This window comes from Streptomyces sp. NPDC044921 (assembly GCF_056432865.1).
The window spans coordinates 255,754-370,355 of record NZ_JBWKIF010000004.1 but is presented as its reverse complement, the minus strand read 5'-3'; the positions used below and the strand labels follow the sequence as shown (position 1 = coordinate 370,355).

At 73.7% G+C, this 114,602-nt stretch carries 98 protein-coding genes, 2 pseudogenes and 1 riboswitch; of the genes and pseudogenes, 53 read left to right on the top strand and 47 right to left on the bottom strand.

Annotation, left to right across the window (positions count from 1 at the left end):
* Window positions 1-258: 258 nt before the first annotated feature.
* Window positions 259-1,791 carry an MFS transporter gene (locus AC07DA_RS08870; protein WP_479126111.1) on the bottom strand — a complete coding sequence of 511 codons (1,533 nt, stop codon included), beginning with the start codon at window positions 1,789-1,791 and terminating at the stop codon, window positions 259-261.
* A 296-nt stretch (window positions 1,792-2,087) separates the two neighbouring features.
* Between AC07DA_RS08870 and AC07DA_RS08865 the strand changes: the two genes are divergently transcribed.
* Both AC07DA_RS08865 and pntB read left to right on the top strand, forming a co-directional pair.
* On the top strand, window positions 2,088-3,644 hold the full coding sequence (locus tag AC07DA_RS08865; RefSeq protein ID WP_479125918.1) for a Re/Si-specific NAD(P)(+) transhydrogenase subunit alpha: 1,557 nt from the start codon (window positions 2,088-2,090) through the stop codon (window positions 3,642-3,644).
* A gap of 6 nt (window positions 3,645-3,650) precedes the next feature.
* Window positions 3,651-5,084, top strand: coding sequence for a Re/Si-specific NAD(P)(+) transhydrogenase subunit beta (gene pntB / locus AC07DA_RS08860; protein WP_479125916.1), 1,434 nt, complete (start codon window positions 3,651-3,653; stop codon window positions 5,082-5,084).
* An 82-nt stretch (window positions 5,085-5,166) separates the two neighbouring features.
* Here the strand turns inward: pntB and argG are convergent, their stop codons facing one another.
* The 4 genes from argG to AC07DA_RS08840 all read right to left on the bottom strand — a co-directional run bounded on the left by argG (window position 5,167) and on the right by AC07DA_RS08840 (window position 11,678).
* Window positions 5,167-6,621, bottom strand: coding sequence for an argininosuccinate synthase (gene argG, locus AC07DA_RS08855; protein ID WP_479125914.1), 1,455 nt, complete (start codon window positions 6,619-6,621; stop codon window positions 5,167-5,169).
* A gap of 73 nt (window positions 6,622-6,694) precedes the next feature.
* Entirely contained in the window at window positions 6,695-7,687 is a 993-nt protein-coding gene (gene meaB, locus AC07DA_RS08850; RefSeq protein WP_479125913.1) for a methylmalonyl Co-A mutase-associated GTPase MeaB, read from the bottom strand.
* The gene (gene scpA, locus AC07DA_RS08845; protein ID WP_479125912.1) at window positions 7,684-9,870 is read right to left on the bottom strand and encodes a methylmalonyl-CoA mutase; all 2,187 of its coding nucleotides are present in this window, start codon (window positions 9,868-9,870) and stop codon (window positions 7,684-7,686) included. The genes meaB and scpA overlap by 4 nt, the downstream gene beginning before the upstream one ends.
* The gene (locus AC07DA_RS08840; protein ID WP_479125910.1) at window positions 9,867-11,678 is read right to left on the bottom strand and encodes a methylmalonyl-CoA mutase family protein; all 1,812 of its coding nucleotides are present in this window, start codon (window positions 11,676-11,678) and stop codon (window positions 9,867-9,869) included. Before AC07DA_RS08840 ends, scpA begins: the two co-directional genes overlap by 4 nt.
* 181 nt (window positions 11,679-11,859) lie before the next feature.
* On the opposite strand from AC07DA_RS08840, the pseudogene AC07DA_RS08835 reads away from it, so the two are divergent.
* A pseudogene (locus tag AC07DA_RS08835) lies at window positions 11,860-12,836 on the top strand (SDR family oxidoreductase).
* 74 nt (window positions 12,837-12,910) lie between these two features.
* Here the strand turns inward: AC07DA_RS08835 and AC07DA_RS08830 are convergent.
* Window positions 12,911-14,164, bottom strand: coding sequence for a cytochrome P450 (locus AC07DA_RS08830; protein WP_479125908.1), 1,254 nt, complete (start codon window positions 14,162-14,164; stop codon window positions 12,911-12,913).
* A gap of 132 nt (window positions 14,165-14,296) precedes the next feature.
* On the opposite strand from AC07DA_RS08830, the gene AC07DA_RS08825 reads away from it, so the two are divergent.
* The 6 genes from AC07DA_RS08825 (at window position 14,297) to AC07DA_RS08800 (ending at window position 18,592) form a co-directional block, all read left to right on the top strand.
* A complete protein-coding gene (locus AC07DA_RS08825) occupies window positions 14,297-14,752 on the top strand; it encodes a DUF4383 domain-containing protein (protein ID WP_479125906.1) in 456 nt (151 codons plus the stop codon).
* Between the two features lie 6 nt (window positions 14,753-14,758).
* Window positions 14,759-15,232 carry a hypothetical protein gene (locus AC07DA_RS08820; RefSeq protein WP_479125904.1) on the top strand — a complete coding sequence of 158 codons (474 nt, stop codon included), beginning with the start codon at window positions 14,759-14,761 and terminating at the stop codon, window positions 15,230-15,232.
* Complete coding sequence (locus tag AC07DA_RS08815) at window positions 15,229-16,404, top strand: zinc-dependent alcohol dehydrogenase (RefSeq protein WP_479125902.1); 1,176 nt, start codon at window positions 15,229-15,231, stop codon at window positions 16,402-16,404. The genes AC07DA_RS08820 and AC07DA_RS08815 overlap by 4 nt, the downstream gene beginning before the upstream one ends.
* A gap of 61 nt (window positions 16,405-16,465) precedes the next feature.
* Window positions 16,466-17,449, top strand: coding sequence for a Rieske (2Fe-2S) protein (locus tag AC07DA_RS08810; protein WP_479125900.1), 984 nt, complete (start codon window positions 16,466-16,468; stop codon window positions 17,447-17,449).
* Window positions 17,427-17,975, top strand: coding sequence for a DUF1360 domain-containing protein (locus tag AC07DA_RS08805; RefSeq protein ID WP_479125898.1), 549 nt, complete (start codon window positions 17,427-17,429; stop codon window positions 17,973-17,975). Before AC07DA_RS08810 ends, AC07DA_RS08805 begins: the two co-directional genes overlap by 23 nt.
* 83 nt (window positions 17,976-18,058) lie before the next feature.
* Entirely contained in the window at window positions 18,059-18,592 is a 534-nt protein-coding gene (locus tag AC07DA_RS08800; RefSeq protein ID WP_479125897.1) for a hypothetical protein, read from the top strand.
* A gap of 123 nt (window positions 18,593-18,715) precedes the next feature.
* Here the strand turns inward: AC07DA_RS08800 and AC07DA_RS08795 are convergent, their stop codons facing one another.
* Entirely contained in the window at window positions 18,716-19,390 is a 675-nt protein-coding gene (locus AC07DA_RS08795) for a hemerythrin domain-containing protein (protein WP_479125896.1), read from the bottom strand.
* Between the two features lie 257 nt (window positions 19,391-19,647).
* On the opposite strand from AC07DA_RS08795, the gene AC07DA_RS08790 reads away from it, so the two are divergent.
* Together AC07DA_RS08790 and AC07DA_RS08785 are read left to right on the top strand one after the other, a co-directional pair.
* Entirely contained in the window at window positions 19,648-20,847 is a 1,200-nt protein-coding gene (locus tag AC07DA_RS08790; RefSeq protein WP_479125894.1) for a hypothetical protein, read from the top strand.
* Window positions 20,848-20,858: 11 nt separating this feature from the next.
* Window positions 20,859-21,449 (top strand): hemerythrin domain-containing protein, encoded by a 591-nt coding sequence (locus AC07DA_RS08785; protein ID WP_479125892.1) that lies wholly within the window; start codon window positions 20,859-20,861, stop codon window positions 21,447-21,449.
* Between the two features lie 389 nt (window positions 21,450-21,838).
* Here AC07DA_RS08785 and AC07DA_RS08780 read toward each other — a convergent pair whose 3' ends face one another.
* Window positions 21,839-23,725 carry an ATP-dependent nuclease gene (locus AC07DA_RS08780; RefSeq protein WP_479125891.1) on the bottom strand — a complete coding sequence of 629 codons (1,887 nt, stop codon included), beginning with the start codon at window positions 23,723-23,725 and terminating at the stop codon, window positions 21,839-21,841.
* A 386-nt stretch (window positions 23,726-24,111) separates the two neighbouring features.
* Between AC07DA_RS08780 and AC07DA_RS08775 the strand changes: the two genes are divergently transcribed.
* The 3 genes from AC07DA_RS08775 to AC07DA_RS08765 all read left to right on the top strand — a co-directional run bounded on the left by AC07DA_RS08775 (window position 24,112) and on the right by AC07DA_RS08765 (window position 26,705).
* A complete protein-coding gene (locus AC07DA_RS08775) occupies window positions 24,112-24,327 on the top strand; it encodes a KTSC domain-containing protein (protein ID WP_479125890.1) in 216 nt (71 codons plus the stop codon).
* A 34-nt stretch (window positions 24,328-24,361) separates the two neighbouring features.
* The gene (locus tag AC07DA_RS08770; protein ID WP_479125888.1) at window positions 24,362-25,510 is read left to right on the top strand and encodes a hypothetical protein; all 1,149 of its coding nucleotides are present in this window, start codon (window positions 24,362-24,364) and stop codon (window positions 25,508-25,510) included.
* 79 nt (window positions 25,511-25,589) lie between these two features.
* Window positions 25,590-26,705: a winged helix DNA-binding domain-containing protein gene (locus AC07DA_RS08765; protein ID WP_479125887.1), complete on the top strand. Its 1,116-nt coding sequence runs from the start codon at window positions 25,590-25,592 to the stop codon at window positions 26,703-26,705.
* An 89-nt stretch (window positions 26,706-26,794) separates the two neighbouring features.
* Here the strand turns inward: AC07DA_RS08765 and AC07DA_RS08760 are convergent, their stop codons facing one another.
* From AC07DA_RS08760 to AC07DA_RS08745, 4 genes are all read right to left on the bottom strand, one after another.
* On the bottom strand, window positions 26,795-27,457 hold the full coding sequence (locus tag AC07DA_RS08760; protein ID WP_479125885.1) for a LysE family translocator: 663 nt from the start codon (window positions 27,455-27,457) through the stop codon (window positions 26,795-26,797).
* Window positions 27,458-27,620: 163 nt separating this feature from the next.
* A complete protein-coding gene (locus AC07DA_RS08755) occupies window positions 27,621-27,758 on the bottom strand; it encodes a hypothetical protein (RefSeq protein ID WP_479125883.1) in 138 nt (45 codons plus the stop codon).
* A gap of 204 nt (window positions 27,759-27,962) precedes the next feature.
* On the bottom strand, window positions 27,963-30,815 hold the full coding sequence (locus AC07DA_RS08750) for a helix-turn-helix transcriptional regulator (RefSeq protein WP_479125881.1): 2,853 nt from the start codon (window positions 30,813-30,815) through the stop codon (window positions 27,963-27,965).
* 204 nt (window positions 30,816-31,019) lie between these two features.
* Window positions 31,020-31,838, bottom strand: a complete 819-nt coding sequence (locus tag AC07DA_RS08745) for a helix-turn-helix transcriptional regulator (RefSeq protein WP_479125880.1) — start codon at window positions 31,836-31,838, stop codon at window positions 31,020-31,022.
* Between the two features lie 126 nt (window positions 31,839-31,964).
* Between AC07DA_RS08745 and AC07DA_RS08740 the strand changes: the two genes are divergently transcribed.
* The 7 genes from AC07DA_RS08740 to AC07DA_RS08710 all read left to right on the top strand — a co-directional run bounded on the left by AC07DA_RS08740 (window position 31,965) and on the right by AC07DA_RS08710 (window position 43,758).
* Window positions 31,965-33,644, top strand: a complete 1,680-nt coding sequence (locus AC07DA_RS08740) for an AMP-binding protein (protein ID WP_479125879.1) — start codon at window positions 31,965-31,967, stop codon at window positions 33,642-33,644.
* Window positions 33,641-35,224, top strand: coding sequence for an AMP-binding protein (locus AC07DA_RS08735; RefSeq protein ID WP_479125877.1), 1,584 nt, complete (start codon window positions 33,641-33,643; stop codon window positions 35,222-35,224). Before AC07DA_RS08740 ends, AC07DA_RS08735 begins: the two co-directional genes overlap by 4 nt.
* A gap of 67 nt (window positions 35,225-35,291) precedes the next feature.
* The gene (locus AC07DA_RS08730) at window positions 35,292-36,317 is read left to right on the top strand and encodes a LacI family DNA-binding transcriptional regulator (protein WP_479125876.1); all 1,026 of its coding nucleotides are present in this window, start codon (window positions 35,292-35,294) and stop codon (window positions 36,315-36,317) included.
* Window positions 36,318-36,584: 267 nt separating this feature from the next.
* Complete coding sequence (locus AC07DA_RS08725) at window positions 36,585-37,718, top strand: glycoside hydrolase family 12 protein (RefSeq protein WP_479125874.1); 1,134 nt, start codon at window positions 36,585-36,587, stop codon at window positions 37,716-37,718.
* A 357-nt stretch (window positions 37,719-38,075) separates the two neighbouring features.
* Window positions 38,076-40,316, top strand: coding sequence for a glycoside hydrolase family 3 N-terminal domain-containing protein (locus tag AC07DA_RS08720; protein ID WP_479125873.1), 2,241 nt, complete (start codon window positions 38,076-38,078; stop codon window positions 40,314-40,316).
* 82 nt (window positions 40,317-40,398) lie between these two features.
* Complete coding sequence (locus AC07DA_RS08715) at window positions 40,399-42,621, top strand: glycoside hydrolase family 6 protein (RefSeq protein ID WP_479125871.1); 2,223 nt, start codon at window positions 40,399-40,401, stop codon at window positions 42,619-42,621.
* Between the two features lie 54 nt (window positions 42,622-42,675).
* Window positions 42,676-43,758: a lytic polysaccharide monooxygenase gene (locus tag AC07DA_RS08710; protein ID WP_479125869.1), complete on the top strand. Its 1,083-nt coding sequence runs from the start codon at window positions 42,676-42,678 to the stop codon at window positions 43,756-43,758.
* A gap of 63 nt (window positions 43,759-43,821) precedes the next feature.
* Here the strand turns inward: AC07DA_RS08710 and AC07DA_RS08705 are convergent, their stop codons facing one another.
* Window positions 43,822-44,487, bottom strand: coding sequence for a hypothetical protein (locus AC07DA_RS08705; protein WP_479125867.1), 666 nt, complete (start codon window positions 44,485-44,487; stop codon window positions 43,822-43,824).
* A 183-nt stretch (window positions 44,488-44,670) separates the two neighbouring features.
* Between AC07DA_RS08705 and gcl the strand changes: the two genes are divergently transcribed.
* On the top strand, window positions 44,671-46,455 hold the full coding sequence (gene gcl / locus AC07DA_RS08700; RefSeq protein ID WP_479125865.1) for a glyoxylate carboligase: 1,785 nt from the start codon (window positions 44,671-44,673) through the stop codon (window positions 46,453-46,455).
* Window positions 46,456-46,500: 45 nt separating this feature from the next.
* Here gcl and AC07DA_RS08695 read toward each other — a convergent pair whose 3' ends face one another.
* From AC07DA_RS08695 to AC07DA_RS08680, 4 genes are all read right to left on the bottom strand, one after another.
* Window positions 46,501-46,845 carry a hypothetical protein gene (locus AC07DA_RS08695; RefSeq protein WP_479125863.1) on the bottom strand — a complete coding sequence of 115 codons (345 nt, stop codon included), beginning with the start codon at window positions 46,843-46,845 and terminating at the stop codon, window positions 46,501-46,503.
* Between the two features lie 618 nt (window positions 46,846-47,463).
* Window positions 47,464-48,921, bottom strand: a complete 1,458-nt coding sequence (locus AC07DA_RS08690) for a catalase (protein ID WP_479125862.1) — start codon at window positions 48,919-48,921, stop codon at window positions 47,464-47,466.
* A gap of 195 nt (window positions 48,922-49,116) precedes the next feature.
* The gene (locus AC07DA_RS08685) at window positions 49,117-50,010 is read right to left on the bottom strand and encodes a 2-hydroxy-3-oxopropionate reductase (protein WP_479125861.1); all 894 of its coding nucleotides are present in this window, start codon (window positions 50,008-50,010) and stop codon (window positions 49,117-49,119) included.
* 26 nt (window positions 50,011-50,036) lie between these two features.
* Window positions 50,037-50,858, bottom strand: coding sequence for a TIM barrel protein (locus AC07DA_RS08680; protein WP_479125859.1), 822 nt, complete (start codon window positions 50,856-50,858; stop codon window positions 50,037-50,039).
* Window positions 50,859-51,001: 143 nt separating this feature from the next.
* On the opposite strand from AC07DA_RS08680, the gene AC07DA_RS08675 reads away from it, so the two are divergent.
* From AC07DA_RS08675 to AC07DA_RS08645, 7 genes are all read left to right on the top strand, one after another.
* Window positions 51,002-51,253 (top strand): YkoF family thiamine-binding protein, encoded by a 252-nt coding sequence (locus tag AC07DA_RS08675; protein WP_479125857.1) that lies wholly within the window; start codon window positions 51,002-51,004, stop codon window positions 51,251-51,253.
* Window positions 51,250-51,618, top strand: coding sequence for a helix-turn-helix domain-containing protein (locus AC07DA_RS08670; RefSeq protein WP_479125855.1), 369 nt, complete (start codon window positions 51,250-51,252; stop codon window positions 51,616-51,618). Before AC07DA_RS08675 ends, AC07DA_RS08670 begins: the two co-directional genes overlap by 4 nt.
* Window positions 51,619-51,782: 164 nt before the next feature.
* On the top strand, window positions 51,783-52,292 hold the full coding sequence (gene uraD, locus AC07DA_RS08665; protein WP_479125854.1) for a 2-oxo-4-hydroxy-4-carboxy-5-ureidoimidazoline decarboxylase: 510 nt from the start codon (window positions 51,783-51,785) through the stop codon (window positions 52,290-52,292).
* A 7-nt stretch (window positions 52,293-52,299) separates the two neighbouring features.
* Window positions 52,300-52,704: a hydroxyisourate hydrolase gene (gene uraH / locus AC07DA_RS08660; RefSeq protein WP_479125852.1), complete on the top strand. Its 405-nt coding sequence runs from the start codon at window positions 52,300-52,302 to the stop codon at window positions 52,702-52,704.
* Between the two features lie 4 nt (window positions 52,705-52,708).
* A complete protein-coding gene (gene pucL, locus AC07DA_RS08655) occupies window positions 52,709-53,656 on the top strand; it encodes a factor-independent urate hydroxylase (RefSeq protein WP_479125850.1) in 948 nt (315 codons plus the stop codon).
* A gap of 109 nt (window positions 53,657-53,765) precedes the next feature.
* A complete protein-coding gene (locus AC07DA_RS08650) occupies window positions 53,766-55,145 on the top strand; it encodes an 8-oxoguanine deaminase (protein WP_479125848.1) in 1,380 nt (459 codons plus the stop codon).
* Between the two features lie 258 nt (window positions 55,146-55,403).
* Window positions 55,404-56,792, top strand: a complete 1,389-nt coding sequence (locus AC07DA_RS08645) for a nucleobase:cation symporter-2 family protein (protein ID WP_479125847.1) — start codon at window positions 55,404-55,406, stop codon at window positions 56,790-56,792.
* Window positions 56,793-56,876: 84 nt separating this feature from the next.
* Here the strand turns inward: AC07DA_RS08645 and AC07DA_RS08640 are convergent, their stop codons facing one another.
* Complete coding sequence (locus AC07DA_RS08640) at window positions 56,877-58,289, bottom strand: hypothetical protein (RefSeq protein WP_479125846.1); 1,413 nt, start codon at window positions 58,287-58,289, stop codon at window positions 56,877-56,879.
* Between the two features lie 204 nt (window positions 58,290-58,493).
* Here AC07DA_RS08640 and AC07DA_RS08635 point away from each other — a divergent pair, with 204 nt between their 5' ends.
* Window positions 58,494-61,568 carry an AfsR/SARP family transcriptional regulator gene (locus AC07DA_RS08635; RefSeq protein ID WP_479125845.1) on the top strand — a complete coding sequence of 1,025 codons (3,075 nt, stop codon included), beginning with the start codon at window positions 58,494-58,496 and terminating at the stop codon, window positions 61,566-61,568.
* A 120-nt stretch (window positions 61,569-61,688) separates the two neighbouring features.
* Here AC07DA_RS08635 and AC07DA_RS08630 read toward each other — a convergent pair whose 3' ends face one another.
* From AC07DA_RS08630 to AC07DA_RS08620, 3 genes are all read right to left on the bottom strand, one after another.
* On the bottom strand, window positions 61,689-63,296 hold the full coding sequence (locus AC07DA_RS08630) for a glycosyl hydrolase (RefSeq protein ID WP_479125843.1): 1,608 nt from the start codon (window positions 63,294-63,296) through the stop codon (window positions 61,689-61,691).
* Between the two features lie 30 nt (window positions 63,297-63,326).
* Window positions 63,327-64,622: a hypothetical protein gene (locus tag AC07DA_RS08625; protein ID WP_479125841.1), complete on the bottom strand. Its 1,296-nt coding sequence runs from the start codon at window positions 64,620-64,622 to the stop codon at window positions 63,327-63,329.
* An 88-nt stretch (window positions 64,623-64,710) separates the two neighbouring features.
* On the bottom strand, window positions 64,711-65,148 hold the full coding sequence (locus AC07DA_RS08620) for a DUF4913 domain-containing protein (RefSeq protein ID WP_479125839.1): 438 nt from the start codon (window positions 65,146-65,148) through the stop codon (window positions 64,711-64,713).
* Between the two features lie 168 nt (window positions 65,149-65,316).
* Between AC07DA_RS08620 and AC07DA_RS08615 the strand changes: the two genes are divergently transcribed.
* Window positions 65,317-66,168, top strand: coding sequence for a hypothetical protein (locus AC07DA_RS08615; RefSeq protein WP_479125838.1), 852 nt, complete (start codon window positions 65,317-65,319; stop codon window positions 66,166-66,168).
* A gap of 53 nt (window positions 66,169-66,221) precedes the next feature.
* On the opposite strand, the gene AC07DA_RS08610 is transcribed toward AC07DA_RS08615, so the two are convergent.
* A complete protein-coding gene (locus AC07DA_RS08610; protein ID WP_479125836.1) occupies window positions 66,222-66,833 on the bottom strand; it encodes a C40 family peptidase in 612 nt (203 codons plus the stop codon).
* An 8-nt stretch (window positions 66,834-66,841) separates the two neighbouring features.
* Window positions 66,842-67,024 (bottom strand): hypothetical protein, encoded by a 183-nt coding sequence (locus AC07DA_RS08605; protein ID WP_479125834.1) that lies wholly within the window; start codon window positions 67,022-67,024, stop codon window positions 66,842-66,844.
* A 137-nt stretch (window positions 67,025-67,161) separates the two neighbouring features.
* Between AC07DA_RS08605 and AC07DA_RS08600 the strand changes: the two genes are divergently transcribed.
* Together AC07DA_RS08600 and AC07DA_RS08595 are read left to right on the top strand one after the other, a co-directional pair.
* The gene (locus AC07DA_RS08600) at window positions 67,162-67,563 is read left to right on the top strand and encodes a hypothetical protein (RefSeq protein WP_479125833.1); all 402 of its coding nucleotides are present in this window, start codon (window positions 67,162-67,164) and stop codon (window positions 67,561-67,563) included.
* Window positions 67,560-68,855, top strand: a complete 1,296-nt coding sequence (locus AC07DA_RS08595; protein ID WP_479125832.1) for a DUF418 domain-containing protein — start codon at window positions 67,560-67,562, stop codon at window positions 68,853-68,855. Before AC07DA_RS08600 ends, AC07DA_RS08595 begins: the two co-directional genes overlap by 4 nt.
* Here the strand turns inward: AC07DA_RS08595 and AC07DA_RS08590 are convergent.
* The 8 genes from AC07DA_RS08590 to AC07DA_RS08555 all read right to left on the bottom strand — a co-directional run bounded on the left by AC07DA_RS08590 (window position 68,758) and on the right by AC07DA_RS08555 (window position 77,182).
* Window positions 68,758-70,575, bottom strand: a complete 1,818-nt coding sequence (locus tag AC07DA_RS08590; protein ID WP_479125830.1) for a type IV secretory system conjugative DNA transfer family protein — start codon at window positions 70,573-70,575, stop codon at window positions 68,758-68,760. The two genes, AC07DA_RS08595 and AC07DA_RS08590, sit on opposite strands and share 98 nt — an antisense overlap.
* Complete coding sequence (locus AC07DA_RS08585) at window positions 70,563-72,119, bottom strand: ATP/GTP-binding protein (RefSeq protein WP_479126109.1); 1,557 nt, start codon at window positions 72,117-72,119, stop codon at window positions 70,563-70,565. Before AC07DA_RS08585 ends, AC07DA_RS08590 begins: the two co-directional genes overlap by 13 nt.
* A 224-nt stretch (window positions 72,120-72,343) precedes the next feature.
* Window positions 72,344-73,837 (bottom strand): SCO6880 family protein, encoded by a 1,494-nt coding sequence (locus AC07DA_RS08580; protein ID WP_479125828.1) that lies wholly within the window; start codon window positions 73,835-73,837, stop codon window positions 72,344-72,346.
* Window positions 73,838-74,002: 165 nt separating this feature from the next.
* On the bottom strand, window positions 74,003-75,235 hold the full coding sequence (locus AC07DA_RS08575) for a hypothetical protein (protein ID WP_479125826.1): 1,233 nt from the start codon (window positions 75,233-75,235) through the stop codon (window positions 74,003-74,005).
* Between the two features lies 1 nt (window position 75,236).
* Window positions 75,237-76,049, bottom strand: coding sequence for a DUF8175 domain-containg protein (locus tag AC07DA_RS08570; protein ID WP_479125825.1), 813 nt, complete (start codon window positions 76,047-76,049; stop codon window positions 75,237-75,239).
* A gap of 21 nt (window positions 76,050-76,070) precedes the next feature.
* Window positions 76,071-76,355 (bottom strand): hypothetical protein, encoded by a 285-nt coding sequence (locus tag AC07DA_RS08565; RefSeq protein ID WP_479125823.1) that lies wholly within the window; start codon window positions 76,353-76,355, stop codon window positions 76,071-76,073.
* Between the two features lie 96 nt (window positions 76,356-76,451).
* Window positions 76,452-76,742, bottom strand: a complete 291-nt coding sequence (locus AC07DA_RS08560) for a hypothetical protein (protein WP_479125821.1) — start codon at window positions 76,740-76,742, stop codon at window positions 76,452-76,454.
* Complete coding sequence (locus AC07DA_RS08555; protein ID WP_479125819.1) at window positions 76,739-77,182, bottom strand: hypothetical protein; 444 nt, start codon at window positions 77,180-77,182, stop codon at window positions 76,739-76,741. The genes AC07DA_RS08560 and AC07DA_RS08555 overlap by 4 nt, the downstream gene beginning before the upstream one ends.
* A gap of 546 nt (window positions 77,183-77,728) precedes the next feature.
* On the opposite strand from AC07DA_RS08555, the gene AC07DA_RS08550 reads away from it, so the two are divergent.
* The 3 genes from AC07DA_RS08550 to AC07DA_RS08540 all read left to right on the top strand — a co-directional run bounded on the left by AC07DA_RS08550 (window position 77,729) and on the right by AC07DA_RS08540 (window position 80,520).
* Window positions 77,729-78,586, top strand: coding sequence for a lytic transglycosylase domain-containing protein (locus tag AC07DA_RS08550; protein WP_479125817.1), 858 nt, complete (start codon window positions 77,729-77,731; stop codon window positions 78,584-78,586).
* Between the two features lie 21 nt (window positions 78,587-78,607).
* Window positions 78,608-79,819, top strand: a complete 1,212-nt coding sequence (locus tag AC07DA_RS08545) for a hypothetical protein (RefSeq protein ID WP_479125815.1) — start codon at window positions 78,608-78,610, stop codon at window positions 79,817-79,819.
* Window positions 79,820-79,974: 155 nt separating this feature from the next.
* Complete coding sequence (locus AC07DA_RS08540; RefSeq protein ID WP_479125813.1) at window positions 79,975-80,520, top strand: sigma-70 family RNA polymerase sigma factor; 546 nt, start codon at window positions 79,975-79,977, stop codon at window positions 80,518-80,520.
* Window positions 80,521-80,595: 75 nt separating this feature from the next.
* Here the strand turns inward: AC07DA_RS08540 and AC07DA_RS08535 are convergent, their stop codons facing one another.
* From AC07DA_RS08535 to AC07DA_RS08525, 3 genes are all read right to left on the bottom strand, one after another.
* Window positions 80,596-81,021, bottom strand: coding sequence for an acyl-CoA thioesterase (locus AC07DA_RS08535; RefSeq protein ID WP_479125811.1), 426 nt, complete (start codon window positions 81,019-81,021; stop codon window positions 80,596-80,598).
* A 79-nt stretch (window positions 81,022-81,100) separates the two neighbouring features.
* Window positions 81,101-81,754 (bottom strand): hypothetical protein, encoded by a 654-nt coding sequence (locus AC07DA_RS08530; RefSeq protein ID WP_479125809.1) that lies wholly within the window; start codon window positions 81,752-81,754, stop codon window positions 81,101-81,103.
* A 75-nt stretch (window positions 81,755-81,829) separates the two neighbouring features.
* On the bottom strand, window positions 81,830-83,038 hold the full coding sequence (locus tag AC07DA_RS08525; protein ID WP_479125807.1) for a pyridoxal phosphate-dependent aminotransferase: 1,209 nt from the start codon (window positions 83,036-83,038) through the stop codon (window positions 81,830-81,832).
* A gap of 86 nt (window positions 83,039-83,124) precedes the next feature.
* Between AC07DA_RS08525 and AC07DA_RS08520 the strand changes: the two genes are divergently transcribed.
* On the top strand, window positions 83,125-83,751 hold the full coding sequence (locus tag AC07DA_RS08520) for a winged helix-turn-helix transcriptional regulator (RefSeq protein ID WP_479125805.1): 627 nt from the start codon (window positions 83,125-83,127) through the stop codon (window positions 83,749-83,751).
* 53 nt (window positions 83,752-83,804) lie between these two features.
* Here the strand turns inward: AC07DA_RS08520 and AC07DA_RS08515 are convergent, their stop codons facing one another.
* The 3 genes from AC07DA_RS08515 to AC07DA_RS08505 are packed head-to-tail and all read right to left on the bottom strand — an operon-like array spanning window position 83,805 to window position 87,396.
* Window positions 83,805-84,593 carry a hypothetical protein gene (locus AC07DA_RS08515; RefSeq protein ID WP_479125803.1) on the bottom strand — a complete coding sequence of 263 codons (789 nt, stop codon included), beginning with the start codon at window positions 84,591-84,593 and terminating at the stop codon, window positions 83,805-83,807.
* A complete protein-coding gene (locus tag AC07DA_RS08510; protein ID WP_479125801.1) occupies window positions 84,593-85,858 on the bottom strand; it encodes a VWA domain-containing protein in 1,266 nt (421 codons plus the stop codon). Before AC07DA_RS08510 ends, AC07DA_RS08515 begins: the two co-directional genes overlap by 1 nt.
* Before the next feature lie 44 nt (window positions 85,859-85,902).
* Window positions 85,903-87,396 (bottom strand): IucA/IucC family protein, encoded by a 1,494-nt coding sequence (locus tag AC07DA_RS08505; protein WP_479125799.1) that lies wholly within the window; start codon window positions 87,394-87,396, stop codon window positions 85,903-85,905.
* Between the two features lie 100 nt (window positions 87,397-87,496).
* Here AC07DA_RS08505 and AC07DA_RS08500 point away from each other — a divergent pair, with 100 nt between their 5' ends.
* Window positions 87,497-89,053 (top strand): IucA/IucC family protein, encoded by a 1,557-nt coding sequence (locus AC07DA_RS08500; RefSeq protein WP_479125797.1) that lies wholly within the window; start codon window positions 87,497-87,499, stop codon window positions 89,051-89,053.
* Window positions 89,054-89,081: 28 nt separating this feature from the next.
* Window positions 89,082-89,203: riboswitch (cobalamin riboswitch) on the top strand.
* A gap of 63 nt (window positions 89,204-89,266) precedes the next feature.
* Entirely contained in the window at window positions 89,267-89,665 is a 399-nt protein-coding gene (locus AC07DA_RS08495) for a (2Fe-2S) ferredoxin domain-containing protein (RefSeq protein ID WP_479125795.1), read from the top strand.
* Window positions 89,666-89,672: 7 nt separating this feature from the next.
* On the opposite strand, the gene AC07DA_RS08490 is transcribed toward AC07DA_RS08495, so the two are convergent.
* From AC07DA_RS08490 to AC07DA_RS08480, 3 genes are read right to left on the bottom strand one after another with little or no spacing between them, the layout of a single operon-like run.
* A complete protein-coding gene (locus AC07DA_RS08490; protein ID WP_479125794.1) occupies window positions 89,673-91,745 on the bottom strand; it encodes an iron ABC transporter permease in 2,073 nt (690 codons plus the stop codon).
* A gap of 8 nt (window positions 91,746-91,753) precedes the next feature.
* Window positions 91,754-92,734, bottom strand: a complete 981-nt coding sequence (locus tag AC07DA_RS08485; RefSeq protein WP_479125792.1) for an ABC transporter substrate-binding protein — start codon at window positions 92,732-92,734, stop codon at window positions 91,754-91,756.
* Window positions 92,731-93,600, bottom strand: a complete 870-nt coding sequence (locus tag AC07DA_RS08480; protein ID WP_479125790.1) for an ABC transporter ATP-binding protein — start codon at window positions 93,598-93,600, stop codon at window positions 92,731-92,733. Before AC07DA_RS08480 ends, AC07DA_RS08485 begins: the two co-directional genes overlap by 4 nt.
* 218 nt (window positions 93,601-93,818) lie before the next feature.
* Between AC07DA_RS08480 and AC07DA_RS08475 the strand changes: the two genes are divergently transcribed.
* Together AC07DA_RS08475 and AC07DA_RS08470 are read left to right on the top strand one after the other, a co-directional pair.
* Complete coding sequence (locus AC07DA_RS08475; protein WP_479125788.1) at window positions 93,819-94,733, top strand: HipA family kinase; 915 nt, start codon at window positions 93,819-93,821, stop codon at window positions 94,731-94,733.
* Window positions 94,730-94,999, top strand: a complete 270-nt coding sequence (locus AC07DA_RS08470; protein WP_479125786.1) for an Rdx family protein — start codon at window positions 94,730-94,732, stop codon at window positions 94,997-94,999. The genes AC07DA_RS08475 and AC07DA_RS08470 overlap by 4 nt, the downstream gene beginning before the upstream one ends.
* A 26-nt stretch (window positions 95,000-95,025) precedes the next feature.
* On the opposite strand, the gene aceB is transcribed toward AC07DA_RS08470, so the two are convergent.
* Entirely contained in the window at window positions 95,026-96,651 is a 1,626-nt protein-coding gene (gene aceB / locus AC07DA_RS08465; protein ID WP_479125784.1) for a malate synthase A, read from the bottom strand.
* A gap of 205 nt (window positions 96,652-96,856) precedes the next feature.
* On the bottom strand, window positions 96,857-97,468 hold the full coding sequence (locus AC07DA_RS08460) for a nucleotidyltransferase family protein (RefSeq protein WP_479125782.1): 612 nt from the start codon (window positions 97,466-97,468) through the stop codon (window positions 96,857-96,859).
* Window positions 97,469-97,699: 231 nt separating this feature from the next.
* Between AC07DA_RS08460 and AC07DA_RS08455 the strand changes: the two genes are divergently transcribed.
* Window positions 97,700-97,993, top strand: a complete 294-nt coding sequence (locus AC07DA_RS08455; protein WP_479126107.1) for a DUF5955 family protein — start codon at window positions 97,700-97,702, stop codon at window positions 97,991-97,993.
* A 16-nt stretch (window positions 97,994-98,009) separates the two neighbouring features.
* Here the strand turns inward: AC07DA_RS08455 and AC07DA_RS08450 are convergent, their stop codons facing one another.
* Both AC07DA_RS08450 and AC07DA_RS08445 read right to left on the bottom strand, forming a co-directional pair.
* A complete protein-coding gene (locus tag AC07DA_RS08450) occupies window positions 98,010-98,696 on the bottom strand; it encodes a DUF6304 family protein (RefSeq protein ID WP_479125780.1) in 687 nt (228 codons plus the stop codon).
* Window positions 98,693-99,490: an IclR family transcriptional regulator gene (locus AC07DA_RS08445; protein ID WP_479125778.1), complete on the bottom strand. Its 798-nt coding sequence runs from the start codon at window positions 99,488-99,490 to the stop codon at window positions 98,693-98,695. The genes AC07DA_RS08450 and AC07DA_RS08445 overlap by 4 nt, the downstream gene beginning before the upstream one ends.
* A gap of 260 nt (window positions 99,491-99,750) precedes the next feature.
* Between AC07DA_RS08445 and allB the strand changes: the two genes are divergently transcribed.
* Complete coding sequence (gene allB, locus AC07DA_RS08440) at window positions 99,751-101,091, top strand: allantoinase AllB (protein WP_479125776.1); 1,341 nt, start codon at window positions 99,751-99,753, stop codon at window positions 101,089-101,091.
* 37 nt (window positions 101,092-101,128) lie between these two features.
* A complete protein-coding gene (gene alc / locus AC07DA_RS08435) occupies window positions 101,129-102,244 on the top strand; it encodes an allantoicase (protein ID WP_479125774.1) in 1,116 nt (371 codons plus the stop codon).
* A gap of 288 nt (window positions 102,245-102,532) precedes the next feature.
* On the opposite strand, the gene AC07DA_RS08430 is transcribed toward alc, so the two are convergent.
* The gene (locus AC07DA_RS08430; protein ID WP_479125772.1) at window positions 102,533-103,276 is read right to left on the bottom strand and encodes an SDR family oxidoreductase; all 744 of its coding nucleotides are present in this window, start codon (window positions 103,274-103,276) and stop codon (window positions 102,533-102,535) included.
* Window positions 103,277-103,445: 169 nt separating this feature from the next.
* Between AC07DA_RS08430 and AC07DA_RS08425 the strand changes: the two genes are divergently transcribed.
* Both AC07DA_RS08425 and AC07DA_RS08420 read left to right on the top strand, forming a co-directional pair.
* On the top strand, window positions 103,446-104,093 hold the full coding sequence (locus AC07DA_RS08425) for a dihydrofolate reductase family protein (RefSeq protein ID WP_479125770.1): 648 nt from the start codon (window positions 103,446-103,448) through the stop codon (window positions 104,091-104,093).
* A 107-nt stretch (window positions 104,094-104,200) separates the two neighbouring features.
* Window positions 104,201-104,599: a ribonuclease domain-containing protein gene (locus tag AC07DA_RS08420; protein ID WP_479125768.1), complete on the top strand. Its 399-nt coding sequence runs from the start codon at window positions 104,201-104,203 to the stop codon at window positions 104,597-104,599.
* Between the two features lie 54 nt (window positions 104,600-104,653).
* On the opposite strand, the gene AC07DA_RS08415 is transcribed toward AC07DA_RS08420, so the two are convergent.
* Window positions 104,654-104,854: a hypothetical protein gene (locus AC07DA_RS08415; RefSeq protein WP_479125766.1), complete on the bottom strand. Its 201-nt coding sequence runs from the start codon at window positions 104,852-104,854 to the stop codon at window positions 104,654-104,656.
* A gap of 179 nt (window positions 104,855-105,033) precedes the next feature.
* Here AC07DA_RS08415 and AC07DA_RS08410 point away from each other — a divergent pair, with 179 nt between their 5' ends.
* Window positions 105,034-106,308, top strand: coding sequence for a sensor histidine kinase (locus AC07DA_RS08410; RefSeq protein ID WP_479125764.1), 1,275 nt, complete (start codon window positions 105,034-105,036; stop codon window positions 106,306-106,308).
* A gap of 298 nt (window positions 106,309-106,606) precedes the next feature.
* Window positions 106,607-107,290, top strand: coding sequence for a response regulator transcription factor (locus tag AC07DA_RS08405; RefSeq protein WP_479125762.1), 684 nt, complete (start codon window positions 106,607-106,609; stop codon window positions 107,288-107,290).
* 14 nt (window positions 107,291-107,304) lie between these two features.
* Here the strand turns inward: AC07DA_RS08405 and AC07DA_RS08400 are convergent, their stop codons facing one another.
* The gene (locus tag AC07DA_RS08400; protein ID WP_479125760.1) at window positions 107,305-108,327 is read right to left on the bottom strand and encodes a Gfo/Idh/MocA family protein; all 1,023 of its coding nucleotides are present in this window, start codon (window positions 108,325-108,327) and stop codon (window positions 107,305-107,307) included.
* Between the two features lie 128 nt (window positions 108,328-108,455).
* On the opposite strand from AC07DA_RS08400, the gene AC07DA_RS08395 reads away from it, so the two are divergent.
* From AC07DA_RS08395 to AC07DA_RS08375, 5 genes and pseudogenes are all read left to right on the top strand, one after another.
* The gene (locus AC07DA_RS08395) at window positions 108,456-109,193 is read left to right on the top strand and encodes a GntR family transcriptional regulator (protein WP_479126105.1); all 738 of its coding nucleotides are present in this window, start codon (window positions 108,456-108,458) and stop codon (window positions 109,191-109,193) included.
* 133 nt (window positions 109,194-109,326) lie between these two features.
* The gene (locus tag AC07DA_RS08390; protein WP_479125758.1) at window positions 109,327-110,475 is read left to right on the top strand and encodes an ROK family glucokinase; all 1,149 of its coding nucleotides are present in this window, start codon (window positions 109,327-109,329) and stop codon (window positions 110,473-110,475) included.
* Complete coding sequence (locus AC07DA_RS08385) at window positions 110,472-111,053, top strand: sugar kinase (RefSeq protein ID WP_479125757.1); 582 nt, start codon at window positions 110,472-110,474, stop codon at window positions 111,051-111,053. Before AC07DA_RS08390 ends, AC07DA_RS08385 begins: the two co-directional genes overlap by 4 nt.
* A gap of 85 nt (window positions 111,054-111,138) precedes the next feature.
* Window positions 111,139-114,021 (top strand): SNF2-related protein, encoded by a 2,883-nt coding sequence (locus AC07DA_RS08380; RefSeq protein ID WP_479125755.1) that lies wholly within the window; start codon window positions 111,139-111,141, stop codon window positions 114,019-114,021.
* Between the two features lie 40 nt (window positions 114,022-114,061).
* Window positions 114,062-114,602: pseudogene (locus AC07DA_RS08375) on the top strand (SWIM zinc finger family protein); the annotation flags it as partial.

Sequence of the window (114,602 nt, the reverse complement as noted above, 5' to 3'; positions counted from 1 at the left end):
TTCTGGTCGTCCGGGGCCTACGCCCCTGGTCGTTTGGTCTCCGCCCCTGGCCGTCCGGGCTTCGCCCCTGGCCGTGAGGCCTTCGCCCCTGGCCATCCGATCCCCGACCCTGGCGTCCGGGCTTCGCCGTTCGCTGGTCTGCCTCCAGGCCTCGCCGACCGGCTTTCGGTTTCGAGGAGCTCACGCCGGACGAGATACAGCGGCGCACCGACGCGATGTTCTCGTCCTGACGGGCGGGGACGGGGGCCGGCGGCGGTGTCAGCGGGCCCGCTCCGCCGGTTCTCCGGCCGCCGGCGGCGCGTCCGCCCGCACCTTGCCGCCCGGGTGGCGCAGGGCGCACAGGAAGGCGGCGCCCAGGGCGATGGCCATGCCGTAGAACACCCACTGGTTGGCCTCGGCGAAGTCCATGCGGATCGCGGACATCGCGTCCCGGGCCGCCTCGGCGGCGGGCCCGGTGCCGGCGGGTGGGCGGGCGTCGCCGTTGCCCGTGATCGACTCGGTGACGTCACGGGCCACGGCCCTCGCGTCCCCGGCCGGCATCCCCCGTGACTCCAGGGTGTCCTCGACCCTGCCGGTGGTGACGTGCGTCAGGACCGTGCCGTAGACGGCCAGACCCACGCTCGCCGCGTAGTTGCGCACGGTCTGGGTGATGCCGGTGACCTCCCCGTAGGAGGCGCCGATGGACCGGTTCACGGCGTCCGTGGAGGCCGGTGCCAGGACGAGGCCGATACCCGCCCCGGCCAGGGCCGCGTAGGGCCACTGGTCGTGCATCGACAGGTCGGTGAGCTTGCCCGCCCACAGCGCGAACCCCGCACAGCCCAGGGCCGTGCCCAGCTTCAGCGCCGGGCGCGCGCCCCGCTGGTCGAGGATCCGCCCGCCCCACTGCGAGGCGAGCGCGAAACCCACGAAGAAGTACAGCAGGAACAGGGCCGCCTGGTTCGGTGAGGCGCTCAGGGACACCTGGGCGTAGACCGAGGAGAAGAAGAACAGCGGGACGAAGGCGAGCATCGAGAAGAACAGCACCGCCGCGTCGACGGTGAACGCCCTGTCGCGGAAGACCCGCAGGTCGATCAGCGGGTGCCGGACCCGGTGCTCGAAGCGCGCGAAGACGCAGAGCACGGCGACGCCGCCCGCGAGGCAGAGCCAGGTCGCCCAGCTGTCCCACCCCCACGCCCAGGCCTGCTGGAAGCCCAGGACGCTCAGGCCCATGCCCGCCGCGACGAGGACGGCGCCGCGCACGTCGAGCGTCCCGGACCGCCGGTCGGGAACGTGCGCCAGGGCCGTGAGCACCAGCGCCACGATCGCGACGGGGACGTTGACCCAGAACACGGCCCGCCACGTCCAGCTCGTCAGCCAGCCGCCCAGCAGCGGGCCGATCGCGGTCAGCGCGCCGGTGACGCCGAAGAACAGGGCGAGGGCCCGGCCGCGCCGCTCGACCGGGAACACCGCCACCACCACGGCCAGCGCCGCGGGGAAGAGCAGGGCCGCTCCGAGCCCCTGGGTGGCCCGGAACACGATGAGCCAGGTCTGCGCCGCGTCGCCGTCGGGCACACAGCCGCACAGCACCGACGAGACGACGAAGACGAGCGTGCCCACGACGACGACCCGGCGCGGCCCGTACAGGTCCGCGAGGCGCCCGCCGAGCGCGAAGAAGGCCGCGAGGGCGAGCAGATAGGCGTTGACCACCCACTGCATGCCCGAGGAGGACAGGCCCAGCTCGCGGACGATGTCCGGAGCCGCGATCGACACGATGGTCTGGTCGATGAAGGTCATGGCGACCGCGAACATCATCGCCGCCAGCGCCACGGACCGGTGCGGTGCGGTACGGGAAGGGGACGCGGTCCCGCGCCCCGGGCGCGCAGTGCTCACAGCCCCAGTCTGCGCCCGCCCGTGCCGCGTCGCATCAGTGAACCCGCACGGCCCGGGCGTCACACCGATACCGCCGAACGCCTCCGCGGGCAACCCCCCGGCGGTGTGAGGACGGCCTCTCCGGCCGTGTGACCACGGCCCGCCACGGATGCCGCGTCGAAGGTGCAGGATGCGGGCACCAAGGAGGACAGACACACCAACGACGGGAGAGGCAGACGATGGCCCCAGCGGAACCAGAACCCCAGAGGATCGGCGTCCCGGCCGAATCCACTGCGGGCGAGACCAGGGTGGCGGCGACGCCCGCCACCGTGGGGAGACTTGTCGCGCTCGGGTACGACGTGGTGGTCGAACCGGGAGCGGGAGCCTCGTCCCGCTTCTCCGACGCGGCGTACGAGGAGGCCGGGGCGCGGCTCGGCGACCCGTGGGCGGCCGAGATCGTTTTGAAGGTCAACGCCCCCTCGACCGAGGAGATCGGCAGGCTCCGCGACGGCTCCACGCTGATCGCGCTGATCAGCCCCGCCCTCAACCCGGAGCTGGTCGAGGAACTGGCCCGGCGGCCGATCACCGTGCTGGCCATGGACGCCGTGCCGCGCATCTCGCGCGCCCAGTCTCTGGACGTGCTCAGCTCGATGGCGAACATCGCCGGTTACCGGGCCGTGGTCGAGGCGGCGCACGCCTTCGGCCGGTTCTTCACCGGGCAGGTGACCGCCGCCGGCAAGGTGCCGCCCGCCAAGGTGCTGGTGGCCGGGGCCGGCGTGGCCGGGCTGGCGGCGATCGGCGCGGCCCGCAGCCTCGGCGCCGTGGTCCGCGCCACCGACCCCCGGCCGGAGGTCGCCGAGCAGGTCCGCTCCCTCGGCGGCGAGTTCCTCACGGTCTCCGCCGAGCAGGAGGTCAGTGCCGACGGCTACGCCAAGGCCACCTCCGAGGACTACAACCGGCTCGCCGCGCAGCTCTACGCCGAACAGGCCGCCGACGTCGACATCGTCATCACCACCGCGCTCATCCCGGGCCGCCCGGCGCCGCGGCTGATCACCGCCGAGCACGTGGCCCGCATGAAGCCCGGCAGCGTCATCGTCGACATGGCCGCGGCCCAGGGCGGCAACGTCGAGGGCACGGTCCCCGGCAAGGCCGTCGTCACCGACAACGACGTGACGATCATCGGCTACACCGACCTGCCCGGCCGGCTCCCCGCCCAGGCCTCGCAGCTGTACGGCACCAACATCGTCAACCTGATGAAGCTGCTCACGCCCGGCAAGGACGGCCGGCTCGTCCTCGACTTCGACGACGTGGTGCAGCGCTCGATCACCGTGGTCCGCGCGGGCGAGAAGACCTGGCCGCCGCCCCCGGTGCAGGTGTCCGCCGCACCGGCTCCCGCCGCCGCGAAGGAAGCCGCGGCGCCCGCCCCCGGGGCGGCGGCGAAGCCCGCCCGGCCCGCGTGGGCCTCCTACGCCCTCGTCGCCGCCGGGGCGCTCGCGCTGTTCCTCGTGACGGCCTTCTCCCCGAGCGAACTCCTCGGCCACTTCACCGTGTTCGTCCTGGCGATCGTCATCGGCTTCTACGTCATCGGCAACGTGCACCACGCGCTGCACACCCCGCTGATGTCGGTCACCAACGCCATCTCCGGGATCGTCGTGGTCGGCGCGCTGCTCCAGATCGGGCAGGGGGACACCGCCGTCACCGTGCTGTCGTTCGCCGCGATCCTGCTGGCGAGCATCAACATCTTCGGCGGATTCGCCGTGACCCGCCGCATGCTCGGCATGTTCTCGAAGGGCTGATCAGGGATGACCACAGACACGGCCGCCCAGGCCGCCTACGTCGTCGCGGCGCTGCTGTTCATCCTCAGCCTCGCCGGGCTCTCCCAGCACCGGACCTCGCGTTCGGGAGTCGTCTGGGGCATCGCGGGCATGGCCGTCGCGCTCGCCGCGACCGTCGGTCTCGCCTCGCGCAGCATCACGGCCACCGGGCTGGTGCTGATCGTCGTCGCCACGGCGGTCGGCGCGGGCATCGGCCTGTGGCGGGCCCGGGTCGTCGAGATGACCGGCATGCCCGAGCTGATCGCCATCATGCACAGCCTGGTCGGCCTCGCCGCCACGTTCGTCGGCTGGAACGGCTACCTCGACGTCGACCCCGAGCTGTCCGGCTCGCTGCTCGGCATCCACCACGCCGAGGTGTTCATCGGCGTGTTCATCGGCGCCGTCACCTTCACCGGCTCGGTCGTCGCCTACCTGAAGCTCTCGGCGCGCATCGCCTCCAACCCGCTGACCCTGCCGGGCAAGCACGTGCTGAACATCGGCGCCCTGGCCGCCTTCGTGGGGCTGACCATCGCGTTCGTGGCCCGTCCGAACATGGGCCTGCTCATCGCGGTCACCGTGATCGCCCTGGCGCTCGGCGCGCACCTGGTCGCCTCCATCGGCGGCGGTGACATGCCGGTGGTCGTCTCCATGCTGAACAGCTACTCGGGCTGGGCGGCGGCCGCCTCGGGCTTCCTGCTCGCCAACAACCTGCTCATCGTCACCGGCGCGCTGGTCGGCTCCTCCGGTGCCTACCTGTCGTACATCATGTGCAAGGCGATGAACCGGTCCTTCCTCTCGGTGATCGCCGGCGGCTTCGGCACCCCGGCCGCGGCGGGGGACGAGGGCGAGCACGGCGAGCACCGGGAGATCAGCGCCGAGGAGACCGCGGAGCTGCTGCGCGACGCCTCCTCGGTGATCATCACCCCGGGCTACGGCATGGCCGTCGCCCAGGCGCAGTACCCGGTCGCCGAGCTGGCGCGCAAGCTGCGCGAGCGGGGCGTCGAGGTGCGCTTCGGCATCCACCCGGTCGCGGGCCGCCTGCCCGGGCACATGAACGTGCTGCTCGCCGAGGCGAACGTGCCGTACGACATCGTCCTGGAGATGGACGAGATCAACGACGACTTCGCCGCCACCTCGGTCGTCCTGGTCATCGGCGCCAACGACACGGTCAACCCGGCCGCCACCGACAACCCGTCGAGCCCCATCGCGGGCATGCCGGTGCTGCACGTGTGGGAGGCGGCGAACGTGGTCGTCTTCAAGCGGTCCATGGCCGCCGGGTACGCGGGCGTACAGAACCCGCTGTTCTTCCGCGAGAACACCCAGATGCTCTTCGGCGACGCCAAGCAGCGCGTGGAGGACATCCTGCGCGGCCTGGACGCCCTGGACACACCGGTCCGGGAGATGGCGGGCTCGTCCCGCTGAACCACCGGGCGGAAACGCGGGAGGGCCGGCTCGACACCGTCGAGCCGGCCCTCCCGCGTCCCGGACGGGTCCCGCCGTGCGGTCAGTCCGTGCCGGACTCCATCGCCGCGCGGTCCAGCCAGGCGTCCTCCTCCGAGACCTCGCCCCGGGAGGCGATGGCCTCGGCGCCGCCCTGCGGCAGCTCCGGCATGGTGCCGATCAGCCCGGTCGCGGCGGCCTGGGAGGCGCCGACGGTGGGGCTGCCGGTGCCGATCAGGCCGATGCCGGCGTACTGCTCCAGCTTGGCGCGCGAGTCGGCGATGTCCAGGTTGCGCATGGTGAGCTGGCCGATCCGGTCCACCGGGCCGAAGGCGGAGTCCTCGGTGCGCTCCATGGACAGCTTGTCCGGGTGGTAGCTGAACGCGGGGCCGGTGGTGTCGAGGATCGAGTAGTCCTCGCCGCGCCGCAGCCGCAGCGTCACCTCGCCGGTGACGGCCGCGCCGACCCAGCGCTGCAGCGACTCGCGGATCATCAGCGCCTGCGGGTCCAGCCAGCGGCCCTCGTACATCAGCCGGCCGAGCCGCCGGCCCTCGGTGTGGTACTGGGCGAGGGTGTCCTCGTTGTGGATCGCGTTGACCAGCCGCTCGTACGCGGCGTGCAGCAGGGCCATGCCCGGGGCCTCGTAGATGCCGCGGCTCTTGGCCTCGATGATGCGGTTCTCGATCTGGTCGGACATGCCCAGGCCGTGCCGGCCGCCGATGGCGTTGGCCTCCATGACCAGGTCGACGGCGGAGGCGAACTCCTTGCCGTTGATCGACACCGGGCGGCCCTGGTCGAAGCCGATCGTCACGTCCTCGGTGGCGATCTCGACCTCGGGGTCCCAGAACTTCACGCCCATGATCGGCTCGACGGTCTCGATGCCGGTGTCCAGGTGCTCCAGGGTCTTGGCCTCGTGGGTGGCGCCCCAGATGTTGGCGTCGGTGGAGTACGCCTTCTCCGTGCTGTCGCGGTAGGGCAGGCCGTGGGCGAGCAGCCACTCCGACATCTCCTTGCGGCCGCCCAGCTCGGTCACGAACGCCGCGTCCAGCCAGGGCTTGTAGATCCGCAGGTGCGGGTTGGCGAGCAGGCCGTAGCGGTAGAACCGCTCGATGTCGTTGCCCTTGAAGGTCGAGCCGTCACCCCAGATCTGGACGTCGTCCTCCAGCATCGCCCGGACCAGGAGCGTGCCGGTGACGGCACGGCCCAGCGGGGTGGTGTTGAAGTACGCCCGCCCGCCCGAGCGGATGTGGAACGCGCCACAGGTGAGCGCGGCCAGGCCCTCCTCGACCAGTGCGGCCCGGCAGTCGACCAGACGCGCGATCTCGGCCCCGTAGGTCTGGGCACGGCCGGGCACCGAGGCGATGTCGGGCTCGTCGTACTGGCCGATGTCGGCGGTGTAGGTGCACGGGACGGCGCCCTTGTCGCGCATCCACGCGACCGCGACGGACGTGTCGAGACCGCCCGAGAAGGCGATGCCGACGCGCTCGCCGGCGGGCAGGGAGGTGAGGACCTTGGACATAGAAAGAGTATGTCTCACTTTGCATATTCATGCAAGCTGGGTATGCGAAGTTCCCGTACCCGCCGGTCAGGACTCAGGAATGCGCCGTTCCGGAACCGCCGAGCGCGCCCAGGATCCGCTCGGCCGCCAGCGTCGGAGTCAGCTCGCCCTCCCGGACCTGCCGCTCCAGGACCGGCGCCAGGGACCGCACCGCCGGGTCGGCGTGGAGGCGGCCGAGGAGTTCGTCGCGGACCATGCTCCAGGTCCAGTCGACCTGCTGGTCGCGGCGCTTGGCGGTGAGCCGGCCCGTGGAGTCCAGCAGCGTGCGGTGCTGCTCCAGGCGCTCCCACACCGCGTCCAGGCCGGTCGACTCGCGGGCGCTGCAGTGCAGCACGGGAGGCGTCCAGAACGCGTCCTTGCCGTGCATCAGCCGCAGCGCGCCCGCCAGTTCCCGCGCTGCCGCCCGGGCGTCGCGCTCGTGCGGTCCGTCCGCCTTGTTGACGGCGATCACGTCGGCCAGCTCCAGCACGCCCTTCTTGATGCCCTGGAGCTGGTCGCCGGTGCGGGCGAGGGTGAGCAGCAGGAAGGAGTCGACCATGTTCGCCACGGCCGTCTCCGACTGGCCGACGCCGACCGTCTCGACGAGGACCACGTCGTAGCCGGCCGCCTCCATCACGACGATCGACTCGCGGGTGGCCTTGGCCACCCCGCCGAGCGTGCCCGCGGTGGGGGAGGGGCGCACGAACGCCGCCGGATCCACGGCCAGGCGTTCCATGCGGGTCTTGTCGCCCAGGATGGAGCCGCCCGTGCGGCTGGAGGACGGGTCGACGGCCAGGACCGCCACCCGGTGCCCGAGCGAGGTCAGCAGCGTGCCGAACGCGTCGATGAACGTCGACTTGCCCACCCCGGGCACCCCGCTGATCCCGATGCGCCGGGCCCGGCCGCTGTGCGGCAGCAGCGCCGTCAGCAACTCCTGGGCCAGCGCGCGGTGTTGCGGCCGGGTCGACTCGACGAGCGTGATCGCGCGGGCGACGATCGCCCGCTTGCCGTCGAGCACGCCCTTCACATACGCCTCGACATCGGTCACAGGTCGTGCCCGAGGTCGTCCGACAGCCGCTTCACCAGGTCGTACGCCGCGTCCGGGATCACCGTCCCGGGCGGGAAGACGGCCGCCGCTCCCATCTCCAGCAGCGTCGGCACGTCCTGCGGCGGGATCACGCCGCCGACCACGACCATGATGTCCTCCCGGCCCTCCTCGGCCAGCGCCTCGCGCAGCGCCGGGACGAGGGTGAGGTGACCGGCCGCCAGCGACGAGACGCCGACGATGTGCACGTCCGCCTCGACCGCCTGCCGGGCCACCTCGGCCGGCGTCTGGAACAGCGGGCCGACGTCCACGTCGAAACCGAGGTCGGCGAAGGCGGTGGCGATCACCTTCTGGCCGCGGTCGTGGCCGTCCTGGCCCATCTTGGCCACCAGGATGCGCGGGCGGCGGCCCTCGGCCTCCTCGAAGGCGGACACCAGGGTGCGGGTGCGGTCCACGCCCGGGGACTCTCCCGTCTCGTTGCGGTACACACCGGTGATCGTACGGATCTGGCTCGCGTGCCGGCCGTACACCTTCTCCAGGGCGTCGGAGATCTCCCCGACCGTGGCCTTGGCGCGGGCCGCGTGCACGGCCAGCTCCAGCAGGTTGCCCTCGCCCGCGGCGGCGCGGGTCAGCGCGTCCAGCGCGTCCCGGCAGGCCGTCTCGTCCCGCTCCGCGCGCAGCCGCCTGAGCTTCTCGATCTGCTGGGCCCGCACGGAGGAGTTGTCGACCTTCAGGACCTCGATCTGCTCGTCGGTCTCCACCCGGTACTTGTTGACGCCGATGACCGGCTGGCGGCCCGAGTCGATCCGGGCCTGGGTGCGGGCCGCGGCCTCCTCGATGCGCAGCTTCGGGATGCCCGCGTCGATGGCCTTGGCCATGCCGCCCGCGGCCTCGACCTCCTGGATGTGCTGCCAGGCCCGCCGCGCCAGGTCGTACGTCAGCTTCTCCACGTACGCGCTGCCGCCCCACGGGTCGATGACCCGGGTCGTGCCGGACTCCTGCTGGAGCAGCAGCTGGGTGTTGCGGGCGATGCGCGCCGAGAAGTCGGTCGGCAGGGCGAGCGCCTCGTCCAGGGCGTTGGTGTGCAGCGACTGGGTGTGGCCCTGCGTGGCCGCCATCGCCTCGACGCAGGTGCGCGTGACGTTGTTGAACACGTCCTGTGCGGTCAGCGACCAGCCGGAGGTCTGCGAATGGGTGCGCAGGGACAGGGACTTGGCGTTCTGCGGGTCGAACTGCTTCACCAGCTTCGCCCACAGCAGGCGCGCCGCCCGCAGCTTGGCGACCTCCATGAAGAAGTTCATGCCGATCGCCCAGAAGAACGACAGCCGGGGCGCGAACGCGTCCACGTCCAGGCCCGCTTCACGGCCCGCCCGGATGTACTCCACACCGTCCGCGAGCGTGTACGCCAGCTCCAGGTCGGCCGTCGCACCGGCCTCCTGGATGTGGTAGCCGGAGATGGAGATGGAGTTGTAGCGCGGCATCCGCTGCGAGGTGAAGGCGAAGATGTCGGAGATGATCCGCATCGACGGCTTCGGCGGATAGATGTAGGTGTTGCGGACCATGAACTCCTTGAGGATGTCGTTCTGGATGGTCCCCGCCAGCTTCTCCGGCGGCACGCCCTGCTCCTCGGCGGCGACGATGTACAGCGCCAGCACGGGCAGCACCGCGCCGTTCATCGTCATCGACACCGTCATCCTGTCCAGCGGAATGCCGTCGAACAACTGCCGCATGTCGAGGATCGAGTCGATGGCCACGCCCGCCATGCCGACGTCACCCGTCACGCGCGGGTGGTCGCTGTCGTACCCGCGGTGCGTGGGCAGGTCGAAGGCGACCGACAGGCCCTTCTGCCCGGCCGCGAGGTTGCGCCGGTAGAAGGCGTTGGACTCCTCGGCGGTGGAGAAACCGGCGTACTGGCGGATCGTCCAGGGCTGGTTGACGTACATCGTCGGGTACGGGCCGCGCAGGTACGGCGCCGCCCCCGGGTACGTCTCCAGGAAGTCCAGGCCCTCCAGGTCACGGCCCGTGTACAGCGGCTTGACCGTGATGCCCTCGGGGGTCTCCCACAGCAGGTCGTCCCCGCCGGAGGCGTTCTTCAGCGCCGCGCGCCACTCGTCGGGGCTGCCGTCGGCGGCCGGGGTGCCCAGCTCGATCCCGGAGAAGTCGGGGATGCCATGGGGGGCGGTCATCGGGCAACTCCCATGCGGTCGAGGGTCGCGGACAGCACGGCCACGGCGTCGCAGCCCGCGAAGACGTAGTCGTCGACACCCGGGTACTCCCCGGGCCGTCCGGCGAGAAACACGTGAGAGGCGCCCGCCGCCTTCAGCTCCGCGGCCCGGTCCGCCGCCTGCTCCGCGTACAGGGCGTCACTGGAGCACAGCACGGCCTCGCTCGCGCCGCTGTCCGCGAACGCGCCCTCGGCGACCGGCTCGATGCCGCCCGCCTGGAAGAGGTTCGAGGCGAAGGTGAGGCGCGCGGTGTGCGCGGCGGCCGGGCCGAGCGCGGCGAGGTAGATCTGCGGCCGGGAACCGGTCGCCGCCAGGTGCGCGTCCGAGCGGGCCCGCAGCGCCTCGAAGGCCTCGTCGCGGCGCACCCGCGGCAGCCCGCCGGACGGCTGCTCGGGGGCGGGCTCGCGCACCACCGGCTTCTCCGCCAGGAACGGGAACTCGCTGACGCCGGTGACGGGTTCGCGCCGCTTGGCCAGCTTCGCGCTCCGGGCCCGCCAGGTCTCGGCGAGGTCCCGCTCGACGTCCCCGGACCGCAGGGCGGCCGCCATGCCGCCGAGCCGCTCGATCCGCTGGAAGAACTCCCAGCCCGCGTGGGCGAGTTCGTCCGTGAGCCGCTCCACGTACCAGGAGCCGCCCGCCGGGTCGATCACCCGGGCCAGGTGCGACTCCTCGATGAGGATCGTCGAGGTGTTGCGGGCGATGCGGCGCGCGAACGCGTCCGGCAGACCGAGGGCGTGGTCGAAGGGCAGCACGGTCACCGCGTCGGCCCCGCCCGCGCCCGCGGCCAGCGTGGCGATGGTGGTGCGCAGCATGTTCACCCACGGGTCGCGGCGCGTCATCATCACCGGCGAGGTGACGACGTGCTGCGCCTGCGCCCCGGCGCGCGGCGCCCCGCACACCTCGGCCACCCGCGCCCACAGCCGGCGCGCCGCCCGCAGCTTGGCGATGGTGAGGAACTGGTCGGCGGTCGCCGCGTACCTGAACTCCAGCTGTCCACAGGCCTGTTCGGCACTCAGCCCGGCCCCGGTCAGCTTCCGCAGGTACGCGACCGCCGTGGCCAGGGAGGCGCCCAGCTCCTGCGCGGCCGAACCGCCGGCCTCGTGGTACGGCAGCGCGTCCACGGTCAGCGCCCGCAGCCCCGGGTAGCGCTCGGCGCACAGCCGCGCGAGGTCCGCCGCCGGGGCGGGGTCCTGCGCCCGGCCGGTACGGGCCTCGTCCCCGAGCGGGTCCGCGCCCAGATTGCCGCGCGCGGCCTGTCGGGCCACGCCCCGCTCCTCGTACAGCCGCAGCAACTCCCGCGCGGCGGCCCCGGCGTCGGGCCCGGCGTCCAGCACGACCGGGGCGAGATCGAGGTACACGCCGTCGAGGACCCGGCCGAGCTCCGCCACCGGGATGCGGCCCTCGCCCACGGTGAGCCACAGGGAGGTGACGCCGTTCTCCAGGTCCGCGAGCACCGCCTCGTGATCGGCCGTGGTGTGCCGCTGCCGTACGTCCCAGCCGCCGACCGTGTTCCCCCCGGCGCGGCCGCCGCGCACAAAGGGCGCGAAGCCCGGCAGGCCCGGCTCGGGTGAGGCGTCGCGCGCGGTGTAGAGGGGCCGGGTGCGCAACCCGTCCTCCAGCGCGGTGGAGAGGGCTTCCTCGGCCTCGGCGCCCTCGACGTCCTTGCCCGATTTGCGCAGCACACCCGCCACTAGGCGCTGCCACTGCTCATGGGGCACGTCAGGGAACTCGCCGGCCAGCTCAAGCCCGTCGTCAGGCAGGACCGTCATGCTCGGATGCTAGGACACGAGCGCGAAGGAGCAGCAGAGGGCGTGGCTGTGACCTTTCCCTCGCTCAGAGTGTGACCCCGCTCTCCGGGGCCGGTGCCGTCCCGCGCGGCGCGGGTACCCGGCGTACGGCGGAGGCGGGCACCAGGCGCCCGGCCTCGCGCAGACGTCAAGGAGGTGTGGGATGCGACTGCGGGATCGCGTGGTGGTGGTGACCGGGGCGTCCAGCGGGATCGGACGCGCCACGGCGGAGGCGTTCGCCCGCAAGGGCTGCGCCGTGGTGCTGGCGGCGGGCGCGAGGAGGCGCTGCGGGCGGCGGCCGAGGAGTGCGCGAGGCACCGGGGGGCGCGGACGCTGGTCGTGCCGACCGACGTGAGCGACGTCAAGGCGGTCGAGGACCTGGCGCGGCGCACGGTGGAGGAGTTCGGCCGGATCGACGTCTGGGTCAACAACGCGGCGGTCAACGCCTTCGGCCGCTTCGAGGACGTGCCGCTGGAGGACTTCCGCAGGGTCCTGGACGTCAATGTCATGGGGTGTGTGCACGGCGCGCGTGCGGCGCTGCCGGTGATGCGGGAACAGGGCTCGGGCACCCTGATCAACATCTCGTCCATCGTGGGCGCCGTCGCCCAGCCCTACAGCCACCCCTACGGCATGTCCAAGCACGCCGTCAGGGCTCTCGGCTCCGGCCTGCGGCAGCAGCTGCGCGTGGAAGGGGTCAAGGGCGTCGACGTGTGCACGGTGCTGCCGGCGACCATCGACACGCCGCACTTCCAGCAGGCGGCCAACTACACCGGGCACAAGGTCGTGGCCATGCCGCCGGTGTACACGCCCGAGCGCGTCGCCGACGCCGTCGTGGGGCTCGTCCGCCGTCCGCGCCGCGAGGTCGTGGTGGGCCCGGCCGGCCGCGCGCTGGTCCGCCAGGCCCGGATGGCACCCGCGCTCGCGGAGCGGGCCATGGCCCGGCAGACGGACAAGGGCCACCTGGACCACGACGAGGACGCTCCGGCCACGCACGGCGCGCTGCACGTGCCGGCGCCCGGCGAGGGCGCGGTGCACGGCGGCTGGGGCGGGCGGCGGCGCACCGCGCTGCGCAGGGCCGCCCTGGTGACCGCGCTGGCGGGCGCGGCCGTGACCGCGGGGCGGCGGATGGCCCGCGCCTGACGGGCACACGTCGATGGCCCGCCCCTCGGGGCGGGCCATCGGGCTTTCCGCGTCTGCCGCGTCCGGTCTGCCGCCTACGGCACCGGCACCGGCGCCGGCACCCGGACCGAGTCGATGACGAAGCCGCTGCGCACCCGGGCCGGCATCCGGTTCAGCGGGATCCGCAGGTCCTGTTCGGGAACCTCGTACTCCAGCCGGGCCAGCCGGGGCGCGAGGGATGCCAGCAGGGCGACCGTGATGTCCTCGCCGGGGCAGCGGTGGCCGGTGGCGCGATCACCGCCGCCCTGGGGGATCAGCTCGTCCCGGGCGGGCGGATGCCCCAGGAAGCGCTCCGGCTGGAAGGTGTACGGCTCCTCCCAGATGTCCGGGTCGTGGTTCTGCCCGTACAGGTCCAGCAGGACCATCGCGCCGGCCGGGACCGGCTCGCCGTGCCAGTCCAGATCGGTGACGGCCCGGCCGCCGACGAACGGGGCGAAGGGGTAGAAGCGCCGCAGCTCGTGCGCGAACGCCACGGCGTAGGCCCCGTCGTCGGCGCGCAGGCGTTCCCGGACGTCCGGGCGGCGCATCGCGTGACCGGCGTAGGACACGAACCAGCACACGGCGACCGTCGGCCGGATCACGTTCAGCAGTTCGACCGCCGCGGTGCGCGGGTCGAGCAGCCGGCCGTCGGAGTCCCGGTGCCGGACCACCGCCTCCAGCACCGACCCGTCCGGCGCGCCCGCGGTCCCCGCCCGTACCTCCTCGACCAGCCGCCCCAGCCGCGCCTCGCCGCGGGACCGGGCGCGGCGGGCCCGCCAGTGGCGCGGTCCCGCCGTGGCGAAACCGTCGACCATGGCGACCAGGTCCCGCGCCACCGCGTCCGCGTCGTCCAGCGGGATCCCGGCCCACCGGCACACGCCCCGGGTGAGGATCCGGCTCGCCTCGTCGAACAGCACGACCCGGCGCCCGGGCCACGACGCGACGGTCTCGTCCCACACCGCGGCGACCTCGTCCACGACTCCGGCGACCGCCTTCGGACCGGTGAGCAGGGACAGGAACATCTCCTTGCGGCCGCGGTGCTGCGGGCCGTCCAGCGTGTGCACCGCCCCGTGCCCGAACAGGGTGCTCAGCACCGGGCCGGGCAGCGCGGAGCCGCGCTCCACGTGCCGCTCGTCGTAGAAGAACCGCACCGCGTCGGTGCCGTACAGGGCGACGGCGTGCTGTCCCATCAGGCGCGTGCGCACGAGGGGGGCCGTGGTGCGGCGCCTGCGGTCGGGCAGCCAGGTGTACCCCTTGGCCAGCAGGGCGAGCGAGCTGTCCAGGAGCGGTGCGCGACGACTTTCATCCATGGCGCGGCGAGTGCCCGCCGCCCCCGTCCGGAAACGCGGCCCGGCCGCGGGCGATTGCGCCCCGGAACGGGGGTACTCGCCGCGCACCGGGGCGTTCACCGTGACGCGCCCCCGCGTCGGAAGGTCACCGTCATGAGCACACGCACCCAGCCGACGAGAGCGGCCCGCACCCCCGTCCAGCAGGCGGCGCTGCTGGTCGGAGCGGTGTTCCTGCTGGTCGGCATCCTGGGCTTCATCCCCGGGATCACCACGGACTACGACACCATGAAGTTCGCCTCCCACGACTCCAGGGCCGAACTGCTCGGGATCTTCCAGATCTCGATCCTGCACAACCTCGTCCACCTGGCGTTCGGCCTCGCGGGCCTGGCCCTGTCGCGCACCGCCTCGGGCGCCCGCACCTACCTCCTGGCCGGCGGCGCCATCTACCTCGTGCTGTGGCTGTACGGCCTGATCATCGGCCACGACAGCGACGCCAACTTCGTCCCGCTGAACACCGCCGACGACTGGCTGCACTTCGTCCTCGGCATCGGCATGATCGCCCTGGGTGCCCTGCTCACCCGTCGCCCCGGCGCCTCCCGGAGGACGTGACCGCCGATGGCTCACACGAAGACCCTGTGGACGGCCGCCGCCGGACTCGCCGCCGGTGCCGTCATCGCCTGGCAGCGCAAGGCGGCGGACCCCGCCGCCGCCTCCGCCGCCGGCGAGCGCTGGCTGGCCGTGACGATCAACGTCGACCCCGGCGAGCTCCAGCCCGAGAAGCTGCCCCCGCCGCTGGCCGAGTACGGCGACCGCATCGAGACGCGCATCGGCCCGGCCCCCGGTGACCGCGGCACCGAACTCGCCGTGCGGCTGAGGGAACCGCAGCCGCACGGCGCGCACTCCCTGCCCGCCCGGCTCGCCGGTGAGGACCCGCGCCAGGACCTGCGCCGCGCCCTGCGCGACGCCAAGTCGCTGCTGGAGGCCGGCGAGGTCCTCGAACCGGACGCGCCTTCCACCACGCACGACACGCCGGGCGGAAAACTCGTCGGCCTGCTCGGCCGCCGCGCCGGCGGGGAGGGAGTGCTGTGAAGGCCCTGTGCTGGGAAGGCGTCAACAAGCTCTCCGTCGAGCAGGTGCCCGACCCCGAGCTGCGCAACGACCAGGACGTGATCGTCCGGCTCGTCGCGGGCACCACCTGCGGCTCCGACCTGCACCTCATCGGCGGGTACATCCCCTTCATGCGGTCCGGGGACGTCATCGGCCACGAGTTCGTCGGCGAGGTCGTCGAGGTCGGCTCCGCCGTGCGCAAGCACCAGGTGGGCGACCGGGTGGTGGTCTGCTCCTTCGTCGGCTGCGGCCGCTGCTGGTACTGCACCCACGACCTGTGGTCCCTGTGCGACAACACCAACACCAATCCCGGCATCGGGCAGGCCCTGTTCGGCGCCGACACCGGCGGCATCTTCGGCTACTCGCACGCCATGGGCGGGCTGCGCGGCAGCCACGCCGAGTACGTGCGCGTGCCCTTCGCCGACCACGGGGCGTTCACCGTCCCGGAGGGCGTCGACGACACCAGCGCCCTGTTCGTCTCCGACTCGGTGCCCACGGGCTGGATGGGCGCCGACCTCGGCGGCGTCAAGCCGGGCGACGTGGTCGCCGTGTGGGGCTGCGGGGCCGTCGGCCAGATGGCGGCCCGTGCCGCCATCCTGCTGGGCGCGGAACGCGTGATCTCCATCGACCGCATCCCCGAGCGGCTGGCCATGACCGAGCGCCACATCGGCAGCGAGGTCATCGACTACACCGCCACCGACGTCGGCGCCGAACTGCGCGAACGCACCGGCGGCCGCGGCCCCGACGTGTGCATCGAGGCCGTCGGCATGGAGGCCCACAGCGACAGCCCCGTCCACCTCTACGACCAGGTCAAACAGCAGCTGCGCCTGCAGACCGACCGCCCCACCGCCGTGCGGCAGGCCATCCACGCCTGCCGCAAGGGCGGCACCGTCTTCGTCCTCGGCGTCTTCGCCGGCGCCGTCGACAAGTTCCCCCTGGGCGCGGTGATCAACAAGGGCCTGACCGTCCGGGGCGCCCAGCAGCACGGCCAGCGCTACATCCCGATGCTCCTGGACCGGCTGGCGGCCGGGGAGCTGAGCACCGCCCACCTCGCGACCCACAGCGTCCCCCTGGAGGAGGCGCCGCGGGCCTACGAGATGTTCAAGGACAAGAGCGACGGCTGCGTCCGCGCGGTCATCCGGCCGGGCGGCTGAGGTGGGCCACCACCGCACACTGCCCCGTTTGCCGTACAAACCGGTGGAAACCCGGCGGGGCATGAGTGCGACGCGACGCCGCCTGCTGCGGCAGAACCGGGTCCTGTGGCTGCTGGACCGCCTGGAGCGCGAGCCCCGGGCCGACGCGGTGATCGACACGCTCCGCAAGGGCGTGCGGGCCCTGCCGCTGGGACGCGGCCGGGACCTGCTGCACGGCCGGTGGCTGGGGCATCCGGTCCACCCGCTGATGGTGCAGCTGCCGATCGGCAGCTGGATGTCCGCGGCGGTGCTCGACCTGCGGCCCGGCCGCTCCCGCGAGTCGCGGCTGCTGATCGGGGTCGGCCTGGCCGCCGCCGCTCCCGCGGCCCTCGCGGGGTGGACCGACTGGGCGGAACTGCACCGCCAGCAGCAGCGCGTCGGCCTGGTCCACGCCCTGTCCAACACGGCCGCCGTCGGCCTCTACGCCGCCTCGCTCGCCTGCCGCGTCAAGGGCCGCGAGGGGCCGGGCCGGGCCTACGGCTTCCTCGGGCTGACGGCCGTCGGCATCGGCGGCCTGCTGGGCGGCCACCTGGCCTACCGGCAGGCGTCCGGCGCCAACCACGCCGAGGAGGTCCCGCACGTCGTCTCCGAGGGCTGGCACGAGGTCGGCACGGTGGACGAGTTCCCCGCCGGACGCCCGGTGCGCCGGGTGGTCGACGACGTGCCGGTCCTGGTGGTCCGGGAGACCGGCGGGCAGATCCACGCCCTCGCCGAGCGGTGCAGCCACCTCGCGGGACCGCTCGCCGAGGGCACCGTCGAGGACGGCTGTGTCCGGTGCCCGTGGCACGGCAGCGTCTTCCGGCTCTCCGACGGCTGGAACGTGCGCGGCCCGGCCACCGCGCCGCAGCCCTCCTTCGAGACCCGGACCACCGGCGGACGGGTCGAGGTGCGCCTGCGCCACCAGAACGGGGGACGACCCGCGGAACAGCAGCGAGAACGGGCCGGACAACTGAGCGGAAGCGGAACGGGAACGGATGCCACACATGAACACGACGGCCGTGGCTGACAGCCGTCCGGTACGACGGCTGCGCGGCCTGCTGCGGCGCGCCGGACGGGACTACTCGGCGGGACACGACCGGCCGCTGGGCGGATACGTCGCGGCCATGACCGGCTTCGCCGTCTTCACCACGGCCTGGGCCACGGCGGTCCGGGTACGGGGCCGCCCGGTGCCCGACCGCCCCGAGCCGTGGGACGTCGTCCTGACCTCGGTGGCCACCTTCCGGCTCAGCCGGCTGCTCAGCAAGGCGTCGGTGACCAGCCCGCTGCGCGCGCCCTTCACGCGGTACGTCGGGCCGCAGGGCCCGGCCGAGCTGCACGAGGAGGCCCAGCCCGAGCAGGGCAGGCACACCGTCGGCGAGCTCGCCACCTGCCCGTTCTGCATGAGCGTCTGGGTGGCCTCGGCGCTGACCGCCGGGCAGCTGCTGTGGCCGCGCGCGACCCGTACCGCCATGGGCACGCTCACCGCCCTGGCCGGGGCGGACACGCTGCAACTGGCGTACAGCGCGCTCATGGAGAAGACGACCGGCGACTGAGGACGGGCGACCGGCGACGGAAAGGGCCGTCACGACCGGGGGCGGCGCGTGACCCGGCCCGGGAAACGGGTACTCGCCGCGGCATGATCAAGCAGGCACTGTGGCAAGGACTGGTCGCCGGTACCGTCGGCGGCGCCGTGATGACCCTCGGCGAGAAGCTGGAGCAGGCCGTCACGGGCCGGCCGGACTCCCATGTGCCGGCCCGTGTCCTGCAGCGGCTGGCCGGCCTGCCCGAGCGGCCGGGCGGCCAGCCGCTCACGGTCAACTGGGCCATGCACTTCGGCCAGGCGGCCCTCCTCGGCGTGCTGCGCTCGGTCATGGCCCAGGCCGGGCTGCGCGGACCGGTCGCCTCCGCCAAGTTCACCGTCGTCCGCCTGACGAACGACCAGATCCTGGAGAACGCGACCGGGGTGGGCGCCCCGCCCGAGACCTGGCCGCGCCGGGAACTCGTGGTGGACGTCCTGCACAAGGCCGTCTACGCGTTCGTCACCGGCGCCGTCGCCGACGCCCTGGCCGTCCGGGGCGGCCCCGGCCCCGGACAGCGGCACGCCGCCCTGCGCCCCGGCCGCCACACGGACGTGGGACCCCTGCCCCGCGGGGACGCCCCCGGGCGATGACCCGCCGGATCACAGCGGGGCCGCTTACCGGTGGTGACCCACCGGCCCACCACAGGGCCGCCGCTCCTGGGCGGGCCCCTCAAGGCTCACCACAGGGCCGCTCCTCGGCGGCGGACCGCCGGCTCACCGTCGCTTGCGCACCACCACGGCGACCGCGCCGGCGACCAGCAGCCCGATCAGACCGGACAGGATCCTCCTGCCCCACGGGCCGGACACGCCCAGCCCCAGCCCGTCGCGGAGCCGGTCGTAGAGGCTGAGCGGCACGCCCAGGACCGCGTTGCCCGGCGGACGCCGCGGCACCACCGGGTGCGGATGGGTCGGCGCGGTCCTGCGCACCGTCTCCCACGCCGCACCGAGCCGCCGCAGCCGGCCGGCGCCCAGCGCCTCCTGCAGCCGGGGCAGGACGAGGTCCTCCTCGTCCCGGATGTCCTGCCGGATCAGGGCGAAGACATGCACCACCTTCTCCTCGCGCTCCGCCGTTCCCGGCTCCAGGCGCTCGATGCCGGTGACCAGGTCGTTGATCTCCTGGTGCTCCTCCTCGACCCGGGAGGTCAGCTCGTCCCCGTCCGCGACCGCACGCCGCACGGCCGGCCACAGCACGGTCTCCTCGGCGAAGGCGTGGCTGAACACCAGCTGGACGAGCTCCTTCAGCACCCGCTCCCGCTCCGCGCCGTCCTGCAGTGCCTGGTACCGGTCCATCAGCCGGTCCATCTCCGCGTGGTCACGGCGCTGCCGGGCCAGGACGCTGCCCTCGCCCCCCAGCTGCTGGACGGTCTGCTCCTCGATGGTCCTGGACATGCACCGCTCCTTCCCGCCACCGGCGACGGGCCGGCGTCCGCCGCGGCACCCGGCGGCACCGCACAGGGCGGCGGGTACCCCCTTTCCCACACAACCCCTCCCGTCACCCGGCCGGCGGAACCCGCCCGTCCGGGGGGACGCGAGCGGTGGCCGGACCCCCGCCCGGTCGGAAGACTGCGAGGACGAACCCCTGCTCGTCGGCCCCGGCGGGGCCCGGCCGGCGTGCGAGTGCCCTCCCCCCACTCAGGAGACCGTCCGTGACCTTCAACCCACTGGAGCAGCGGGGCATCCCGCTGGACCGCCAGGTACGCAACTGGCGCGAGCTGAACGTGCAGCCCATCGACCCCGACCGCTGCGACCCGTACACCCGCTGCCGGATCATCACCATGAACGGCATCGAGGTGGAGGCGATCCTCTTCAGCCACCAGCTCGCCCGCAACACCGTCGACCCGGAGGTCAAGCGGCAGCTCGCGCAGACCCGCTACATCGAGGCCCAGCAGCAGAAGGCCGTCAACTGGCTGCTGCCCGGCGTCTCCTCCGTGCTGGAGACGACCATCGCCTACGAGCAGGTCGCGGTGGACCTGACCGCCTGGGTGGCCCGGATGGAGCCCGACCCCTACCTGAAGCAGGCGTACCAGTTCGGGGTGCTGGAGGACTTCGACCACCTGTACCGGTACGCCAACCTCTACGAGATGATCGAGCACCGCAAGGCGGAGTCGATCGTCGACAACCTCACCGAGGTGATGCCGGGCCGGCCCACCAAGTACCACCACCGCCACCCCGCCGACAACGTCCGCGACCCGTACGCCAAGGAGCAGACGAACCCGCTGTCGAAGCTGCACGCCCTGACGATCATGTCGGCGGAGCAGCAGACCATGAACTTCTACATGAACACCGGCCCCACCTACATGGAGCCGATCGCCCGTCAGCTCTACCAGGAGATCGGCCTGATCGAGGAGGAGCACGTCACCCACTACGAGTCCCTGGTCGACCCGGGCGAGACGTGGTGGGAGCAGCTCGTCAACCACGAGTACAACGAGTGCTACCTGTACTACTCGTTCATGGAGCAGGAGAGCGACCCCAAGGTCAAGGCGATCTGGGAGCTGCACCTGAACATGGAGCTGGAGCACCTGCACACCGCCTGCGACCTGATGCGCCGCCACGACGGCCGGGAGCCGCAGGAGGTGCTGGCGCCGGAGCTGCCGAACGTGCTCACGTTCGAGCCGAACAAGCAGTACCTGCGCGAGCTGCTGGAGACCCAGATGGACCTGACCACGCTGGGCGCCGGCTACGTGCGCGAGGCGCACGAGCGGTTCGAGAAGCTGCAGGAGCAGATCCACGGCGGCGAGGAGCCGCCGAGCGAGCGCGTCATGGCCGAGCACGCCGGGATGTTCGGGCGCGAGTACCGGGTGCAGTCGGAGGGCGAGCACCCCGACCCCGCGATGCGCGAGAAGTGAGGAAACCGGTCATGACGGATCTGCACACCCCCCAGGCGGGCGACGACCAGGCGCGCGACACCGACGTCGTCGCGCTGCTCATGCGCCAGCACGGCGACATCCGCAACCTCTTCGACGAGGTGGAGGCCAGTGAGGGCGACGAACGCCGGGACGCCTTCCGGCGTCTGGTGCGGCTGCTGGCCGTGCACGAGACCGCCGAGGAGGAGGTCGTCCACCCCTTCGCCCGCCGGTCGCTGCCGGGCGGCGAACAGGTCGTGGAGGACCGGCTCGCCGAGGAGCGCGCCGCCAAGGAGACCCTCGCGGCCCTGGACGACATGGACACCGACGACCCGGAGTTCCTGCCGCGGCTGCGGGCGCTGCGCACGGACGTGCAGGAGCACGCCCGGGCGGAGGAGCGCTACGAGTTCACCCACATCCGCCGCAGCACCGACGCCTCCGGCCTCGCCTCCATGGCCAGGGCCGTGAAGGCCGCCGAGGCCATGGCCCCCACCCGCCCGCACCCGGGCGTCGAGTCCGGCGCGGCCAACATGGCCCTCGGACCCGTCGCCGCGCTCATGGACCGCACCAAGGACGCGGTCCGCAAGGCCATGGGCAAGGACTGACACGCCCCGCCCGGCGCCCGCGCCGCCCCCGCCCGCGCCGCCCACCGCCCGCGCCGGGCGGCGCGGGCGCCCCCGCGCGCCCGGGCCCGGGCGCGCGGGGGCGCCCGACCGGGCCGCACCGCGAGGGCTGATGTCAGTGGGTGGGGGAACAATGGGGGTAAGTGAGGGAGGGACGATGTCCATGCCAGACGAAGGCTCCGACCTGCGCTTACCCGCACCCGGTGGATGCCGTTGGTGCGGGGTGGACGAGCGTGAACACATGCAGCGCTGGAAGCCGCCGGTGGGCTGGCACAAGTGGGAACCGCCGACACCGCAGCAACGCAAGGAGCGGATGCTCGCCCGCCGCCGGCGTGCCGCCGGGTCCTTATCCTCGGGCCCCTCCGGCACCCCTACTCGGCTAGCTTCCTGACCTCCGCGAACACCTGCCGCAGCTGCCCCGGGACCTGTTCGGCGTCCTTCAGCGCCAGGGCGAACCGGTACATCATGTCCGGTTTCCCTCCCGGGCCCACGTCACTGCCGGTCTGCAGCATCTCCTCCACCGCCGCGCTGAACTTCTTCTCGTTCCGCAGCCGGGCGAAGTCCCCCGGTGCCCAGCTTCCCGTGTTCCTGGGCCACACCTCGTTCGCGACGGCAGCCCAGAGATCGTCGTCGAACAGCGCTTCGAGTTCGGCCACGTCGTCCCCTCCGGCACCGTCGGTCTCGCCGATGAACTTCACGTGGTCCGCGACGTTCGGCCCGAAGTGCTCCCTGAGCTTGTGCTCCTTGAAGATGCTCTTGGGGAGGGTCCGGCTGTCGGCGTCCACGACCAGCAGGAAGGTGCGCCCGTGTCTGATCAGGTAGCGGGCGAGGTGCAGCGCTCCCTCGTTGTTGAAGCAGGCCCACAGCGCCACGCCGGCCGCCTGCAACGACAGCCCTTCGCACAGGCGGAACAGGAGGGGAAAGGCCCGTTGCTCGGTGTCCCCCTCCACCGCGAGGAAGCAACGCTCGTGCAGGAGCACCGAGTTGCGCAGCCCCAGAGCCGACGCGATCTTGCCGAGGTGCAGGTCGATGGCCTCGCCGACCTCATCCGCCCCGATGCGTTCGGCGACGGTACGCAGGTTGTCCAGCTTGAGGTGGACGACGTCGGAGATGTCGACGCCGTCGATCAGGTTCATGGAGTGGGTGGCCACCATGACGCTGACGTGCGGAATCGCGGCCTGCTTGCGGATCAGCCCCATCACCTTGCGCTGATGGTGGTAGTCGAGGTGCGTGTCCGGCTCGTCGTAGACGACGATCGTCTGCACCGCCGGCGGCTCGGCTTCGTCGTCCGGCTTGCCGGGCACGGACGCGCCGCCCGCATCGGCCTCCTCGTCCGCCAGGAGCTCACTGGTCCACTCCCACACGGCGAGCGAGACCCGCCGGTTGCTGCCCAGACCCGAACGGTCCAGACCCACCGACGCGCCCTTGACCCGGCTGATCCGCAGCGGAGCGCCGTTGAATCCCCGCTGAAACGACACGTCGGGTTCGACGAACACCTCGGTGAGGTCGGGGCAGCGTTCCTTGATGTGGTCGCACAGCGACTTGGCGTCGATGCGCAGCCGCTCCTTCACCTCGTCCTCGACCGCCGACAGCTTGCCCTGCAGGGCGGCGTCGGCCATGTGGGCCTGGAACTTCCCGCTGAGCGCCGTCTTCACCGCTTCGTCGGGCCGGGCCGCCTTCCCGTCGAAGACCAGGACCCTCGGCATGCGCCGCTGCAGGCCGGACGGTGCGGACAGCCAGCCCTGCCTGTCGGAGTGCCGGCGGCCGTAATCCCTCAGACACTTCTCGAAATCGGCCTTCCTCGGCCTGGGGGCGTCCGGCCTGACGCCTAACTCCGCCGCCAATTCCCTCAGTTCCGGCAGCAGGTACTGGGAAAGGTCCGTCAGCCGGTCATCCCTCGGCAGGGAGCTCCAGATCTCCAGTGACGCGTTCAGGCCGGCGTCCACCCTGCGTCGCAGGCGCACCTGCGACGGCAGGTCGAATTCCTTCTGCTCCCAGGGGTCCAGGGTGAACTCGCCGCAGACCACGGTCTCGGTGCATCGTCCGAGGGATTCCGCTCCGTCGGAGTCGGTGCAGCGCGTGTAACTGCGGTCGTCGTCGGCCATGCCGTGGTTACCGACGAGAAGGCCGAGCGCGTCCAGGAGCGCACTCTTGCCGCCGTCATTGTGTCCGGCCAGGATGGTCGGCTTGCTGACCGGGATGTCGTGGACGTCCTGGAGCGAACGGAAGCCGTTCACCGAGAAGTTCTTGAGATACACCGCTGGTCGACCGCTCCACACCCTTGTGCTGCCCCCGTGCCGACAGCGTCGATAGACGCCGGCGACCTGCACGGCGGCACCAGGCGTCTCGGAGGCCCCATCCTAGGACTTCCGTCGCTCCCCGTGTGGGGGCTCCGGCCCGATCCCGCCGCCCGGCCCGCCGCCTCGTTCGCCGGGGTGCGATCGGGCGAACGCCAGTGCCACCCAGGGGAGGGGGAGTTCGACCGCAGACTGGCCGAACCTGACAAATGTCGACCGTTGTTGCCCGTATTGCTCCGTGTATCCACAGTGCCGCCCATGTGTTCTAGGCTGCATGCCCACGCGGCACGTGCCCGAACGGGAGCTTCGGCCGCGTCCGCCGCCAGCCGAAGCCGAAAGTGAACTCCGTGCAGCGCATATCCGTCGTCTCCTCCCACCTGGCGTCCGTCGGCTACGAGCCGGATTCGGGAACGCTCGAAGTGCAGTTCCGCAACGGGTCGGTCTACCAGTACGCGGGCGTACCGGCCGGTGTGCACAGCGGATTGATGAACGCGGCGAGCAAAGGCGGATACCTGCACGCCTTCGTGAAGAAGGCGGGCTATCCAGTGGTGCGCGTCGCATGACGGGCGGGAGACGGACCGGGAGGGCGGGAAAGACGTGACCGAACAGCCGGTGTTCGTGCTGGGCGAGGACCTGCAAGCCCTGGAGCCCGCCGGATTCGAGTCCGAGGCCGATTTCCAGGAACTCCTGGCGCGTCATCCCCGGATGCTGGATTTCGGGACCCTGGCCGACGGCCGGCCGCTGCGGCTGGTGCTGGTGGCCCGGGAGATGGAGGTGCCGACGAGCCCGGAGAGCGGGGCGGCGTACTGGCTCGATCACCTCTTCGTCGACGCCGACGGCGTGCCGACCCTGGTGGAGGTCAAGCGGGCCACCGACACCAGGATCCGGCGTGAGGTCGTCGGGCAGATGCTGGACTACGCGGCCAACGCCGCCCGTTACTGGCCCGCGGCGCTCCTGCAGCGCTCGTTCGAGGACACCTGCGTCCGGGACGGACGGTCGCTGGAGGAGGCCTACGCGGAACTCCTCGGCGACCGTGCGGCCGAGGACTTCTGGGCGGTGGTGGAGGAGCGGCTGGCGGCCGGGCAGATGCGGCTGCTGTTCGTCGCCGACCGGATTCCGCTGGAGCTGCGGGCGATCGTCGAGTTCCTCAACCGGCAGATGCGCCAGACCGATGTGTACGCGGTCGAGCTGGCCCAGTACCGCAACGGCGGAGACCTCCGTGTCCTCGTGCCGCGCGTCCACGGGGAGGTGGCCACAGCGGCGAAGTCCGCCTCCGGCCGTCGCTCCGTGCGGCGGACCACGCGGCAGGACATGGACGCCGTGATCCGGTCACGGCCCGATCCGCAGGTGCGGCGTGTCGCCACCACGCTGCTCGATCACGCGGCGGCGCACGGGCGACCGGAGGGCGGGACCGCCAAGTACCGGAGCATGTCCGGCTACTACGTGGTCTCCGGGCGGCAGGTCCCGGTCTGGAGCCTGTCCCTGCAGGACCCGCCGGCACGGGACGACCTCTCCTTCGCCTTCGGCTCGATCACGTACCACCTCGGCCGGGACAGAGCGGCGGCCTTCGCGGGCTGGCTGCCGCCCGTTCCCGAACTGGCGGCGCGGCTGGAGTCGTTGCCGGCGAAGGACTACAACGCCTGGCCGTCCGTCTCGCTGGCCGCCCTCGCCGCCGAGCCCGGCGCCCTGGAAGGCGTCCTGTCCGCGATCCAGCGCCTCCTGGGAGGTCCCGAGTCCTCCGTCTGACCGGCCCGGGCGCGGGGACGGCCCCCGCGCCCCGCAGTCGCGGACAGAACCTGTCCGCAAGCGCCGGTACCGTCGCCTCATGACGAACACCCAGCGGAGCGTCACCCGAACGGCACCCCTCCTCGGGACCCGGGCCCTCAACCGCGCCACCCTCGACCGGCAGCTGCTCCTGCGGCCCGCCCGGATGTCCGCCGCCGGCGCCGTCGAGCGCCTGGTCGGTCTGCAGGCGCAGAACGTCAGGCCCCCGTACTACGCGCTCGCCGCCCGGCTCGACGGATTCGCGCCGGAGGACCTGTCGCGGCCGATGGCCGACCGCGAGGTCGTCCGCATCGTCACCCTGCGCTCCACCCTCCACACCCACACCGCCGCCGACTGCCTCGCCCTGCGGCCGCTGACCCAGCCCGCGATGGACCGGGAGCTGGCCAACTTCCGCAAGGGCCTGACCGGCGTCGACCTGGACCGGCTCGACCGACTGGCCCGAGACCTCGTCGAAGCCGAGCCGCGCACCATGAAGCAGCTGCGCGAGGCCCTGGTCCAGCAGTGGCCCGACGCCGACCCGCAGGCCCTGGCCGTCGCCGCCCGGTGCCGCCTGCCACTGGTGCAGGTCACCCCGCGCGGCCTGTGGGGCAGGAGCGGACAGGTCAGCCTCACCACCGCCGAACAGTGGCTCGGCCGCCCCGCCGGAGAGCCCGCCACACCCGACGCGGTCGTCCTGCGCTACCTCGCCGCCTTCGGCCCGGCCTCCGTGCGGGACATGCAGACCTGGGCCGGACTGACCCGCCTGGGCGAGGCCTTCGAGCGCCTCCGCCCGCGGCTGGTGACCTTCCGGGACGACAAGGGCACCGAACTCTTCGACCTGCCGGACGCCCCGCGCCCCGACCCGGACACCCCGGCCCCGCCGCGCTTCCTGCCCGAGTTCGACAACCTGCTGCTCTCGCACGCCGACCGCACCCGCGTCGTCCCGGCCGAGCACCGCGGCCGCAGCTGGCAGGGCAACATCGCCTACTGCACGCTCCTCGTCGACGGCTTCCTCGCGGGCCTGTGGCGGCTGGAGAAGGACGCGCTGGTCATCGAGCCGTTCGAGCGGCTCGGCCCGGCCCGGCGCGAGGAGGTCACCGCCGAGGCGGAGCGGATACTGCGGATCATGCATCCGGACACGCCGTACGACATCCGCTTCGGCACCGTGCGCAAGTGAACGCGCCGCTGCGGGGCGCGCGAACGCGCCGGCGCCGCACGCGAGGCCGGTTTCCCCGGTCCGTACGGCGCGGCGCGCGCCCCGGCCCCTCAGTCCGCCCGGCCCGTCACCGCCACCGACACGCCGAGGCCGATCATCGTGCAGCCGCCGGCCCCGCCGATCAGGGACAGCCGGCGGTCCGACCGGGCGAACCAGGTGCGGGCCGCCGACGCGGTCAGGCCCCACAGCGTGTCCGTGACCAGGCCGATGGAGATCGGCACCAGGCCCAGCACCAGCATCTGCACGGGCACGTGACCCGCCGCGTGGTCCACGAACTGCGGCAGCACGGCGGCGAAGAACACCACACCCTTGGGGTTGGTGACGCCGACGAGGACCCCGTCCAGCAGCGTCCGCAGATCGCCGCGGGCCGGACCCGCCGGACGCGCGCCGATCCCGGACGCCCGCAGGTCGCCCCGGTGCCGGAACGCCTGCACCCCGAGGAAGACGAGGTACGCGGCACCCGCCAGCTTCACCGCCAGGTACACCGTCACCGACTTCTCGACCAGCGAGCCGACGCCGACGGCCACCGCCACGACGAGCAGGTAGGAGCCGACGACATTGCCGAGGGCCGTCGCCACGGCACTGCGCCGCCCGTGCGCGAGGGCCCGTCCGATGACGAACAGCACGCTGGGGCCGGGGATCACGATGACCAGCAGCGACATCACGGCGAAGGCGAGGAGACGGTCGGCGGCGACCACGGGCATCACTCCCATCCGCCCCCCATTGAAGCAGCCCGTACCCGGGGCCGTACGTGGAGAGGGGGCGTTGCGGGCCGCTCGTGGAGGCCCGCAACGCCCCCTGGTCTTTCACCCGGGGGTTGCCCGGGACTAGCGGGTCACGAGTTGACCTGCCTCGTGACCACGTTGGAGAAGGTCGTCAGCCGAACGGGTACGCGGTCGTCGTGGTCGTGGTGCCGCCGGCGATCGGCTGGGGCGCGGCCACGGCCGTGGTGGCGGCGGCAGCGGTGGCCGCGGCGACGGCGACGGCCTTCCTGGCGGCGTTGAGCCCGAACATGGGTCTCCTTGGGGAGTTGCCGGTGGGGGGTTGCGCGGGCGGGGTGGAGCACGGGGACCCTGACGCCGTTGTGCGGATCTCCGTGTGCCCGGCGAGCGGCACGCCCCAAAGCTAGGGCTCGGCGGCGAGGGCCCCCAATGAGGGAACCCCCTAGCGGAGTTGGGCAGGGAAAACCCTCGGTGCGGCGCCGTGAACCAGGCCGGATCAGGTGCTGCGGCGGCCCGCGGCCAGCCGGACGATGTCCACCCGCGAGCGGATGCCCAGCTTGCGGTAGACCCGGGTGAGGGTCGCCTCGACGGTCTTGACGCTGATGAACAGGCGGCCGGCGATCTCCCGGTTGGTCGCGCCCTCCATCACGAGCGAGGCGACCTGACGCTCCATCGAGGCCAGCCCCTCCAGCGCGTCGAGCGCCACGGGAGGCGCGACGGAGGCCGGTTCCACCGCCCCGGGCCCGGCCGTGACGGCCGCGTCGACCTGCCGCAGCCAGGGCAGCGCCCGGCAGCGCCGGAACAGCCGGGCGGCCTCGTCGTACGACGCCGGTCCGGGCAGGGAAGTGCCGCCCGGGCGAGGACGGGCGGCGGCCTGGGCGCGCAGCCGGGCCAGCGCGAAGGCGGCGCGGGCCTCCTCCAGGCCGTAGCCGAGCCGGCCGAGCCGGTCCTGCACCGACGTCAGACGGACCACGGCCGCCTCGTGCTCGCCGCGTGCGGCCCGGACCAGGGCCTCGGCCCGGTCGAGCACGGCCAGCACGCTCTCGCGGCCCAGCCGCAGCGCGTGCACCCGGGCCGTGTCGATGACGTCCTGCGCCTCGCCCGGCTCGCCGATGCGGACCAGGGCCTCGGCGAGGTCGCCGTGCCAGCGGCCGCGCGCCGGGTCGTTGATGCCGAGCCCTTGCTCCAGCTCCCGCACCCGGCGCAGCGAACGGACCGTGCCCGCCGGGTCCCCGGCCACCAGCTGGGCGTATCCCAGGGCCGCGAGGGCCCGGGAGAGGTACATCTGGTCGCCGTCGACCTCGGCGTGGTCGGCCGCCTCGCGGGCCAGGGCCAGCGCCCGGTCGACGTCCCCGGCGGAGGCCTCCGCCAGGGAGGTCAGCATGGCGGAGGCACCCTCGCCGATGCCCGAGTCGCGGGCGAGGCGCAGGCTCTCGCGGGCGAGGTCCAGGGCCCGGCCGCAGTGCCCGGAGCGCAGCTCGGTGTCGGCGAGGAAGCGCAAAAAGTGCACCTCGCTCTCGACCATGCCGCGCCGCCGCACCTCGCGCAGCAGCGCCGTGATGGTGGCGCGCGCCTCGGGCAGCTGGTCGCTCATGATCAGCCAGCGGAAGCGGGCCGAGCCGGCGCCGTTGTGGTGGCAGGCCACGTACGGGTCCTGGGGCTCCTTCAGGGCCCGCTTGACCGTCGCGGGCGCGTCCGGGTGGCCCATCAGGGTCTCGGTGGAGGCCTGGAAGGACAGCGCCATCAGCTCCGTGCGCCGGTCCTCGCCGCGGGCGGCCAGCTCCGCCGCGTGCGCGGCCTCCTGCCGGGCCTCGGCGAAGTCGCCCTCGACGACCAGGCCCCGCCAGGCGAGCTGGTAGTGGACCAGGGCGAGCAGCCGCGGGTCGTCACCCGCGTCGGCCAGCACCTGCGGGAAGACGGCGTCGACCTCGCCGAGCGCCTGCCCGGCCGCCTCGATGACCACCATCCAGGCCCGCACCCGCTCCGCGGGCACGGTCGCGCGGGTCAGCACGTCCCGGGCGATGTCCCGGGCGAGATCGGCCTCGCCGGCCGTGATCGCGTCCTCCGCGGCCTGCAGCCGCCGCTCGTCCGGCCCCGGGACGCTGTCGGCCGGGGTGTGCCGGGCCGCGAGCAGCCCGAGCGAGGCGGCCACGGACGGGGCCCCGCGGTCCCGGGCCAGCGCGCCGGCCTCGGCGAGCCGCGCCGCCACCTCCGGGTCGGTGCCGGTGGTGGCCAGGGCCAGGTGCCGGGCCCGCTCGATCGGGTCGGAGGCCGCCCTGGACAGCGCCGCGTGCACGGCCCGCCGCTCCTGCGCGGGGGCCTCCGCGTACAGCGCGGCCGAGATCAGCGGGTGCGCGAACCGCAGGGCCGGCGCCTCCGGGTCCGTGGCCAGCAGCCCCAGGGCCGCCGCCTGGGCCGTCTCGGCCTCGGCGTGCTCCCGCCCGGCCGCGTGCAGCAGCGCCAGGGTGGGCCGGGCACCCGCGCTGGCCACCAGGAGGGTGCGGCGGGCCTCGTCCGACAGCATCTCCAGGCGGCTCAGCACCAGCGCACGCAGCGAGGTGGGCACCGGCAGCGGCTCACCGGGCCGGGGCCGGGCCGTGCTCTCGGCCAGGGCGCGGCCCAGCTCCAGCGCGAAGAGGGGGTTGCCGCCGCTGGTGCGGTGGATGTCGCGCACCGTGGAGCGGGACAGGGGCGTGTAGCCGCGGTGGTCCAGCAGCGCGGAGACCTGCGCACGGGTGAGCGGGCCGAGCCGGACCGCCAGGGTGTCCGGCGGGGACGCGCGTAGATGGCGGTCGTACTCCTCGCCCTCGGTCCGCACCGCCGACAGCATCTGCACGGGCGTGTCACCGAGCCGGCGGGCGGCGAAACCGAGCAGTTCGGCGCTGGCCGCGTCCAGCCACTGCAGATCGTCGGCGACGACCAGCACCGGCCCCTTCGCGGCCAGGACCCGCAGCGCCGACAGCACGGCCAGGCGCAGCGCCAGCCCGTCGCGCTGCAGCGTGGACTCGCCGCGGCCGGTGAGCGCCGACTCCAGCGCCGTGCGCTGCGCGGCGGGCAGGTGGCCGGAGACCTCGTCGAGCACCAGGCCGAACAGATCGGCCAGGGCCAGGAAGGGCAGATGGGATTCGGACTCGGTGGCCGAGCAGCGCAAGACGGTCCGGCCCGGGCCGCCGTAATCCGCGGCCAGCGCGCGCAGGACCGTCGACTTTCCTATTCCGGCCGGGCCGTGGAGCAGCACACTCCCGCCCCGGCCGAGCTGGTCGCGTGCCGTCGCGAACAGTTCCTCCCGGCCGATGACCAGGTCGGGGCGGCTCCTGGGAGGCTCCTGGAAGTCCCGTCGAACGGTCACCTCTGTCCTCCCTGTGTCGTGTCCTGGCCAATATTAGGCAACAGCTCTTTGAATTTCGGACGGACGCTGTGGTGAGGGAAATAACAACCCGGGCCGGCGGACGAATTCACCTCGGTCCCGAATGCGGGGGAACGTGCCGCGGGTGCCCCCTCGGGAACCGGTCGGCCGGCCGACCGGACCGGAACGGTGCGGAACACCTCGAACCTACGGCAACCACCCGGCCCGGCGTGCGGCGACCACGGCCTCGCCCCGGGTCCGGGCCCGCAGCTTGCGCATGGCCGACCTGAGATACCCCTTGACGGTCTCGGGCGTCACCCCCAGCCGCTCCGCCGCGACCGCGTTCGTGGCCCCCGCGGCGACACACGCCAGCACGTCCACCTCCCGGGGCGCGAGCCGGACCCGGGACGGGGGAACGGACCCACCCGGACCGGCCGCCAGCAGCGCGCACGCGCCGAGCAGCTCCGCCCGCAGCCCAGGGTCGTCGATCCGCGGCGCGAGCGCCCGCAGGGCCGCGTGCGCCTCCCGGACCTGCTCCCAGCCCGCGCCCGCGCCGCCGCCCGCGGCGAGTGTGCGGGCCTCGTCCCGCACCACCAGCGCCCGCTCCACGTCGCGCGCCGCCTCGACGGCCGCGTCCAGCATCCGCCCGCCCAGCGGCTGAGCCGTGCGCAGCGCCCCGTACAGCACCCCGCGCACCCGGTGCCGCACCACCACCGGCACGGCCAGCACCGAACGCAGCCCCTCCACGGCCACCGGGGCGTCGTACTCGTGGCTGATCTGCCGCGAGGCGGAGTAGTCCGTCACCACGCACGGCCGCGACAGCGCCACCGCCTTGCCGCCCAGGCCGGTCCCGGACGTCACCACCAGCGACCGAAGGGCGTGGGTCGCCGTGCCGCTGAGTTCGCTGATGCGCATGTGCCGCCCGGCCTCCAGCAGGCCGCCGAAGGCCACCGGCAGCCCTGTGGCGCGCCGCAGGCGCAGCAGCGCGTTGCGTACCTCGACCGTGTCGGACGCGTCTGCCGTCACCTGTTCGCCCCTTCACTACGGCGCCTGTGCGGGCGCATCCCCCCGTTCGGGGGTGGTGAGACCCGCATCACGGATTACACGATGGCTCGGAGCCGCCCGGCAATGGTCCGGCACCGAGGAGGACGCATGACATCGGCGACGGAGGAGTTCCGCAGCGCGCGGGACTTCCTGCTGGCACACCACGAGGACTACGCCACCGCCTACGAGGGCTTCCGCTGGCCCCGTCCCGAGTACTTCAACTGGGCCCTCGACTGGTTCGACGAGATCGCCGACGGCAACGCCCGCACGGCCCTGCACATCGTCGAGGAGGACGGCGCCGAGACGCGGCTGTCCTTCGCGGAGATGTCCGGGCGATCGTCCCGGTTCGCCACCTGGCTGCGGGCCCGGGGCGTGCGCGCCGAGGACCGGATCCTCGTCATGCTCGGCAACCAGGCCGAGCTGTGGATCACCGCCCTCGCGGCGATGAAGCTGCGCGCGGTGGTCATCCCCGCCACCCCGCTGCTCGGCCCCGCCGACCTGCGCGACCGGGTGGAGCGCGGACGCGTCCGGCACGTCATCGCCCGCACCGAGGACGCCGCGAAGTTCGCCGAGGTCCCCGGCGACTACACGCGCATCGCCGCCGGTGCCGCCGGATCCGTGCCGGACGGCTGGCTGCCGCTGGACGACGCCCACGGCGCCTCCGCCGACTTCACGCCCGACGGCCCCACCCGGTCCGACGACCCCCTGATGCTCTACTTCACCTCCGGCACCACCGCCCGGCCCAAACTGGTCGAGCACACCCACACCTCGTACCCGATCGGCCACCTGTCGACCATGTACTGGATCGGCCTCAAGCCCGGCGACGTGCACCTGAACATCTCCTCCCCGGGCTGGGCCAAGCACGCCTGGTCCAACCTCTTCGCCCCCTGGAACGCCGAGGCGACCGTCTTCCTGCACAACTACACGCGCTTCGACGCGGCCCGGCTCATGTCCGAGATGGACCGGGCGGGCGTCACCACCTTCTGCGCGCCGCCGACCGTGTGGCGCATGCTCATCCAGGCCGACCTCACCCAGCTGCGCACCCCGCCCCGCGAGGTCGTCGCCGCCGGCGAACCGCTCAACCCGGAGGTCATCGAGCAGGTCCGGCGCTCCTGGGGGGTCACCATCCGGGACGGATTCGGCCAGACCGAGACGGCCGTCCAGGTCGCCAACAGCCCCGGCCAGCCCCTGAAGACCGGCTCGATGGGCCGGCCCAGCCCCGGCTACCGCGTCGAGCTGCTCGACCCCGTCTCCGGCGCGCCCGGTGCCACCGAGGGCGAGATCGCACTCGACCTCTCGGACCGTCCGGTCGGCCTGATGACCGGCTACCACGGCGACGCGGACCGCACGGCGGAGGCCATGGCCGGGGGCTACTACCGCACCGGCGACATCGCCTCCCGCGACGCGGACGGCTACCTGACCTACATCGGCCGCGGCGACGACGTCTTCAAGGCCTCCGACTACAAGATCAGCCCCTTCGAGCTGGAGAGCGCCCTGCTGGAGCACGAGGCGGTGGCCGAGGCGGCGGTGGTGCCCGCGCCGGACGAGGTGCGGCTGTCGGTGCCGAAGGCGTACGTCGTCCTCGCGGACGGCTGGGAGCCGGGACCCGACACGGCGAAGGTCCTGTTCGAGCACTCCCGTCAGATCCTCGCCCCCTACAAGCGCGTCCGCCGCCTGGAGTTCGCCGACCTGCCCAAGACCGTCTCCGGCAAGATCCGCCGGATCGCGCTGCGCGAGGCCACGGCCGCCGGTTCGGACGCCGAGTACCGCGAGGAGGACTTCCGGTGAACTCCTACAGCCACGGCACCGCAACCACGCCGCTGCTCGGCGACACGATCGGGGCGAACCTGGACCGGGCCGTCGCCGCGTGGCCGGACCGCGAGGCCCTGGTGGACGTGCCCTCCGGCCGGCGCTGGACCTACGCGCGCTTCGCCGGGGACGTCGACCGCCTGGCGTCGGCACTGCTGGCGTCCGGCGTCGCCAAGGGCGACCGGGTGGGCATCTGGGCCGTCAACTGCCCCGAGTGGGTGCTCGTCCAGTACGCCACCGCCCGCATCGGCGCGATCATGGTGAACATCAACCCGGCCTACCGCACCCACGAGGTCGAGTACGTCCTGAAGCAGGCCGGGGTGTCCCTGCTGTTCGCCTCGCCACGCCACAAGAGCAGCGACTACCGGGCCATGGTGGAACGGGTGCGGGGCCGCTGCCCCGAACTGCGCGAGGCCGTGTACTTCGGCGACCCGGGCTGGGAGACGCTGCTCGCGCGGGTGATGCCGGACCCGGCGTACCCGGAGCTGTCCTGCGACGACCCGATCAACATCCAGTACACCTCGGGCACCACCGGCTTCCCCAAGGGCGCCACCCTCTCCCACCACAACATCCTCAACAACGGTTACTTCGTGGGGGAGTTGCTCGCCTACTCCGAACAGGACCGGATCTGCGTCCCGGTGCCCTTCTACCACTGCTTCGGCATGGTCATGGGCAACCTCGCCGCCACCTCGCACGGCGCCTGCGTCGTCATTCCGGCCCCGTCCTTCGACCCCGCGGCCACCCTGGACGCGGTCCAGCGGGAGCGCTGCACCTCGCTCTACGGCGTGCCGACCATGTTCATCGCGGAGCTGAACCTGCCGGACTTCGCCTCCTACGACCTCTCCTCCCTGCGCACCGGCATCATGGCGGGCTCGCCCTGCCCGGTGGAGGTGATGAAGCGGGTGGTCGCCGAGATGCACATGGCGGAGGTCTCCATCTGCTACGGCATGACCGAGACGTCCCCGGTCTCCCTGCAGACCCGCAGGGACGACGACCTGGAGCACCGCACGGGCACGGTCGGGCGGGTCCTGCCGCACATCGAGGTCAAGATCGTCGACCCGGTGACCGGCGTGACCCGGCCCCGGGAGGTGGCGGGCGAGTTGTGCACGCGCGGCTACAGCGTGATGCTCGGCTACTGGGACGAGCCGGAGAAGACCGCCGAGGCGATCGACGCCGGGCGCTGGATGCACACCGGCGACCTCGCCGTGATGCGCGAGGACGGCTACGTCGAGATCGTCGGCCGCATCAAGGACATGATCATCCGGGGCGGGGAGAACATCTACCCCCGGGAGATCGAGGAGTTCCTCCACGCCCACCCCAAGATCCAGGACGTCCAGGTCGTGGGCGTGCCGCACGAGCACTACGGCGAGGAGGTCCTGGCCTGCGTCATCGCCCGCGACCCGGACGACCCGCCGACCCTGGAGGAACTGCGCGCCTTCTGCCGGGGACGGCTCGCGCACTACAAGGTCCCGAGCCGGCTCCAGGTGCTGGACGCCTTCCCGATGACGGTGTCCGGAAAGGTGCGCAAGGTGGAACTGCGCGAGCGCTACACCGTCTGAACGACCGCGGGGGCGTTCGGTCGTACGGGGACCAGGCCCGTAAGATCGACGCCCTTGGGGGTGACACATGGTCAAGCGGCGGCCCGGTACGACGCCCACGCTGGAGCAGGTGGCCGCGCTCGCCGGCGTCGGACGGGGCACGGTCTCACGCGTGGTCAACAACGAGGCGGGCGTCAAGGAGTCCACCCGGCGTGCCGTCCAGCGGGCGATCGCCGAACTCGGCTACGTGCCCAACCTGGCGGCGCGTTCGCTGGCCGGGCGGCGGGCCGACGCGGTGGCGCTGGTCATGACGGAACGGGACTGGCGGCTGTTCGGCGAGCCGTTCTTCTCGGAGACGGTCACGGCCGTCGGGGACGCGCTCGCCGAGACCTCCGTGCAGCTGCTGCTCACCCTCGTCCGCACGGACGCCGAGCGGCAGCGGTTCGTCGAGTACGCGCGCGGCGGCCGGGTCGACGGCGTGCTGCTGATGTCGGTGCGCGCCGAGGACCGGCTGCCCGACATGCTCGCCGACGCGGGCCTGCCCACCGTGCTGCTGGGCCGCCGCTCCGGCGACGAGCAGATCACCTACGTCGACGCGGACAACGTCGGCGGTGCCCGCGAGGCGGTGACCCACCTGCTGGCGGGCGGCCGGCGGATGATCGCGGCCATCACCGGGCCGCTGGACATGTACGTCGCCCGGTGCCGGCTGCGCGGCTACCAGCAGGCCCTGGAGCGGGCGGGGCTGCCCGCGCCCGACTCCTGGACCGTCGAGGGAGACTTCACCGAGGCGAGCGGACGCCGGGCGATGGCCGAACTCCTAAAGCGCCACCCGGACGTGGACGCGGTCCTGGCCGCCTCCGACACCATGGCCTCCGGAGCCCTGGCCGTGCTGCGCGCGGCGGGGCGCAGGGTGCCCGACGACGTGGCGGTCGTCGGCTTCGACGACTTCGAGCTCGCCCGGCACACCGACCCGCCGCTGACCACCGTCCGGCAGCCGCTCGAGGAGATCGGCCGGACGATGGTGCGGCTGCTGCTGGAGGAGATGGAGCAGCCGGAAGTGGCCTGGCGGCACGTGATCCTGCGGACGCAGCTGGTGGTGCGGGAGTCGGCGTGAAGCCGCCCGGGAGCGCTCCCAACTCCCATACCGGGCCCGCCCGTTGTGTAGACCGGTCCGGGCACCCCGGCTGACCTGGTACTTCGAAAAACATTCGATGGATTCCCGTCTAACGGGTTGTCAGGGACATGGGGCGGCTCCTACAGTCGCGTCCGAAACCGGTGAGGTGGGAGCGCTCCCATCAGTGGGGAGGTGGGAGCGCTCCCGATCCCCCTGCCGCAGCACCCTCTGTCGAACCCGGTTGTCCCCCCGCAGAGAGGCCCCCGCATGCGATCGTCACCGCACCGCCTCCGCACCGTCCGCGCCCTGTTCGGCGCGCTGCTCACCGCGCTCGCCACCGTCGCGGCGCTCCTCGCCGCCACCGCGCCCGCCCAGGCGGACACGGTCGTCTGCGAGCAGTTCGGATCCACCGTGATCCAGGGCCGCTACGTCGTCCAGAACAACCGCTGGGGCACCAGCGCCCCGCAGTGCGTCACCGCGACCGACACCGGCTTCCGGGTCACCCAGGCCGACGGCTCGGTGCCCACCAACGGCGCCCCGAAGTCGTACCCGTCCGTCTTCAACGGCTGCCACTACACGAACTGTTCGCCGGGGACCAACCTGCCGGCGCAGCTCAGCACCATCTCCAGCGCGCCCAGCAGCATCTCGTACGGTTACGTCTCCGGGGCCGTGTACAACGCCTCGTACGACATCTGGCTGGACCCGACGCCCCGCACCGACGGCGTCAACCGCACCGAGATAATGATCTGGTTCAACCGGGTCGGCCCCATCCAGCCGATCGGCTCCCCGGTCGGCACCGCCTCCGTCGGAGGACGCACCTGGGAGGTGTGGACCGGCAGCAACGGGTCCAACGACGTGATCTCCTTCGTCGCCCCCTCGGCCATCTCCACCTGGAGCTTCGACGTCATGGACTTCGTCGACCAGACCGTGGCCCGGGGCATGGCGCAGAGCAACTGGTACCTGACCAGCGTCCAGGCCGGCTTCGAGCCGTGGCAGAACGGCGCCGGGCTCGCCGTGAACTCCTTCTCCTCCACGGTCAACACCGGTGGCGGCGGTGGCCCGGGCGGCCCCGGCAACCCGGCGGCGGCCTGCCAGGTGACGTACGGGACGAACGTCTGGCAGGGTGGCTTCACCGCCGACGTGACCGTGAAGAACACCGGTTCGGCCGCGGTCGACAACTGGCGGCTCGGCTTCACGCTGCCGTCCGGACAACGGGTCACGGGCGCCTGGAACGCGACCCTGTCCGGCACCTCCGGCGCCGTCACGGCGAGCCCCGTCGCGCACAACGCGCGGATCGCCGCCGGAGGCACCCAGAGCTTCGGCTTCCAGGGCACGTACGGCGGCACCTTCGCCAAGCCGGCCGGCTTCACCCTGAACGGCACGCCCTGCTCCGTCGCCTGACCCGCGGCGCACCGACCCGCTCCGGGCTCCGCCCTGCGCCGAACGGGCGGACCCCGGAGCGTTCCACCCCGTCCCGGGCCGTCGCCCGGGGCAGCACCACCGGGCCGCCGGCGAGTCCCGTCCGGTGAACCCGTCCCACCTCGCCCCGTCCCGGGCGGTCGCACGAGAGGGCCGCCCGGAGTCCCGCTCGCCCCACCCCGCCGGAGGCCCGCTCCACCGGCCCACCGGCACCTCCCGTCCGCCGCACCTCGCCGTGTCCGGCACCGCGCACCGTCCCCCCGGCCGCACCGCGCCGGCGGCCGCCGCCGGACCACGTCTCGCCCCGCCCCTCCGGCCCGCATCCGGAAAGGCTCCGCCATGACCCCGCTCCCGCCCGAAGCCGCCGTTCCCCGCTCCGCCCGGCGGTCCACCCGCCGGCCCGCGCTCGTCGCCGCCCTGTGCGCCGCCGCGCTCGCCGTGACCGGGCTCACCGCCGCCGCCCCGCCCGAGCGGGACACCGCACGGGCCGCCGCCGCGCTGCCCTACCAGGACCCGGCCCTGCCCGTACCGCAGCGGGTCGAGGACCTGCTCGGCCGGATGACGCTCGACGACAAGCTCGGCCAGCTGACCCAGATCGAGAAGGACGCCCTGGTCCCGCGCTCCGACCTCGCCACCTACCGCATCGGCTCGGTGCTGTCCGGCGGCGACTCCACGGTCAGCCCCAACAACGCGCAGACCTGGGCCGACACGTACGACTCCCTCCAGCGCACGGCGCTGACCACGCCGCTCGGCATCCCGATGATCTACGGCATCGACGCGGTGCACGGGCACAACGCGGTGCGCGGCGCCACGGTCTTCCCGCACAACATCGGCCTCGGCGCCACCCGGGACCCGGCCCTGGTGCAGCGCGTCGGGCGCGCGGTCGCCGAGGAGGTCGCGGGCACCGGCATCGACTGGTCCTTCGCGCCCTGTCTGTGCGTGGCCCGCAACGACCGGTGGGGGCGCACCTACGAGTCGTTCGGCGAGACACCCGAACTGCCCACCGCCATGACCTCGTTCATCACCGGCCTGCAGGGCGGCACCCTGGGCGGCGATCCGGCCTCCGTGCTCGCCACCGCCAAGCACTACCTCGGCGACGGCGGCACCACCGGCGGCGTCGACCAGGGCGACACCCGGATCTCCGAGGCGGAGCTGCGGGCGGTCCACCTGCCGCCGTTCAAGGAGGCCGTCCGGCGGGGCGTGGGCTCGGTGATGCTCTCCTACAGCAGCTGGAACGGCGTCCGCTCGCACGCCCACAAGTACCTCGTCACCGACGTCCTCAAGGGCGAGTTGGGCTTCACCGGCTTCGTCGTGTCCGACTGGGCGGCGGTCGACCAGCTCGACGGGCAGAGCGGGTTCACCGGCGCCGAGATCGCCACCGCCGTCAACGCGGGCGTCGACATGGTGATGGTCCCGCACGACTACAAGAGGTTCCTGAGCCTGCTGCGCGGTGAGGTCACCGCGGGCCGGATCTCCCAGGCCCGGATCGACGACGCCAACCGGCGCATCCTGACGAAGAAATTCCAACTCGGCCTCTTCGAGCGGCCGCTGACCGACCGCTCGTACACCTCCACCGTCGGCTCGGCCGCCCACCGCACGCTCGCCCGGCAGGCGGTGCGCGCCTCGCAGGTGCTGCTGAAGAACGACGGCGGGATCCTGCCGCTGCCGAAGACCGGCAAGCTGTTCGTCGCCGGGAAGTCCGCCGACGACATCGGCAACCAGAGCGGCGGCTGGACCGTCGGCTGGCAGGGCCGCAGCGGTCCCGTCACCGAGGGCACCACCGTCCTCCAGGGCATCCGCGCCGCCGTGGCCGACCCCTCCCGGGTCACCTACGACCGCCACGGCAACGGAATCGACGGCGGGTACACGGCCGCCGTGGCCGTCGTCGGCGAGACCCCGTACGCCGAGATGCGCGGCGACCGGCCGGACGGCATGGGCCTCGACCAGGAGGACCTGCAGACCCTGGCCCGGCTGAAGGCCAGCGGGGTGCCCGTCGTGGTGGTGCTGGTCTCCGGCCGCCCGCTGGACATCGCCGACCGGCTGCCCGACTGGAAGGCCCTGCTCGCGGCCTGGCTGCCCGGCACCGAGGGGGGCGGTGTCGCGGACGTGCTGTTCGGCGATTACGCGCCGACCGGCAAGCTGCCCGTGACCTGGATGCGCAGCGCCTCCCAGCAGCCGATCAACGACGGCGACGGCAAGAGCCCGCTCTTCCCCTACGGGCACGGCCTGACCTACGGCACGAACCCCGGCCCCGATCCGGACCCCGACCCCGACCCCACCCCGGCCAAGGCCTGCACCGCCACCCACAAGCTGGTCAACTCCTGGCCGGGCGGCCACCAGGCGGAGGTCACCGTCAAGAACACCGGCACCGGCCCGATCACGGGCTGGACGGTCGACTGGGACCTGGGCGGCGCGACCGTCACCAGCCTCTGGAACGGCACCCACACGGTCGCGAACGGCCGGATCACGGTCCGCGGCACCGGCTCGGGCGGCACCCTCGCCGCCGGTGCCACCACCTCGTTCGGCTACACGGCGAACGGCACCGCGGGCACCCCCGCCCCGCGCTGCGCCCCCGCCTGACCGGACCCACGGTTCTCCCCACCGGTTGATCCCGCGGACGTCCCCACACCCGTCACCCGCACCCCCGCACCGAGGAGAGCACATGACAGACCGGACCAGACGCGCGGACACCCGCCCGCGCAGGCCGCGCCGCAAGCGGACGGCGGCCCTGGCCACCGCGCTGACCACGTTGCTGCTGGGAGCGGCCGCCCAGCTGTCCGCACCCGAGGCGTCCGCCGCCGAGGCCCATGTCGACAACCCGTTCGCGGGCGCCTCGTTCTACGTCAACCCGGACTACGCCCGCCTGGTCGACGGCTCCGTCGCCCGCACCACCGACGCGTCGCTCAAGGCCAGGATGGAGAAGGTCAAGAGCTATCCGACGGCCGTCTGGCTGGACCGCATCGCCGCCATCCACGGCGGCGAGGCCAACGCGGGCCGCAAGAGCCTCGCCGACCACCTGGACCTGGCGCTCGCGCAGAAGCAGCCCGGCCGGCCGATCGTGGCCACCTTCGTCGTCTACGACCTGCCGGGCCGCGACTGCTCCGCCCTCGCCTCCAACGGCGAACTCCCCCTCACCGCCGCCGGACTGGCCCGCTACAAGAACGAGTACATCGACGAGATCGCCGAGGTCTTCGCCGACCCCAAGTACCAGGACATCCGCATCACCACCGTCATCGAACCGGACGGCCTGCCGAACCTGGTCACCAACCTCTCCGACCCCGAGTGCGCCCAGGCCAAGAGCAGCGGCATCCAGGTCGACGCCATCCGCTACGCCCTGAACAAGCTGCACGCCGTCCCGAACGTGTACACCTACCTGGACTTCGCGCACTCCGGGTGGCTCGGCTGGGACAACAACCTCACCCAGACCACCCAGCTGTACACGGACGTCGTCAAGGGCACCGCGGCCGGCCTCGGCGGCGTCGACGGCCTGGTCACCAACGTCGCCAACTACACGCCGCTCGCCGAGCCGTTCCTCCCCGACCCGAACAAGACCGTCGGGGGCAACCAGATCAGGTCCGGCAAGTACTACGAGTGGAACCCGAACTTCGACGAGTCGGACTTCACCAAGGCCGTGCACGCCGCGCTGGTGGCCCAGGGCTGGCCCGCCTCCACCGGCATGGTCGTCGACACCTCCCGCAACGGCTGGGGCGGCAGCGCCCGCCCGACCGCCGAGAGCACGAGCACCGTCCTCGACACCTACATCAGCCAGTCCAAGGTGGACCGGCGGACCCACCGGGGCCTGTGGTGCAACGTCAACGGCGCGGGCCTCGGACAGCCGCCGCAGGCCGCTCCCGCCGGGTACCCGGACTCGCACCTCGACGCCTTCCTGTGGGTCAAGCCGCCGGGTGAGTCGGACGGCGCGAGCAAGGACATCCCGAACGACGAGGGCAAGCGCCCCGACCCCATGTGCAACCCCTCCTACACGGCGCCCAACGCGGGCGGCAACCCGACCGGCGCGATGCCGGACGCGCCGCTCGCCGGTCACTGGTTCCACGAGCAGTTCTCCATGCTCGTGCGCAACGCGCACCCGGCGGTGCCCGCCGACGGCGGCGGTGGACCCGGCCCGGACGACACCACCGCCCCCACCGCGCCGGCCGGTCTGAGGTCCACCGCGAAGACCGCCACCAGTGTCTCCCTGGCGTGGTCGGCGGCCACCGACGACGTGGGCGTCACCGGTTACGACGTGTACCGCAACGGCACCAAGGTCAACGCCTCGACGGTCACCGGCACCACCTTCACCGACACCGGGCTGGCCGCGGCCACGGCGTACAGCTACACCGTCCGGGCCCGCGACGCCGCCGGGAACGTCTCCGCCGCCTCCACCGCGCTGAGCGTCACCACCGAGGCGGGCGGCGGCGGACCCGACCCGGCCGGCGGCGTCAAGGTCACCTACAGGAACAACGACGCCTCGGCCACGGACAACGCCATCCGCCCCGGCCTGCGGATCGCCAACACCGGACAGAGCCCGGTGGCGCTGAGCGAGGTCACCGCTCGCTACTACTTCACCCGGGACGGCGGATCGCCGACCGTGAACGCGTTCTGCGACCACGCGGCCGTCGGCTGCTCCAACGTGACCCTGCGCGTGGTGCCGCTGGCCACCCCGGTCCCGGGCGCCGACGCCTACCTGGAGGTCGGCTTCCGGAGCGGCACCCTGGCCGCCGGCCAGGACACCGGCGACCTCCAGCTGCGCCTGGCCAAGGCCGACTGGTCCGCGTTCGACGAGACCGGCGACTACAGCCGTACCACCGCCGCCTCCTACGCCGAGGCACCGAGGATCCCCGCCTACCGGAGCGGCGCCCTGGCGTGGGGTGCCCCACCGGCCTGATCCGCCCGGAACCACCGGGGACACACCCAACCCCACATCCCCACAGGAGAAACGATGGCTCGAAGCACCAGACGACCACTGTCCTTACTGGCGGTCCTGGCAACCCTGCTCAGTGGGCTCGGTCTGGCCCTGATCGGCCAGAACAGCGCCCAGGCGCACGGCGTGACGATGACGCCGGGTTCGCGGACCTACCTCTGCTACCTGGACGCCAAGACGGGCACGGGCGCCCTCGACCCGACGAACCCCGCGTGCAAGGCCGCGCTCGCCGAGAGCGGCGCGAACGCCCTGTACAACTGGTTCGCCGTGCTCGACTCCAACGCGGGCGGACGCGGCCCGGGCTACGTCCCGGACGGCAAGCTGTGCAGTGCCGGCGACCGCTCCCCGTACAACTTCACCGGCTACAACGCCGCCCGCGCCGACTGGCCCCGGACGCACCTCACCTCCGGGGCGACGATCCGGATCAAGCACAGCAACTGGGCGCACCACCCGGGCGACTTCCGGGTGTACGTCTCCAAGCCCGGCTACTCGCCCACCAAGCCGCTGGGCTGGGGCGACCTGGAGCTGATCCAGACGGTCACCAACCCGCCGCAGTCCGGTTCGGTGGGCAGTGAGTCCGGCCACTACTACTGGGACCTGAAGCTGCCCTCGGGCCGCTCGGGCAACGCGATGATGTTCATCCAGTGGGTGCGCTCGGACAGCCAGGAGAACTTCTTCTCCTGCTCCGACATCGTCTTCGACGGCGGCAACGGCGAGGTGACCGGCATCCGCGGCTCGGGCGGCACGCCGGACCCGACGCCCACACCGACCCCGACGCCCACCGACCCGCACACCGGCTGCATGGCCGTGTACAAGGTGACGAACAACTGGAACGGCGGCTTCCAGGGGTCCGTCGAGGTGATGAACCACAACACCACCGCGCGTGACGGCTGGGCCGTGCGCTGGCAGCCGGGTGCCGGAACCCGGATCAGCCAGGTCTGGAACGGCAGCCTGAGCACCGGCACCGACGGCACCGTGACGGTCCGGCACGCGGACCACAACCGCACCATCCCGCCGGACGGCACCGTCACGTTCGGCTTCACCGCCACCTCCACCGGCAACAACCTGCCGGTCGGCTCGGTCACCTGCGTCAACCCGTAACACCGCGCACGGCGGCGCCGGCTCCCGCACCCGCGGGGGCCGGCGCCTCGCCGTGCCGGCGGGTCAGGCGGCGAACGCCTCGGCGGGCTCGTTCACCGGCCGCGGGGTGCCCGCCGGATCGAGCACGAACAGCGGCACGCCCAGCGCGTCGGCGCGGGCGCGCGCCTCGTCGCCGTACCCGGCCAGGGAGAAGTAGACGCAGGCCGCCGACTCGGTCATCGCGGTCAGCCACAGGCACTCCACGTCCCGGGCGTCCGCCGGGCGCACCGTCGGATCCACCCGGGCCAGCACGCCCGGGGCGGCGAGCCCGACGCCGGAGGGCGGGCGCCGCCCGGCGCGCCGCACGTCCCGGTGGCCGAGCCAGCGCAGGTAGAGGGCCGCGGCGGTGACGGCGTCACGGGCGGTGCGGATGGCCACCGGCCGGAAGGCGGGGCGCACCGGACGCGGCGGGGCGTCGCGCGCGCCCGCCACCGGCAGGCACAGCACCGTGCCGCAGGAACAGCCCAGTTCGGGGCGCGGCCACGCGGAGGGACGGGCGCAGGCCGCGCAGTGCACGGTCACCCACTCCTCGTCCCAGGAGCGGTGGGTGACGGCGGACGGTCGCCCGCGCGGATCGAGCGGCGGCGCGACGGGCGCTCCGCAGGCGCACGGATAGGACGGCACGGCGAACAGATGGGCGCGCCCACAGGCCGGACAGCGCACCGGCACGCTCTCGGACATGCCCCCCATCGTCCACCCGCGGGCCCGCGCCTGTCCGCTGCTCGGCCCATCGCCCCGGACCTCTCTTGACGGCGTCACGGCACCCCCCTACATTGTTTCCACTTAGTAGAAACTAGTTTCCGCAATACGGAAGGTGCTCACGGCGGGGCGCGACGGGAGTGCGTATCCGACAGCCGAACCAGGAGTAGTTCCATGGCTCGTATGACCGCTGCCCGCGCGGCAGTCGAGATTCTCAGGCGTGAGGGCGTCACCGACGCGTTCGGTGTGCCGGGCGCGGCGATCAACCCCTTCTACGCGGCGCTCAAGGCCTCCGGGGGCATCGCCCACACCCTCGCCCGGCACGTCGAGGGCGCCTCGCACATGGCCGAGGGCTACACCCGGACCCACCCCGGCAACATCGGCGTCTGCATCGGCACCTCCGGCCCGGCCGGCACCGACATGATCACCGGTCTGTACTCGGCGACCGGAGACTCCATCCCGATCCTGTGCATCACCGGCCAGGCCCCGACCGCCGTGATCCACAAGGAGGACTTCCAGGCCGTCGACATCGCCTCGATCGCCAAACCGGTCACCAAGATGGCCGTGACCGTGCTGGAGGCCGCGCAGGTCCCGGGCGCCTTCCAGCAGGCGTTCCACCTGATGCGCTCCGGCCGCCCGGGCCCGGTCCTCATCGACCTGCCGATCGACGTGCAGCTGACGGAGATCGAGTTCGACCCGGAGACGTACGAGCCGCTGCCGGTCTACAAGCCCGCCGCGACCCGCGCCCAGGTCGAGAAGGCCATCGGGATGCTGAACGCCGCGGAGCGGCCGCTGATCGTCGCCGGCGGCGGCGTCATCAACGCCGACGCCTGCGAACTGCTCGTCGAGTTCGCCGAGTTGACCGGCACGCCGGTCGTGCCCACGCTCATGGGCTGGGGCGTCCTGCCCGACGACCACGAACTGAACGCCGGCATGGTCGGCCTGCAGACCTCGCACCGCTACGGCAACGCGACCTTCCTGGAGTCCGACTTCGTCCTCGGCATCGGCAACCGCTGGGCCAACCGCCACACCGGCAGGCTGGACGTCTACACCGCCGGACGGAAGTTCGTCCACGTCGACGTCGAACCGACCCAGATCGGCAGGATCTTCGCCCCCGACTACGGCATCGCCTCCGACGCCAAGGCGGCCCTCGAACTGTTCGTCGAGGTGGCGCGCGAACTGAAGGCGGCCGGCCGGCTGCCCGACCGCTCCGCCTGGGCCGCGTCCGCGCAGGAGAGGAAGGCCACGCTCCAGCGCCGCACCCACTTCGACGACATCCCGATCAAACCGCAGCGCGTCTACGAGGAGATGAACAAGGCCTTCGGTCCGGAGACCCGGTACGTCTCCACCATCGGACTCTCGCAGATCGCCGGCGCCCAGATGCTGCACGTCTACCGGCCCCGCCACTGGATCAACTGCGGCCAGGCCGGCCCGCTCGGCTGGACGGTCCCGGCCGCGCTCGGCGTGGCCAAGGCCGACCCGGAGGCGTCCGTCGTCGCGCTCTCCGGCGACTACGACTTCCAGTTCATGATCGAGGAACTGGCCGTCGGCGCGCAGCACCGGATCCCGTACGTCCACGTCCTCGTGAACAACGCCTATCTCGGGCTGATCCGCCAGGCGCAGCGGGCCTTCGACATCGACTTCCAGGTCAAGCTGGAGTTCGAGAACGTCAACGCGCCCGAACTCGGCGTCTACGGCGTCGACCACGTCAAGGTCGCCGAGGGCCTCGGCTGCAAGGCGATCCGGGTGACCGACCCGGCCGAGCTGGGCGCCGCCTTCGAGCAGGCCAAGAAGCTCGCCGCGCAGTTCCGGGTCCCGGTCGTCGTCGAGGCGATCCTGGAGCGGGTCACCAACATCTCCATGTCCACGACGAACGACATCGGCAACGTCGTGGAGTTCGAGGAGATCGCCACCGAGCCGGGCCACGCGCCCACCGCCGTCAAGACGCTGAAGGTCTGACACCCAAGGGCCAGGGGCGGTCCGTCCGTGTGGACGGGCCGCCCCTCACGCGTGCGCGGACGCGAGGATCCCCCCGGCTCCCGCACCGCCGCCCGTGCCACGCGGCGAGTGCTTGAGGAGGGACGTGCCGCCCACCTCGGCGCGGTGGACCAGGCCCGTGCGCAGGGCGAACCGCGGCACCGGCAGGCGCAGGGCAGGCTCGCCGTGCAGGGCGACGGCCGGCAGCCGGTCGTGGTGGCCCAGGCCGTGTCTGCTCGCCGGCAGCGGACGGGTGTGCCGCAGCAGGCCCGCCTCGGCGAGCCGGATCCGGGTCAGCGCGACGGCCGACCGGACGCCGGGGTCCTTGACCAGGGCTCTCGGACCGGTGGGTACCCGCGGGGACGTGTGCACGGCCCGCGCCGGCGGCTCCGCAGGTGCAGGTCCACCACGGCGACGGTGACGGCGGCCCGCGGGCCGCCCCCCAGCGGTGCGATCTCGTGCGGCTCCAGCCGGGCCGCCGCCCCGTCGCTCATGGCCTCACCCCCGTACCGGGCCCGCCGCCCCCGTGCCGGCGGGCCCGTGTGACGAGAATGTGCCCGGCCCCGGGGGCGGTTGAAGCCCCCGGGGCCGGGTTCAGAGGTTCATTTGAGGGTTCCGTACGGCAGGTACGACCGGTGCCGTACGCGCTCAGGTGCCGTGGTGCTCCGAGAGCCCGGGCCGGTCGTCCGGCCCGCCGCCCCGCAGGTGTGCGCGCAGGGAGGAGGGCTGGCCGTCCGGCGGCGCGAGGCTGGGCGCGACAGGACGTTCGCGCCGCCGGACGGGGTCGGGGGGCAGGGGGAGCGTGCTGGGACCGCGGCGGGTGCGACGGGGCCCGGAGCGGGCTTCCCTCAGGTCGAGAAGCCGGTTCCGGCCCCTTCACCACCGCACTGGCTCACACACCGCCGCGGTCCGCGCCCTGACCGTGTCCGTGCCCGGGGCGGCCACCCCTCATCCGGGCCGCCGCGGGCGGTCGGACACGGTCAGGGAGTCTCAGTCCTCGCGCAGGGCGCGGACGGCCTCCTCCACGCGCCGGCCGTACTCCGGGTCGGCGGCGTGGAAGTGCGCGAGGTTCCTCTCGATCACGTCGTCGCGGGAGACCCGGGACAGGCCGCCGGCGATGTTCGCGACCAGGCGGGACCGCTCCTCGGCGGACATCAGCCGGTACAGCTCGCCCGCCTGGAAGAAGTCGTCGTCCTTGGTGTGCGAGGGCGCCGGGTGGGTGCCGGTGTGGCCGTGCACCGCGAGCGGCGCCGAGAGCGGGCGGCCGGTCTCGACCGGGCCGTCGTAGGAGTTCGGCTCGTAGTTCCTGGCGTACCGGCCCTGCGGGTTGGACGCCATCAGGCCGTCCCGGCCGTAGTTCTCGGCGCTCGTGGCCCGGGGCGCGTTGACGGCCAGCTGCGTGTGGTTGACGCCCAGGCGGTAGCGGTGGGCGTCCGCGTAGGCGAACAGGCGGCCCTGGAGCATCTTGTCGGGCGAGGGACCGATGCCCGGCACGAAGTTGTTCGGGGAGAACGCGGCCTGCTCGACCTCGGCGAAGACGTTGTCCGGGTTGCGGTCGAGGACCAGCCGGCCCACGCGCCGCAGCGGGTAGTCGCCGTGCGGCCAGACCTTCGTCAGGTCGAACGGGTTGAAGCGGTAGTCGGCCGCCTCGGCCGCCGGCATCAGCTGCACGTACAGCGTCCAGGACGGGTGCACACCCCGCTCGATGGCCTGGAGCAGGTCCGTCTGGTGGGAGTTGGGGTCCTTGCCCGCGAGTTCGGCGGCCTGCTCGCTGCTCAGACAGCGGATGCCCTGGTTCGTCTTGAAGTGGTACTTGACGAAGAAGGCCTCGCCCCGGGCGTTGGTCCACTGGTAGGTGTGGGAACCGTAGCCGTTCATGTGCCGGTACGAGGCAGGGATGCCGCGGTCGCCCATCAGCCAGGTCACCTGGTGCGTGGCCTCGGGGGAGTGGCCCCAGAAGTCCCAGACGTTGTCCGGCTCCTGACGGCCCGTGAACGGGTCGCGCTTCTGCGAGTGGATGAAGTCCGGGAACTTGATCGGGTCCTTGATGAAGAAGACCGGGGTGTTGTTCCCGACGAGGTCGTAATTGCCCTCGGACGTGTAGAACTTCACCGCGAAGCCGCGGGGGTCGCGCACGGCGTCCGCGCCGCCGAGGCTGTCGGCCACCGTCGAGAAGCGCAGGAAGACCTCCGTGCGCCTGCCGACCTCGCCGAGGAAGTGGGCGTGGGTGAACTCCGTGACGTCGTCGGTCACCTCGAAGTGGCCGTACGCGCCCGAGCCGCGGGCGTGCACCACGCGCTCGGGGATGCGCTCGCGGTTGAAGCGCGCGAGCTTCTCCAGCAGGTGCTGGTCCTGGAGCAGGAGCGGGCCGCCGACGCCGGCGGTGGCGGAGTTCTGGTTGTCGGCGACGGGGGCGCCGGACTCGGTGGTGAGCACGCGCTGCGACATCGTGACCTTCCGTACGGGAGAGCAGCGGAAATATGTTTCCGCTTTGTGGAGCCTAGGGTCGGGGCGATCGGAGCGTCAACAGTTTGTTGAAGCAGTGGGCATGGGTGGACCGGGCGGTGCCGCCCCTTTGGGCGCGACAGGACAGGTGTCAGCGGCGGCACCGCCCGGAGCGGGGGGACCCTCGGAGGGCGAGCGTCAGACCTGCGCGCCGGAGAGCCGCTCCACGGCCCGCAGCAGGGCCGAGTGGTCCAGGCCGCCGTCACCCTGGGCGCGCAGCGAGGCGACCAGTTGGGCGACCACGGCGCCGACGGGCAGGGCCGCGCCGACGGTGCGGGCGGCGTCCGTGACGATGCCCATGTCCTTGTGGTGCAGGTCGATCCGGAAGCCCGGCTTGAAGTCGCGGGCGAGGAAGTTGTCCTTCTTGCGGGTCAGTACGGTCGAGCCGGCCAGGCCGCCGTTCAGCACGTCCAGGGCGGCCTTCAGGTCCACGCCCGACTTCTCCAGGAAGACCACGGCCTCGGCGCACGCCTGGATGTTCACGGCGACGATCAGCTGGTTGGCGGCCTTCACCGTCTGTCCCGAACCGTGCGGACCGCACAGCACGATGGTCCTGCCCAGTGCCTCGAAGATCGGCTTCGCCTGGTCGAAGTCGGCCTGCTCGCCGCCCACCATGATGGACAGCACGGCCTCGATCGCCCCGGCCTCACCGCCGGAGACCGGCGCGTCGAGCACGCGGATGCCCTTGTCCCTCGCCGCCTTCGCCAGGTCGGCCGAGGTCTGGGGCGTGATCGAGGACATGTCGATCAGCAGCGCGCCGGACCGCGCGTTCTCCAGGATGCCGTCGGGGCCGTAGGCGATGGCCTCGACCTGCGGGGAGGCGGGAACCATCGTGATGACGACGTCGGCGTCCCGCACGGCCTCGGCGATCGAACCCGCGGCCGTGCCGCCGGCGGCGGCCAGGCGGTCCAGCTTGTCCTGCTCCAGCGTGTAACCGGTGACCTGGTAACCCGCCTTGATCAGGTTCTCGGACATGGGGGAGCCCATGATGCCGAGACCGATCCAAGCGATCTTGGGAAGAGAGCTGCTCATGATGGGGATGCCTTTCGGTGCAGGGATCAGCGGGGCAGCCAGTCGAAGGCCTCGGCGCTCGGACGGTCGCCCGGCTTGTACTCGAGGCCCACCCAGCCGTCGTATCCCGCCTTCTTCAGCTGGTCGAGGAGCTCCTCCAGGGGGAGCGAACCGGTGCCGGGCGCGCCGCGGCCCGGGTTGTCGGCGATCTGCACGTGGCCGGTCTTCGGCGCGAAGCGCTCGATCACCGCCGGCAGGTCCTCGCCGTTCATGGACAGGTGGTAGAGGTCCATGAGGAAGCGCGCGTTGCCCAGCCCGGTGGCGTCGTTGACCTTGTCGACGACCTCGACGGCGGCGGGTGCGGACACCAGCGGGTACAGCGGCGACTCCGGCTGGTTGAGCGCCTCGACCAGCAGCACCGCGCCGATCCGGTCGGCGGCGCGGGCCGCCAGGACCAGGTTCTGAAGGGCGAGCGCGTCCTGCTCGGCCGGGTCCACGCCCTCGACGCGGTTGCCGTAGAGGGCGTTGAGGGCCGTGCAGCCGAGCGAGGCGGCGAAGCCGGCGGCCACGTCGACGTTGGCGCGGAACCGCTCCGACTCCGCGCCCGGGACCGACAGGGCGCCGCGGTCCGGGCCGGGCAGCTGCCCGGCGTAGAAGTTCAGGCCGGTGAGCCGGACGCCCGCGTCCTCGATCGCCCGCCGCAGGGCGTCGAGCTCGGACTGCTCGGGTGTGGGGGTGCCGGTCCAGGGCCACCACAGCTCGACCGCGGTGAAGCCGGCGGCGGCGGCCGCCGCGGGGCGCTCCAGGAGCGGGAGTTCCGTGAAGAGGATCGACAGGTTGACGTTGAAGCGCTGGTCTGCGAATCCCATCGGGGCGGCGCTCCCTTCCTTGTCTCCGTAATGCTTTCCGTATTGCGGAATAAGCTTTCTGCTTAACGGAAGACTGCCCGGGTGGCGGGAGGACTGTCAAGAGGGGCTGCCGGAAAGTCCGCACCGCGCGTTAGGTTGAGCGCGTGCGACTGAGAGTGGAGTTCACGACCGAGCCCTTCGACCTGGACGAGGCCCCCGCGCACGCGGTGGTGGCCCGCGAGGTGGTGGAGGCCGCCGACCTGGACGCCGTGGACGTGGGTCCGTTCGGCAACACCGCGGAGGGCGGCGCCGACGCGGTGCTCGGCGCCGTGGACGCCCTGCTCCGCAAGGCCCTGGCGGCCGGCGCCACCCGGGTCTCCCTCCAGGTCAACGTGATCGACGGGGACGCCGCGTGAGCGGCGCGGGGGACGAGCCGTTCATCGCGGCCGTCAAGCCCCTGGTCGACGCCATGGGCGGCGAGATGGTGCCGCCCGACGAGGCGGGCCCCGACGACGTCGTGCTGACCTGGGAGGGCCGCGAGGCCGTCGCCGTACGGCTGCCGCAGCTCGCCGACTCCCTCGACCACATCCTGGCCGCCATGGAGCGCCGCAAGGGCATGCCCCTGGCCGACCTGGACCGCAAGGCCAAGCAGGAGGTGGTGCGCATACTGGAGGCGCGCGGCGCCTTCTCCGTACGGCACGGCGTGGAGACCGTGGCGAGCGCCCTCGGCGTCAGCCGCTTCACCGTCTACAACTACCTCAACCGCGAGAAGGGGTCCTGACCGGCTCCTTCCGGCCCGCCCCGGCCGCTGCGCCGCCCTTCCGGTTTCCGTGCCGTTTCCCCGGCGCGAATTTTCAACAAACTGTTGACGGGTTGTCGCGGGAGGGCGTTAGCTATCGGCACGCCCGTTCAGCACGACGGCCGCATCCGGCCACGGAGGCTCCCGTGACTTCGACTTCCACGCCGCCGGGCCTGGCCCGGTTCAACACCCTGGAGGAGCACGCGGCCCGCACCGCGCTCCACGAGGCGTGCGCCTCCACGGCGTGGGCGAAACGCCTGCTCGCCGCCCGCCCCTACGCCACCCCCGAGGACCTGTACGCCGCGAGCGACGCCGCCACGGCGGACCTGACCGCCCCGGACCTCGACGAGGCGATGGCCGGCCACCCGCCCATCGGCCGCCCCAAGCCGGGCGACCCCACCTCGGCCCGCGAACAGCGCGGCATGGCCGGCGCCTCCGACGAGCTCAAGGCGGAGATGCTGGAACTGAACCTCGCCTACCAGGAGAGGTTCGGCCACGTCTTCCTGATCTGCGCCACCGGCCGCACCGGCGAGCAGATGCGCGACGCCCTCCGGGAGCGGATCGGCAACACGCCGGAGCGGGAGCGGGAGATCGTCCGCACCGAACTGGGGAAGATCAACCGCATCCGTCTGGCCCGACTCGTCGAAGAGGACTGACCGCACCATGAGCACCTCCGCCACCGCGTCCGTGTCCACGCACATCCTGGACACCAGCGCCGGCCGCCCGGCCGAGGGCGTCGCCGTCCATCTCTCCGCCCGCCCCGGGCGCGCGGCTGGCTGGCAGGCGCTCGGCGGCTCCGCGACCGACGCGGACGGCCGGTGCAAGGACCTCCCGGCCCTGCCGGAGGGCACCACCCACGTACGGCTCGACTTCGCGGTCGAGCCGTACTTCGAACAATCCGCGAAGAAGCAAGCCGATGCGCAGCAGGACGCCCCCGCGAATCGGGACAGCGGCGCCGCGGTGTTCTTCCCGGAGGTGGCGATCACCTTCGCCGTCGTCCCGGGCGAGCACTACCACGTACCGCTGCTGCTCAACCCGTTCGGCTACTCCGTATACCGAGGGAGCTAGCTACATGACCGTCAATTCCCGCCCCGGCCGCCCGGTCCTGCTGGGACAGAACCAGTACGGCAAGGCCGAGAACCGAGTCGTGAGGATCACGCGGGACGGCGCCACCCACCACATCAAGGACCTGAACGTGTCCGTGGCGCTGAGCGGCGACATGGACGAGGTCCACTACTCCGGCTCGAACGCCAACGTCCTGCCGACCGACACCACCAAGAACACGGTGTACGCCTTCGCCAAGGAACACGGCATCGAGTCCGCCGAGCAGTTCGGCATCCACCTCGCCCGGCACTTCGTCACCAGCCAGGAGCCGATCCACCGGGCCCGCATCCGCATCGAGGAGTACGCCTGGGAGCGGATCGAGGCCTCCGACGCCACCTCGCAGTTCATCGGCGCCGACGAGGTCAAGCACTCCTTCGTCCGCAAGGGCCAGGAGACCCGGCTCACCCAGGTCACCTACGACGGCGAGAAGTGGGAGGTGATCTCGGGCCTGAAGGACCTGGTCGTGATGAACTCGACCAACTCCGAGTTCTGGGGCTACGTCAAGGACAAGTACACGACCCTGAAGGAGGCCTACGACCGCATCCTGGCCACCGAGGTGTCGGGCCGCTGGCGGTTCAACTGGACCGACGACGACGAGCGCATGCCCCACTGGGAGAAGTCCTACGAGCAGGTGAGGAAGCACATGCTCCAGGCCTTCGCCGAGACGTACTCCCTCTCACTCCAGCAGACGCTGTACCAGATGGGCGCGCGGATCATCAACCACCGCAGCGAGATCGACGAGGTCCGCTTCTCGCTGCCGAACAAGCACCACTTCCTGGTCGACCTGGAGCCGTTCGGACTGAAGAACGACAACGAGGTCTACTACGCCGCCGACCGCCCCTACGGGCTGATCGAGGCGACGATCCTGCGGGACGGCTGCGAGCCGCGCATCCCGGTGGATCTCACCAACCTCTGACGTTCCCTCTTTCGGCACCCGCGGCCGGGGGAACCCCTCTCCCGGCCACGGCACTCAAAACTCCCGGGGTCCTGCCGTGCCCTCTCCACATCAGCGCAAAGGACGAACCATGGCAGCAGACCGGCGCATCGTCATCGAGAACTGCGCGATCGCGACCGTCGACACCCACGACACCGAGTACGCCTCCGGACACGTCGTCATCGCCGGCAACCGCATCGAGTCCCTCGGCGCGGGCCCCGCCCCCGAGGGCCTCCAGGACGTGGCCCGCCGCATCGACGCCTCCGGCCACCTCGTGACCCCCGGCCTGGTCAACACGCACCACCACTTCTACCAGTGGATCACCCGCGGCCTGGCCACGGACCACAACCTCTTCGACTGGCTCGTGGCGCTCTACCCCACCTGGGCGCGCATCGACGAGCCGATGGTCCGCGCGGCGGCCCAGGGCTCGCTCGCGATGATGGCCCGCGGCGGCGTCACCACCGCCATGGACCACCACTACGTCTTCCCGCGGGGCTCCGGCGACCTCGCCGGCGCGATCATCGGGGCCGCCCGCGACATGGGCGTCCGCTTCACCCTCGCCCGCGGCTCCATGGACCGCAGCGAGAAGGACGGCGGCCTGCCCCCGGACTTCGCGGTCGAGACCCTCGACGGCGCGCTGGCCGCCACCGAGGAGACCGTGCGGCAGCACCACGACTCCTCCTTCGACGCCATGACCCAGGTCGCGGTAGCGCCCTGCTCCCCCTTCTCCGTCTCCACCGAGCTGCTGCGCGACGGCGCCCAACTGGCCCGCCGGCTCGGCGTCCGGCTGCACACCCACGGCTCGGAGACCGTCGAGGAGGAGAAGTTCTGCCACGAGCTGTTCGGCATGGGCCCGACCGACTACTTCGAGTCCACCGGCTGGCTCGGCGAGGACGTGTGGATGGCGCACTGCGTCCACATGAACGACTCCGACATCGCCGCCTTCGCCCGCACCCGGACCGGCGTCGCGCACTGCCCCTCCTCCAACGCCCGCCTCGCGGCCGGCATCGCCCGCGTCCCCGACATGCTCGCCGCCGGCGTCCCGGTCGGCCTGGGCGTCGACGGCACCGCCTCCAACGAGTCCGGCGAACTCCACACCGAGCTGCGCAACGCCCTCCTCATCAACCGCCTCGGCGGCCACAGGGAGGCCGCGCTCAACGCCCGCCAGGCGCTGCGCCTGGGCACCTTCGGCGGAGCCCAGGTCCTCGGCCGGGCGGCGGAGATCGGCTCCCTGGAGCCCGGCAAGCTCGCCGACCTGGTGCTGTGGCGGATGGACACCCTCGCCCACGCCTCCATCGCCGACCCGGTGACCGCCCTGGTCTTCGGCGCGGCGGCCCCGGTCACCGCCTCGTTCGTGGGCGGCCGGCAGATCGTCGAGGACGGGCGCCTGCTGACCGTCGACGAGGACGCCGTCGCCCGCGCCACGCGCGACGAGGCCCGGCGCCTGGCGCGGATCGCCGCGCGGGCCTGACCACCCGGATACTCCGGCCGGGAGGGACGGCTCCCGGCCGGCGGCCGTGGACCCGAGCGGGGTCCACGGCGGTCGTCTCCGGAGGCGTGCGCCCACGCGAGCGCCTCCGGAGACGGTCACCACCGTCCGCCGGTCCCTCCCCCAAGCTCTCGGCTTCGCTCGAGCAGGGAGGTACCCCCATGACCACCCGCACCACCTCCTTGACACCCACGGCCGCCGCTCGGCGCTGCCGTGTAACCGACCGGAGGGACGCCTGCCGTGGCCGACCACCCCGTTGACGAGAAACTCCCCGCGCTCAAGATGGCGACGACCGGCCTGCAGCACGTGGCCGCCATGTACGCCGGAGTCGTCGCCCCACCCCTGATCGTCGGCGCGGCCATCGGCCTCTCCGCCACCGACCTGACCTTCCTCACCGGCGCCTGCCTGTTCACCGCGGGCCTGGCCACCTTCCTGCAGACCCTCGGCATCTGGAAGATCGGCGCCCGGCTGCCGTTCGTCAACGGCGTCACCTTCGCCGGTGTCGCCCCGATGACCGCGATCGTCGCCTCCACCGAGGACAAGTCCGACGCCCTGCCGGTCATCTTCGGCGCGGTCATCGTCGCCGGACTCCTGGGCTTCCTCGCGGCCCCCGTCTTCTGCAAGGCGATCCGCTTCTTCCCGCCGGTCGTCACCGGATCCGTGATCACCCTGATCGGCGTATCGCTGCTGCCCGTCGCCTTCGGCTGGGCGCAGGGACCGAACCCGGCCGCCGACGACTTCGGCTCGGCGACCAACCTGGGCCTGGCGGGCGCGACCCTGCTGATCGTGCTGCTGCTGCGCCGGTTCACCCGGGGCTTCGTCAAGCAGATCGCGGTCCTGCTCGGCCTGGTCGCCGGCACCCTGATCGCGATCCCGCTGGGCGTCACGGACTTCGGGCCGGTCGCGGACGCGGACGTCGTCGGCTTCCCCACCCCCTTCCACTTCGGCGCCCCCCAGTTCCAGCTCGCCGCGATCATCTCGATGTGTGTGGTGATGGTGGTGTCGATGACCGAGTCGACCGCCGACATGCTGGCCCTCGGTGAGATCGTCGACCGCCCGGCCGACGAGAGGACCATCGCCGCCGGCCTGCGCGCCGACACCCTCGGCTCGGCGATCAGCCCCCTGTTCAACGGCTTCATGTGCAGCGCCTTCGCGCAGAACATCGGCCTGGTCGCCATGACGAAGATCCGCAGCCGGTACGTCGTCGCCGCGGGCGGCGGCTTCCTGGTGCTGATGGGCCTGTGCCCGATGGCCGCCTCGCTGATCGCCGTCGTACCTCGCCCGGTGCTCGGCGGGGCGGGCGTGGTCCTGTTCGGCTCGGTCGCGGCCAGCGGCATCCAGACCCTGGTCCGGGCCGGCCTGGACAAGGACAACAACATCCTGATCGTCGCCGTCTCCCTGGCCGTCGGCATCATCCCCATCACGGCGCCGGAGTTCTACCACGCCTTCCCCGAGACGGCCCGGATCGTCCTGGACTCCGGCATCTCGACCGGCTGCGTGGCGGCGGTGCTGCTGAACCTGGTCTTCAACCACCTCGGCGGAAGCGCCCGCGACGCCCACGACGTGACCCATCCGATGGAGGCGGGCGAGGAGCTGACGGGCGCGCCCAAGGCACCGGCCGCCTCCTGACCCGGACGCGGTGCCCCGGCCCTCCCTGGGCGCCGTGCACTCCTCCGCCCCGGCCGGCGCTCACCGGCCGGGGGCCGTGCCGTGTCACACCGTGAGTTTCACGGCCTCCAGCCAGACGTCGTTGTCCAGGGTGCCGCCGAAGGTGAAGTCGGGGCGGGGCTTGCTGCACACCCGCCCGCCCCAGTCCCGCCCGCGCAGGCGCACGGTGTTGCAGATCTCGCCGCTGCCGACGTTCATGGCGAAGCCCAGCATGTTCGGGGCGTTCCGTCGCGCGCTGCCGATGGTGAAGTTCTTCCCGTCGCCGGTGACGGCCGTCCAGCTCGGCTGCCACTCGCCGCGGCCGTCCACCGGCTTCGCCGCGTGCCGGAAGGCGTTCGCGGCCGATCCGCCGACGCCGTGCACCGCGATGTTGAGGGCCTTGATGGGCCGGTTCTGGCCCGAGGTGCCGGCGATCGTGCCGTCGCACACCGGTTTCTGCCAGCCCTGCCCGGAGACGTACGCGCGGTAGCAGATGTGCCGTCCGGAGGGGTCGCCCGCGGCGAGCCGTTTCACGGCGGTGGCCGCGGTGTCCTGCGGGGGCTTGGCGGTGACGGTGGTGGTGGCCGCCGGGGGCCTGGCCGTGATGGTGACGGTGACCCGGCCGGACCCCTTCGTCCGCGACGTGCCCGTCGGCTCCGGCTTCTTCCTGTCCGCGTCCTCGCCCTTGCCGGTGGCCGACGGGGAGGCGGACGCCGAGACGGACGGGGGCGGGATCGGGAGGGAGGACGGCTTCAGGGCCGAACTCGCGGCCGAGGGCGAGCCGCCCGTGCGCGCGGCGGTCTTCTCCCGGCTCCCGCCGTCACCGGAACCGCCACTGCCCAGGATCACCAGCGGTACGACGACCAGGGCGGCCACGCCGAGCGCCACGGGCCCGACCACCAGGGGCCTGCCGAGCAGTCCGGGTCCTTCGAACTCGTCGTCCGACTGGCGCGAGCCGGGCTTGCGGGCGGGCGCGGGTGCGGGCGGCGGTACACGGGAGGCGACGGGTGTCCCCTCGGGTCCGGGCAGCGCGTACGACGCCTCGTCGACGTCGAGGGGGCCGCCCCCGTGACCCGGCGCGGGAACGTGGCGCCTGGTGCCGGACTCCGCCCCGGCCCCCGCCCCGGCGGCGGGCCCGACCTCGTCGGGGGGCGGTTCCGGGACCTCCTGCAGTTGTTCGCGCAGCGAGCTGGAGCCGTCCGGGAGGACCTCCACGTACGCCACGTACCCCGCGGCCGGGTCCGAGATCGCCGCCGTGACGGCGCTGCCGCGGTCGCTCGCGCGGGCGTGCAGCAGGTCGAGGATCGCGGCGTCGACCGTCGTTCCCTCCGCCACCGGCACCGGTGCACCGTCGACGGCGGCGGATCCGTCACCGGAGATGACCACCGTGATGTCCGCGAAGGGTTCCGACGACCCCGCGGGCGCGTCGGGTTGGCCTGCGGTGACCGGCTCGTCCGCTTCCTCGTGTCCCGGGCTCATCGGCGTTCCTCTCTGACGTGCCCGGCCGATCGCACGGCCGGGGCGGTATCGGCGTTGCCCGCGTACCGCAACGGGCCCCGGCCGCAAAGGGTTCAACCCGCGGGCGACAAGCGGGATGACCGGCACGTCGGCGGTGACTTGTGACGGAACGGCATGTTCCGCTGAACCGCCCTGGCCGGGGCGAGTCCGCACTAGAGTCCGAACGTGGACTACGTGAATACCTTCCGTTTCGCTCTGCTGGGGCCGGTCCGGGCATGGCGCGGGGAACGGGAACTGGACCTCGGCTCGCCGCAGCAGAGGGTCGTGCTGGCGGCACTGCTCTTACGCCGTGGACGCCCCCTGCCGCTCGGCGAACTCATCGACGCCGTCTGGGGCCAGGAGCCACCCGCCGCCGCCGTGTCCGTCCTGCGGACCTACGTGTCGCGTCTGCGCAAGGTGCTGGAACCCGACCGCGGCCCGGCGCAGCGGCCCCGGACGCTCGTCTCCGTCGGCGACGGCTACCTGCTGAACGTGCCCGACGACAGCCTGGACCTCGCCGTCTTCCAGCGCCGGGTCGCGCAGGCCAAGCAGGCGCGCGCCGCGGGTGACGTCTCCGGCGCCGCGGACCTGCTGCGCGCCGCGCTCGACGGCTGGTGCGGTACCGCCCTGTCCGGACTCCCCGGCCCGCTGCCCGAGACGGTGTGCTCCTGGCTCGACGAGGAGTGGCTGACCGCGCTGGAGGCACGGCTGGACGCCGACCTCGCGCTCGGACGCCACCACGAGGTCATCGCGGAACTGCTGTCCCTCACCGCCGGGCACCCCCTGCGCGAGGAACTGTGCCGCCTGCTGATGCTCGCCCTGTACCGGTCGGGCCGGCAGGCCGAGGCCCTGGCCGCGTACCGGGGCGCACGTGCCGCCCTGGTGGCGGAGCTGGGCGTCGAGCCCGGCGCGTCCCTGCGGGAACTGCACGACCGCATCCTGGCCGCCGACCCCGCCCTCATGCCGCACCGGGCGCCGAGCCCGGCTCCGGCCGCGTCCACCCGGTCCCGGCCGGGCACGCCGGACGCACTCCCCGGCACCGCACCGGCGCCCGACGGGCAGGGGGACGCGACGGCCGGCGACGGCACGGCCCCGGACGGCACAGCCCTGGACGGCACGGCCTCGGACGCCGCAGCGCCGCACAGCGGAGACCGTCCCGGCCCGGCCGACCCGTACGAACCCCGGTTCCAGCCGGCCCGCCCCGCGCAACTTCCCGCCGACCTGCCCACGTTCGCCGGACGCGCCAGTGAACTCGACCGCGTCGGCGAGCTGTTGCCCCGCGACGGCAGCCCGCCGTCGACCGTGGTGATCAGCGCGATCGGCGGAATGGGCGGCATCGGCAAGTCGACCCTGGCCGTGCACTGGGCGCACCGCATCGCCGACCGCTTCCCCGGCGGTCAGCTCTACGTCAACCTGCGCGGCTTCGACCCGACCGGCTCCACCGTGACGCCCGACGAGGCCGTGCGCGGCTTCCTCGACGCGCTCGGGGTCCCGCCGATGCGCATACCCGCCGGTCTCGACGCGCAGGTCGCGCTGTACCGCAGCCTGCTCGCGCGCCGCAGGGTGCTCGTCCTGCTCGACAACGCCCGCGACGCCGAACAGGTGCGCCCGCTGCTGCCCGGCTCCCCGGGCTGTCTGGTCATCATCACCAGCCGCAACCGGCTCACCGGCCTGGTCGCCGGCGAGGGGGCGCACCCCCTGACGCTGGACCAGCTGACCCGGGCCGAGGCACACGACCTGCTGGCCCTGCGCCTGGGCACCGGACGGCTGGCCGCGGAGCCGCAGGCGGCGGAGGAGATCATCACGCGGTGCGGCCGCCTGCCGCTGGCCCTCGCCATCGTCGCCGCCCACGCCCGCGCCCACCCCGGCTTCCCGCTCAGCGCCATCGCCGACGAGGTGAACGACAGCCACGGCAGCCTGGACGCCTTCGCCGGCGGCGACGACATCACCACCGACGTACGGGCCGTCTTCTCCTGGTCCTACAAGGCGGTGTCCGCCCCGGCCGCGCGCCTGTTCCGGCTGCTGGGCCTGCACGCCGGGCCGGACATCTCCGCGCCCGCCGCGGCCGCCCTCGCCGGTCTCGCCCCGCGCGAGGTGCGCGGGCCGCTCGCCGAACTGACCCGGGCCCACCTGCTGACCGAGCACTTCCCGGGGCGCTACACCCTGCACGACCTGCTGCGCGTGTACGCCGCGGAACGCCTGCACGCCGAGGAGGCCCGGCAGGAGCGGGACGTCGCCCTCGGGCGGTTGCTGACCTGGTACCTGCACACCGCCGACGCGGCCTATCCGCACATCACCCCCCACCGCCGCCGCATCCCGCTGGAGCCGGGGCCGCGGCACTGCCGGCCCCTGGAGTTCACCACGCACGAACGGGCCCTGGACTGGTGCGAGACCGAGCGGTCCAACCTGATCGCCGCGGTGCACCAGGCCGCCCGGTCCGGGCAGACGGGCATCGCGTGGCGCCTGCCCGCCGTCCTGTGGGGGTTCTTCTACCTCCGCAGCCACGTGCACGACTGGCTGGACACCGCGCGCACCGGTCTGGCCGCCGCCCGGGAGGCCGGGGACCGGGAGGGGGAGACCCAGGGCCTGTCCGACACGGCCGCCGCGCTGCGCAACGCGGGCCGGTTCGACGAAGCCGTGGAACACCTCCAGCAGGCGCTGGTGCTGAGCCGGGAACTCGGGGACCGGGCGGCCCGGGCATCGGTCATCGCCAACCTGGGCGACGCCTATCTGCACGCCGGCCGGCTCCGGGAGGCCGTCGAGTACGCCCGCCGCGGACTGGTCCTCGACCGCATCGCCGGCAACGTCTGGGGCGAGGGCATCGCCCTGTCCAACCTGGGCGACGCCTACCAGCGCATGGGCCGCTACGACGAGGCCCTCGACTGCCTGCGGCGGGCGCTGGTCGTCCTGCGGGCGGGCGGCAACCGCTGGGTCGAGGGCGTCACCCTCGACATCCTCGGCACCATCCACCACCGCCTCGGCCGGTACGGGGAGTCCGTCGACCACTACCACCGGGCGATCGCGACGCACCGGGACATCGGCAACCGCTGGGGCGAGGGCCACACCCTGGGCCACCTCGGGGACGTCCACCTCGACGGCGGTGAGACCGAGGCGGCCCGGGCGAGCTGGCGGCACGCGCTCGCGATCTTCGCGGAGTTCGGCCATCCGGACGCCGAGCGGGTCCGCGAGCGGCTCGACCGCCTGCCGGACGGCCCGGCGGGCGCGCACACCCGGCAGGCCGCGCCGAGACGGTCCGCCTGACATGGCCCTCCTTCGCCGGTGAGACCCGCCGGCGACGCCCGGCAGGCACCCGCACAACGCACCCGGGGGTGGGCACGGTTCAACGTTCCGGCGACCCGTCCCCACCGCCCGGGCGCAGCCTCAGCGCACCTCGCGGTAGATCCGCCCGCTCGCGTTGGGCACCGCCCCGTCGTAGAGACCCGTCGGGCTGGTCTCCTTCGACAACGCGAACCAGGCGTACCGCTCGACGAAGTCCAGCCCGTTCAGCATCGCGGTGGAGGACCGGACGAAGGCGGTCTGCTCCTGCTCGCTCGGGTAGCGCGGGGCGCCCCCGGAGAAGTCGATCAGGGCGTACTCGGTGAGCCAGACCGGCTTGTCGTAACGGTCGTGCACGGCCTGCAGATAGCCGCGCAACTGGCCGGCCGCGCCGGGTCCGAAGTCGGCGCCGTACCAGTGCACGGGGATGAAGTCGACCCGCAGACCGCGCTGTTCGGCCCCGTTCATGAACCGGTCCAGCCAGCCGCCCGCCACGTCCGCGCCGGAGGCGACCGCGGGGGCGCCCAGACGCAGGCCGGTCGACTCCAGCCGGGGCCACAGGTCGAGGGCCTGTTCGGGCGACATGTCGGCCTGGCCCGGGTGGTCCGGCTCGTTGAACCCGAGGAGCGCCTTCCCCTCGCGGGCGGCCCGCCCCAGTTCGGCGTCGGTGACCGACCCGGGCCCCCAGATCATGGGGACGTACTCGGCGCCCCTGGAGCTCGTGACGCCGTCGGCGGCGGAGGTCCAGTTGTAGTACCAGGACGAACCGGAGTCGGCCAGGGCCTCGGAGGCGCCCGCCACGGGATTCAGAGCGACGCCCTTGCCGGAGGCGGCCGGGGTGCCGTCGCCGCCGGGCCGTCCGGTGGCCGCGGGACCCGGTCCGGGCGCGGTGGCGCCGTCGCCGGTGCCGTGGAAGGTGACGGTCAGGCCGGTGCACTCCCGGCACTGGTACACCACGCGGTTGCCCTGCTCGGTGTCGTGCTTGGACCAGCTGTAGGCGGTCGGGCACGTCGCGGCCAGCGCGTCGCTGTAGGGCGTCTTCGCGTCCCGGTTCGGGTTGACGCACACCAGCGGCCGGCCCGTGCCCTCGTCCCGGACCAGGTTGTCCGCCGGGCAGGCGGCCAGCAGATCCGTGGCACACCCGGCCGGCGCGCACGCGCCCGACTCGGGCGGTGTCACGCCGTCGGGCGTGATGGTGATCGGGGACGCGACGGCGTTGACGTAGCTGACGTTGTACCAGGGCGCCAGGCCGTCCTTCGGGTCGAAGTTGAACTCGGCGAGCCCCGTGGGCTGTTCACCGGTGGAACACCGGTCCGCGTAGGGTCCGCAGTCGCCGACGGCGCAGTGGAACGTGCTCCCCTCCTCGCCGGAACAGCCCTCCCGGGCGAAGAACGTGCCCCGCCAGTGGCCGGCGCCGGACTGCTCGGGGATCGTGACGGTGGCCGACTGGCCCGGGTCCAGCGTGGGCAGCCCGGTGAGCGCGGCCGACCCGTCGGCGTTGACCGTGCTGCCGATCCAGACGCGGTGGTCCGTCGTGTTGCGGAAGGTGACGGTGTGCTCGGGGGAGCCGGTACCGGCGGCCGGGGCGCCCGTGACGTTCACGCCGTCCGGGCGCTGGCTCTGCATCAGCAGCGCGGTGCCGGCGACACCGGCCACGACCAGGAGCAGTGCCAGCAGGAACGAGGTGCGGCTGCGGAGGGCCGGTCTACGCATGGACCGCGCCTTTCGCGGGGGCGACGTACGTCATGTCCGTCCTCTCTTCTGGGATGGGGTGGGGGTGATGGGCCTGTGGACGGGGGCCGGGCGGTGCGGACTCGCCGGCGAGCCGGGGGTGCCCGGGTCCGTGGGGGCGGGAGGCGGCCGGAGGATGTCGAGGGAGCCGCGCACGGCGGCGTGGCCCTCGCTGCCGAGCAGGGGTGACGGGAGCGCGGCCGGTGGCGGGGAGACCGGCGCACGGCTCGGCGGGGGGCTCGACGGGATGCCGTCGGCGGTACCGGCGGCGTACGGGGCCCGTTCGGCCTGCCGAGCGGCGTGGTCGGCCGCGAGGAAGGCGTGGCCGTCGAAGACGTCGGTGGCGCGGGGAGCGGCGGTGGGGCTGGTGCCGAGCCGGTTCCGCTGGGCCTCGGCAGCGGCGCGGAAGCCCTCGCCGTCGAGGACCTCGGCGGGGCCGCCGGGGGAGGCGGTGGCGTCGGTGCCGAGCCGTGCCCACTGCGCCCGCCGGGCCGCGTCGAAGGCTTGGCCGTCGGCCGTCGGGTCCTGACCGGGGCCGTCGAAGCGGTGCCGCTCCCGCACCGGTGCGGTGTCCGGCCGCTCACCGGCGGCCGTCCGCTCCCAGCGTGCGCGCAGCGCCGCGAACTGCCGTGCGTCGGCCGCCGTGATCCGGTCCCGGGCGGCGTCCAGTGCCTCGGCGGCGGTGCGGGTGCCCGCCTCGGCGCCGGGTTGCTTACGCGTGCCGGCGGCGGCGTGCGCGGGCGGGACCGGAGCGGCCGGGGGCGGCTCCCGCAGCGCCTCCCGCATGTGCGCGTTGGCGGCGTACCGCGCGACCGTCGGCATGCTCTCCGGGGACCGTTCGAACGCCGTCCGCCACCGGTCGTCGGTCCTGAGCAGGTGCAGCACCGCGTCCTCGAACGCCTCGTGCCGGAGCGTCGGCAGCCGGCCGATCCGCCGTTCCAGGCGCGCCACGTCCGGATGCGCCGCCCCTGTCGCGGCCTGTGGGGACGGCCCGGCGGCGGGGGCCCGGGCGAGGGTCCGCGCCGGGTCCGGCTGCCCGGGCCCGCCGGCCTCCGCGTCGAAGCCGCCGGCGCCGGGCCGGTCGCGGGCGTCCGGTGCGGGACGTCCGGAGAGCCGGTCGAGGAACCTGCGCAGGAGCCGGCCGATACGCTCCCGGGCGCCCGGCGCGTCCGCCGCGCCGCGCTCGTCGCGCCGGCGTCGGTCCCGCAGGCGGTACTCGGTCCTGATCAGCTCACGCGCCAGCCGGGCCTCGGCAGGCTCGTCGGCCGGCCGGTTGCGGTCCGGGGAGGCCGCGTTGTCATCCGCCACGGTGGCCCTCTCTCCGCTCGGACGGTGTGGACAGGAGGCGACAACGGGCAGGGAAGGGCGGGTGGTTCAACGCCCGCCCCGGACGGGGTCACGCCGTGACCGGCGGCGGGCCGAACGGGTCGAGGAGATCGACGGGGGGTGTCTCCTTCCCCCGGTGGGCGCCGGGCTTGCAGCCGGCGAAGGGACCCGAGGGGTCGCGCAGGGACGCCATCACGGGCAGCAGGTAGTCGCGATGCCAGTTGGCGGGGCCGCTCGGACCGGATCCGGGGCCGGTCAACTCGGTCCAGGCCAGCCACAGGCCGTGGAGCTGCGCGACCGCCTCCGGGTGCTCCCACCACCGCGAGCACCACGGAGCGGAGGAGGTGACCTCCCGGCCGTAGACGGGCAGCAGCACGTGATGGGCCCACAGGGTCAGCTGCCGCAGCGCCTCGGCGTACTGGGCACCTTGGAAGTAGAGGATGAACGAAGGTCCGGGGGGCGGCTCCGGCGGGGCGGGCTCCCGGGATTCGGGCTCGGCACTGCTCATGAAGGCGTTCTCCGGTGCGCGGTCGGGTCTCGTCCTGGCACGGGACCACAACGCACGCGTGCGCGTGGGGGTTCATCCGCTGTGAACCCCCGCCGTCCCGTTTCCGTTGTGCTGGCGACTCCGCGACGGAGTCGCACGTGACGATCTCGCAGGAAGTGAGCGCTTCACATGTCAGGAAACAACTCGGACGACAGCTTCCGGACGGCACGCAGCCGCCAGAGCGGCAATTCCGCCGAGCGGGAGCGCAGCAGCAGCCCGGAGAGCGACGGCTCCGGGCCCTACCCGCCCAGCACGTCGAGCAGTTCGCGCCAGTCCCAGTCACAGTCCCAGTACTCCCAGTCCCAGTACTCGCAGTACTCGTACGCGTCGTCCTCGCAGCCGCCGACCGCCCCGCAGGCGGGGGACAACGGCTGGACGCGGGCCGCCAACGCCACGCTCGCGGCGGCACCTCTGGCGGGGCAGGGCGCCGCCATGCTCGGGATGCAGTACGGGTCCGACCCCAACGCCTCCTTGCAGGGCTACGGTGGCGCGGTGGGTGCGACGGCGGCCGCCAACGCCGCCGAGGTCGCCCGGCAGCTCTACTACGCGCGCAACGTCGCGGCCAACCCCACGGCGTCTCAGCCCGCACCCTCCTACACCAGGATCGCGGGATCCACGGTCGCGACCGTGGGAGGTGCCGTCTACGGTGCCGGAGCCGGCATGAACCACCCGGGCATGCAGGGCTTCGGCGCCATGGCCCAGGCCGTCGGGACGGCGGTGACCGTGGCGGCTCCGCAGCCCATGCACGACCCGTCGCGGCAGCCCAGGCCGCAGCAGATGCCCACGGACGCCTACGGCCCGACGCTGCCGCAGTACAACCAGCAGGTCGCGTCGTACCTCGCTCAGCAACAGGGCCAGCAACAGCAGTCCCACCAGCAGTCCGGCAGCTCGGCGCCCCGGCGGCCCTCCGCGCCGTCGCAGTCCTCGTCGCACAGCCACGGCCAGGGAGGCCGCCGCAGGGCCGGCGGCGGCGCCCGCTAGCGGCACCGCGTGAAGCGGGGCGGGCCCTGTCGCGGGCCCGCCCCGCCGCACGCTCAGGCGTCGGGCCGCACCACCCCGAGGATCTCCATCGACCCGGCCGGCGCCACCGTCACCCGACGCCCCGGGCGGGGGGCGTGGATCATCCGGCCGTCGCCGATGTAGAGGGAGACGTGACTGGCGTCGGCGTTGTAGATGATCAGGTCGCCGGGGCGCATCCTCGTCACCGGGACGCGGCGCAGCAGACGCCACTGCTCCTGCGAGGTGCGCGGAATGACCACACCCGCCGCCCGCCACGCCTGCGAGGTGAGACCGGAGCAGTCGTAGGAGTCGGGGCCCTCGGCGCCCCAGACGTACGGCTTGCCGAGTTCCCTGGTCGCGAAGGCCACGGCCGCCCGGCCTGCGGTGCTGCCCTTGGTGCCCGCGCCGTCGAGGACGCCCGAGCGCACCCATGCGGCCTGGGCCTCGTCGGCCGTCTCGCGTTCCAGGGCGGCAAGTTCACGGCGCTGCTTGTCCTCCAGCCCCGACTCCACCCGCCGGGCCGCGTCGATCCGGGCCCGGATCGTCCTGCGGTGGGAGCCCAGGGAAGCGCGGTTCTCCCGCAGCCGCTCCAGCTCCTCGGCCGCCTCGTCGCCGCGGGTGCGCAGTTCCTCCTCCGTCACGGCCATGGCCTTGATCACCCGGTTCGTGGCCAGCTGCGCCTGACGGGCCAGGGAGGCGCTGTCCAGGGCGCGGCGCGCACCTCCGGAAGGGTCCGCGGTTCGGCGCCGGCGGGCTGGTGGAGCGTCGCCGTCAGGGCCAGGGCCAGCGTGACGACGGCCGCCGTCCGGCGGCCGTGCGCGCCCGGGGTCTGTCTCATGCGGTTCGTGGCTCCTTCGTGGTCAACGGGGCACCCGCACAACGGACCCGCGCCCCGGGGAGGTTCAAGAACGGTGTGAACCGGGGCCGTCCCCCCGGCCGTTGTGCTCCGCGAGGGTGCCGGGCGAAGGGGTGGATGTGAACGCACAGGTGGTGCTGCTCGCACTGTGCACGGGGCTCGGCCTCGGCTGCCTGCTGGCCGCGGTCCGGGCCCTGGCGACGGCCGCCGCTCTGTGGGCGCGCGGCCGGCGGGTCATGGGGCGGGTGACGGCACGCGCGGCGGACGGCCGGCGGCGCGGCGGACTGGTCGTGTTCTCCGACCACCTGGGCAGGGACCTCGTGCTCGATCCGGGTCCGTTCGGGCCGTGGTGCGGCATGCCCCCGGCCGGCGGCAGCGTGCCGGTCGTGTACGCGCGCGAACGCCCCACCCACGCCAGACTGTGGACGTCCCGGGCTCTGCTGGCCCCCGCCTTCGGCTGGTTCCTGTCCGCCACCCTGGCGTTCGGCACCGGGGCCGCGACGGCCGGGTGGGCCGGATGAGCCGGGGGAGCCCGGCCGGTGCTCCGCGGGGCGCGCGGGTGGGCGAACTCGACGTGCTGCGCGGGTTCGCCCTGTTCGGCATCCTCGTGGTCAACGCCCTGCTGATGGCGGGCCCGTACACGGTCTTCGGCGGCCCGCCGGGGGCGCCGGTGGCCGACCGGGTCGCCGCCTGGCTCGTGACCGCACTGGTCACCGCCAAGTTCTACGTCCTGTTCTCCTTCCTCTTCGGCTACGGCTTCGTCCTCCAGGCCCGCTCCGCGCGCCGGACCGGCGCCGCCTTCGCGCCCCGCCATCTGCGGCGCACGGCGGGCCTGTTCGTCCTGGGCGCCGCACACGCGGTCCTCCTGTACCCCGGGGACGTCCTGACGACGTACGCCGTCCTCGCCCTGGTGCTGTACGGGCTGAGCGGCCTCACCGTCCGGGCCGCACTGCGGCTCGCGGCCGCCCTCCTGGTGCTCCTGGCGGTGCTGCTGCTCGGGTACGGGCTGCTGACCGTCGCCCTCACCGAGCCGGTCCCCGCCGGCGCGTACGCGCCCCGGGCCGCCGAGCGGGTCGCCGCCTACCGGGGCGGCGCCGCCTCCGTGCTCGGCACCCACCTGCGCGACCTGCCCGCCGCGCTCGGCACCGGACTGCTGTACGCGCCCGCCATGCTGGCCGCGTTCCTGGGCGGGCTGGCTGCGGCGAAGTGCCGGCTGGCCGAGCGGCGCGGCCGGGACCGCGCCTGGCTGCGCCGGACCGCCCTGCGCTGGCTGCCGTACGGCCTCGCCGGCGGTGTGGTCGCCGCCTGCTGCGCGACCGGACCGCTGGACGGCCGCTGGTTTTTGGTCGGGCAGGCGGCGACCGTCCTGACCGCCCCGGCGCTCGCCGCGTCGTACGCCTGCGGTCTGCTCCTGCTGCTGGGGCGGGCCGGTGACCGCGTCCCGGCGGCGGCCCGGGTGCTCGCCGCCGCAGGGCGCATGTCGCTCAGCCACTACCTCACCCAGTCGCTCGTCCTCGCCTGGGTGTTCTCCGGGTACGGCCTGGGCCTGCACGACCGGGCCGGTACGGCCCTGGTCCTGACCGGTTGCGTGCTGCTCCACGCCGTGCAACTGGCGCTCGGCGCACGGCTTTCGGAGCACGTGCGCCACGGGCCGGCCGAGTACGTCCTGCGAGCCGTCACCCTGGGGGCGCGCCCCGGTGCCGTCCGGCGGAACGTCACGGCACCTGCTCGGACAGCGGCACCCCGTGCGGCCCCGGCAGACCCGGGACAGCGGGCGGACCGGGTGGCAGACGGCGTGCGGCGCGCTCCGTGATGGCCGCGGTCTCCGCCCTGGCCGCCGCCGAGATCGCCGCCGCGCCCGGCTCCTTGTACCAGGGCCGCAGCCGGATCAGCGCGGGCTTGACGCCGGTGGCCAGCAGCAGCGCCGTGCCCTTCGGCAGGGCACGGATGCGGTCCGGCGGCAGGACGGCCTCCTGACGGTAGGAGTACGACCGTGACGTGCCCTCCCTGCCGCGCGAGACGGTGGGGGTGCGCACGTCGTGCTGGCCGACGAGCGTGGACACCTTCTGCACGAAGTCGGCGTCGTCCAGACCCGCCCCGAGCAGCTTGACCGTCGCCGCGCTCCACAGCGCGTCCATGCCGACCTCGCCCCACACCCGGGCGCCCTGGCGGTAACTCTGCAGCAGCGTCACGACGTTGATGCCCCGGGAGCCGAAGTGCGAGTACAGGTCGGGCAGATCGGAGATGCGGCAGACGTTGGCGGCCTCGTCGAGCACCGCGGTCAGCGGCGGGTCGAGCCGGCCGCCCATGCGTTCGGCGGCCACCACACCGGCCCGCATCGTCGCGTCCGCGAGCCCCGCGATGACACCGGCCGCGGAGCCGCCGCCGTCCTTGGAGAGCAGGTAGAGCGTGTCCCGGCCGAGGACGTGCCGGTCGGGGCGGAACTCCGGCAGCCGCGGGTCGGGCGTGACCCAGGCGAGGATCTCCGGGTCCAGCAGGCAGGAGACGGTCTGGCGGGCCGTTTCGTAGATGCCGTCCCGGGTCTCCACCGCGCCGCGGACGGTCCCCTGCAACTGCTCGGCCATCGCCACCAGCCCGGCGTCGCGCAGCAGGTCGACCGGGGTCCGGTCGGCGGGGTCGGCGAGCCAGCCGAGCAGGTGGGGCAGGGGGGTGCCGCTGCGCGCCGCGGCCAGGAAGAGCGCCGTGAGGGTGTTCTGGGCGGCCGAGATCCAGAAGTCCTTCTTCGCCGTGTCGTCGTTGACGGACGCCACGAAGTGACCGGCCATGCGGCGGGCGCCCTCGATGGTGTGGCACTCGCCGAGCAGGTTCCACCACAGGGCCCGCGGGGTGTGGGCGATGCCCTGCGGGTCGAACGTCCAGACCGTCCCCGCCCTCTCCCGCTCGGCGCGCGTGACGGCGTACACGTCGGACTTGTTGGAGGTGAGCAGGACCGCGCCCTGGGCGCGCAGCACCCGGGGGACCGCGATGCCGGTGGACTTGCCGGCCCGCGGCGCCATCAGGTCCAGCTCCACGTCCTCGTAACTGCTGCGCAGCTCCGGCCCGTCGGGCACGAGGTCGCCGAGGAGGTTGCCGGTCTCGTCCGGGTGCAGCCGGTCGCGGCCCTTCAGGGTGGGACGCAGGTCGCGGGCGCGGGCCTCGATGCCCTTGGGGCACATCGCGGCGAGCTCGCGCCACCCGGCCAGGCCCTCGGTGCGGCCGGTCCGGCGGAGCAGGAGGCGGACCAGGAGCGCGACCGGCAGGGTGACGAGCACCAGCAGGGCGAGCATGGCCGCGTACAGTGCCGCGGGCGGGGTCCCCGGCCACAGTCCGCCGGGCCCGGTGGCCACCAGCCGCTCCACCGTGGACAGGGCGAACGGGGGGCCGTCCCAGCCGTGGCCGGTCAGTCCGGACCCGAGGGTCCCGCCGGACCAGACGACGGTGAACACGGCCAGTCCGGTGCCGGCCAGCGCCACGATCGCCCAGGGCAGCTGCTCGTGCACGGAACCGGTGCCCGGGGCCTTCACGCGGTCCACCTCCCCACGCCGTCCCCGGCCGGCGGACCGCCGGGCATGCCGGGCACCGCGTACGCCGCCTCCTGCGCGGCCCGCGCCACCTGTGCGGCGGTGTGGGCGAGTTGCTGCTCGACGGCCTGCTCGTTCGGCGTCCACCGGGTGTTGGTGTCGTGCAGCCGGCGCTCGGCGTCGGTGATGGCGACCTTGATCGGGATGCCGGGGCGCCCGCCGACCTTGATCAGGAAACGGCCCCGTCCGGGCGGCTCCTCGTGCTCCCCGGTGACCCCCCAGCCGGGCGGCGAGGACCACGACGACACGAGTTCGATCTCGCGCCGGGACAGCCCCACCACCTTGCCCAGGTCCTCCATCTCCGCCTTCGGCAGACCCGCGCACACCACCATGCCCGCCCGTTCGACGAACCCCCGGGCCTTGGCCCGGTCGGCGTCGGTGCCAAGGGCCTCGGCGTCCTTCAGCGTGTGCGTGATCTTGGCGTCGCCCAGACCGAGGGAACGGTTCAGCCGCGTCAGCGCGTCGATGCGGTCGACGATGCCGGACGCGGCGCGCAGCGGCCGCCACAGCTCGTCGAGCACCGTGAAGAACCAGCGCCGCGGCTCCAGTCCGGCGTCCGCGAGGGCGTGCGAGGCGGCCACGGTGCCGAGCCCGTCGGACCAGGCGGCGAGCATCGCGGCGGCGGTCAGCTGGGTGTCGGCCTCGCCGATGCCGGAGATGTCGATGCACACCGCGGGGGCGGCCGGGTCGATGCGGGTGGAGGTCTCGGACGCGAACGTGTCGCCCAGCGGACCGTCGAGGATGCCCAGCAGGGAGCGGTGCAGCGGGTCGACGGCGTCCCGGTAGCGGGCGTCGTCGCCCCGGTCCAGGGTGACCGCGCGCACCCGGTCGGGACCCTCGGCGAGCACCCTGAGCACGTCCGGCAGCAGCACCGTACGGCCCGGCGGGGTGCGCTCGCGCAGATGGTGCAGGACGGCGGAGAGCACCGACTGCTCGTGGTCGTCCATCGGCCGGCCGCGCACGATGGTGATCAGCGCGGCCACCATGTTCAGCACCCGGCCGTGCGTCTCGGCCTTCAGCACCTCGCCCGCCTCGCCGCCGATCCGCGCCGCCGCCGCGCCCATCGCGCCCGGGTCGAGGACGTTGATGCCGCCCCGGCCGCGCCCGATGGAGATCACCTGGCCGCCCAGGGCCCGGACCGTGTCGGCGTAGTCGGGTTTGAGGTCGCCGAGGACCAGCGGCACGACCCCGGTCGCGGACAGCCCGATCAGCATGCGGTTGACGAGCGTGGACTTGCCCAGGCCCGGCATGCCGAGCATGAACAGCGACGGGTTGGAGATGTAGCGGGCCCGGGTGAACCAGTTCAGCGGGTCGCCGCAGACCGTGGCCCCGGTGAACAGGTGCTGCCCCAGTGGCACACCCGTCATGGGCGAGCCGGAACCCGCGGCGAACGGCCACATGCCGCACGCCTGCACGGTGGTGGCCCGCCACATGGTCGGCGGGTCCAGATAGCCGACCCGCCCGCCGCCCGGCCCGTACCAGCCACGCGGCGGCACGAAGAGCTCACGCGGCCGCGCACCGCTCGTCTTGCGGCCCTTTGCGCCTCTTCCGCCCTTGCGGCCACCGCCGCGCCCGCCACTGTCCCCGTCCGGCGCCTCGCTGTGCCCGGACGGGCCCGGCCGCGCGGCGCCCGCTCCGGCGCGCAGCGCGACCAGTTCCTCGCGCGCCCGCAACTCGGCCAGCCGGTCGGCCTGTTCGGCCCGCTTCCGCTCGCGGCGGCTCACAGCGCCTCCTGTAGTTCGTGCGGGATCAGGGTCTGCTCCCAGGGCAGGATCCCGGCGGGCAGCGTGCAGCTGAACGCCGCCGCCTGCATCCGGTCCGCGGGCCGCATCAGCACCCGCGAGGCGGCGGTGAGGTTGCGCACGGTGACACTCGCGTCGGCCAGCTGCTCCATGGTGTCGACGGTGACCGTCAGCATCAGCGAGAACTCCACGAGCCCCGCGCCCGACGCCTCCTCGGCCGCGGTCTGCTCCGCCGCCCGCATCTCCGAGGCCGCCCGGGCCTGCACCATGCCCCGGCCCGACGTCGCCATGAACTGGGCGCTGCGCCGGTCCGCCTCGACGATCCGGGCCGAGGTGGCCGGGTCGATCGGCCGGTACACCAGCGCCACCCGCTTGCGCCGCGTGCCGGGCGCCGCCTCCAGCATGCCCCGCAGCACCGAGGAGCGGACGGTGCCGCGCGGCGCCAGCGTCATCAGCCACGTCCGGGACACCCCCGAGTCGTGCTGGTAACTGCCCACGGTCTCCACGGCGGCGGCGGGGCCGGCGTCGTCCCACTCCAGGCCCGTGCCACCGTGCCGGGCCCGGGCGTCGAGGACGTCGGCGGCGACCGCCGGGTCGTAGGCCACCCGCACGACCTCCGCGATCCGTTCCGCCGACAGCGGACAGGCCGCCCCGCCGCCGGCCGCGACCAGGCCGCTGAGCAGGCCGGGGATGCGGATGGCGAGGTCGGTGATGACGTCCTCCTTCTTGCGCCGCTGGTTGGCGGGGACGCCGTAGGTGAGGCTGACGTACGTGTGCATCTCGGAGGACGCGGTGGGGTAGCGCTCGACGACCTCCTCCATCACGGCCCGGGCCGCGGCCGGCGCGTCGTCGCGGATGCGGGGCAGTACCTCGTGGGCGAGCCGGGTGCCGGGGTCGGGGGCGGTCTCCACGATCACCGACGCGCCGCGCAGGCCGGGCTCGTGGGCCAGCCGGGCCAGCCACTCGCCCCACAGCGCGACCCAGACGTCCACCTGGTCCGGGTCGACGAGCGCACCGCCGTCCGGGTCGCAGCCCAGCACGATCGTGTAGAGGTTGCGGTTGGGGTGGTGCAGCACGCCGAAGGGGCGGTCGTAGGCGTCCCGGCCCTCGGTCGCGGTCACCTTGTTGAGCAGGCCCGGCGGGCGGAACCGGCCGCCGGGCCGGGCGGACAGCGGCCCGGAGACGTACAGGTGCGCGCCCCTGGCCCTGCGCCGCCGCCAGCCGACGCGCAGGGCCATCAGCTGGTAGACGTTGCGGCCGTCCTGGGTGCGGATGGCGAGCGGGACCAGGAGCACCGCGATGGGGGTGAACACGACCATCGCCGCGTACAGCGAGATCAGCGACGCGAGCAGCGTGAGGACGAGCCCGCCGAAGACACCGAAGGTGCCGACGAGGCCGAGCGGCCCGAGCCCGGGACGCCGGGGGCGGCGCCAGTTCCCGTAGGTCGGGTGGGTGACGGCTTCCGTGGACATGGTGGTCCGTTGTCCCTTCGTGGAGTGGTGGGGTGGCGCGCGGGGGCACGGGCGGGCAGACGGGGGAGGAGACCGCCGGGCTCCGCGGGGGGATCGGGAGCCCGGCGGCCGTTCGGGGCGCGGCGGGAGGGACGCCGGAGGAGAACCCCCTCCCCGCCGCGGGGGTCAGGTGTTGTGCCCCTTGTCCGGGTCGGCGCCCTCCAGGGAGCCGGAGGCGGTGCGGCCGACGACCTGTGCCGCGGTGACCGCCGCCCCGACGGCCAGACCGACCGGGCCGCCCGCCGCCGCGGCGGCCCGGCCCGCGCCCGCGGCCGCGCCGCCCCCGCCTCCGCCGCCCGAGGCACCGGGCTGTCCCGGGCCGCCGGTACCGGACGGGCCGGACGCTCCGGCGGCTCCGGACGTGCCCTCGGAGCCGCCCGAGCCGCCCGCACCGGAGGCGCCCGACGCCCCCGACGCGCCGCGCGGACCGCTCTGCCCGCCGCCCCCGCTTCCGCCGGTGGCGCCGGCCCCGAGGGAGCGGGCGCCGGACGCCAGGGACCCGCCGACCGTGGACATCGCCCCGGACATCGCGGACGCGCCGCCGAGAGCGGCGGTGGCCGGCACGACGAGCTTCAGCAGCGCGGGCAGGGCGACGGCGGACAGCAGCATCACGCCGATGCCGGCGATGCGTTCGTTGATGTCGCTGCCGCCGTTCTGACCCGAGGTGATCATGGCCGACCCCGCGTACAGCACCAGACCGGCCGCCGGCTTGTACAGCAGCCAGGCGATCATCCAGCCCAGGTGCTTGCGCCACCAGCCGCCGCCCCAGTCCGTCATGGAGGCGGCGGCGGCCAGCGGCAGGGTGCCCAGCAGCAGGATCATGACGCCGAGACGGATGTAGAGCAGGATCGTGTGGATGATCCCGGCGATCAGCAGCAGGAACGCGAGGACCAGCAGCAGGAACGCCTCGATGCCGTTGCCGTCGGAGCAGGCCCCCACGGCGCTCAGCTGCTTCTCGGCGCCCGCGTTGAACAGGTAGGTGGAGTAGTCGTCCGACAGGGCGGCGGCCGCCGTGACCACGGTGGTCGCGGCACCCGAGACGAGCACGACGCGCAGAATGCCCTTCAGCGCGGTCGTACCGGCCGCGCCGCGCCGCTCGATCGCCATCCGGGCCGAGGCGAACAGCAGTGAGCCGACCGCAAGGTAGACCACGATCCACTGCGTCTGGCTGTTGATGTCCTGGGCGGTGGTGGTCCCCGACAGGGTCGGGATACTGGTGGTCAGCGCCCCGAACACCGCGATGGCGCCCGCCAGTACGGCGTTGGCCACCCCCTCGACGATGGTCCCGATGGGGTCCCCGAGGAAGCTGAAGAATCCGACCGCGATGTCGACGATGGGATTTCCGGTCGGGCACGCCATGTCAAACCCCCCAGAGCAGATGGCCGTTCGTCCCCTGGACCGCCTTCACGGGCGTGTGCAGGGCACCGTTGCCGGACGGCAGGACCTTCCAGTCGCCCCCGCTCCAGCGCAGGGCGACCGAGGTCGTGGCGTAGCCCTGGGAGGTCTTCAGCAGCAGCTCCACGGTCGCCGCCGCGCCGGAGTAGGCGGGCACCGAGAAACCGGCGTAGGAGGCGGCGGACGCGCTGCCGGAGCCGGTGCCCTGTCGGGGGCCGGAGCCGGCGTCCGGGGCGTCGTCCGGGGCGTCGTCGCGGACCGTGGAGCGCTTGAAGACGAACAGGTCCCGCCCCCGGCCGGGAACGACCTGCTCCTGGGCGACGGTCCGCCAGTCCCGCCCGCTCATGTGCGTGGGGATGATGTGGGCGGCGAGCACCGCCCCGGCCGGGGTGTGCGCGAAGCACCACCAGACGGGCCCCTGGGTCAGGGTCGGGCCGGCCGACGCCGAGACGGGCACACGCGTGACACCGAGGGCGCGCCAGTCGACGTCGTCGGGCGGGGCCGTGAGCGGGGCCCGGCCGCGGCCGTCGTCGGTGCGGCAGCCGTCGGGCCGGCCGTCCTTCATGGCCGGGGAGCCGGACAGCGGCCCCCGCGACGGCGGGGCGCCCGCGCGGTCGTCCGCCGTGCCCCGTCCCGCCGTCAGGGCGACGACCCCGCTCAGCAGGACGACGACGCCGAGGAACGCCGCCGACACCTGCCAGCCGCGCTGCCTCCAGTACGGCTCCGACGGCTCTGACCGGTACCGGCGTGGCTCCCGGTACTCCCTGCGTGTGAACATCTCGATCGTCCCGTCTCCGGCTCAGTTGAAGACGAAGCCGACCAGCGGACCCGCGGTGGCCACCAGGACACAGCCGCCGAGCACCATGCCGAGGCGGCTCATGTGCTCGGAGCTCTCACCGCGCTTGAGCGAGATGGCCATCATCGTGCCGGTGATCAGCACCCCGGCGACGCCGGCGGCGGTGCCGGCCCAGGCGGCTATGCCCAGCACGGTGTTGACCTTGCTGGTGAGTTCGCCGGGTGCGTTGCTCTGCGGCTGGGGCACACCGGCGGCGAGCAGGCGGGTGGCTTCGTGGAGCAGGGACATGGGATCTCCGGGTGGGTCGGCGCCCGGCGTGAGCGGCGGACGCGGGGGAGTGGGTGAGAGGGCGAGGTGAGGGGCGGAACGGGAGGTGCGTGGACCTCAGTGGAGGGACAGATCGCCGAGGAACGCGACGATCGGGCCGGCCGTCGTGGCGAGCAGGCAGGCCAGCGTGACGAAGAAGAAGCCGCGGAAGTACGCGCCGCCCTCGCCCGGTTCACCACGGCGCAGCTGGATCGCCATCTGGATGCCGACGATGAGCAGGCCGGCGACTCCCGCGGCCGAGGCGCACCAGGCGAGGACACCGAGGATGGCCCCCGCGTCGGGGGTCGGGTTGTAGGCGGCCAGCCGCCCGCCCGCGGGCAGGGCGAGGCCGAGGAACGGGGAGGTCATGATGGGGTTCTTTCGCCGTCGGCGCCCACCAGGACGGTCAGCGCGCTGAGTTGCCGGGGGAGGTACTTGGGCTGACCGCCCACCCGCCAGGCCGGGATCCACGGCACCCGCTGCACGGGGGCGGCCGAGCGGACGACCCGGATGCGGCGCAGCAGGCCGAGCGGGAGCCGCCCGGGAGCGTCGGCGACCAGGACGACGGCCAGCAGGTCGAGCCCCTGCGGAGCCTTGCCGTCCGCCAGCGCGCCCAACGCCCGCGACACGGCGCGCAGTCCGCGCGCGCTCGTCCGGCCGACCAGCACGATCCGGCGCGGTTCGCCGCGCGCGGGCTCCGGCCAGCGGGCCCCGACGTCGGCCCCGCCGAGCGCCTCGGCGAGCGAGGTGGCGCCGGCCCCGCCGTGGGCCTTGACCCACCCGATCCCGTCCCACGGTGTACCGCGCACCGGTGTGCGCGGCTCCGGCTCGGCCCAGGGGGCCTCACCTCCGGTGACCGGGGAGGCCTTGCGGGGGGCGACAGACCTCCGGCGGGCGGCCGGAGCGGGGCCGTGGCCGGGCGCGGGGCCCGGGCGGTGCGTTGCCGGCGGGCCGGGCGTGCGCAGGGGTCCGGGAGTCGCCAGGGGGGCACGGCTCTCCGGGTGCGGGACCGGGCCCGTCCCCGCGCCCGGGGGGACGCCCGTACCGGAGGCACGGCTGCCGGGGGCGACGGCGCCAGGGGCGGCGCCGCCGGGGGTGCCGCCCCCGGCGGCCGCCGGCTGTCCGGTCTTCGGCCCCCGGACCCATGAGTGCGGGTTCGACGGCGTCGTCTCAGGAGTGCCCATGTGCGGTCAGCCCTCCTTCTCCGCTCGCGCTGCTGCTGCTCTGGCTCATCTGATGTCCACGGGTTTGAACTGAAGTGCGCCGGGGCCCGTTTCGATCTCCCGAGCCCGTCGGCAGCACAACGGGCCGTCCAGCCGTCGCGGTTCAAGGGAAGAGGAAGAAGGCGGACACGCATGAGCGCGGGTACGGGAGACAGCGGGGAGGGCGGGACCTCCACCGCCGTCCGTAACACCATCGCCGCCGGCACCGGCTGCGGCTGCCTGCTGTCGCCGCTCGCGCTGCTCGGCGCCCTGGTCGTGATCATCATCATCGGAGGGTTCGGGGTCCTGCTGGCCCCGCTCATCGCGCTGATCCTGCTGTTCTCGGGCGGCGGCGGAGGCGGTTTTGCCGGTGCGGACGACGCGGACGAGGTGATCGCCGTCTTCAACGGCGACGGCGGGGGCGAGCTGGACCGCTCGACCGTGCCGGAGGACCTGGCGGACCCGATCGAGGAGGCCGGTGAGCTGTGCGAGGAGATCGGCCCGGTCGTCATCGCCTCGCAGATCGAGCGGGAGTCCGGCTTCAACGCCGAACTGGTCGGCGAGAACGGCGAGAAGGGCATCTCCCAGCTGCCGCCCGCGGTCTTCGAGAAGTACGGCGAGGACGACGACGACAACGACGAGACGTCGGCGCTCGACGCCGAGGACTCGATCATGGCGCAGGGCCGTCACCTGTGCGACCTCGCCGACGAGGCACGGCGGATGATCGACGCGAACGAGGCCACCGGCAGCGTCCTGGACCTCGCCCTGGCCGGCTACCACGTGGGGATGGACACCGTGCGCGCGGCCAAGGGGGTGCCGCAGACGAACGAGGCACAGGGCTACGTCCTCGCCATCCGCGCCCAGTTCGCCAAGTACGCGGGCGTGGCCGCACCGCCGCCCGGCTCCACCCCGGGCGTCACCCCGGGAGCGGCACCCGACCCCACGGGATCGCCGCCCGCGTCCCCTTCCCCTTCCGCATTCGCATCCGCGTCCGCCGCTTCCGGCGCTTGAGCATCAGAAGGACTCGCAGCCATGGCCCACTTCGCAGTGCGCATCCCGGGTGAGGGACTCGCCGAGATCAACGGGGAGCTGCTGGCCGTCGAGCAGGGCCGGTCCGTGCACGAGGCCGTGCTGGACCGTCTGCAGCAGTACGCGCAGGAGCGCTCCGCCGCGGTCGAGGCCACGGTCAACGACGGCCCCGGAGGGGCGCACTTCGTCCTCCAGGTGGCACCCGACGGCTCCAGCCGCCTGCTCGACCCGACGGAACGGGCGCCGTCCACGGACCACCCCTCCGAGCCGGCCGCCCCGGGGTCCGCGGTGCAGGCGGCCCCTTCGGAGCCCTCGGCGTCCGCCGCCACACCGACGCAGCTCACCCCGGGACCGGCAAGACCGGTGGCCGCAGCCGGACCGGCCGTCCCCGGGCCCGCTGCCCCAGGCTCCTCCGCACCCGCCGGCGCTCCCGCGCCGGCTGTGCCCGGGCCCTCCGCCCCGCGACCCGCCGCACCCGTCGGCACCGCTGCCGCACCGGCCGGCCCGGTGCCCGCCGCCCCGGGGCCCTCCGCACCCGCCGGCGCAGCCGATCCCGCCACACCGGCATCCGCCGCCCCCGTCGCCGCCCCCACGTCGGCGGTCGCCACGGCGATCGCGCGGGCCCGGGCCGCCGCGACAGCACCGCCCGGGCCCGTCCCGTCCCCGGCCCCGGTCCCGTCCGCGCCACCTCTTCCGTCCGCGGAACCGGTTGCGTCCGCGGCCCCCGCCCCGGCTCCCGCCGAGGCCGCGCCCCCGCCGCCCTCCCACCCCCTCCCGTGGCAGCTCGCCCACCGGGTGGCGCACATCAACGCGCTCGCGGCGGCGGGGCGTCTGCGTCAGGCGTCCGGTGAGGTGACCGCCCTGCGCGAGGAGCTGACGCGCACGGCGGGCACGGAGCATCCGGACGCGCTGGAGGCCCGCGCCATGGAGGCGTACCTGGCGCACCTGCGCGGGGACCACCGGGAGGCCACGGTGCTGGCCCTGTCGGTGGCCCGCATCCTGTGCGGCGCCGGCGACCCGCAGGCACCGGCGGCGGTGGCACGGGCGGCAGCCGCGTGGCAACGGCTGGAGGACGACCGTGCGGCGGAGATCCACGGCAGGGAACTGCTGCACATGTGGGGCAGGTTGCGCGCCGGCGGCCGCCTCACACCGGCGGACGAACACCTGGCCCACCGGGTGTTCGCCCACGTGGAGGCGCTGTCGTCCTGCGTGTGACCGGGGCGGACGCCGTACGGGCGGACGGGCGATGTACGAGCCGTCGATCGAGCGTCAAACGAACGTGGAACCGCCCTGACCACACTCCGTTGCACCGAAGGCCCCGGTTCCGGTCGGCGCGGCCGGCCGGGCCACCCAAGGAGCAGGAGCAGACCATGAACGTGACGGTGATCGGGTCGGCGAGCGCGGTGTCGCCCGAGGAGCGGGCGCTGAGGAACCTCTACCTGGAGCACGGCCCTGCCCTCTACGCGTACGTGCTGCGCATGCTGGGCGGGGACACCCACCGCGCGGAGGACGTCCTCCAGGAGACGCTGCTGCGCTGCTGGAACAAGCAGACGCTGGCCGACGGCGAGGGCATGGCCGTCCGGCCCTGGATGTTCCGCATCGCCCGCAACATCGTGATCGACGCGCACCGTACGAAGACGGCGCGCCCGCAGGAGATAGGCGGCGCGAGCTGGCTGACCGAACTGGGCAGCGACGCCGACGACATCGAGCGCATGCTGTCGTCCATCGTCCTGCACGACGCCCTCCGGGCGCTGACCCCCGCCCACCGCGAGGCCCTCGAGGCCACCTTCTTCGCCGACCGCACCACCCAGCAGGCGGCCACCGCCCTGGGCGTCCCCCAGGGCACGGTGAAGTCCCGCGTCTACTACGCGCTGCGCAGTCTCAGAACGGCCCTGGAGGAGCGCGGCGTGCGCTGACCCGGGCGCCCGTGCCCCGCCCGGCCGGCCTGCGGCACCCGGCAGTGCACGGCGGCCAGGCACCCGGCGCACGGCCTACGGCAGTCCGAACACGTCCGGATCCGACGCCAGCTCCCGGAAGACCGCAGCGGGATCGGCGACGAGCCTGCGCCGGCGCAGGTCCAGGATCCCGCCCACGGCCGAGATCTCGGCGGCCACCGTGCCGTCGGACTTCAGCACGGTCTGCTCGATCCGGAACGTCTTGCCGCCGCCCCACTCGAAGGCGCACGTGACCTCCACCTCGTCGCCCGCGAGGAGCTCCCGCCGGTAACGGATGGTCGTTTCCAGGGCGACCGGGCCGACGCCGCTGCCGATGAGGGCGGACTGGCTGATCCCCCCGGCCCGCAGCAGCGACCAGCGGGCGTGCTCCGCGTAGTTCAGGTAGACCGCCTGGTTGAGGTGGCCCTGGACGTCCGTCTCGTATCCACGGACGGTCACAGGGACGGAAAACGGCTCGCTCACGGCTTCCCCTTCTCGCGCCGGCTCCTGCGCGCCCAACGCTCATGCACCACACAACGATCCGTCGATCTTGGCATGCTCATCACGCCCGGCGCGGCGAAGCCAGCAGATAGCGGGTCCCGGTGCGCGGCGCGCGGTGCTCGCTCACCTGCCAGCCCGCCGCCTCCAGCGTGGCCGCGCAGGCCCGCAGTGCCTCGCCGTCCGGCTCGTACACGGCGACGGCCTCCGGCTGCGGAGTCTCCCGCACCCGGTAGCCCGCCTCCTCCGGGCCGGCCGGCCGGTGGCCCGCCGCCTCCAGCGCGAGCGCGGCGGCCCGCACCAGGTGCGTGCGCTCCCAGCCGCACGGCCGGTCCGCCGCCCCGTCCGGGTTGGTCATCCGGCGCAGCTCCAGCAGCCCCTGCCAGGCGCTGTGCACCTCGCGCCGCCGGCCGGGCCCGGGCGGTGGCGGATCCGGCTCACCGCCGGTGCGGGCCGCGAACACGCCCGTCGAGGCGGGGGGCTGCCCGGACCCGGCGGACCCGGCGGGCCGGGCGGGCCCGGGCGCCCGGGTGATGCCCTGGCGTACCCGGTGTCCCTCCGGCGTCAGGAAGTACTCGTGCGGCGGGCGGGGGTGGCGGAAGGCGAGCCCTCGCCCGACCAGCGCGGCGAGCTGCGCCTCGGTACCCCGCAGCCGTCCGGTCACGGGGTCGGCGGCGTCGATGACACGCCGCTGGGCGGCGGTCGGCGGTCGGGTCACGGCGTGCTCCTCTCCGGCCGGTCTCGGGCACTGGCCCACCTGCTCGAAGGCTACGACCCGCCACTGACACCGCGCCTACTGGCGGTAGCCGCCCAGGAACCGTCCGATCCGCCCGATCGCCGCCTCCAGGTCGTCGGCGTGGGGCAGCGTGAGGATGCGGAAGTGGTCCGGCGACGGCCAGTTGAAGCCGGTGCCCTGCACCACCTGGATCTTCTCCCGCAGCAGCAGGTCCAGGACGAACTTCTCGTCGTCGTGGATCCGGTGCACCTTGGGGTCCAGGCGCGGGAAGGCGTACAGGGCGCCCTTCGGCTTCACGCAGGTCACGCCGGGGATCTCGTTGAGCTTCCGCCAGGCCGTGTCCCGCTGCTCCAGCAGCCGCCCGCCCGGCCCGGTCAGCTCGCTGATGGACTGCCGGCCGCCGAGCGCGGCCTGGATGGCGTACTGGGCGGGCGCGTTGGCGCACAGCCGCATGGAGGCCAGCATGGTGAGGCCCTCCAAATAGTCCCTGGCGTGCTGCTTCGGGCCGGTCACCACCAGCCAGCCGGAGCGGAAGCCGGCCACGCGGTAGGTCTTGGACAGGCCGCAGAAGGTGAGGACGACCAGGTCGGGGGCGAGCGCGGCGGCCGGGTGGTGTACGGCGCCGTCGTAGAGGATCCGGTCGTAGATCTCGTCGGCGAACACCATCAGGCCGTGGCGGCGCGCGAGGTCGAGGATGCCCTCGACGATCTCCTTGGGGTAGACGGCGCCCGTGGGGTTGTTCGGGTTGATGATCACGACGGCCTTGGTGCGGTCGGTGATCTTGGCGGCCATGTCGTCGAGGTCGGGGTACCAGTCGGCCTGCTCGTCGCAGAGGTAGTGGACCGCCGTGCCGCCCGCGAGGGTGGTCACCGCCGTCCAGAGGGGGAAGTCCGGCGCGGGGATCAGGACCTCGTCGCCGTCCTCGACGAGGGCCTGTACGGCCATCGACACCAGTTCGGACACGCCGTTGCCGAGGAAGACGTCGTCGACACCGACCTCCAGGCCCAGCGTCTGGTAGCGCTGGGCGACCGCGCGGCGGGCGGAGAGTATGCCGCGCGAGTCGGTGTAGCCGTGCGCCTGGGGCAGCATCCGGATCATGTCCTGGAGGATCTCCTCCGGCGCCTCGAACCCGAACAGCGCGGGATTGCCGGTGTTCAGGCGCAGCACGCTGTGGCCGGCCTCCTCCAGCGCGTCGGCGTGCTCGATCACCGGGCCGCGGATCTCGTAACAGACCTCGCTGAGCTTGCTCGACTGCCGGAACTCCATGCGCCGCATCTCCTCTGCCGACTGTGTCGCTTGGTTTTACCAAGTGGGCGCTTGGAAAGTCCAACAACTTGTCTAGACTGCGTCGCATGCCACCTCGCCGAAGCTACGACCAGTACTGCTCCGCCGCCCGTGCGCTCGATGTCGTCGGCGACCGCTGGACCCTGCTGATCGTCCGGGAACTGCTCGCCGGCCCCCGCCGCTACACCGACCTGCACGCGGACCTGCCCGGCGTCAGCACGGACGTACTCGCCTCGCGGCTGAGGGACATGGAGCGCGACGGCCTCGCGACCCGGCGCCGGCTCCCCCCGCCCGGCGCGGCGAGCGTCTACGAACTGACCCCCAGGGGGCGGGGGTTGCTGCCGGTGCTGCAGGCCCTGGGGGAGTGGGGGCAGGACGAACTCGGCGAGCGCCGCCCGACGGACGCCGTGCGGGCGCACTGGTTCGCGCTCCCCCTGCTGCGCCTGCTGGACGGGGAGGGGCTCGTCGAAGTCCGCCTGGAGGAGGGGCGGTTCCACCTGCACGCCGGTGCCGGGGAGGGACCCGTGTACGGCGACGGGCCCGCACCCGGCGAGCCCGACGCCCTGCTGGTCCTGGACACGCAGACGTGCACGGCGCTCAGCCGCGGGGAACTGGACCTGGCCCGGGCCGTACGGGAGGGCCGGGTCGAGGTGACCGGCGAGGGCACCCTGGCCAAGGCCCTCCGCGAGGCATGACGGAAGGCCCGCACGGGGCGGGCCTTCCGAAGGCGGGCCGGGGGGCGGGCCCGTCAGGTGCCCGGCGGTACCCGGGCCGGGCGGCCCGGGCCGCGGGTCAGCGCGTACCCGGCGACCCCGGCCAGCGCGGCCAGCGCGCCGCCCACCGCGGTCCACACCCACCGGTCCGACCACCAGCCGGACGCCCAGCCGTCCTCGGGTTCGAGTCCGGCCAGTACCGCCGCGTCCTCCCGCTCGTCCTCCGCCCCGGTCGCGATCCCCGGCACCAGTGGCTCGGCCAGCGAGCCGTCCACCGCGGCCGCGCCGCCGACGTCCTCGGCATCCACCCGGACCCGGGTGCCGACCGGGAGGCCGAGGTCGGCGGTGGCGACACCGGTGGCGGTCAGCCGGACGTAGTACGTGCCGGGCAGCGGGTCGTTCGCCCACGGTTCCGACCAGGCGCGGACCGTGCGCAGCACGCAGACCAGCTCCACGGAGGCCGCGTCCGCCGCCGCGGTGCGCGTCTGCGCCCCGTACCGGCAGGCCTGGCGGCGGCGCAGACCGTCGTAGACGTCGACCTGCCAGGTCTGGGGGGCGTGGGCGTCCGGCAGTCGCACCGTGGCCCTGACGGTGGGGCGCTGCCCGGTGTCCGCGGGGAACGACCAGTACAGGTAGTCGCCGGTGGAGCCCTTCGCGGTGGCCTCCTGCCCCTGCTCGACCTCCGTCGCCGTGCGGAACGAGGTGCCCGCCCGCGTGGGGGCGGAGGCGCCGTCCCGCGACGGACTCGGGGAGGCGTCGGCCGCGGCCGGGGCGGCCGCCAGGCCCAGGGTCAACGCAACGCTCAACGCGCGTGCCACTCGCATCAGTTGGTCCTCCAGACGGCGACCCGCCAGCGCGACAGCCAGCCCCAGACGAGACCGGCGAGGAAACCGGTCAGGATCAGTACACCCAGCAGCCACCAGCCGCGGCCCAGGCCGAAGGCGGCCACGTCGGCCGCCCCGTCCGGCCCGTCCACGACGTCGATCGTCAGCTCCAGCGGCAGACCGGGCGTGGTCTGCACGCCGGAGGCCGCCGAGAAGGAGTGCGAGACGGCCAGGCAGACGGCCTCGGCGGGCGCGTCCTTCTCGTCGCCGGCGGCCTTCGGGAAGCGCAGCCCCGTCGAGATGACGTCCGTGCGGCCGGTGCCCGCCGCCTCGCCGCGCACGATCTCGCGGCCCTTGACCGTGACGGCCCGCAGCAGCAGGCCGTAGCCCGGGTTCACGGCCCGGTCGGCCGCCACGCTCACCGAGGCGCGCAGCTCCTTGCCCGGCGGGACGTCCACCCGGTACCAGCGCTGCTGCCCGAACTCCTCCCGGTCCGTGTACAGGCCCGACTTCAGGGCCGGTGCCCCGGCGCACCGGCCGGCGCCCCGCGCCGGCACGGGCGTCACCACCGGATCGGCTGCCCGTTCCACCAACTCGTTGACCCGGTCGGTGAGTTCGTCCTGGTGCTCCACCGAGGTGTAGGTGCCGCCGGTGGCCTCGGCGATGCAGCTGAGCTGCCGGCTCAGCTTGGCGGTCGGCACCAGGCCGAGGGTGTCGATGGTCAGCCCGATGCCCTTGGCGGCGATCTCGCGGGCGACCTCGCACGGGTCGAGCGGGGCGCAGGTGTCCTCGCCGTCGCTGATCAGCACGATCCGCTTGGAGCCGTCGCCGCCGTCCAGGTCGTCGGCCGCCTTCAGCAGGGCCGGGCCGATCGGCGTCCAGCCGGTCGGGGCGAGCGTGGCGACGGCCGCCTTCGCCTCGGTGCGGTCGAGCGGCCCGACCGGGTAGAGCTGCGCGGTGTCCTTGCAGCCGGTCCTGCGGTCGTCACCCGGGTAGTTGGCGCCGAGGGTGCGGATGCCGAGCTCGACCTCCTCGGGCGTCGCGTCCAGCACCTCGTTGAACGCCTGCTTCGCGGCGGCCATCCGCGACCGCCCGTCGATGTCCCGGGCCCGCATCGAGCCGCTCACGTCGAGGACGAGGTCGACCTTGGGGGCGTCCCGGCCCGTGGGTTCGCCGGCGGCCGCCCCGGCCGGGACGGCGATCCCGGCGGCCAGGGCGGCGAGCAGGACACAGGCGCCCGCCATCAGCCGTGTACGTGTGATCATCGGCGGATCCTATTGATCACCCGGGCTGTTGGCCAAAACGGCGTTCAGCGCAGCGGATTGGGCAGTTCCGCCCACTGGTCCCCGGGCGTCAGCGGCGAGAGCCGCATCAGCGTCAGCGCCTTGGCGGGCAGGGACTCCGCCCGCAGCGCCGCGAGGTCCGGACCGTCCGGGAGGTCCCGTACGGCCGTCTCCAGCGCCGTCGCGAGCGCCGCGCCCGACCCGGCCGTGCCGGCCAGCGCGCCGGCCACGAGGGAGCCGAACAGCTTGCGGCGCAGGGCGCGTTCGTCGTCCGTGACCATGCGGGCGGGCAGCTCGGGCACCGTGATGCCGTGCCGGGCGAGACGGGCCGGGCTGACGCGGATGTCGGCCAGGTCGCGGTAGACCAGCCGCAGCGGCTCGCCCGCCGCGGAGAGGACGACCAGGAGGTTCTGGCCGTGCGCCTCCAGGGCCACGCCCAGCTCCAGCAGCCGCAGCCCGACGGTGAGGGCGAGCCGGGCGAAACCGGCCAGCCAGGCGGCCGAGCGGGGCAGTTCGGTGGTGGCCAGGGCCGCCACCGGCAGCACCCGCTCACCACCGCCCGCGTACCCCTGCGGCGACTCCCGCAGCACGGCCGCGAAGTCCGGGGAACCGGCCGCCGCCGCACCCAGGGTGCGGGTGACGTGCAGCAGCCCGTCCGTGCGCGCGGCCGCGACCTCCGCGAAGTCCGACAGCAGCGCGGAGGCCGCGACGGAGGGCAGCGAGATGTCCCGCACCGAGGACGTCAGGCGGGCGCTCAGCGAGGTCTTGACGTGCGGCCCGCCGGGCAGGGCGAGCGTGCGCAGGGACATCAGCGGATACGCGGGGCGGCACTCCTCGCTCGTCCGCTTCAGCACGTGCGCCGCCTGCCAGGGGTGCACCGGCAGCACCACGTGCGCCCCGTCCCGCAGCTCGTCCGGCCACACGCCCGTCACCAGGCACTCCGCCGCGGGCACCGGCACCAGTGCGAGGTCCACGACCGGCCGGTGCTCGGGCCCGTAGGCGAGCTGGTCGGCGACCGAGAAGCCGGGCCGGGAGCGACACGTCGGGTGGAAGGGGTGCCCGTCGACGATCCGCTGCTCCCACTCCCAGTCCCGCTCCGGCCAGCCCGGGCCGCCGTCCTCCCGCCCCGCTCGCGACAGCGCCAACGACGCGACGCTGTGCCCGAGCTCGGCCGCGAACGAGGCCGAGTGCGGCACGCCGAGGCCGGCCACCAGCCGCGCCGGATCGGCGTACTGCGTCCCGTCGAGCCGTACGGCGGTGACGTACGCCCCGGTCGCGTACGGATCCGGCAGCGGACCGTGCAGCCGGCGGCCGTCGGACAGGGAGAGCGTCACCGCGTCCCGGCCCCGCCGCCGGCCCGCCACCCAGGGCAGTGGATCATGGGTCAGGCCGCGCCACAGGCGGGACAGCACGGCCGCCCGGGCGCCGGGCAGTTCGGCCTCGTACCGCGGCAGGAGCCCGGGCCGTACGACGGACAGCTCGTCGGCGACCTCGGTCTCGGCGCTGGGGGGACAGTGCACGGGCGGACTCCTCGGGTACGAATAGGGCGTCACAGCGGAATGGCGACGACCGACATACTGATCATCTCCGCCCGGAACGCTGGAAGGACCGTAGGGACGAGTGGAACGCGTGGACCTCATGCCCCCGCCCGCCGACGACGACTCGGCCCACGGTGACGACCCGGCCACCGGCCGCCTCGCCGACGCCTACGCCGCCGTGCCCCTGCTCAACTGCCTGGTGCGCGAGATCGCCCGGCCGGTGCGCGAGGAGGGCGCACACCGCGTCTACCGGCTGCCCGGCCAAGGGCGTCTGCTGCGCGTGCGCGGAACCCGCCGGCCCGCCGAGCCCGAGGTGGAGGTGGCGGGCACCTGGCAACGCCTCGACCACGCCGGCCTGGTCGAGCTGGTCGCCGGGGAGCTGCGCCGGCGCACGGGGCTGGCCAACCCCGACCTGCCCGCCGAGATGACCGACAGCCGGGACGCCGTGGCGGCGCTGCTCACCGCCCGCGCCGGAGCCGCCCCGCCCGAGGACCTCTACCAGCGGTCGGAGCAGTGCCTGCTCACCGGCCACACCCACCACCCGGCTCCCAAGGCCCGCGGCGGCGGCCCCGCCGCGGCCTGGCTGCCGTACGCGCCCGAGGCGCACGCCCGCTTCCCGCTGGTCCTGCTCGGGCTGCGCGAGGACACCCTCGTGGAGGAGGGCGACACCTCCGCCCTCGACACGCTCGGCACGGCCCCGCCCGGCTACCGGCTGCTCCCGGCCCACCCCTGGCAGCTCGACCTGGCCGCCCGGGAGCTGGCCCCCGCCTTCGCGGACGGCAGGCTCCTGCGGCTCGGCACCACGGCCTTCGACACCTGGCCGACGGCCGCGATCCGCACCGTCCACGCCCCCGGGCGGGACCTCTTCCTGAAGTTCAGCCTGGACGTGCGCATCACCAACGACATCCGCCGGCTGTGGCGCCACGACCTGCTCGCCCTGCGCCGGACCGACACCGCGGTGCGCGCGGCCTTCGCCGCCCACGACGGCCCGCCCGGCTGGCTCGCCGACCGCGGCTACCGCACCGCGGACTTCGCCTTCGAGGCCCTGGCCGTCCTGGTCCGCGACGGCTTCGGCGGCCGCCTCCTGCCCGGGGCGACCCCGCTGCTGGCGGCCGGGCTCGTCGAGGGCTTCGACGGCAACCCGCTCGACCGCGTCACCGACCCGGAGGCCTGGTGGCGGGCCTACCTCGCCCACGCGGTGCCCCCGGTCCTGGCGGCCTTCGCGGGGCACGGCGTCGTCGTCGAGGCGCACCTGCAGAACACGCTGGTCGCCGTGGACGCCGACGGCATGCCCGTGCAGGTGCTGTACCGGGACGCCGAGGGCGTGAAGCTGCTGCCGGACGTGGCGCGCGCGGCCGGCTGGGAGCGGCTGGTGTACTGCCTGGTCGTCAACCACCTGACCGAGATCGCCGGGGCCCTCGTCGAACGCCGTCCCGGATTCGACCCCTGGCCCGCCGCCCGCCGCGAACTCGCCCGGCACGACCTGCCGGAGATCCCCGCCCTGCTCGCCTCCCCGACGCTGCCCGCCAAGACGAACCTGCTGCTGCGCTGGACGGGCGCGGACGGCGCCGACGCCCGCTACCTGCCGCTGCCCCACCCGCTCGGGCGGCCCGCCGCCCGCCCCGGAGCCGTGGAATGATGACCGGCGACAAAGGCGACGGCGGACGAGGAAGCCGGTGTGAGTCCGGCGCGGTCCCGCCACTGTGATCGGCGAGCCGGTCCCGACAGGCCACTGCCCGCGAGCGGGTGGGAAGGCCGGGACCGGCGGCGACCCGAGAGCCAGGAGACTCACGCGGTCGCCTCCTCCACGGACCACCGGGGCGGATCTCCCCGGAGAGAGGGCAGGTGCGGCATGCCCGCGACGCCGGCCGGCGAACCCCTGGACGACACCCCGGGCGGCTCCCCGCCGTGCCGTGTCGTCGTCTGCCGGGACTGCTGCTGCGGCAGCCCCAAGGTGACCGGTGTCGACCACGCGGCCCAGACCGAGCGCCTGCGCGCGGCGGCGCCGGTGCGGATCTCCGACTGCCTGGACGTCTGCGACCAGGCCAACGTGGTCGTGGTGCAGCCGTCCGCCGCGGGCCGGGCCGCCGGCGCCCGGCCGGTCTGGCTGGGCCTGGTCAACGACCCGGCCGCCACCGAGGACGTCGTCTCCTGGGTCCGGGCCGGCGGCCCCGGAGTCGCCCCGCTGCCCGACATCCTCGACCTGTACGTCTTCAGCCCACGGGCGCGGCGCGACGGGGACCGTCCCTGACACCCGCTCAGGCCGCCCTGCGGCCGCGGACCAGCAGCCACAGGAAGTACGGGGTGCCGATCACGGCCGTCATCAGGCCGGCGCCCAGCTGGGCCGGGGCGATCACCGTGCGGCCGACGAGATCGGCCGCGCACACGAGGGCGGCGCCGAGCAGCACGGCGACCGGCACCACCCGCACGTGCCGCCGGCCCACCAGGGCCCGGGCCGCGTGCGGCGCGACCAGGCCCACGAAGCCGATGGTGCCGGCCGAGGCCACGGCGGTCGCCGCCAGCAGCACGCCCACCACCAGCAAGCCGAGCCGGGCCCGGGGCAGCCCCAGCCCGAGCAGGCGCGGGGTGTCCCCGTCCAGCGAGACGAGGTCCAGCTCGGTGCGCCGGGTGACCGCGACGGCCAGGCCCAGGGCCAGCACGAGCGCGACCGGCACGACGTCCGCCGTGGTCCGCCCGTACGTCGAACCGGACAGCCAGGTCAGCGCCTTCGTGGCGTTGAACGGGTCGGTGAGCACGATCAGCAGGCTGATCAGGGCCGTCGATCCGGCCGCCACGCCGATACCGACGAGGACCAGTCGGCTCTGCTGGTAGCCGCCCCGGGCGGCGAGCCCGAACACGAGGGCGGAGGCCAGCGCCGCCCCGGCGAACGCCGCCGAGGCCACGCCCCAGGAGCCGGCGGCGGGCACGGTGGTCACCAGCAGCACGGCACCCAGCGCGGCGCCGCCCGAGACGCCCAGCACCCCGGGCTCCGCCAGCGGGTTGCGGGTCACGGCCTGCACCAGCGTGCCGGCCAGGGCGAGCGCGGCGCCCGCGCACAGCGCCGCGAGCACCCGCGGCACCCGGGTGTCCAGGACGAAGGAGACGGTCCGGCCGGCCCGCCCCTGCGCCCAGTTGGCGACGTCCCCGAGCAGGAGCTCGCTGTCGCCCAGCAGCACACCGGCGAGGGCGGCGCCGACGACGACGGCGGCCAGGGCGGCCGCCGTGGCCAGGAACGCGGTCCGGCCGGGGACGCGCAGCCGGTCCGGTGGTTCCACCCCGGCCGTGTCCCGCAGCCGCAGGGCCGTCGCCACCAGGAACACGGCGCCGACCAGGCTGGTGACGATGCCGGTGGGCACGCCGACCGCCGTGTCCGCGGGGATCATCGCGCGCAGCAGCACGTCCGAGCCGAGCACCAGCGCCGCGCCGGCCAGTCCGGCCGCGGGCAGCGCCGCCCGCGCGCGGGTGAAGCCCCGGAAGCGTCGGGCGAGCGGCCGGACCAGGGCGGGCGCGCAGAGCCCGACGTAGCCGAGGGGCCCGGCGAGCGTGACGGCGGCCGCGGACAGCAGTGCCGCCAGCACCACCACCGTGACGCGGGTGGCGCGCACCGGGACGCCGAGACCGCGCGCCGCGTCGTCGCCGAGGGCGAGCGCGTCGACCCGCCGGGCGACCAGCAGCAGCCCCGCGAGCCCCACGAGCGCGACCGGCAGCATCTGCAGCACGCCGTCGAAGCCGTTCTGGCCGATGCTGCCCTGGTTCCACTGGTAGAGGCCCTCCGTCTGCTGCGGGAACAGCAACAGCAGCCCTTCCGTGAGGGAGTTCAGGCCCAGCGCCAGCGCGGTGCCGGCCAGGACCAGCCGTACGGTGCCCGTGCCGAGGCCGGACAGGGCGAGCACCACGGCCGCGGCCACCAGACCGCCCGCGAAGGCCACGCCGGAGGAGGCGAGCAGCGGCAGGGAGACGCCGGTCGTGCCGGCCAGCCCGAGCGCCAGGTACGAACCGGCGTTGACCGCGAGGGTGTCGGGGGAGGCGAGCACGTTGCGGCTGACGGCCTGGAGCACGGCGCCCGCGATGCCGAGGACGACGCCGACCAGGACGCCGGCGGTCATCCGCGGCAGCCGCGAGGCGATCACCACGGACGCGTCGGCCGGATCGGCCTGCCCGGTCAGGGCCTTGACCACCTGCGCCGGCCCGACGGCGGCGGTGCCCTGGGTGATGTCGACGACCGCGAGGGCGGCGACGAGGAGGACGAGCCCGGCCGTCACCGCGGCCGTGCCCGACCGGGACGCGGCCGCGGGGGGACGGACGGCGGGGGGCGCTTCGGTGACGGCCATGACGGGCGTTACTTCGTCAGCGCGCCGACGAGGGCGTCGACGTACGCCTCCATCGAGCCGGGGCCGCCGAACATCCAGATGCCGTCGGGCAGCCGGTGCACCTCGCCCGCCTTCACGAACGGCAGGGAGGTCCACACGGCGTTCTCCTTCAGCTGCCCGGCGAACGGGTTGCTGGCCTTGTCGCCGTCGTTGCCGATGTAGGCGAACGCGGTGTCCTCCGGCAGGGCCGTGAGGCCTTCCACGTCGGTGGTGCCGAGGCCGTAGGCCGGGTCGCCCTTGACCTTCCAGGCGTTCTTCAGGCCGAGCTCCTCGTTGACGGACCCGATCAGGGAGCCGCTGGTGTACGGGCGGATGGAGACCTGGTTGGACGTGACGTACCCGTCGGCGAAGGCGACGGAGCTGCCGTCGAGCTTCGCGCCGGCGAGGGTCTTGCGGCCCGCGGCGACCTTGGCGTCGAAGCTCTCGCGGGCGGCCTCGGCCTTGTCGGTGGTGCCGGTGGCCTTCGCGATCAGGTCGAGGTTCTCGAACATCTGCCCGATCTGGTCGGAGGTGTCGGCCGACTTGGTCTCCAGGACGGGCGCGATCTTCCGCAGCTGCTTCACGGCCGCGTCCGGCAGGTCCGAGCTCGCCACGATCAGGTCGGGGGAGAGCGAGGCGATGGTGTCCATGCTGGGCTCGCCGCGGGTGCCGATGTCCTTGGGCTCGTTCTTCAGCGGGACGGCGGTGTCCCAGGTCCGGTAGCCCTTGACGTCGGCGACGCCCACCGGGTCGACGCCGAGGGTGATGAGGCTCTCGACCTCGTTCCACTCGGTGGCGACGACCTTCTTCGCCGGGCCGTCCAGCTCGACCTTCGCGCCCGTGGCGTCGGTGAGGGTGATGCCCTCGGAGGCCTTGCTCTCGGAGCTGTCGGCGGCCGGCTCGGTGGTGCCGCAGGCGGCGAGGGTGAGCGCCGCGGTGGTGGTGGCCGCAGTGAGCAGGAGACGTCTCATGAGGTGGTGCCGAGCCTTTCGCTACGGGCGGTGCGGGTGTGGTGGCGGCCGATCGGACGGGTCCGCAGCCGGCCGGTGAGGGGGTCGGTGTCGACGTCGATCCGGATGCCGTACACGGCGGTGAGGCGCTCCGGCGTCAGGACGTCCTCGGGTGGGCCGTCGGCGACGATCCGGCCCGCCTGGAGCAGCGTGATCCGGTCGGCGATCGCCGCCGCCTGGTCGAGGTCGTGCAGGACGACGCCCACCGCGATCCCGTGGTCGTCGGCCAGGTCGCGGACGAGGTCGAGGAGTTCGATCTGGTACCGCAGGTCGAGATAGGTCGTGGGCTCGTCCAGCAGCAGCACGCCGGTCTCCTGCGCGAGGCAGCTCGCCAGCCAGACCCGTTGCAGCTGCCCGCCGGAGAGGTGGTCGGCGCCGCGCCCGGCGAGGTCCGTGACCCCGGTCAGCGCCAGCGCCCGTTCCACCGCGGCCGCGGCGTCGGCGTCGGGACGGCCGAAGCGGCCCCGGTACGGGTAACGGCCGAACTCCACGAGGTCGCGCACGGTCAGTCCGCTGGGCGTGGGCCGGCCCTGGGTCAGCAGGGCCACGTGCCGGGCGAACTCCCGGGCGGACAGGGCCAGAGCATCGATGTCGCCGTCGATCCGCAGCCCGGCCCGGCGGGCCCGCTGCAGCCGGGCGACGGTCCGCAGCAGCGTCGACTTCCCGCTGCCGTTGGGGCCGACCAGGACGGTGACCCGACCGGGCCGCAGCGCGATCGCGGCGTCGTGCACGACGTCCACGCCGTCGTAGGAGACGGTCACGTCCGTGGCCGACAGCTCGTGCCCGCGCAGACGCCGTCCGCCGCCGGGTGCTTCACCAGATCTCACGTGGCGAAGGTTAGCCTAACCTAAGTGCAGGTCGGCAGGGGGGCCGGGTGCCGAGCTGCAGGAGCAGGGCAAGGCGGGGCGCCGGCCGCCGTCGCCCATGGGGTCGAAGAACCGGGCGCCGGTGAGGATGCGGGCCCGGCCGTTGACGCGCGGGACCTCCTCGCCGCGGCCGGGCGGATGATCGTTTCGACGGTCCTGCCGCCCGGTACGGTGGGGGCATGCTGACCGAGGTCACCGCCACCCGCTACATCGAGCCCCTGCGCTCCGGCGGTTCCGTCCCCGGGATCGTCGAGGCGGACGACCTGGGTACGTACGTCGTGAAGTTCACCGGTTCCGCGCAGGGCCGCAAGGCCCTGGTCGCCGAGGTGATCGTGGGCGAGCTGGCCCGGGCGCTCGGGCTGCGGTTCCCGGAGCTGGTCCTGGTGCACTTCGACCCGGCGATCGCGCGGGACGAGCCGCACCAGGAGGTGCGGGGGCTGCACGCGGCCAGCGCCGGTGTGAACCTCGGCATGGACTACCTGCCGGGCGCCCGGGACTTCACCCCCGAGGTGGCCCGGGCCTTCCCCGTCGATCCGCTGGAGGCGGGGCGGATCGTCTGGCTGGACGCCCTGACCGTCAACGTCGACCGCACGGTCCACAGCTCCAACCTCATGGTCTGGCCCACCCTGGGCGTGGCGCCGCCGCGCCTGTGGCTGATCGACCACGGCGCCGCCCTCGTCTTCCACCACCGCTGGGACGGCACCGACCCCGCCAAGTCCTACGACTTCCGCCACCACGCCCTCGGCCACTACGCGCCCGACGTCCGGGCCGCCGACGCCGCGCTCGCCCCGCGGGTCACCGAGGAGCTGCTGCGCGGGATCCTGGCGGAGGTCCCGGACCCCTGGCTCGCCGACGATCCGGCCTTCGCCACGCCGGACGCCGCCCGCGAGGCGTACGTGGCGTACCTCCACGCGCGCGTGCGGGCGTCCGCGGCGTGGCTGCCGACGGACTTCCCCAGCCGGGAGGAGCTCGCCGCCGAGGAGGCCCTGCGGGCGGCGCGCAACCAGCAAGGACGCCCCGCGTGGCTCAAGCAGGTCCCGGACCTGCACGGCAAGCCCGCGGCCCGACAGGATTGGTCGGTGCACCTCGGATGAGTGGCCGTGTCGAGATCGAGTACTGCACCCAGTGCCGCTGGCTGCCCCGCGCGGCCTGGCTGGCGCAGGAGCTGCTCACGACCTTCGAGGCCGAACTGACGGAACTGGCCCTGAAGCCCGGCACGGGCGGGGTGTTCGTCGTCCGCGTCGGCGACGAGGTCGTCTGGGACCGCCGCGCGCAGGGCTTCCCCGAGCCGACGGCCGTGAAGAGGGCCGTGCGCGACCGAGTGGCCCCGGGCAGGACCCTGGGCCACTCGGAGCGGTAGGAGCTCCTTCGGGTGGTGCCGGCTGCTCAGCCCTTGAGCTGCTCGTACGCCGGCAGCGTCAGGAAGTCGACGTAGTCCTCGTCGAGGGAGACCTGCAGCAGCAGGTCGTGCGCCCGCTGCCAGTTGCCCGCGGCGAAGGCCTCCTCGCCGATCTCGGCCCGGATGTTCGCCAGTTCCTCGGCGGCGACCTTGCGGGCCAGCTCGGCGGTGACCTGCTCGCCGTTGTCGAGGACGACCCCCGCGTTGATCCACTGCCAGATCTGCGAGCGGGAGATCTCGGCGGTGGCCGCGTCCTCCATCAGGTTGAAGATGGCGACCGCGCCCATGCCGCGCAGCCAGGCCTCGATGTAACGGATGCCGACCTGCACGGCGTTGACCAGGCCGGCGTAGGTGGGCCTGGCCTCCAGCGAGTCGATCGCGATGAGATCGGCCGCCTCGACGTGGACGTCCTCGCGCAGCCGGTCCTTCTGGTTCGGCCTGTCGCCGAGGACCTTGTCGAAGGACTCCATGGCGATGGGCACCAGGTCGGGGTGGGCGACCCAGGAGCCGTCGAAGCCGTCGTTCGCCTCGCGGTCCTTGTCGGCGCGGACCTTCTCGAAGGCGACCTTGTTGACCTCGGCGTCCCGGCGGGAGGGGATGAAGGCCGCCATGCCGCCGATGGCGTGCGCCCCGCGCTTGTGGCAGGTGTGGACGAGGAGTTCGGTGTAGGCCCGCATGAACGGGGCCGTCATCGTCACCGCGTTGCGGTCCGGCAGCACGAACTTCGCGCCGCCGTCCCGGAAGTTCTTGACGATGGAGAACAGGTAGTCCCAGCGGCCCGCGTTCAGCCCGGAGGCGTGGTCGCGCAGCTCGTAGAGGATCTCCTCCATCTCGTACGCGGCCGTGATGGTCTCGATGAGGACGGTGGCGCGCACGGTGCCCTGCGGGATGCCGCGGTAGTCCTGCGCGAAGACGAACACGTCGTTCCAGAGGCGGGCCTCCAGGTGGGACTCCGTCTTGGGCAGGTAGAAGTACGGGCCCTTGCCGAGGCCGAGCAGGCGCTGGGCGTTGTGGAAGAAGTACAGCCCGAAGTCGACGAGCGCGCCGGGCACCGGGGTGCCGTCGGCGTCGACGAGGTGCCGTTCGTCCAGGTGCCAGCCGCGTGGGCGCATGACGACCGTGGCGAGCTCCTCGTTCGCCTTCAGCGCGTAGGACTTGCCCGACCCCGGGTCCGTGAAGTCGATGTTCCGGGTGTAGGCGTCGATGAGGTTGAGCTGGCCCGTGACGACGTTCTCCCAGGTGGGCGCGGAGGCGTCCTCGAAGTCCGCGAGCCAGACCTTCGCCCCCGAGTTGAGGGCGTTGATGGTCATCTTGCGGTCGGTGGGGCCGGTGATCTCCACCCGGCGGTCGTTCAGGGCCTCCGGGGCCGGGGCGACCTGCCAGGAGTCGTCGGCGCGGATCGCGGCCGTCTCCGGGAGGAAGTCGAGCGTGGAGGTGCGGGCGATCTCGGCGCGGCGCTCGGCGCGGCGGGCGAGGAGTTCGTCACGCCGGGGTGTGAACCGCCGGTGCAGCTCGGCCACGAAGGCGAGCGCCGCTTCGGTGAGGACCTCCTCCTGCCGGGGCAGGGGCTCGGCGTCGACGATGGCCAGCGGGGACGGCGCTGGAGCGGACATGGACGGTCACTTCCTTCAGCGAGCTGTGAAGACGAGCCGGAGGTGGCACCCGGTGCCAGTCTTCCCGGATACGGCGTTCAGCGCCCGGGGAGCCGTCGGGCGCTTCTGAACAGTGGATAGTAGTTTCCTCATGGTGGAAGTTCAATCGTCTGTTGACGTCGAGATTCTCTGGGTCGAGGCAAGGTGGCGCTCCGTGCCACCCCGTTCACTCCAGGTGGACCAGGTCGGCCTCGGTGTCGATGTCGAAGGGCCGGGCCACGTCGGCGCACTCCACGAGCGTGAGCGACCGCCCGTGCTCTCGCAGGTAGGCGCGTGCCCCCCGGTCCCCGGTGGCAGTCGCGGCGACCCCCGCCCAGTGGGCGGCACCGAACAGCACCGGGTGGCCGCGCTCCCCGTCGTACGCGGCCGACACCAGGGACCGCTCGCCCGCGTGGGCGCCCAGCACCCGGGCCACCGCCTCGGGGCCGATGCCGGGCTGGTCGACGAGCGAGACCAGGGCCGCCCGCGCGCCCGTGCCGGCGAGCGACTCCAGCCCGGCCCGCAGGGACGTGCCCATGCCCTGTTCCCACGTGGGGTTGTCGACGAGGACGCAGCCCGTCAGATCGGCGCGGGCGCGCACCTCGTCCGACCGCGCGCCCAGCACCACGTGCACCCGGGCGCAGCCGCCCTCGCGCAGGACCCGCACCGCGTGCTCCACGAGCGGGCGCCCTCGGTGCGGGAGCAGCGCCTTGGGGCGTCCGCCCAGTCGCCGCCCGCCTCCCGCGGCCAGCAGCAGGGCCACGACATCCGCCCCGTCCGTCGTCTTCCTCGTCATCATGGATCCTGCATACCGCACGAGCTCGGCCCCGGACGTCACGCAGCGGAACAAGTCGATGACGCAATGGACTGGCGCCCGGCGGCCCGCGTCGTTTACTGTCGCCCGCACCGACCGGCCGGGTGGGCGGGCACTGCCCGGTGCGGAGGGCTTCGTGCCGGCACGGCACGCGCACGACGAGGTGCGAGGGGGAGGACTGTGTTGCGGAGCGTGGAGCGGAAGCGCCAGCGGCCGGTGACCGGCGGCGACGAGGACCCGCGGGTGACGGAGCTGCGCTCCGCCGTGGCCCGGCTGCGGCGCCGCCTCGCCGCCCATCCCGGCGAGTTCGCCGACCGGACCATCGCCGAGGAGGAACTGGCCGCCCTCGCGGCCATGGCCGCCGGCGGCGCCTCCGAGATCCCGCGGCTGCGCCGCTCCCTGCTGCTGATCGCCGGTGCGATCGGCTCGGTGAGCGCGCTGTCCCCCGGCCTGGCGGAGGTCCGCCGGGCGGTGGATCTGTTCGGGGGACCGGTGCGCGGGCAGGGGTAGCGCGGTCCGCGAGCCGCTACGGGAAGGGGCCCCGGTAGCCGCCGTGCGCACCGCGGGGCTCGAACTCCCCGCACAGGTGGGTCTCCTGCACGAATTCCGTGAGCTCCGGCCAGAGCGCGAAGATGCCGTGCGGGCCGTGCTTGCCGTCGACCCGGCGGTAGCGGTCCTTCGCGTCCCGGAAGCAGGCCAGACCGGCCATCAGTCCGTGCCCCGCCGGGCTGTAGTCGGACCAGGCGCACGCGATACACGCCCGGAGCCGGGCCCCGGGCGGGAGCCGGCGCTGGATGCCGTACAGGGCCGCCTCGAAGTCGTCGTGGTCCGCCGGGTCGCCGTACGCGTGCCCGTCCAGTCGCAGGGCGGCGGTCAGGCTCTGCTCGTCCAGCCCCCGGCCCGGGGCCGGGCGGGGGTCGCCCAGCCGCAGGGCACAGCGCAGCACGCCCGTCCGGGTGCCCTGACCGGCGACGTCCACCCGCAGCGGCACCTCCCACTCCAGCAGGCACGAGCAGAGGTCACCGTCGAGGAAGCGGAACATCTCCTCGGGCGGCTCACCGCTGAGGGCGCCCAGCGCGTCCATCGACTCGCCCTCGAAGCGGACGCCCCTGATCGTCGTCCGGATCAGCTCCCGGCCGTCGGACTCGAAGACGACCTCCTGTGCTCCGTGCCGGTCGGTGTAGCGGCCCGGCAGGCGCTGTAAGCCGCTCATGCGGGATTCTGGCTGGCGAGTGCCCGCGACAGTTCACCGGCGACCTGCCGGAGCACCGGCACGATCCTCTCCGTCGCCGCCTCCGTGACCCGGCCCGCCGGGCCGGAGATGGAGATGGCCGCCGCGGTGGGGGAGTCGGGCACCGGGACCGCGAGGCAACGGACCCCGAGCTCCTGCTCGTTGTCGTCGATGGCGTACCCCTGGCGGCGTACGTCCTCCAGGGCCGCGAGGAACCCGTCGGGCGTCGTGATCGTCTTGTCGGTCGCGGCGGGCATGCCCGTACGGGCCAGCAGCGCGCGCACCTCCTCCGGCGGGAAGCCGGCCAGCAGGGCCTTGCCCACGCCCGTGGAGTGCGGCAGCACGCGCCGGCCGACCTCGGTGAACATGCGCATCGAGTGCTTCGACGGCACCTGCGCCACGTACACGATCTCGTCGCCGTCCAGCAGGGCCATGTTCGCCGTCTCGCCGGTCTCCTCGACCAGCCGCGCCAGGTACGGCCGCGCCCAGGTGCCCAGCAGCCGGGACGCGGACTCGCCGAGGCGGATCAGGCGGGGGCCGAGCGCGTAGCGCCGGTTGGGCTGCTGGCGTACGTACCCGCAGGCCACCAGGGTGCGCATCAGGCGGTGGATGGTCGGCAGGGGCAGCCCGCTGCTCGCGGACAGCTCGCTCAGGCCGACCTCGCCGCCCGCGTCCGCCATCCGTTCGAGCAGGTCGAAGGCGCGCTCCAGGGACTGGACCCCGCCGTTGGAGGAGGACCGGGCGGAGTCGGTGGTGCTGGCGCTGGACGTCGGCACGGCGCGTTCCTTTCGGGACTGGCGGAAGAGCTGAAGCCTACCCGGCAGCCGGTTGACTCCCCGCTTGTACGTAGCTACGTTCTGCTTGCTGGAAGTTTAATTCCGCTTTGTGGAAACGTCCAGCGTTGTTCGCGGAAGGGCGCCGCGGTCCAGTGTGCCCTTGACGACGCGCGTGAGGGAGTGAAGACTCCTTCAACAGAAAGTTGAATTTCGTTACGCGGAAACAGACGCCGCAACAGGCGTGGAAGTAAGGGGTCCGGGTGTCCGACGCTGAACTGGTGCTCCGCTCGACGCGTGTCATCACTCCCGAGGGGACCCGCGCCGCGACGGTCGCGGTCTCCGGCGGGACGATCACGGCCGTCCTCCCGTACGACGCCCCGGTGCCCGGCGGCGCCCGCCTGGAGGACCTGGGCGACCACGTCCTGCTGCCCGGCCTGGTCGACACCCACGTCCACGTCAACGACCCCGGCCGCACCGAGTGGGAGGGCTTCTGGACCGCCACCCGCGCCGCGGCGGCCGGTGGCATCACGACCCTCGTCGACATGCCCCTCAACTCCCTGCCGCCCACCACCACCGTCGCCCACCTGCGCACCAAACAGCGGGTCGCCGTCGACAAGGCCCACATCGACGTCGGCTTCTGGGGCGGTGCCCTGCCCGACAACCTCAAGGACCTGCGCCCGCTGCACGAGGCCGGTGTGTTCGGCTTCAAGGCGTTCCTGTCGCCGTCCGGCGTGGACGAGTTCCCGCACCTGGAGCGCGACCCGCTGGCCCGCGCGATGGCCGAGATCGCCGCCTTCGACGGCCTGCTCATCGTGCACGCCGAGGACCCCCGTCTCCTCGCCTCCGCCCCGCAGCAACCCGGCCCCCGGTACGCCGACTTCCTCGCCTCCCGGCCCCGGGACGCCGAGGACACGGCCATCGCCCAGCTCATCCGCGAGGCCAGGGCCCTCGACGCCCGGGTGCACGTACTGCACCTGTCCTCCAGCGACGCCCTGCCGATGATCGCCGAGGCGCGGGCCGAGGGCGTGCGCATCACCGTGGAGACCTGCCCCCACTACCTCACGCTCACCGCCGAGGAAGTCCCCGACGGCGCCAGCGAGTTCAAGTGCTGCCCGCCGATCCGCGAGGCCGCCAACCAGGACCTGCTCTGGCGGGCGCTGGCCGACGGCACCATCGACTGCGTCGTCACCGACCACTCCCCGTCCACCGCCGACCTCAAGACCGACGACTTCGCGACGGCCTGGGGCGGCATCTCCGGGCTCCAGCTGAGTCTCGCGGCGGTGTGGACCGAGGCGCGCAGGCGCGGGCACGGCCTGGAGGACGTCGTCCGCTGGATGTCGGAGCGCACCGCCGCACTCGTCGGGCTGGACGACCGCAAGGGCGCCATCGCCGCCGGCCGCGACGCCGACTTCGCCGTCCTCGCCCCCGACGAGACCTTCACCGTCGACCCGGCCTCCCTGCAGCACCGCAACCGCGTCACGGCCTACGCCGGCAGGACCCTGTACGGCGTCGTGAAGTCCACCTGGCTGCGCGGGCAGCGCATCGTCGCGGACGGCGAGTTCACCGAACCGAAGGGGCGGCTCCTCACCCGGACCCACTGAATCCCCTACCGGACACCGAAAGGACGAACTGATCACCGTGACGGCGATTCCCAGCTTCACCGGCGACGCGAACCCCTACGGAGGCGGCGACCCCTACGCGGACTACCGCACCGCCGACTTCCCCTTCACCCAGTACGCCAACCTCGCCGACCGGCGCCTGGGGGCCGGAGTGATCGCCGCCAACGACGAGTTCTTCGCCCAGCGCGAGAACCTGCTGGTGCCCGGGCGCGCCGAGTTCGACCCGGAGCACTTCGGGCACAAGGGCAAGATCATGGACGGCTGGGAGACGCGCCGCCGCCGGGGCGCGTCCGCCGAGCACCCCTGGCCGGCCGCCGAGGACCACGACTGGGCGCTGGTCCGCCTCGGCGCCCCCGGCGTCGTCCGCGGGATCGTCGTCGACACCGCCCACTTCCGGGGCAACTACCCGCAGGCCGTGTCCGTGGAGGGAACCCGCGTGCCCGGCTCCCCGTCGCCGGAGGAACTCCTCGGGGACGACGTGAAGTGGACGACCCTGGTGCCGCGCACCGCGGTCGGCGGCCACGCGGCGAACGGTTTCGCCGTCGCCGCCGAGCAGTGCTTCACCCACCTGCGGGTCAACCAGCACCCCGACGGCGGCATCGCCCGTCTGCGCGTGTACGGCGAGGTCGTCCCGGACCCGGCGTGGCTGGCGGCGCTCGGCACCTTCGACATCGTCGCCTTGGAGAACGGCGGCCGGGTCGAGGACGCGTCCGACCTCTTCTACTCGCCCGCCACCAACACCATCCAGCCGGGCCGCTCCCGCAAGATGGACGACGGCTGGGAGACGCGCCGCCGCCGCGACCGGGGCCACGACTGGATCCGCTACCGGCTGGCCGCCCAGGCGCAGATCCGCGCCCTGGAGATCGACACCGCCTACCTCAAGGGCAACAGCGCCGGCTGGGCGGCGGTGTCGGTCCGGGACGGCGAGGACGGCGACTGGCGGGAGATCCTGCCCCGCACCCGCCTCCAGCCCGACACCAACCACCGCTTCGTCCTGCCGGAGCCGGCCGTGGGCACGCACGCGCGCGTGGACATCTTCCCGGACGGCGGCATCTCCCGGCTGCGTCTGTTCGGCTCCCTCACCCAGGAGGGCACGACCCGCCTGACCGCGCGTCACCAGGAGCTCGGCGGCTGAACCGGCTCCACCAGCCCGTGGGGGCGCACCGGCACGACAGCACCGGTCCGCCCCCACGGGCCCGCCCCATGTGGCACGGGCCCCCAACCCCCGCACACGCGCTGTCCGGCGGGCCGCATGCGGTACGGGCGTCGGTCGTACCGCCCGGGTCGACGGGGCGTCTGCCGTGCGACCGAGTGTCAGCCGTACGGCAGATGTTGACGGTACGTCAGCCCGACCGCACGCGTGTCACGCGCGGTCGGACGTGCCGCACAGGCAGGGCGTGGCGCCGACGTGCGGCCACGTGCTTCACGCCGCGTGCCCGCCGTCCACGGCGAACTCCGCCCCCGTCACGAACGTGGCACTCGCCAGGTACGCGACCGTCGAGGCGACCTCCCCGGCCGTGCCGAAGCGGCCCAGCGCCGTCATCGCCGCCTGCCCGGCCGCGTAGGGACCGTCCGCCGGGTTCATGTCCGTGTCGATCGGGCCGGGATGGACGAGGTTCGCCGTGATGCCCCGTCCCCCCAGCTCTCTGGCCAGCGCCTTGGTCAGGCCGGTCAGCGCGGCCTTGCTCATCGCGTAGAGCGTTCCGCCCGGCCCCGGCACCCGCTGGGCGATGCAGCTGCCGACGGTGATGATCCGCCCGCCCTCGCGCATCAGCGCGGCCGCCGCCTGGGAGGCCAGGAAGACGCCGCGGACGTTCACCGCGAGGACCCGGTCCACCTCCGGGAGGGACAGGGTCTCCAGCGGCCCGAGCACCCCCACGCCCGCGTTGTTCACCAGCACGTCGAGCCCGCCCAGCGCCTCGGCCGCCGCGCGCACCACACCGGCGGCCTCGGCCGGGTCCGCCGCGTCCGCGCGCAGGGCCACCGCCCGCCGCCCCCGCGCCTCCACGGCCCGGACAACCTCCTCGGCCGCCTCCTTCCCGTGCACGTACCCGACCGCCACGTCCGCGCCCTCCAGGGCCAGCCGCAGAGCCACCGCCGCGCCGATGCCACGGCTCCCGCCGGTCACGAGAGCCACCTTGCCGTCAAGAGTTCCTGGAGAAGTCATGCCTCCATCCCAGCCGCCGGCCGGTGGCGGCGCTGGCGGCGAACGGACGTCGAGCTCACCGGCCCGGCCCGCCGGTCGGCCCAGCGATGAGTTGCGGGGCCCGACGGGGTCTGAACCGATGGCACCACGGCCTCACGACCCCACGGGACCCGGAAGGAAGGCACCCGCCATGGGCAAGATCGTCTCCACTCTCTTCGTCACCCTCGACGGCGTCTACCAGGGCCCCGGCGGCCCGCGGGAGGACACCCGCGGCGGTTTCACACACGGCGGCTGGAGCTTTCCGTACGCCGACGAGGACTTCGGCCGGTTCGTCAACGAGGTCTTCGCCCGCCCGGCCGCCTTCCTGCTGGGCCGCCGGACCTACGACATCTTCGCCACGTACTGGCCGAAGGTGACCGACCCCGCCGACCCGGTCGCCTCCAAGCTCAACTCCCTGCCCAAGTACGTCCCCTCCTCCACCCTGACCGATCCCGGGTGGGCGGGCACCACCGTCCTCTCGGGCGATCTCGCCGAGGAGGTCACCGCCCTGAAGGAGCGCACCGACGGCGAGGTCCAGGTGCACGGCAGCGGGGCCCTGGTCCGCTCCCTGCTGGCGTCGGGCCTCCTCGACACCCTCCACCTGCTGATCTTCCCGGTCGTGCTCGGCTCGGGCTTCCGCCTGTTCCCCGAGGGCGCCGCGCCGACCGCCTTCGAGCACGCCGGGGGCAGTGTCACCGGCGCGGGCGTGTCGGTGCAGACGTACGACGTGGCGGGCCGCCCCCAGTACGGCGAATTCGGACTGCCGGAGAACGTCCAGGGCGGGCCGGGCGCCCGGTAGCGGCAGGTGAACCACCCGAGAAGCACTCGCACTTGACGGGTGAAACCTTCGGCCTGCCCTCGCTTTGTCATTGACATGCCACTCTCTGTGCGCGTCATCATGAGCCCGTGAACCTCCCCCCACGCGCCTCGCGGCTCGGTGCGGCAGCCGCCCTCGTGTCCGCTCTCCTCGTCGGCGGTACCGCCACCGCCACCAGCACCGCCGAAGCGGCCCCCACCGCCGTCGGCGACATCTGCTACAGCGCCCTGCCGTCGCAGGCCCACGACACGCTCGACCTGATCGAGCAGGGCGGCCCCTACCCGTTCGACCAGGACGGCACCGTCTTCCGGAACCGGGAGGGCATCCTGCTCAGCCGGCCGTCCGGCTACTACCACGAGTACACGGTCATCACCCCGGGCTCCCCCACCCGCGGTGCCCGGCGCATCGTCACCGGGGAGCGCGGCCAGGAGGACTACTACACGGCCGACCACTACGCGTCGTTCGACCTCGTCGACCACGGCTGCTGAACCCGGCCGCCGCTCGGCGGACACCGGCCGGGAGCCCGTCGCGTCCGGCGGACCTCACCCGGACGTCCGGCTCCCGGCCGCCGCGAACAGGGCGACGCCCAGCACCAGCAGGGTGACGCTCGCGTAGATCTCGTAGCCGTCCAGGAACCCCAGGCGCTGCACCAGGCCCCAGTCCCAGTCGGTGAACTCGTGCACCAGGCCCGCCACGCCCTGCACCAGGGCGAGGAAGCCGAGGATCTCCAGTAGCTGCTTCATGCTCCCGAGCCTCGGCCAGCGGACCCCCCACCCACATCGGCCGCGGGACGAGCACCCCGGGACGGACGTCGCTGTTCCGGCCGGCCGGCGTCGCCGAAAGTCCGCGGCGGGACGACTTTGGTCGACGATCCGGCCCGCTGGGCCGTCAAACCGGTGCGGGCTGCGTAGATTCGTCGACCGTGAATGGTGAGAACGCGGGGCGGACCTCCCCGGTACCGACCGAGGAGACACCGGCGCTGTTCACCGGACGCCGGTGGTTCATCCCCTCCGCCCTGCTCCACGAGCTCGACCCCGACGCCGCGGGCGCCGGGCGGCGGCCCCGCCGCACCGCCCGCGACTGGGTCGTGGACTTCTCGTGCTTCCTGTTCGCCGTGATCCTGGGCGCGACGGCGCTCGACGCGCTCCACCAGAACCCGCGCGTCGGACCGGGGCTCGCCGTCGTGGACCAGGTGGTGGGCGCGCTGGCCTGCGCGGCGGTCTGGCTGCGGCGCCGCTGGCCGCTGGGGCTGGCGGTGGCGATGGTCCCCGCCACCTTCGTCTCGGACACCGCGGGCGGCGCCGGCATCATCGCGCTGTTCACCCTGGCCGTGCACCGCCCCTTCCGGTACGCGGCCTGGGTGGGCGGCGTCAACACGGCGCTGATCCCCCTCTACTACTGGCTGCGCCCCGACGTGGACATCCCCTACCTGGTGAGCGTGCCGTTCGCCATGCTGCTCACCGTGACGATCATCGGCTGGGGCATGTTCGTACGGGCCAAGCGGCAGCTCATGGTGAGTCTCAGGGACCGTGCCCGGCGGGCCGAGACGGAGGCGCGGCTGCGGGCCGAGCAGGCGCAGCGGCTCGCCCGCGAGGCCATCGCGCGCGAGATGCACGACGTGCTCGCGCACCGGCTGACGCTGCTCAGCGTGCACGCGGGCGCCCTGGAGTTCCGGCCGGACGCGCCCCCGGCGGAGACGGCCCGGGCGGCGGGCGTGATCCGGGAGAGCGCGCACGAGGCACTGCAGGACCTGCGGGAGATCATCGGCGTGCTGCGGACGGCCGGGCCGGACGACACCGGCCGGCCCCAGCCGACGCTGGGGGCACTGGACGCGCTGGTCGCCGAGTCACGGGAGGCGGGCATGAAGGTCGCCCTCGACCTGCGCGTCGACGAGCCGGACGCCGTTCCGTCGTCCGTCGGCCGCACCGCCTACCGGATCGCCCAGGAGGGCCTGACCAACGCCCGCAAGCACGCCCCCGGCACGGAGGTCACGGTGTCGGTCGGCGGAGCGCCGGGTGACGGCCTCACCGTCCGCGTGCGCAACCCGGCGCCCGTGGGGGACGTGCCCCCGGTCCCCGGCTCCGGACAGGGCCTGATCGGCCTGACGGAACGGGCGACCCTCGCGGGCGGCCGCCTGGAGCACGGCCCCACCCCGGGGGGCGGGTTCGAGGTGCGGGCGTGGCTGCCGTGGAGGTGAGGGCCGGAGCGTCCCCGGGGCCTGCCGTCGGCACCGTGTGCAGGCCCGTGGAGGGCCGGGCGCCGCGGCGGTAGGGCGACGGTGGCGCCGCCGCCGGTGCCGTACCGGCCGCCGCCTGGCTCGGGCGTGCCGGACCCCGATGCCTGTCTCCGACGGGGGAGGGTGTTCGGCGGGTGGCGCTGCCGTCCTGTCCAGGCGGGCCTTCCGCGAGTCGCGCCCGAGGGCTGCCGCCGGCCCGGGCCGGCCGGCCTTCTCCGGGGGTCCGGACAGACTGCCGCGCCGTGATTACGTAGGGGCCATGACTGCGATCAGACTCCTCCTCGTCGACGACGATCCGCTGGTGCGGGCCGGGCTGTCCCTCATGCTGGGCGGGGCCGACGGCATCGAGATCGTCGGCGAGGCCGCCGACGGCGGCGAGGTGGAGTCCCTCGTCGACCGCACCCGCCCCGACGTCGTGCTCATGGACATCCGGATGCCGACGGTAGACGGCCTCACGGCCACCGAGCGGCTGCGCGCCCGCGACAAGGCCCCGCAGGTGGTCGTCCTCACCACGTTCCACGCCGACGAACACGTGCTGCGGGCACTGCGCGCGGGCGCCGCCGGGTTCGTGCTGAAGGACACCCCGCCGGCCGAGATCCTCGCGGCGGTGCGCCGCGTCGCGGCCGGCGACCCGGTGCTGTCGCCCACGGTCACCCGCCAGCTGATGCGGCACGCCGCAGGCACCGCGGCCGACACCCGCCGCACCCGCGCCCGCACGCGCATCGCCGGGCTGAACGACCGCGAGCGCGAGGTCGCCGTCGCGGTCGGCCGGGGCCTGTCCAACGCCGACATCGCCGCCGGCCTCTACCTGAGCGTCGCCACCGTCAAGACGCACGTCTCGCGCATCCTGGCCAAGCTCGGCCTCAACAACCGCGTGCAGATCGCGCTGCTCGCCTACGACGCCGGGCTCCTGGACGAGGGGCAGCAGGAGGACGAGGGCTGAGCGGCGGGGCCCGCTCAGGCGAACGCGGCGGCGGCCCCGCCGGGTATCTCCACGAGCCGCACCGGCCTGCGCTCCCGGCGCGAGACCTCGCACGCCTCGGCGACCCGCAGCGCCTGCAGGGCCTCCCGCCCGTCGCAGGGGTTGGCCCGCCCGCCCCGCACGACCTCCACGAACGCGTTCAGCTCGGCTTCGTAGGCGGGGCCGAACCGCTCCAGGAAGCCCGTCCACGGCTTGTCCGCGGCCGGCGGCCCGGTCGGCTCGGTGGACGCGATCGGCGTGCGGTCGTCCAGACCCACCGCGATCTGGTCGCGCTCCCCGGCCAGTTCCATGCGCACGTCGTAGCCCGCCCCGTTCAGCCGGGCCCCGGTGACCGTGGCCAGCGTGCCGTCGTCGAGGGTGAGCAGCGCCGCGCCCGTGTCGACGTCCCCGGCCTCGCGGAACATCGAAGGCCCGGCGTCCGACCCGGTCGCGTACACGTCCACCACCTCGCGGCCGGTCACCCAGCGCAGCACGTCGAAGTCGTGGATCAGCGTGTCCCGGTACAGCCCGCCCGAGACCGGCAGCCACGCGGCCGGCGGCGGCGCCTGGTCGCTGGTGAGCGCCCGCACGGTGTGCAGCCGTCCCAGCCGGCCCGAGCGCACCGCCTCGCGCGCACCGGCGTAGCCCGGGTCGAAGCGGCGCTGGAAGCCCATCTGGAGCACCGTCCCGGCCGTCTCGACCTCGGCGATCGCGCTCAGCGTCCCCGGCAGGTCCAGCGCGATGGGCTTCTCGCAGAACACCGGCAGGCCCGAGCGTGCTGCCCGACCGATCAGTTCGGCGTGGGCCGACGTGGCGGTCGTGATCACCACGGCGTCGACCCCCCAGCGGAAGATCTCCTCCACACCGGGCGCCGCCGTCTCGCCCAGGCGATGGGCCAGGTCCTGGGCCCGCGCGGGATCGGCGTCCGTGAGGATCAAGGACCCCACGTCGCGGTGCCTGCTGAGGGTGTTCGCGTGGATCGTGCCGATGCGGCCCGTACCGATGACGCCGATGCGCATGGGAACAAAGTGCGGGCACGGCCCGCCCCTGTCAATCCGTATGTCCGGACAATCTGACTACACGACTTCCCGTCAACAACGCACGGAGCTACGCTCAGCGGGTGCCGAAACCAGAAGTGGACCCGACCGTGCAGCTCGAGCTCAGCGTGGACCGCAGCTCCCCCGTGCCGTTGTACTTCCAGCTGTCCCAGCAGCTGGAGGCCGCGATCGAGCACGGCACGCTGACGCCCGGCAGCCTGCTGGGCAACGAGATCGAGCTCGCCGCCCGGCTCGGACTGTCCCGGCCGACCGTCCGCCAGGCCATCCAGTCACTCGTCGACAAGGGCCTCCTCGTCCGCCGCCGGGGCGTCGGCACCCAGGTCGTGCACAGCCAGGTCAAGCGCCCCCTGGAGCTCAGCAGCCTCTACGACGACCTGGAGGCGGCCGGCCAGCGCCCCGCCACCAAGGTCCTCGTCAACACGGTCGTGCCCGCCTCCGCCGAGGTCGCCGCCGCCCTCGGAGTCGCCGAGGACAGCGACGTCCACCGCGTGGAACGCCTCCGCCTCGCCCACGGCGAGCCCATGGCCCACCTCTGCAACTTCCTGCCCCCCGGCCTGATCGACCTCGACACCGACCAGCTGGAGACCACGGGCCTGTACCGCCTGATGCGCGCGGCGGGCATCACCCTCCACAGCGCCCGCCAGTCGATCGGCGCCCGGGCGGCGAACCAGGCGGAGGCCGAGCGACTGGCCGAGGAACCGGGCGCACCCCTGCTGACCATGCAGCGCGTCACGTTCGACGACACGGGCCGCGCCGTGGAGTACGGCACCCACACCTACCGCCCGACCCGCTACTCCTTCGAATTCCAGTTGCTCGTGCGGACGTGAGAGGGACGCGCCACCCGGCTGCGCGGGCAGCGGCGCGACCGGCCCCGGCCCGCCCGCACCCGGCCATGACCCGCACCACCCCGCGCCCGCCCCGCTCCGCACGCACCCCCGCCGTGAGGCAGAATCGGGCGCGATGAGCACCTACCGCGACTTCACCGCCCCCATCGGTTCCCGCCGTGCCACCGTGCTCCGCACGGTCGGCACCAGGGAGCGCCGCTCACACCTGACGGCCCCCCGCGTGCCCACGGTCGGCATCGACATCGGCGGTACGAAGGTGATGGCGGGCGTCGTCGACGCCGACGGCAACATCCTGGAGAAGCTGCGCACGGAGACCCCGGACAAGTCCAAGAGCCCCAAGGTCGTCGAGGACACCATCGTCGAGCTGGTGCTGGACCTGTCCGACCGGCACGACGTGCACGCCGTCGGCATCGGCGCGGCCGGCTGGGTCGACGCCGACCGCAACCGGGTGCTGTTCGCGCCCCACCTGTCGTGGCGCAACGAACCCCTGCGCGACCGCATCGCCGACCGGCTCGCGGTCCCCGTGCTCGTCGACAACGACGCCAACACCGCCGCCTGGGCCGAGTGGCGCTTCGGCGCCGGCCGCGGCGAGGACCACCTGGTGATGATCACGCTGGGCACCGGCATCGGCGGCGCGATCCTGGAGGACGGCCAGGTCAAGCGCGGCAAGTACGGCGTCGCCGGCGAGTTCGGCCACATGCAGGTCGTGCCCGGCGGCCACCGCTGCCCGTGCGGCAACCGCGGCTGCTGGGAGCAGTACAGCTCCGGCAACGCCCTGGTCCGCGAGGCCCGCGAGCTGGCCGCCGCCGACTCCCCGGTCGCCTACGGGATCATCGAGCACGTCAAGGGCAGCATCGGCGACATCACCGGCCCGATGATCACCGAGCTGGCCCGCGACGGCGACGCCATGTGCATCGAACTGCTCCAGGACATCGGGCAGTGGCTCGGCGTCGGCATCGCCAACCTCGCCGCCGCCCTCGACCCTTCCTGCTTCGTGATCGGCGGTGGCGTCTCGGCCGCCGACGACCTGCTGATCGGCCCGGCCCGCGACGCCTTCAAGCGGCACCTCACCGGCCGCGGCTACCGCCCCGAGGCCCGCATCGTGCGCGCCCAGCTGGGCCCCGAGGCCGGCATGGTCGGCGCCGCCGACCTCGCCCGGCTGGTCGCCCGCCGCTTCCGCCGCGCCAAGCGCCGCCGTGTGGAGCGCTACGAGCGCTACGAGCGGTACACGCAGTCGCTGCGCAGCAGCCAGGAGACGCTGTGACCGCCTCCCTGCCCCACCAGGGCCCCTGGCCCGGCGGCCCGGACCGCCCGGTCGAGGACCGCCGCCACATGATCCGCCGCAGGGCGCTCACCCTGCTGACCATCGTGCTGCTCATCGGCATCCCGGCCGGGTACCTGGTGATCTCCGCCAACCAGAGCCGCGACAGCGGCAAGGACAAGGAGGCCAAGTACTCGGCGACCGGCCTCACCGAGGGCTGGCCCTCCAAGCTCCAGCGCCGCATCTACCAGGTGCCCATCCCGCATCCGGCCTGGCACGTGGCCTACTACGAGACCAACAACTGGAAGACCAGCCGCCTGTACGCCCAGTTCGAGACCAACACGGCCGGTCTGGACGCCTACCTGACCGGCCTGGGCGTGACCCGCGCGGATCTGAGGAAGGGCGACATCACGATCGGCGCCCGTGACCGGAAGATCACCGGCTGGAAGTTCCCCGAGGGCGACGGGTGGTACGGCTTCGTCCACCGGCAGAAGAACCCGGCGCCCACGCACGACGTCGTCGTGGACCTGTCCAACCCGGCGTACCCCTGGGTGTACGTCGTGTCCCGGACCGTGCCCTGACCCCGCTGCCGGAGCCGATTGTCAGACCCCGCCCGTAGAGTCGGAGACAACTGATCCGACAGGCGGGCGGGAGGTGGCAGGACGTATGGGCGACACGGCGGCGGTGGCCGAGCGGGCGGGGGACGCGACGGTCCCGGTCCGGCTCCCGGCCGTCTTCCTGCCCGCGCCGCTGCCGCGCGAGGGACGCGTCGCGTTCTGGGACCCCGACGGCGGACCGCTGCCAGCCCGCGCCACGGAACCGACCGACGACGCGCACCCGACCGACGCCACGGAACCGACCGACGCCATGGAACTGACCGTCGTCCGACGGCACGGATCGGCGATCCGCCGGCGCACCACCCCGGCGCTGTCCCTGCCGGTGGAAACGGCCCTGCCCCTGCTGGTCCGCGCCCGGCACGACCCGGCGGCCCACCCCGCCACCGCCTGCTGGGGCGCGGCCGCCCTGCACGCCCTGCGGCTCACCGCGCGCGGGCGGCTGCTGCCCGGCCTCACCGCCACCGGACACGACGCCTGGCGCGCGGGCCCCCTCGACCCGGACGACATCGCCCACCTGCGCGCGATCGCCGCCGCCCTGCCCTACGAGGGCCACGCGGTCCCGCTGCCCGGCCCGGGCCCGATCCTCCTGCCCGAGCCGGAAGCGCTGGTGCGCGCCTTCCTGGACGCGGTCGCCGACACGCTGCCGCGCACCCCGGCCGCGCCCCACAGCACCGGCCGCCCCTTCGCCGCCCGCGAGGCCACCCATCTGCCCGGCGCCCACGACTGGGCCGCCGAGGTCGCCGCCGGCATGGACGCGGGCGTGCGCATCTCGCTCCGCCTGGACCTGTCCGCCTACGACCTGTTCGACGACGCCTCCGCCGACGGCGCGCGCAGCGCCGGTGCGGCCGTCGTCCAGGTGCACAGCCTCGCCGACCCCACCCTCGTGGCCGACGCGGCGGCCCTGTGGGCGGGCGAGGCCGGTGACGCCTTCGGCCCTCGCGCGCGCGTGGACGCCGCCCTCGCGGTCCGCCGCGCCGCCCGGGTCTGGCCGCCACTGGACCGGCTCTCCGACCAGGACGTGCCCGATGTGCTGGCCCTGGGCGAGGAGGAGCTGAGCGACCTGCTCGGCATCGCCGCCACCCGGCTCGCCGCGGCCGGCGTCGCCGTGCACTGGCCGAGGGACCTCGCGCAGGACCTGTCCGCCACGGCGGTGGTCCGCCCCGCGCCAGGCTCCGCGACCGACGGCACCGGCTTCTTCGACAGCGAGGACCTGCTCGGCTTCCGCTGGCAGCTCGCGCTCGGCGGCGACCCGCTCACCGACGCCGAGATGGACGCCCTCGCCGAGGCGCACCGGCCGGTCGTCCGGCTGCGGGACCGCTGGGTGCTGGTCGATCCGGCCCTGGTCCGCAAGGCCCGCAAACGGGACCTCGGCCTGCTCGACCCGGTGGATGCGCTGTCCGTCGCCCTCACGGGCACGGCCGAGGTGGACGGCGAGACGGTGGAGGCCGTCCCGGTCGGCGCCCTGGCCACCCTGCGCGACCGCCTCACCGCCGGGATCCGCCCGGCCGCCCCGCCGCCCGGCCTGCACGCCACCCTGCGCGACTACCAGCTGCGCGGCCTGGCCTGGCTCGACCTGATGACCTCCCTCGGACTCGGCGGCTGCCTCGCCGACGACATGGGCCTCGGCAAGACCGTCACGCTCATCGCGCTGCACCTCAAGCGCGCCCGCCGGGAACCGACCCTGGTCGTCTGCCCGGCCTCGCTGCTCGGCAACTGGCAGCGCGAGATCAACCGCTTCGCCCCCGGCGTCCCCGTCCGCCGCTTCCACGGCCCCGACCGCAGCCTGGCCGGCCTGGACGGGGGTTTCGTCCTCACCACCTACGGCACGATGCGCTCGGCGGCGGCCGCCCTGGCCGAGCAGGCCTGGGGCATGGTCGTCGCCGACGAGGCGCAGCACGTGAAGAACCCCTACTCGGCCACGGCCAAGGCGCTGCGCACCATCCCCGCCCCGGCACGGGTCGCCCTCACGGGCACGCCCGTCGAGAACAACCTCTCCGAGCTGTGGGCCCTGCTCGACTGGACCACCCCGGGCCTGCTCGGCCCGCTGAAGTCCTTCCGCGCCCGGCACGCCCGGGCCGTGGAGACCGGCGAGGACGAGCAGGCGGTGGAGCGCCTGGCCCGCCTCGTCCGCCCCTTCCTGCTGCGCCGCAGGAAGTCCGACCCCGGCATCGTCCCCGAGCTGCCGCCGAAGACCGAGACCGACCACCCGGTCCCGCTCACGCGCGAACAGGCCGCGCTGTACGAAGCCGTGGTGCGCGAGTCGATGCTCGCCATCGAAACGGCCGAGGGCATGGCGCGCCGCGGCCTGGTGCTGAAGCTGCTGACGTCGCTGAAGCAGATCTGCGACCACCCGGCGCTGTACCTGAAGGAGGAGCACGCACCACCGGGCGACCGGCTCGCCGCCCGCTCCGGCAAACTCGCCCTGCTGGACGAGCTGCTGGACACCCTGCTGGCCGAGGACGGCTCCGCCCTGGTGTTCACCCAGTACGTCGGCATGGCCCGCCTGATCACCTCGCACCTGGCCGGCCGCGCGGTCCCGGTCGACCTCCTGCACGGCGGCACGCCCGTCCCGGAGCGGGAGCGCATGGTGGACCGCTTCCAGGCGGGCTCGACCCCGGTGCTGGTGCTGTCCCTCAAGGCGGCGGGCACGGGCCTGAACCTCACCCGCGCGGGTCACGTCGTGCACTTCGACCGCTGGTGGAACCCGGCCGTCGAGGAGCAGGCCACCGACCGCGCCTACCGCATCGGCCAGACCCAGCCGGTCCAGGTCCACCGCCTGATCACCGAGGGCACGGTCGAGGACCGCATCGCCGAGATGCTCCACGCCAAGCGCGCCCTCGCCGACGCGATCCTCGGCTCGGGCGAGTCGGCCCTCACCGAACTGACCGACCGCGAGCTGTCGGACCTGGTGTCCCTGCGGAGGCCGTCATGACGCGCCGTCAGGTATCCGTCTCCGCCGCGGGGAGCAGGCCGTGAGCGCGCGCCCGGCCGACGAGGCCCGCCGGGCCCTGCGCGAGGCCAGGTCCCGGGCGGCCCAGGACCCGCACCCGGCGCCGCCCCCGGGCGGGGAACCCCCGGCCCGGCAGGCCCCGCGTCCCGGGGACGTCGCCCGCGAGGCGCTGCGGAAGGCGGTGGCGGAGCAGCGGGGGAGCGGCCCGGGCGGCGAGGGCCCGGCAGACGAGCGGGAAGCGGCGGAGACCACCCGTGCCTCCGGCATGCCGACCGAGCCCTCGGCGTTCCGCGATCCGCGTGAGGACCTCCCCGGGAAGGCCTCGGCCGGCGCACCCACGGAGTGGGAAGGCGGACGCACTCCGGCGGCTCACCGAGGCGATCCGCAGGAGGCTCCCGCCGAGACGGCCCCGGCCGACGCATCGACCAGAGCGCGGGACGGCGAAGCCGCTTCGGAGACTCAGCAAGAGGGTCGGCAGCAGGACAACGCCGGGAGGGTCGCGGCCGACGCATCCGCCGGGGTGCGGGATGGCGAGCAGGGCTCGGCGGCTCGGCAGGGGCGCC

Coding starts and splice junctions, on each gene's coding strand:
- AC07DA_RS08870 (WP_479126111.1), bottom strand. CDS start 1,791: ATGATGTTCGCGGTCGCCATGACCTTCATCGACCAGACCATCGTGTCG.
- AC07DA_RS08865 (WP_479125918.1), top strand. CDS start 2,088: ATGGCCCCAGCGGAACCAGAACCCCAGAGGATCGGCGTCCCGGCCGAA.
- pntB (WP_479125916.1), top strand. CDS start 3,651: ATGACCACAGACACGGCCGCCCAGGCCGCCTACGTCGTCGCGGCGCTG.
- argG (WP_479125914.1), bottom strand. CDS start 6,621: ATGTCCAAGGTCCTCACCTCCCTGCCCGCCGGCGAGCGCGTCGGCATC.
- scpA (WP_479125912.1), bottom strand. CDS start 9,870: ATGACCGCCCCCCATGGCATCCCCGACTTCTCCGGGATCGAGCTGGGC.
- AC07DA_RS08840 (WP_479125910.1), bottom strand. CDS start 11,678: ATGACGGTCCTGCCTGACGACGGGCTTGAGCTGGCCGGCGAGTTCCCT.
- AC07DA_RS08830 (WP_479125908.1), bottom strand. CDS start 14,164: ATGGATGAAAGTCGTCGCGCACCGCTCCTGGACAGCTCGCTCGCCCTG.
- AC07DA_RS08825 (WP_479125906.1), top strand. CDS start 14,297: ATGAGCACACGCACCCAGCCGACGAGAGCGGCCCGCACCCCCGTCCAG.
- AC07DA_RS08820 (WP_479125904.1), top strand. CDS start 14,759: ATGGCTCACACGAAGACCCTGTGGACGGCCGCCGCCGGACTCGCCGCC.
- AC07DA_RS08810 (WP_479125900.1), top strand. CDS start 16,466: ATGAGTGCGACGCGACGCCGCCTGCTGCGGCAGAACCGGGTCCTGTGG.
- AC07DA_RS08805 (WP_479125898.1), top strand. CDS start 17,427: ATGAACACGACGGCCGTGGCTGACAGCCGTCCGGTACGACGGCTGCGC.
- AC07DA_RS08800 (WP_479125897.1), top strand. CDS start 18,059: ATGATCAAGCAGGCACTGTGGCAAGGACTGGTCGCCGGTACCGTCGGC.
- AC07DA_RS08795 (WP_479125896.1), bottom strand. CDS start 19,390: ATGTCCAGGACCATCGAGGAGCAGACCGTCCAGCAGCTGGGGGGCGAG.
- AC07DA_RS08785 (WP_479125892.1), top strand. CDS start 20,859: ATGACGGATCTGCACACCCCCCAGGCGGGCGACGACCAGGCGCGCGAC.
- AC07DA_RS08765 (WP_479125887.1), top strand. CDS start 25,590: ATGACGAACACCCAGCGGAGCGTCACCCGAACGGCACCCCTCCTCGGG.
- AC07DA_RS08760 (WP_479125885.1), bottom strand. CDS start 27,457: ATGGGAGTGATGCCCGTGGTCGCCGCCGACCGTCTCCTCGCCTTCGCC.
- AC07DA_RS08755 (WP_479125883.1), bottom strand. CDS start 27,758: ATGTTCGGGCTCAACGCCGCCAGGAAGGCCGTCGCCGTCGCCGCGGCC.
- AC07DA_RS08740 (WP_479125879.1), top strand. CDS start 31,965: ATGACATCGGCGACGGAGGAGTTCCGCAGCGCGCGGGACTTCCTGCTG.
- AC07DA_RS08730 (WP_479125876.1), top strand. CDS start 35,292: ATGGTCAAGCGGCGGCCCGGTACGACGCCCACGCTGGAGCAGGTGGCC.
- AC07DA_RS08725 (WP_479125874.1), top strand. CDS start 36,585: ATGCGATCGTCACCGCACCGCCTCCGCACCGTCCGCGCCCTGTTCGGC.
- AC07DA_RS08720 (WP_479125873.1), top strand. CDS start 38,076: ATGACCCCGCTCCCGCCCGAAGCCGCCGTTCCCCGCTCCGCCCGGCGG.
- AC07DA_RS08715 (WP_479125871.1), top strand. CDS start 40,399: ATGACAGACCGGACCAGACGCGCGGACACCCGCCCGCGCAGGCCGCGC.
- AC07DA_RS08710 (WP_479125869.1), top strand. CDS start 42,676: ATGGCTCGAAGCACCAGACGACCACTGTCCTTACTGGCGGTCCTGGCA.
- AC07DA_RS08705 (WP_479125867.1), bottom strand. CDS start 44,487: ATGGGGGGCATGTCCGAGAGCGTGCCGGTGCGCTGTCCGGCCTGTGGG.
- gcl (WP_479125865.1), top strand. CDS start 44,671: ATGGCTCGTATGACCGCTGCCCGCGCGGCAGTCGAGATTCTCAGGCGT.
- AC07DA_RS08690 (WP_479125862.1), bottom strand. CDS start 48,921: ATGTCGCAGCGCGTGCTCACCACCGAGTCCGGCGCCCCCGTCGCCGAC.
- AC07DA_RS08685 (WP_479125861.1), bottom strand. CDS start 50,010: ATGAGCAGCTCTCTTCCCAAGATCGCTTGGATCGGTCTCGGCATCATG.
- AC07DA_RS08680 (WP_479125859.1), bottom strand. CDS start 50,858: ATGGGATTCGCAGACCAGCGCTTCAACGTCAACCTGTCGATCCTCTTC.
- uraH (WP_479125852.1), top strand. CDS start 52,300: ATGAGCACCTCCGCCACCGCGTCCGTGTCCACGCACATCCTGGACACC.
- pucL (WP_479125850.1), top strand. CDS start 52,709: ATGACCGTCAATTCCCGCCCCGGCCGCCCGGTCCTGCTGGGACAGAAC.
- AC07DA_RS08650 (WP_479125848.1), top strand. CDS start 53,766: ATGGCAGCAGACCGGCGCATCGTCATCGAGAACTGCGCGATCGCGACC.
- AC07DA_RS08640 (WP_479125846.1), bottom strand. CDS start 58,289: ATGAGCCCGGGACACGAGGAAGCGGACGAGCCGGTCACCGCAGGCCAA.
- AC07DA_RS08630 (WP_479125843.1), bottom strand. CDS start 63,296: ATGCGTAGACCGGCCCTCCGCAGCCGCACCTCGTTCCTGCTGGCACTG.
- AC07DA_RS08620 (WP_479125839.1), bottom strand. CDS start 65,148: ATGAGCAGTGCCGAGCCCGAATCCCGGGAGCCCGCCCCGCCGGAGCCG.
- AC07DA_RS08615 (WP_479125838.1), top strand. CDS start 65,317: ATGTCAGGAAACAACTCGGACGACAGCTTCCGGACGGCACGCAGCCGC.
- AC07DA_RS08610 (WP_479125836.1), bottom strand. CDS start 66,833: ATGGCCGTGACGGAGGAGGAACTGCGCACCCGCGGCGACGAGGCGGCC.
- AC07DA_RS08605 (WP_479125834.1), bottom strand. CDS start 67,024: ATGAGACAGACCCCGGGCGCGCACGGCCGCCGGACGGCGGCCGTCGTC.
- AC07DA_RS08595 (WP_479125832.1), top strand. CDS start 67,560: ATGAGCCGGGGGAGCCCGGCCGGTGCTCCGCGGGGCGCGCGGGTGGGC.
- AC07DA_RS08580 (WP_479125828.1), bottom strand. CDS start 73,837: ATGTCCACGGAAGCCGTCACCCACCCGACCTACGGGAACTGGCGCCGC.
- AC07DA_RS08575 (WP_479125826.1), bottom strand. CDS start 75,235: ATGGCGTGCCCGACCGGAAATCCCATCGTCGACATCGCGGTCGGATTC.
- AC07DA_RS08570 (WP_479125825.1), bottom strand. CDS start 76,049: ATGTTCACACGCAGGGAGTACCGGGAGCCACGCCGGTACCGGTCAGAG.
- AC07DA_RS08565 (WP_479125823.1), bottom strand. CDS start 76,355: ATGTCCCTGCTCCACGAAGCCACCCGCCTGCTCGCCGCCGGTGTGCCC.
- AC07DA_RS08560 (WP_479125821.1), bottom strand. CDS start 76,742: ATGACCTCCCCGTTCCTCGGCCTCGCCCTGCCCGCGGGCGGGCGGCTG.
- AC07DA_RS08550 (WP_479125817.1), top strand. CDS start 77,729: ATGAGCGCGGGTACGGGAGACAGCGGGGAGGGCGGGACCTCCACCGCC.
- AC07DA_RS08545 (WP_479125815.1), top strand. CDS start 78,608: ATGGCCCACTTCGCAGTGCGCATCCCGGGTGAGGGACTCGCCGAGATC.
- AC07DA_RS08540 (WP_479125813.1), top strand. CDS start 79,975: ATGAACGTGACGGTGATCGGGTCGGCGAGCGCGGTGTCGCCCGAGGAG.
- AC07DA_RS08525 (WP_479125807.1), bottom strand. CDS start 83,038: ATGGAGTTCCGGCAGTCGAGCAAGCTCAGCGAGGTCTGTTACGAGATC.
- AC07DA_RS08520 (WP_479125805.1), top strand. CDS start 83,125: ATGCCACCTCGCCGAAGCTACGACCAGTACTGCTCCGCCGCCCGTGCG.
- AC07DA_RS08515 (WP_479125803.1), bottom strand. CDS start 84,593: ATGCGAGTGGCACGCGCGTTGAGCGTTGCGTTGACCCTGGGCCTGGCG.
- AC07DA_RS08510 (WP_479125801.1), bottom strand. CDS start 85,858: ATGATCACACGTACACGGCTGATGGCGGGCGCCTGTGTCCTGCTCGCC.
- AC07DA_RS08495 (WP_479125795.1), top strand. CDS start 89,267: ATGCCCGCGACGCCGGCCGGCGAACCCCTGGACGACACCCCGGGCGGC.
- AC07DA_RS08490 (WP_479125794.1), bottom strand. CDS start 91,745: ATGGCCGTCACCGAAGCGCCCCCCGCCGTCCGTCCCCCCGCGGCCGCG.
- AC07DA_RS08485 (WP_479125792.1), bottom strand. CDS start 92,734: ATGAGACGTCTCCTGCTCACTGCGGCCACCACCACCGCGGCGCTCACC.
- AC07DA_RS08475 (WP_479125788.1), top strand. CDS start 93,819: ATGCTGACCGAGGTCACCGCCACCCGCTACATCGAGCCCCTGCGCTCC.
- AC07DA_RS08470 (WP_479125786.1), top strand. CDS start 94,730: ATGAGTGGCCGTGTCGAGATCGAGTACTGCACCCAGTGCCGCTGGCTG.
- aceB (WP_479125784.1), bottom strand. CDS start 96,651: ATGTCCGCTCCAGCGCCGTCCCCGCTGGCCATCGTCGACGCCGAGCCC.
- AC07DA_RS08460 (WP_479125782.1), bottom strand. CDS start 97,468: ATGATGACGAGGAAGACGACGGACGGGGCGGATGTCGTGGCCCTGCTG.
- AC07DA_RS08450 (WP_479125780.1), bottom strand. CDS start 98,696: ATGAGCGGCTTACAGCGCCTGCCGGGCCGCTACACCGACCGGCACGGA.
- AC07DA_RS08430 (WP_479125772.1), bottom strand. CDS start 103,276: ATGACTTCTCCAGGAACTCTTGACGGCAAGGTGGCTCTCGTGACCGGC.
- AC07DA_RS08425 (WP_479125770.1), top strand. CDS start 103,446: ATGGGCAAGATCGTCTCCACTCTCTTCGTCACCCTCGACGGCGTCTAC.
- AC07DA_RS08415 (WP_479125766.1), bottom strand. CDS start 104,854: ATGAAGCAGCTACTGGAGATCCTCGGCTTCCTCGCCCTGGTGCAGGGC.
- AC07DA_RS08405 (WP_479125762.1), top strand. CDS start 106,607: ATGACTGCGATCAGACTCCTCCTCGTCGACGACGATCCGCTGGTGCGG.
- AC07DA_RS08400 (WP_479125760.1), bottom strand. CDS start 108,327: ATGCGCATCGGCGTCATCGGTACGGGCCGCATCGGCACGATCCACGCG.
- AC07DA_RS08390 (WP_479125758.1), top strand. CDS start 109,327: ATGAGCACCTACCGCGACTTCACCGCCCCCATCGGTTCCCGCCGTGCC.
- AC07DA_RS08380 (WP_479125755.1), top strand. CDS start 111,139: ATGGGCGACACGGCGGCGGTGGCCGAGCGGGCGGGGGACGCGACGGTC.